Below are 115,343 nucleotides of genomic sequence, written 5' to 3' on the forward strand. Positions count from 1 at the left end.
AGCAGGAACTTGAAGATTGAGTCCAAGCCCAATCACAACCCAAGTACCGCCCTCGGGAGCGGCTGCCGATTCCACCAAAATACCAGCCAGCTTTCTCCCTTCTTTCAAGATATCGTTGGGCCACTTCAAATGCACTTGTACGCCGATGTGACGCAAACACTCAGCGACCGCCACGCCCACCACCAAAGGCACCGCACTCAAACTATGTGCCGGTTTGGCGAAATGCCAGGCCAATGAAAAGGTCAACACACCACCTGGCGTTGAGAGCCAAGTGCGTCCTGCTCGTCCGCGACCAGCCGTTTGATTTTCAGCGACGCGCAGGGTTGCTTGACGAAGCTGTGGAGTGCGTTGCATCAGATCAAGATTAGTCGACCCCGTTTCGGCCACGACTTCCACTGCTAACTCAAGTTGCCGCGCCTGTTGCTGATTTAGTTGCGCCAAGAAGGCGTTAATGACAGAAGCATTAAACAGCATAGCTTTCCTATTTCAATTCATCGGTGCCGAAGTAGAACACATAAAAAAACACCGTAAGTTTTAAGGCTTACGGTGTTTTTCATTCAATGACACAGTTCAAGAGAAGCCTGAGCTAGTTGAACTGCTGCAGAGGTCTTAGGCTTCGCCTGGAGCTTCTGCATCTGTCGTTGTTACTTCTGCTGCTGGAGTAAAGATTTCCTTCTCTGCCGCTAACAAGGCTGCGCGTTCGTCCGCTTCCCAAGATTCTTTCATCTTGCGAGCACGGTGATATGCGAGACCTGTACCAGCTGGAATCAAACGACCAACGATGACGTTTTCTTTCAAGCCGCGCAGAGTATCTTTCTTGCCCATGATCGCTGCCTCTGTGAGAACACGTGTGGTCTCTTGGAAGGAAGCGGCAGAGATGAAAGAATCTGTCGACAAGGAAGCTTTGGTAATACCCAACAAGATATTTTCATACGTTGCTGGAATACCGCCTGCTTTCGTTACGCGATCGTTTTCGTCCAACAACTCAGAACGTTCAACTTGTTCGCCCATGATGTAGTTAGCATCACCTGGATTTACAACAACAACGCGACGCAACATTTGACGCACGATAACTTCAATGTGCTTGTCATTGATCTTAACGCCTTGCAAACGATAAACGTCTTGAACTTCATCAACGATGTAGCGAGCCAAAGCTTCGATACCCAACAAACGCAAGATGTCTTGTGGATCGGCTGGGCCGTCAACAATCATTTCACCTTTGTTCACCACTTGGCCGTCATGCACCAAGACTTGCTTGTCTTTGGTGATCAAGAACTCATGCTTCTCACCGTCCATGTCGGTGATTTCCAAGCGTTGTTTACCTTTGGTTTCTTTACCAAACGCGACTGTACCAGTCACTTCCGCCAACATACCAGCGTCTTTTGGTGAACGTGCTTCGAACAACTCAGCAACGCGTGGGAGACCACCGGTAATATCACGTGTTTTTTGCGATTCAGTTGGGATACGCGCCAACACTTCACCGACGTGAACTTGTTGACCATCTTTCACCGTAATCAACGCACCGACTTGGAAACCAATCGTTACTGCGTGTTCTGTACCAGAGATTTTCACCTCTTCGCCAGCGTCGTTCAACAATTTAACTTGTGGACGCAAGCTCTTACCTGCAGCAGAACCACGACGTTTCGCATCGATTACCACCAAGGTAGACAAGCCAGTGACATCGTCAACTTGCTTAGCTACTGTCACGCCTTCTTCGACGTTTTCAAACTTAACCTGACCTGTGTACTCAGTAATGATCGGACGTGTCAATGGATCCCATGTCGCCAAATCTGTACCAGCTTTGATCGTCATGCCGTCTTTCACGATCAATGTCGCACCGTAAGGTACTTTATGACGTTCACGTTCACGACCATGATCATCCGTGATCAAGACTTCACCAGAACGGGAAATCACGATTTGATCGCCTTTACCGTTGGTCACATAACGCATCGTTGCTGTGAAACGAATCGTACCGTTGGATTTCGCTTCAACAGAAGAAGCGATCGCTGCACGAGAAGCCGCACCACCGATGTGGAAGGTACGCATCGTCAACTGTGTACCTGGTTCACCGATAGACTGCGCAGCGATAACACCGACAGATTCACCAGCATTAACCAAGTTACCACGACCCAAATCACGACCGTAACACATTGCACACAAACCGTAGCGTGTGTCACATGTCAATGGTGTACGAACTTTAACTTCATCGATACCCAAGGATTCGATTTCTTCAACCATGAATTCGTCGAGCAAAGTACCTGCTTCGAACAGAGTCGCTTGCGTTTCTGGATTGATGATGTCGTTCGCTGCAACACGACCCAAGATCAAGTCACGCAAAGGCACGTTAACTTCACCGCCTTCAACGATCGCTTTCATGGAAGCGCCATTCGCTGTACCGCAATCGTCTTCGATAACGACCAAGTCTTGCGTAACGTCGACCAAACGACGTGTCAAGTAACCGGAGTTCGCTGTCTTCAACGCCGTATCTGCCAGACCTTTACGTGCACCGTGAGTGGAAATAAAGTACTGCAAAACGTTCAGACCTTCGCGGAAGTTCGCGGTAATCGGCGTTTCAATAATGGAGCCGTCTGGTTTCGCCATCAGACCACGCATACCTGCCAACTGACGAATCTGTGCAGCTGAACCACGCGCACCGGAGTCAGCCATCATGTAAATCGCGTTGAACGATTCTTGCGTACCTTGTGTACCGTCACGACGTGTGACTGGTTCAACTTTCAGTTGTTCCATCATCGCCTTGCCGACTTCGTCACCTGTTTTACCCCAGATGTCGACCACTTTATTGTAGCGTTCGCCTGCAGTGACCAAACCAGAAGCATATTGCTGTTCGATTTGTTTCACTTCATGCTCTGCTGTTGCCAACAAAGTGACTTTTTGTGGTGGTACCAACATATCGTCGATACAGATAGAAATACCAGCACGAGTCGCCAAACGGAAACCAGATTGCATCAATTGATCAGCAAATACGACCGTCGCGCGCAAGCCGCACTTACGGAACGAAGTATCGATCAATTTGGAGATTTCTTTTTTCTTCAACGGACGATTCAAGACTGAGAATGGCAAGCCTTTTGGCAAGATTTCAGACAAGATCGCACGGCCAACTGTAGTTTCGTAACGTTTGATCGTTTTTACGAACTCGCCAGTCGTTTTATCTTTTGGATATTCAGTAATACGAACTGTGATACGTGTTGTCAGTTCGACTTCCTTGTTGTCCCAAGCGCGAATCGCTTCGGAAACATCAGGGAACAACATACCTTCGCCCTTACCGTTGATCTTCTCACGCGTTGCGTAGTACAGACCCAAAACGATATCTTGAGAAGGAACAATAGATGGTTCACCGTTAGATGGGAACAAAATATTGTTAGAAGCGAGCATCAATGTGCGTGCTTCCATTTGTGCTTCGATAGACAAAGGAACGTGAACCGCCATTTGGTCACCGTCGAAGTCGGCATTGAAAGCCGCGCAGACGAGTGGGTGCAATTGGATCGCTTTACCTTCAATCAATACTGGCTCAAACGCTTGAATACCAAGACGGTGCAAGGTTGGCGCACGGTTCAACATGATTGGATGTTCGCGGATCACTTCTTCCAAGATATCCCAAACCACTGGCTCTTGAATTTCAACGAGTTTTTTCGCTGCTTTGATCGTCGTTGCCAAGCCCATCAATTCCAATTTATTGAAAATGAATGGTTTGAACAATTCCAAGGCCATCAACTTTGGCAAACCGCATTGATGCAATTTCAGTTGTGGACCGACCACGATAACGGAACGACCAGAGTAGTCGACGCGTTTACCCAACAAGTTTTGACGGAAACGACCGCCCTTACCTTTGATCATTTCTGCCAAAGATTTCAAAGGACGCTTGTTTGCACCAGTCATTGCTTTACCGCGACGACCATTGTCCAACAAGGAGTCGACCGCTTCTTGCAACATACGCTTTTCATTACGCGTAATGATTTCCGGAGCGCGCAATTCCATCAAGCGCTTCAAACGGTTATTACGGTTAATGACGCGACGATACAAATCGTTCAAATCGGAAGTCGCGAAACGACCGCCATCCAAAGGTACCAATGGACGCAATTCTGGCGGCAATACTGGCAACACTTCCATGATCATCCAGTCTGGCTTGATACCAGAACGTTGGAAGGCTTCCAATACTTTCAAACGCTTAGAGTATTTCTTGATCTTCGCTTCGGATTTAGATTCTTTGAGTTCTGTACGCAAAGTTTCTGCATCACGATCGATATCGATAGAGCGCAACAACTCACGGATACCTTCTGCACCCATGAACGCTGTGAATTCATCACCGTACTCTTCGTATTTCGCGGCGTAATCATCTTCAGACATGATTTGGCATTTTTTTAGCGGTGTCATGCCTGGATCAGTCACAACGTATGCTTCAAAATACAAGACGCGTTCGATATCGCGCAAAGTCATGTCGAGCACCATACCCAAACGGGATGGCAAGGATTTCAAGAACCAGATATGTGCTGTTGGGGAAGCCAACTCGATATGGCCCATGCGTTCACGACGCACTTTGGCCAAAGTCACTTCAACGCCGCACTTTTCGCAGATCACACCGCGATGCTTCAAACGCTTGTACTTACCGCACAAGCATTCGTAATCTTTAATTGGGCCAAAAATCTTCGCGCAGAACAAACCATCACGTTCTGGCTTGAACGTACGGTAGTTAATTGTTTCTGGCTTTTTTACTTCGCCATAGGACCATGAACGGATTTTTTCTGGAGACGCGAGACCAATTTTGATCGCGTCGAATTGTTCATTGGGCTGAACTTGCTTGAATAGATCGAGCAGGGCTTTCATGTATTGCACTCCAGTGAAGTGTTGAATCGCTTTAGCTAATGGGCTTCGATTTTTCTACTTTAGGTTTAACCCTGTTCGCATGGGCGGGAGAGCCTGATCAACCTCTGTTGATCCAAGTTCCGCCGATACCGGGAACAAAAAGCACAAAAAATCTTGGTCCATCTGAATGACCAACGCCCGAAGTGAATTCGGGCGGTGGCTGCATTACTAAAAATGCTACTAAACTACTATTTGAAACGGATTAGTTACGTTCGAGATCGATATCGATACCCAAAGAACGGATCTCTTTCACGAGAACGTTGAACGACTCTGGCATACCAGCATCGATCACGTGATCACCCTTAACGAGATTTTCGTACACTTTGGTACGGCCATTCACGTCATCGGACTTCACAGTCAACATCTCTTGCAAGACGTAAGACGCGCCGTACGCTTCGAGTGCCCACACCTCCATCTCACCGAAACGCTGACCACCGAATTGAGCTTTACCGCCCAATGGTTGTTGTGTTACGAGAGAGTAAGGACCAGTCGAACGTGCATGCATCTTGTCATCAACCAAATGGTGCAATTTCAAGACGTGCATGTAACCAACTGTGACGTTACGTTCGAAAGCTTCACCGGTGCGACCGTCATACAAAGTCACCTGATTCTTCGATGGTGTCATACCCAATTGTTTTGCAATCTCATCTGGGTAAGCCAAATCGAGCATGCGACGGATTTCAGATTCATGAGCACCGTCAAACACTGGCGTAGCAAACGGAACACCGTTTTTCAGGTTAGCCGTCAATTCCATGATTTCTTGATCGGACAAACCATCGATGTCTTCAGACTTACCAGACTCGTTATAGATTTGTTTCAAGAAGCCACGCAACTCTTCGACTTTAGCTTGTGCTTTCAGCATTTCGCCGATACGCAAGCCCAAACCTTTCGCTGCCCAACCCAAGTGAACCTCGAGAACCTGACCCACGTTCATACGTGATGGAACACCCAATGGGTTCAACACGATGTCCGCTGGCGTACCGTCGGCCATGTATGGCATATCTTCCACTGGAACAATGCGTGAAACCACACCCTTGTTACCGTGACGACCCGCCATCTTGTCACCAGGTTGCAAACGACGTTTAACCGCCAAATACACCTTAACCATTTTTTGTACGCCTGGTGGCAATTCGTCACCTTGCGTCAACTTCGTGCGCTTCTCTTCAAACGCCAAATCAAATTGATGGCGTTTTTCAGCGATAGAATCTTTAATCGCTTCGATTGCACGTGCTGCATCTTCGTCAGCTGGACGAATATCGAACCAATGATACTTATCTAGTTCCGCTAAGTATTCCTTCGTGATCTTCGAACCTTTTGCCAATTTAGCTGGGCCGCCGTTAGCAACCTTGCCGATCAACATACGTTCGAGACGTTCGAAAGCATCGCCTTCAACAATACGCAACTGATCGTTCAAATCGAGGCGGTAACGCTTCAATTCGTCATCGATAATTTGTTGAGCACGTTTGTCGCGTTGGATACCTTCACGTGTGAAGACTTGAACGTCGATCACTGTACCTACCATGCCAGAAGGCACGCGCAAGGATGTATCTTTAACGTCAGAAGCTTTCTCACCGAAAATCGCGCGCAAGAGTTTTTCTTCTGGTGTCAGTTGTGTTTCACCTTTTGGTGTCACTTTACCGACCAGAGTATCGCCCGCCGTCACTTCAGCACCGATGTACACGATACCGGATTCATCCAGACGCGCTAATTGGTTTTCAGCGAGGTTAGAGATATCACGTGTGATTTCTTCCGCACCCAACTTCGTGTCACGCGCTTGGCAAGACAATTCTTCGATGTGGATCGATGTATAGCGGTCATCAGCAACCACTTTTTCAGAGATCAAGATCGAATCTTCGAAGTTATAACCATTCCATGGCATAAACGCGATCAACATGTTTTGACCCAGAGCCAATTCGCCCAAGTCTGTTGATGCACCGTCCGCCAATACGTCACCTTTAGCCACTACGTCACCAACTTTAACGATAGGACGTTGGTTGATGTTCGTATTTTGGTTAGAACGTGTGTACTTGATCAAGTTGTAGATATCAACACCAACTTCACCAGCTTGAGCTTCCGCGTCATTCACACGAATAACGATACGGCCCGCATCGATGTAATCGACTTTACCGCCGCGCAAAGCTTGTACTGTTGTACCGGAGTCGACCGCAACTGTACGTTCGATACCTGTACCGACGAATGCTTTTTCTGGACGCAAGCAAGGAACTGCTTGACGTTGCATGTTGGCACCCATCAACGCACGGTTCGCATCATCGTGTTCCAAGAATGGAATCAAAGATGCCGCAACGGAAACAACCTGACCTGTCGCCACGTCCATGTATTGAACGCGTTCTGGAGAGACCAAAATCGTTTCGCCAGCTTGACGAGATGAAACCAATTCATCGCACAAACTGCCACTACCATCGATACTCGCATTCGCCTGAGCGATGATGTAACGACCTTCTTCGATCGCAGACAAGTAGTCGATCTGGTTCGTGATCTTACCGTCGATAACTTTACGGTATGGGGTTTCCAAGAAACCGTATTCGTTCAAACGAGCGTACAACGCCAAGGAGTTGATCAAACCAATGTTTGGACCCTCTGGAGTTTCAATTGGACATACACGGCCATAGTGAGTTGGATGAACGTCACGTACTTCAAAGCCAGCACGTTCACGTGTCAAACCGCCAGGTCCCAATGCGGAAATACGACGCTTATGCGTGATTTCGGACAACGGGTTGGTTTGATCCATAAACTGAGACAATTGTGAGGAACCGAAGAACTCACGGATCGCTGCAGAAATTGGCTTAGAGTTGATCAAATCGTGCGGCATCAAATTATCAGCTTCAGCTTGACCCAAACGCTCTTTAACAGCGCGTTCAACACGGACCAAACCAGCACGGAATTGGTTCTCAGCCAATTCACCGACGCAACGTACACGACGATTACCCAAGTGATCGATATCGTCCACTTCGCCGCGACCATTACGCAACTCAACCAGGATCTTAATCACAGCCAAGATGTCGTCATCAGACAAAGTCATCGCGCCAGTCAATTCATCACGACCGATACGGCGGTTGAATTTCATACGACCGACTGCGGACAAATCGTAACGCTCTTCGTTGTAGAACAGACCGTTGAACAATGCTTCAACAGATTCTTCTGTTGGTGGTTCGCCAGGACGCATCATGCGGTAGATCGCTACACGTGCAGCCATTTGGTCAGCGGTGTCGTCTGTACGCAGAGTTTGGGAGATGTAAGCACCCTGATCCAACTCGTTGGTGTACAGAGTTTGGATATCAGTGACTTTCGCATCGCGCAATTTTTGCAGCAATTCTGGTGTCAACTCATCATTCGCATTCGCGATCACTTCACCTGTGTCACCGTCGACGATATTCTTCGCCAACACACGACCGAGCAAGTAGTCTTCTGGCACAGAAATCATCTTGATGCCAGCGGATTCGATTTCACGAACATGCTTAGAATTGATACGTTTGTCTTTCGCAACGATCAACTTGCCTGACTTATCAGAAATATCGAAACGTGCGACTTCACCACGCAGACGCTCAGAAACGAATTCCATTTCTGCGCCATCGCTATGCAATGAGAAGTTGTCGAATACGAAGAAGTTCGCCAAGATCTGCTCGTTAGTCATGCCGATAGCACGCAAGAGGATCGTGACTGGCATCTTACGACGACGGTCAATACGGAAGAACAGAATGTCTTTCGGATCGAATTCAAAATCCAACCATGAACCACGGTAAGGAATGATACGAGCCGAGAACAACAACTTACCAGAAGAATGTGTCTTGCCGCGGTCATGTTCAAAGAACACGCCTGGAGAACGGTGCAACTGAGAAACGATAACGCGCTCAGTACCGTTAATCACGAAAGAACCAGTCGTTGTCATGAGCGGCAATTCGCCCATGTAGACTTCTTGCTCTTTCATTTCTTTGACGACTGGCTTAGTTGGAGACTCTTTATCAAGAATCACCAAACGCACTTTCGCACGCAAAGGAGATGCAAATGTCAGACCGCGCAGTTGACATTCCTTGACGTCGAAGGCTGGATCGCCTAAAACATAGGATAGAAATTCTAAACGAGCGAACCCATTGTGCGACACGATCGGGAAAATCGAGGTGAAGGCTGATTGCAGGCCCTCATTTTTACGGATTGACGGTGTTCTGTCAGCCTGTAAAAAACTCTGATATGACTCGAGCTGGGTCGCCAGCAGGAACGGAACGTTGTGGACGTTGGCGCGTTTCGCAAAAGATTTACGAATGCGCTTCTTCTCAGTAAATGAGTAGTGCATGGACACTCCGTGAGTGACAAGGAAGGATGGAGAATTCAGATTTCAAAACTTTTTTCTCTAACAGAAAATACATCAAGAAACCTCAAGTCTCAGCCCTCGCCTTAAAAGGTTCAGCTTAGGGACAACAATCAAAAACAAATCTATCGCGAGAACGACAGAGAAGCCAAAGAGGAACCTTCTCTTGCAAGAAGATTCCTTACTTTGACTTAGGCAAACTCGAAAGTCTGCCAGTATAACACGGAATTACTTAACGTCAACTTTCGCGCCAGCTTCTTCCAATTTCTTCTTAGCAGCTTCAGCATCTGCTTTAGAAACAGCTTCTTTAACTGCTTTTGGTGCGCCATCAACGAGGTCTTTAGCTTCTTTCAAGCCCAAACCTGTGATTTCACGAACTGCTTTAATGACGCCAACTTTGTTTGCGCCAGCTTCAGTCAGAATTACGTTGAATTCTGTTTGTTCTTCAGCAGCAGCAGCGCCGCCGCCAGCAGCTGGACCAGCAACTGCCATTGCAGCTGCAGAAACGCCGAATTTTTCTTCGAAAGCTTTAACCAAGTCGTTCAAGTCCATTACGGACATCGCGCCTACGGCTTCCAAGATATCTTCTTTACTAATTGCCATTTGAAACTCCTAATTTTTTAAAAAACATCGATTCAGTATTTGACGGAAACGTCAGCTGTTCGCAATTAAGCGATTAAGCAGCTTCTGTTTCTTTTTTCGCTGCCAAAGCTGCGAGGCCACGTGCGAAGCCGGATACAGGTGCCTGCATCATGCCCAACAATTGTGCCAACAATACTTCGCGGCTTGGAATGCTTGCCAACGCAACAACACCAGCTTTATCCAAAGATTTACCAGCGTAGTTACCAGCTCTAACGACCAACTTGTCATTGCCTTTTGCAAAGTCATTGACGACTTTAGCAGCAGCAACAGCATCGTCCGAGATTGCATAAATCAACGGACCAGTCATTTCGTTAGCGAGGCTTGCAAATGCAGTTCCCTCAACAGCGCGACGTGCGAGTGTGTTTTTCAACACGCGCATGTAAACGCCTTGAGCACGTGCGTTAGCACGCAATTGCGTCAAATGACCGACCTGGATGCCACGGTATTCAGCTACGACGATAGTCTGTGCAGTTGCTACTTTTGCAGAGACTTCAGCGACGACGGCCTTTTTGTCATTCAGATTGAGACTCACGGTCAACCTCCATTAATGATATTCAGTCTGCACACCAGGATGATGCACTTCCCTCATATCGTTTCGAACACGGCGTCCGAAGTTAGGAGTTCCACTGGCGGACCAGTAATCACTACAAAACTTGTTCGGGTACACCATCTGCGTTGGGCACTTGGAATTGCTTCCTCACATTTAACTCTCTCAATTGCTTTTGAGAGCCCAACGGTCTTTGACACTCTGATTGCCACTCACCTTAAGATCAGCAACAATCAGCCCAAAGATGCGCCACCTGCTTTTCAGCAAGTGGACTTAATTTTTTAACTCTGCTTAATTACGCAGACAAGTTACCGTGATCTACGCGTACACCTGCACCCATAGTGGATGAGATGGATACTTTACGCAGATAGACACCTTTACTTGTTGCTGGCTTAGCTTTGTTCAAGGCTTCGATCAACGCCAACAAGTTCGCTTTCAAGTCGCCATCAGCGAAAGATTTACGACCGATTGTTGTGTGGATGATACCTGCTTTGTCTGTACGGTATTGAACTTGACCAGCTTTAGCATTTTTAACTGCTGTCGCAACGTCAGGAGTTACTGTGCCAACTTTTGGATTCGGCATCAAACCGCGTGGACCCAAAACTTGACCCAATGTACCAACGATACGCATTGTATCTGGAGAAGCGATCACGACGTCAAATGGCATATCGCCTGCTTTAACGCGTTCTGCCAAATCTTCCATACCAACGATATCTGCACCAGCTGCTTTAGCTTCTTCAGCTTTTGCGCCTTGTGCGAATACCGCTACGCGAACTGTTTTACCTGTACCAGCTGGCAATACAACTGCGCCACGAACAACTTGGTCAGATTTCTTTGGATCAACGCCGAGTTGAACAGAAACGTCAATAGATTCGTTAAACTTTGCAGTTGCGCATTCTTTGATCAACGCAATTGCGTTATCAAACGGATACACCTTCAAACGGTCTACTTTAGTTTTCAGCAATTTTGCTTTTTTAGATAACTTAGCCATTACAGACCCTCCACCGTGATGCCCATGGAACGAGCGGAACCTGCGATTGTACGAACAGCAGCTTCCATATCTGCAGCAGTCAAATCTTTATTTTTGAGTGTTGCGATTTCTTCAGCTTGCTTACGAGTCAACTTACCAACTTTGTCAGTATGTGGCTTAGCAGAACCTTTAGTGATACCAGCTGCTTTTTTGATCAAGTATGTTGCTGGTGGCGTCTTCATCACGAATGTGAAAGACTTATCAGCAAATGCTGTAATCACAACAGGAATTGGCATGCCTGGCTCAACACCTTGAGTCTGCGCGTTGAACGCTTTGCAGAATTCCATGATGTTCAAACCACGTTGACCCAATGCTGGACCGATTGGTGGGGATGGGTTTGCTTTACCAGCTGGCACTTGCAGCTTGATAAAACCAATAATTTTCTTTGCCATGATGGCTCCTTCTATGGTTGAGTGGTAGCGCCTTTTACTCAGTATCCTGACGAATATCTGAACTACTCGGCTCCTCGCTTTTTTTCACCAGCTTTTACATTTCTGTACGGTGCCAGCCCCGCTTACTACAGATACAACTTATACTTTTTCGACTTGGGCAAATTCCAGATCCACTGGAGTCGCGCGGCCGAAGATGGTGACATTCACGCGCACTTTCGATTTTGCGTAGTTAACTTCTTCGACATTGCCGTTGAAATCGGTGAATGGACCTTCTTTGATACGGACCACTTCACCCACTTCGTACAATACCTTTGGCCTTGGTTTTTCAACACCATCCTGCACTTGCTGCAAGACTTTTTCGATCTCGTGACGCGGGATTGGGGCTGGCTTATTTGACTTGCCACCAATAAAACCTGTCACTTTGCTTGTGTTTTTGACTAAGTGCCATGTGTCATCGGTCATTTCCATTTCCACAAAGACGTAACTTGGGAACAGACGACGCTCAGTGACACTTTTCTTACCATTTTTAACTTCGATAACTTCTTCGGTTGGAACCAAGATTTGACCAAACAGATCTTGCATTTCAGCGCGTTCAATACGTTCCACCAATGCACGCTGAACACTCTTTTCCATACCAGAATAGGCATGCACGGCATACCATTTTTTTGCGCTCTTAGGGACAGAAACACCAGAGTCCTGCTCTGGTGTTTGATCCGCGCTATTTTCTGAGATTTGTTCGCTCATTATTATTTAAGCCCAAGAATTACGTTCATAATCAAATATTCAAGAACTTTATCGGTCGTAAAGAGGAAAATTGCCATGATAAAGACAAATCCAAATACCACCGCAGTCATCTGACCCGCTTCTTTGCGCGTAGGCCATACAACCTTCTTTGCTTCACGAACTGACTCTTTCGCGAAAGCGACAAGATCACGACCCAATTGCGAGATCAAGATCAAAATCGCAGCTACAACAACACCACCAACCAAAGCACCGAGACGCACGTATTTTGGCTGACCAACCAAGACATAAAACGAAATAATCCCCGCCACCGCAGCTACGATTGCAAGGGTAATTTTGAGCTTGTCGCTGGAAGTACTAACGGTTTGAATGGATTGGTTAGACATGCTTATTTACTTTCGATGCCTTATGGCTTTTTGGTGGCAGGGGCGGAGGGAATCGAACCCCCAGCCTACGGTTTTGGAGACCGTCGCTCTGCCAATTGAGCTACACCCCTACGCCTAAGAACTTCTAAGCAAAAACAGCGACCCAGTATCTGGATCGCCATTTTCACTAAAATACTACCTAATTACTCGATAATTTTAGCAACAACGCCAGCACCTACTGTACGACCACCTTCACGGATAGCGAAGCGCAAGCCTTCTTCCATCGCGATCGGGTTGATCAATTTTACAGTGATAGAAACGTTATCACCTGGCATAACCATTTCTTTATCCTTCGGCAACTCGATCGAACCAGTCACGTCCGTTGTACGGAAGTAGAACTGTGGACGGTAGTTGTTAAAGAATGGTGTATGACGACCACCTTCATCTTTAGACAAAACGTAGATTTCGCCTGTGAAGTGGCTATGTGGCTTGATTGAACCTGGTTTCGCCAAAACTTGACCACGTTGGATATCTTCACGTTTTGTACCGCGCAACAACACACCTACGTTGTCGCCTGCTTGACCTTGGTCGAGCAACTTACGGAACATTTCAACACCAGTACATGTTGTTTTTACTGTATCTTTAATACCAACGATTTCGATCTCTTCGCCGACTTTAACGATACCGCGCTCAACACGACCAGTAACAACCGTACCACGACCAGAGATGGAGAACACGTCTTCCACTGGCAACAAGAATGTACCGTCAACTGCGCGTTCTGGTGTTGGGATGTAAGAATCCAAAGCATCAGCCAATTTCATGATCGCTTCTTCGCCCAATGGACCTTTGTCGCCTTCGAGCGCCAATTTTGCAGAACCTTGGATGATTGGCAAATCGTCGCCTGGGAATTCGTATTTAGACAACAATTCACGAACTTCCATTTCAACCAATTCCAACAACTCAGCGTCATCAACCATGTCGCATTTGTTCAAGAATACGATGATGTATGGAACACCAACTTGGCGAGCCAACAGGATGTGCTCACGTGTTTGTGGCATTGGACCGTCTGCTGCGGAGCAAACCAAGATCGCGCCGTCCATCTGAGCAGCACCAGTAATCATGTTTTTAACATAATCAGCATGGCCTGGGCAGTCAACGTGAGCGTAGTGACGCGCAGCTGTTTCGTATTCTACGTGTGCTGTGTTAATTGTAATACCACGTGCTTTTTCTTCTGGAGCTGCGTCGATCTCGTCGTATTTCTTCGCTTCACCACCGAATTTCGCGGACAATACTGTCGCGATCGCTGCTGTCAATGTAGTTTTACCGTGATCAACGTGACCAATTGTACCGACGTTAACGTGCGGCTTGGTGCGTTCGAACTTACCTTTTGCCATTTTAAACTCCTAACGATTGATGAGCGATTTCTAACTATCAGACACGCGCCTGATAAAACATTGCATTACGGTGAAATAACTACCTGGTGCCCTTGACGTGGATTGAACACGTGGCCTCTCCCTTACCAAGGGAGTGCTCTACCACTGAGCTACAAGGGCAGCTCTTTGCACAACACACATGCAGAGACAAACTCTAAGCTTGGAGCGGGTGAAGGGAATCGAACCCTCGTCTTAAGCTTGGAAGGCTTCGGCTCTACCATTGAGCTACACCCGCATACGAAACTAGTCCGACATTAACCTCAGCCGCTAAATTCTGCCTGGTGGAGGGGGCTGGATTCGAACCAGCGTACTCAGAGAGAACAGATTTACAGTCTGTCGCCTTTAACCACTCGGCCACCCCTCCCAGGGAACCCCGAATTATGGAGATGTTTCTTTAGGCTGTCAACACCCTTTTAGAAAGTGAATGATGTTTTTTTGCGTCCGATCCCGAGATCGTTGTATCGAGATTGAAAAAAGTGTTTTCTGATCAACTAGTTACGTGCATGCGCCAATTGAAAAGAGAGTACGCCATCGAAGTTCAAAAATTCCTTCGCCAGCTCACTGATGGTTGTGGCTTGATGCCGATTTAATGCAACGGCAACAAATTTCCATTCCGCAACACCCTCTTTATAAGTGATGACTAAGGTGCTGCCTGCCACTTCGTACCCTCGGTCAAATGCTAAGCGACGTATTTCAGCTTCATTTGCTTGAAAGCCCTCTTTAAATTGCATCGTAACTGATACCGCTTGACGAGCTGGCAACCACATTTCCAAGCGGGAAACCCAAATCATGCAAGCCGCAGACAAGAACGCCAGCAAAATCGCCGCCGCGTAAAAGCCGACGCCAACTAAGATTCCAATTGCAGAGGATGCCCACAATGAGGCTGCTGTGGTCAGGCCGCTTATGCTAAAGCCGTCTTTCATGATCACACCCGCTCCAAGAAAGCCAATGCCGGTAACAATTCCTTGTATCGTGCGCGAAGGATCAAGACCAACAGGGTTAATTGCTCGACCGCCAAACCAATAATCAGGATAACCCGCCAACACAACTAAAGCAGCTGAGGCCATGCACACCAAGCCATAAGTACGCATTCCGGCGGCTCTTCCGTGATAGGCGCGCTCATATCCAACCACAAAGCCAAGTAACAAAGCCCCAAATAAATTGAGAAAAATAATGGAGTTCGCTCCCAATTCTGCACCAGACCAAAAATGGGAGGTATAGCTGGCCAAAGTGTCCATAAAATGCACCTTATATCAAAATCGTAATTTTTGAGTGTAACAAGTCAAATCGAACTTGTGGTGATTTACGTGGCCGCTGATTTGATCAATTCGCTATCGCCGCACTATCTTTGAAGGCGCACTAAGCATTAGCTCAACGCGTCGCATGGACTTCAGGTTGCGGCAGGGGTGCTTCACGTGGGCGCAAACCGAGTTTGATCACATCAATCGAATAATATTGCTGGTATGCCTTCCAGACGGACTCGCTGCTAGCAAGCTTATCCATGGTCGCCTTCAACAAATTCTTGTCGGATTCATTCAGTGATCGGTTTGAGATGTAGATTCCACTCTCCGTCCATGGAAGCTCCTCCAATTTTTCATAACGAATTCTGCCTCCAAGATCATGCAGCTTGCGTTCGGTTTGAATTGCCCCAGCAAAAATAGTCGGCGCCATAATGGTCACATAGTTCGTGTTATTACGCATCATACGGGCAATTGATATTGTGTCATTTTCGATCTGCAGGCGACCGCTCTTTTGCATGTCGTCAACGATAGACTGGTATACAGGACCATAATCAAACCCGCGCACCACCGCTAACTTAAGTGAGGGGTTTTGCATGAGATCTTTTAAGGACTGAACAGCGGGCTGTCCATGTTCTATTGACACGAGCGAGGCTCTCAGCTGCACTAATGGGACGAAGACACCAAATTGATCACGTCGAGCTGTTTTCACCGCTGTGATTAAAAGATCAGCCTGTGCATTTTCGAACATGTTTTCTTGCCGGCTTTTGGGAACGAGCTGATAAGAAATTTTACAGCCAGCCTTTCGTGCCACTTGAGTTAGAAAATCAGGGACAATACCAGAGTAGTTAGTGCCTTGTACGATCACGGTGAGGCCTGACGGCAGAATCGGCACCTGAAGAGTACGGCTACAATTTGCAGCAGCGCTACCCACAAGCATAAGCGAAGCGAGCACGCCAAGACCGACTTGGATTAACGAATGGTGAAGTGGAGTTAAATGATTCACGCCATCCCTGTGTTGGTAAGCACACATCAAAAAAACCATTGATTAAATATTGTGCATCCAAAGTCATCAATTGCGAATTCTTTTTTGCGACACGAGGCAATTGGAACTCAAATGTGAAAACAAATGTCTACTCCTCACCACATCTTATTGAAACGTCATTTATCGGTTAGCTATATCCTTTTTGTACATTGACAAGATTGCTGGCCAAATCAAATGCTAAACTGAAATCAAACTCAATAAGGATTTTGCCATGCCATTTCACCAGTGCTCATTACTAGTTTCAACTCTGCTCTTGTCGACGCCGCTGCTAGCGCAGGACGCTCCAAAGCCTGCCGCGCAGACGTTTGATCCACAGCTAGCCCAACAATTGGGGGCAGACTCCCGAGGAATGCGACAATACGTCCTCGTTGTACTGAAGACAGGGCCTAAAAAAGTCCCCGCCGGCAAGGAACGAGACGAGATGTTCGCTGGTCATTTTGCGAATATGCAAAGACTCTCTGATGCCGGAAAACTGGCCTTAGCAGGACCATTCGATGGCAAAGAGGGATGGCGAGGTTTGTTTATTTTTGCGGTCAATAACATCGACGAAGCTCGCGAATTGACCGCGACAGATCCAGTCATCATGCAGGGTGAAATGGTTGCCGAATTCCACCCTTGGTATGGATCAGCAGCGGTAATGGAGATACCAAAAATTCATCCAAAGCTAGTCGAGAAAAAATAGTCCAAACTAAATTCGGCGTCCTTGTTCGTCAACGACCTTTTCTCCATCTTCCTTCACAAAAGCCCCCTGTTGGGAACTCGTTAAAATCGCCAGCACCTCCTCTGAGGGGCGACATAAGCGTGTTCCTAAAGGGGTTATCACAATAGGACGATTGATCAGCACAGGATGCTCAAGCATGATGTCCAGCAACGCATCGTCACTCCATTTCGCATCATCCAATTGCAATTCTGCGTACTGTGTTTCTTTTTTTCGCATCACTTCTCGAATTGGTACACCGATCGCTTTAACGATCTCACTCAAAACTTGCTTGCTCGGTGGTGTCTTTAAGTATTCGATCACCTCAGGTTCGATTCCAGCATTACGAATCATTGCGAGTGTATTTCTAGAGGTGCCGCATTTGGGATTGTGATAAATGATTGTTGTCATGTTTTCTAATTCATAAGAGATTGTCATACAAAGCAAGTTCAAATATGACTTGCGCTATCTGACGATAGGCTAAATGTACTTGCATTATAAATGCTGTGATCGGATAAATATGAATCTCGAATCAAACAAGCTTTGTCCAAAGCAGACGATCAAGCTTACTATTTACATGTAAGTGTCATCGCATTTATCGCAAGGACAACTTTGCGAATTGACCTCGATATTGTGCTTGGTAGAAATTCGAAAAGCGCGTTAGTATCCAAAGGCCGCACAGCAAATGTATAACGTGGCATAACACCTGCTTTTATCAGGCCCATCGTCGGTTTGTGAGGAAATGTACATGCAAGTATTGTCCTTCAATGAACTGGAATCGCTCGTATCAACTTTGATTGATCAAATCCCGGTTGGAATTGTCATTCTGGATCGTGATTATCGACTGCGTTTCATTAACGATCGCCACGCCAAAAATAATCAACTGCGGAAAGATGAACAACTGGGTAAACGGCTCTGCGAATTTTTACCGCATGCGGCGCCCATCATCGAACCCAAGCTTCAATTTGTGCTCGATCATGGCATCCCACTTCTCGACCAAGAAATCATCAGTAAGCAAACCCTAATTGATGGCTCAACCCTGCATAGAATTGCTTCTTACTATCCTTGGCAGAATAAAGACAAAGAAACCATTGGAATTATCGGTATCATTCAAGATTCAAAAGTAGATCAATTCGCGCAACGCATGCTGGAAGAGAGCCAATTTCGTCTTCTCAAAGTACTCGATAACTTATTTACGTTTGTCGGCGTTTTAGAATTAGATGGCACCTTAACAAATGCAAATCGTGCTCCCTTGGACGCTGCAGGTCTCAGTTTAGAATCGGTTGCTGGAAAAAAGGTATGGGATACCTATTGGTTCGAACACGATCCACAAGTGCAACAACAATTACAGGAAGACATCAAGGCCTGCTTGAATGGGGTCATCATACGTCGTGATATTCAGGCGCAAATGCTTAATGGCGAACTCATGTGGCTCGATTTTATGCTGGCACCGCTCAGAGACGCAGATGGCAGAATCACACATTTAATACCTTCTGCAAACGACATTTCGAAACGACATAAGAGCGAAGAAGCACTTCAGAAATCCGAAGAGTTGTTTCATTCGATTATTCTTGCATCCGACGATGCCATCATCACAAAAACCTTAGATGGGGTGATTACCGCATGGAACCCCGCCGCTACTCGCTTACTCGGCTACAGCGAAGAAGAAGCATTAGGACAAGCGATCACTGTGCTCTTTCCACCCGAACGCATACATGAGGAGCAGGTTCTACTGGCTCGCATAGGACGTGGTGAAAAGGTTTTACCATTTGAAACAGTTCGTATTCACAAAGACGGATCTGCCATTGACGTCTCGGTGACAATATCACCGCTACGAGATCGAAGCGGAAAGGTTGTGGGCGCTTGCAAACTAGCTCGTGACATCTCGGTGCAGAATGCTCAGCGTCGTCAAATCTCACAAGCTTTGCAAGATAAGACTGCCTTACTGCATGAAGTACATCATCGTGTAAAAAATAATTTACAGATCGTTTCTAGCTTACTCAACATGCAAGCACGCCGGGCTTCACCCGAGGTAGCTACTGCTTTTTCTGAATGCCAGACGAGAATTCGAGCGATGGCTCTGGTGCATCAGCTTCTATACGAATCAGAGAATATGGCTGAAGTGGATCTAAGTTTGTATCTCTCTCAATTATCAGGCTTGTCTCGCGACAGTTACAAAGCGGAGAACAGCAATATTGATATCGTCTTTGAGATGCCAGATCAAAGGATACTGATTGATCTCCAACGAGCTATTCCATGCGGCCTCATTGTCAGTGAATTGGTACTTAATGCATACAAGCATGCATTTCAGAAAAATGACGATGGAAAAATCCTCGTTCGCTTAACGAGACTGGGCGCCAGCGCATTTCAGCTCATCGTGAGCGATAACGGTTGCGGATTACCCCTTGATTTTAGCTGGGAAAGCCGCGCTGGCTTAGGCACTCAATTAATACCTATGTTCGCCAAACAACTACGAGCAAAATTCCGTCATACGAGTAGCTCTAAAGGTTCAAGCTTTTATTTTGATATACCTATTGTTGCAGAGGAAACCTGATATGTACATAGAACGGATACTCATCGTCGAAGACGAACCCGTAGTCGCGCTCGACCTGCAACATACCTTAGAAGAAATGGGCCATGAAGTTGTTTCGATTAGCGAATGTTTTGAATCGGCGATTGAATCCGTCATAAAACATAGCCCAACTTTGGTCATGATGGATATTCATTTGCAGGGAAAAATTGATGGCATCGAAGCCTGTGAGGCGATCTATCATGGCTGGCAAATTCCTGTGGTATTCCTGACGGCTTATGTCGACGAAAAAACTGTCAATCGCGCCGCCGCGTGTCGACCATTTGGCTACCTAATGAAGCCTTATCACAACAAAGAACTGTACGCCGCATTACAAGTCGCGCGATCTCGGCATGATACGGAAACTGCCCTTACCCGATCCGAAGAGCGCTTGAGCTTAGCTCTAGAGGCTGCCGAACTTGGCATTTGGGAGTGGGAATCGAAACTTGATAAGATAAAAGGCGATGTTCGCTTCGATCGCATTTGTGGCGAACTGCTTTGTCCGGTATCGACGAATTTACGCAGTATGCTCGATCGCGTTCACCCAGAAGATAGAAACAAATTAGAGAACCAATTAAGTAGGCGTGGCTTCTTTCATACAAGTTTCCGAGCACAGAGAGAAACAGGCGACTACGCCTGGTTAGAACTTTACGGAAATCGACGCCAACGCCTCGATGAAACCAGTGTGATCGTGGGTGCAATTCGCGACATCACCGTCAGAAAGGCCATCGAAGATAAGCTCAGACAAGCAAGCGTTGTCTACAGCACTATCACCGAAGGCATCATGATCCTCGATGCGAATGCGAAGCTCATTTCTGTCAACCCTGCATTCAGCCAACTCACTGGTTATGAGGTCTCTGAGATTATCGGACAAACTCCTGAAGAATTTCTCATCGTCAGGCAAGATGCTGACCCGAGTTATCAGGATTTGGCAAACTCGGAAAGTGGAAACTGGACCAGTGAAGGTGTTTGTAAGTGTAGCGATGGCCGAGTATTTAACGCGCTTCAACAAATCTGTGTTGTGCGCGATGATGATGGGAAAACGATTCAATTTGTACACACCATTTCTGATCTCACCGCAATACGGGCAACAGAAAAGCAACTCGTATATTTAGCGTATCATGATTCGCTCACCAAGTTACCAAATCGACGAATGTTCATGGATCGATTAAAACACGCGATGGCGAGTGGTGATCGAAATCAACAGTACGGTGCCTTACTGTTCATCGATATGGATGATTTCAAAACGCTCAATGACACCTTGGGTCACGATATGGGTGATCTGCTGCTAGAAGAAGTGGCAAGACGCCTCTCCGCATGCGTGCGTGAATGCGATACCGTTGCGCGACTTGGTGGTGACGAATTTATGGTGATGTTGGAACAACTCAGTCACCATAGCGAAGAAGCTGCTATACAAACCGAAATCGTTGCTAAGAAAATCATCGCACATCTCGACGAAGAATATCTCCTTGGAGTGCACGACTATCGTTGCACTCCAAGCGTTGGAGCCACACTCTTCCTCGGTCATGCACAGCATGTCGACGAATTGATAAAGCAAGCTGATATCGCCATGTATCAGTCAAAAAAGGGCGGCCGAAATCAGCTCAGCTTCTTTGATCCATCGATGCAACAATCCGTGATTAAGCGTGCCACCTTAGATGCCGAATTACACCGAGCCTTAGAGCGTCAAGAATTTCGTTTGCACTATCAAATCCAAGTCGATGCATGGCGCCAACCTATAGGTGCTGAGGCGTTAATCCGTTGGTACCATCCAGAACTAGGCACGGTTTCCCCAGCCGAATTCATTCCCCTCGCTGAAGAAACAGGTCTAATTCTCCCAATTGGGCAGTGGGTCTTAAAGACTGCCTGCCAGCAGCTTCAGGCATGGCAAGATAAGCCTCATACCCGCAATCTCGTATTGGCTGTCAACATCAGTGCAAAACAAATTCGACAGAAGAATTTCAGCACCATGGTCTTAGCACTATTGGAAAAATATCAGGTAACGCCGCATCTACTTAAGCTAGAGATCACCGAAAGCGTACTACTCGACGACGTCGAAGACACTATTAAAACCATGCTGAGTTTAAACAGTATCGGCATCCGTTTTTCTATGGATGACTTTGGTGCCGGCTATTCGTCCCTGCAATATCTGAAACGTCTGCCCTTGGAACAACTCAAAATCGATCGCTCCTTCGTTCAAGACTTAGAAAACAATAGTAGTGATCGCACCATCGTACGTACCATCATTACCATGGCACAAAGCCTCAATATCGATGTCATTGCCGAAGGCGTCGAGAACGAAGCACAGAGGGAGTTGTTGCAAAATAAAGGTTGCATTCATTACCAAGGATACTTGTTTGGCAAACCTGTCGACATCGAACAATTCAACCGTTTCTTGGAATAATTCGGGCTACGTTTTCTATATCTAAAAATAAAAAAGGTCTCACTGCTGTGAGACCTTTTTGTATCAAGAGCTAGATTTATTCGCCGACGATTTGAACAGCTTCAACCTCTTTATACCCGTGCGAGAGATTGTTCGCGAACGTCATTTTCACAGCTTTGACTTTATAAGCTGTCTTTTCAAATTTCCTAACAAACCAAGTGCGCTCACCGCGACGGTCTTCTTTCTGATCACTTATACCTGACCACACTGTATTCCATTTTCCATCGGTATCTTGCAGTTCGAGCTTACTGATCGATTCAGCCGCGTGCTTACCCAGAAATACAGCGCGAACTTCAGTTACATTGGTTGGTTTAGCATAACTTAATTCCAACCAATCAAAACCCATATCTTGTTGGTTATTGCTCCAAGTTTTGCCATCTGGCGCTCCTGTCACGTTCGAACCCTGATTTACGCTAGCAACATTATTTCGATCATCGCCGAAAGTCGAACTCGCCTTCGCGCTAGTAGCCCACTGCCCTTTCGCATCATTGAGATATTGGTCTTCCATCATTCCATATTCGAGCAGCGCTTTTTTCTTTTGCATTTCTTCTTGTTCAGCCGTCAATTCAACTGGAGCGCTATTGGTCGTAGGGGGCGGTGTCGCGGACACTGGTGCAGGTACATTTACGCTTGCAGAGGCGTCTTCTGCCTTTTTATGGCAAGCAGAAACAGCTACACAGATCATTAACAGCATTAAGCCCGAAACTTTTTTCATTGAATTCACCTTCTGTTGAAATTGAACTAGACATGTCAGCACAACGCTGCACACAGGCGACATTCTAGACGAATACACAATATTTCACAGCAAGGAATTGTAAGTAAATGTTCAACCAATCTCATTCACAGGGCGAAAAAAAAGGGCAAGTTTCCTTGCCCTCTTTAAACCGTTTCACGTACAACGAGATTTAGAAGCTGTAAGTCACACGTCCATAAACAAAACGACCTGAACGACCAAATGGAGAATAGTTAGAAAAACTCGCCGCGCCATTGGTATTTAAGGCTGGAGTGCGAGGGTCAGCATAGGTATCAAAAATATTGTCCGCGCCTACTGCCACTTTCCATTGTTTATTCAAGCTATAACGAAACTCCATATCGACTAAAGTCTTAGGAGACAACACCTGATCCAATGCGGCTGTTGTACCTGGATCAATGACCTCACCATAACGTGTTGCACGTAAAGTTGCACCGTATTCGTTTAATTTCCAGTCGACGCTCGCATTAATTTTATTGCGTGGTTGACCTCTTTCGAAGGCAAGTACATTGACGCGATCAAAGAGAATTGGCGATGGTGACAATGCCGACAACTGTGCTGTCTTGGGGACCTTCGTGACCTTTGTCTGAGTGAAATTACCCGCTAATGTGAAGTCAAACTTACCAGCACCGTCGGCCAACATCAAATAATTCGCAACAATATCGAGACCTTTGGTACTCGTATCAACACCATTGATGAAAAAGCGTCCACCACCAACTCCAACAAAACCTTGTGAAGTCAAATAATTGCGTACATTAGCGGCTGTTAAATTCTCAGACAAAACGATACGATTCGTGATGTCGATATGATAGGCATCGACCGTTAAGCCAAATTTACCGAAATTAAATACCGCCCCTAAAGATTGATTGACTGACTTTTCCGGCTCTAAAGGCTTAGCACCGAGCGCTATAGCCGCCGCGGAACCGGGAGTGAAAGTCGTAATTTCGAATGGAACGCCGTTGATGAAGTTAGTCGCTGTCGATGTGAAAAATTGCTGTTGCGGAGAAGGTGCACGGAAACCATTTTGGACCGTACCACGCAAGGCGAATTCTTTACTAAAGTTGTAGCGACTGGTGAGCTTTCCAGTGACGTTACTTCCAAAATCAGAATAGTGCTCTGCCCGTGCGGCAGCCGAGGCCAACCATTCTTTGGTCAGATTCGCCTCCACATCAACAAAGACACCAGCAGCACTACGATTATTATCTGAAGCGTTAGCCGGGGTAAAACCTGGAAATACCTGAGCACCAGGCGCCGTTGGTGTACCGTTCGCTAATTTCTCACCTCCAAAACGGTAAGAGTCTGGCTCGCCTGCCGACAGGCTATAACCCTCGCGACGCATTTCAAACCCAGTGGCAAAACTCAAGGGCGATGCCAAACCCAATTCAAAACTACGAACTGCCGTTAAGTTAAAGACTAACTGGTCATACGCGAAACCACCTGCATTGAACACCGTCTTACTCGTTGGACCGATTGAACGGTTCAAACTATTCTGCACAGAAAACTGCATCTTGTTCTTACCATAGCCGAGCGAGGCATCCATATCCCAATCGCCCGCTAGCCATGAAGTCCCAAAGGTCGCGCTATAGTCATCGACTTGTGGCGCAATCTGCGGCAAGAAGCCATTTGGATAAATGGAAATGATGTTTTGGTCTTGTAAGGCGCGACGGAAGTTACCCGCTGATACCGCGTCACGACGTTGATAACTAGCCCAGGCATATACTTTTGTACCGCCTTGCAAGGTTTCGCCCGCATTGACGAAAAAAGTATTTTGTTTAACGTCAGGTTCACCATACCAAGCATCAAAACGATTAAAGTCTTTCTCACGTGGATCGAAAGCACCATTCACCAAAGGATATTGCTGACGGAAGTCCCACCCACCTCGTTCGGTATGTTTTTGGTCTTTTATTTCGGCAGCGACCGTGACGTAGCCATTTTCGCCAAATCCGAAGCCTTTCCAAATGCTTGCAGTCGTCGTGTCGCCATCATGGCGACTACGCGAGGTACCAGGAGCTGACCACGTAGCGCCGTTAGGAACCGTTCCTGGAATGAAATCATATTCAGTGATACGTTGACCGTAACTTAAGCTCGCATCACCACCGTCGCGGTCCGCCCGAAGACGCAAGTTAATCACACCAGAAATCGCATCAGAACCATACTGCGCTGAAGCACCGTCACGCAGCACTTCGATATTTTTTACCATCGCGGTGGGAATTGTATTGAGATCCACGGCGGCTGTACCGCGGCCCACAGTACCGTTGACATTGACTAGCGCAGAGGCGTGGCGTCGTTTTGAGTTAACCAGCACCAAAGTTTGGTCAGGTCCAAGACCGCGTAGCGTTGCTGGTCGGATCGTATCAGTACCATCGGTTAATCCAGGACGTGGAAAATTCAACGAAGGGAGTGCGATTGAAAGTGCTTGATTGATTTCGGTGACGCCGGAGTTTTGCAAAGAGTCGCCAGAAATGACATCGACTGGTGCGGAAGTATCTGTAACAGAGCGATTTGGCATGCGCGTCCCAGTCACCACCACTGCCACAGCTTTTTCATCGGTTACTAATTTGGGCTTGCTATCACCTGTCTGAGCCTGTGCGAGGCCCGTGCAAAACAAAGAAGAAATGGCAATGGCGAGAATCGGATTCTTCGGTGAAAAGTGTTGCATTGTGAACCTCCAAAAAAATAAACGACATGTCGTGCAATTAAGGATGGGGTGTTCATTAGCCAAGCGACGCGCTCGAAAAAGACGTGAAATCATCATGACAGCAAGACTTTTCCACGTCAATTTAAAGCCTGCCAGATACAACAGTCTCAAGCCGAGAATGTCATAATTCGAGCTATTTGGAGCATAAACATTAAGCTTATCTTCAATCGAGATCGCAATCTAATCAAATAGGCATGACATCTTCATCAAGGTCTTTATTCAATATGAATCCAAACAAGCCATTGCTAAAACAATTCTCAGCCGCCTGTGAACGCAACCGCGATCCGATCTTGGCACAGTTAAGTATCCACTTCAGCCACACTCAACGTGTATTAGAGATAGGCAGTGGTACCGGTCAACATGCGGTCTATTTTGCGCAACATTTACCCCATCTAATGTGGCAGACAAGTGATCGCATCGCCTACCATCCCAGTATCGAGGCATGGCTAGAAGAAGCGAAATTACGGAATGTATTGCCGCCTCTCGAACTCGATGTCGCGCAGCCAGATCAATGGCCAACCGCATCATTCGATGCAGCCTTCACAGCGAACACATGTCATATCATGGCATGGGAAGAAGTAGCACAAATGCTAGTGCACCTCGCGCGATGCTTGGAAGAGCTAGGTTTATTTGTTATCTACGGTCCTTTCAAGTACAGCGGAGCCTTCACCAGTGATAGTAACGCTGACTTCGACCACAGCTTACGCCAGCAAGCTAGCCACATGGGAATACGCGACATTGAACAAATAACACTACTCGCACAAGATTCAGGACTGACATTGCTGCACGATCTTGATATGCCAGCCAACAATCGGCTACTGGTATTCCAGAAAACCACAAATAAGACTTGAGCTGTGAAAAAAGGTTAAAATTTCCATATCGCACTATTACTGTGCTGCATTCAATCGTACACTTTAGATACGGCCAATCGCGCGATATTCGTAGCTGATCTGAAAGCACTTATTCCAAGACATAGTGGTCGACCACAATATGAAATTGAACATGCTGCTTATTCGTATCCTCATTTTTCTCGGACTCGCAATTGGCCTCGGTCTCTGCAACGCACAGACTCGTTCATTGACTACTCAAACCGCTACCACTAACAGCGCTCAATCAGAAGCAGGCACACCATTACTACGTACCTTTCTGCCTCAGGAATATCGCGCACAAGGGCAAAACTGGGCCGTCGTTCAAGATCAACGTGGGCTGATTTATGTCGGCAACAACGACGGTGTCTTGGAGTTCGATGGTGAACGTTGGCGTCTGATTAAGGTTAGCAATCAAACCACGGTGCGTTCGCTTGCCGTGGATGCCAATGGTCGCATCTATGTCGGCGCGGTTGGTGAGATCGGTTATCTTCAAGAAGATGCCCATGGCACCATGCAGTATGTCTCCTTGATGCCTAAATTGAACCAGGAACAACGACAGTTCTCCGATGTGTGGCGCTGTTTTGCCAACGACCAAGGAATTGTGTTTGCTTCGTTTCGACGTCTTCTCAGAATCAAGGGTGACAAAGTCGATCATTGGACACCCAAACAAGCTTTCCAATGGCCGTTTTATCTCAACAAGCGTCTATTTGTCCGAGAAGCAGGACGAGGTTTACTCGAACTGAAAGGTGACAGACTGGAGCTCTTAGCTGGCGGCGAGCGTTTCGCATCTGAACGGCTATACGTTATGTTAAGTCTCGCCAATAATACTGGTGCAAATAACGCCACAAATAGCTCCGAGAACAACAGCGAGCGCTATATTCTCGGCACTCAAAATCAAGGATTCTATGTATATGAAAATGGGCAATTCCGTAATTGGAAAACGGATATTGATACCATTTTGAAGTCAAGCTTGCTGTATAGCGCTGCGCAAATGAACGACGGCAGCATGTATTTTGGCACAGTCCAAAGTGGCTTATTTCATCTTGATATAGATGGTAAATTACTAGGTCACATTGATCGTTCAAATGGACTGCCAGATCAAGCTGTGTATGGACTAGCGGTAGACCGAGATCAAGGTTTATGGTTAGCTTTAGATCGCGGTATCAGTCGTATTGAGGTCACCGATCCTTTAAGTCGCTTTCACGAAAATAACGGACTCGTAGGCTCTAGTCTTTATGTCCATCGTCATCAAGAAAAACTCTACTCGGCAACGACTCAGGGTTTGTATCGACTAGCGCCCGGTACCAACGCACAATTTGAACGCATCCCTAACATCAGTGGACCAACTTGGGGGCTTTATAGTTTTGGACAGCGCCTCATGATTGGGAATTATCAAGGCATCTATGTACTCGATCAAAATAAAGTCGAAAAAATTCCATCGACAGACACAGCACTATGTTTTCTCAACCCCAAAGAACTTCCAAATCAACTTTTGATTGGGGTTCGTAATGGTGTATTAAGGATACAACTCAACGGAGATAAGTGGCAAATTCGAGGGATGTTGCCTGGCATTACCGACGAGGTTAGGACCATCGTTCAAGATAAACAAGGTGATATTTGGCTTGGTACGAATAGCACTGGTGTGGTGCGCATCCGCATTCGTCAAGGGAAAGAGGGTGAAGAACATTTCGAAACTGCGCGCTATGGTGCAAATGATGGGCTACCAAGCCAGAACAAGAATTGGGCCTACCTGATCAATCAAGAAGTTCGGTTTGGCACGAATGCAGGCGTATTTCAATTTGATGCCAATAGCAATCGTTTTAATAGTGACAATCGCTTTCAAAAGCTATTTGAGAATCCACGACCCGTCTATAGCATCTATGAGGATGCGTCATCTCGCGTCTGGCTCTTCTCCCAAGATCTTCAAACTGGATTCGAAGAAGTAAGTTCGCTAAAACTAGTCGGCTCAGAATACAAACCCATTCATACGCAAGCACTACGGGCCTTAACAGGTGAGCGCGGTGAAGGTATGCAGAGGATACTCTACGATAGCGATGGTGTAATGTGGTTCGGCGGCACCAAGGGATTGTTTCGTTTAGTCCCTGATTCCGAAAAAAACTATCAGGCACCGTTCAGCACTTTAATACGCAACTTGAGCACTTCGGACAATGTCATTTATGGTGGGCACGGTTTACAATCGAATGCTGAACTTGAGTTTAGTCAAAATCGTTTGCGATTTGACTATGCAGCCACCAGCTATGACGGCCAACAAAGCAACTTGTATCAAGTATTCTTAGAAGGTAATGACAGTGGTTGGTCAAATTGGAATACAGAAACCTACCAAGACTACAGCAACCTCTTTGAGGGAAAATATCGTTTTCGCGTCCGAGCAAAAAATATTTACGGTACGGTCAGTGAAGAAGCTAACTTTAGCTTTACCGTAAAAGCACCGTGGTACCGAAGTTACCTCGCCTATGTTTGCTATGCGATCTTAATCTTCGTCGTTGTTCGCTTGATCAGTGGCTGGCGGGTTGATCGACTCAACGCACAGAAACATCTACTTGAAGAACTGGTCCTCGCGCGCACCAAAGAATTGGAACAGGCTTATGCCGAAATTGAAAAGATTAGCTTACTCGATCCACTCACTGGTTTAGGGAACCGCCGACATCTAACCCAATCTTTATCAAATCTGATTCCATTCACATCTGGCGATGATCGACGCAACGGCAAAGGCAAACGCTATGCCTTTGTCTTAATCGACATCGATCACTTCAAGAGCATCAACGATACGCATGGACACGCGAGTGGCGATGCTATCTTAAGTGGAATTGCGGGCATACTTCGAGAACATTGCCGCAACGATGACCTCGCCGTACGATGGGGCGGAGAAGAATTCTTATTGTGCGCTAGAGTCAACGATGAACATGAAGCATTAGGCTGGGCCAGTCGCTTACGACAAGCGGTTGGCGCTGCGCGTTTCCCCATCAGCGAAGGACGAACAGTCAGCACCACTTGTTCCATCGGCATTGCCTGTTTCCCTTTCCAAATGCAACGAGCAGATCTACTCACTCAAGAACAAGTGATTCTTATCGCCGACGCGTGCCTCTATGTCGCCAAACGCAATGGTCGAGATCAATGCGTGTGTGCGACGCCGAATGGTGTTTGGCCTAACGATGTCGGACAAAAAATTAATGTCGATGTGCAAAGTTTCTTGCAATCGGGTTTGGTTCATTTGCAAAGTGACAAAATGAAAGAACTGGCATAGTGCCAATTACTGGATCGAATTGAAACAAAGGGTTAAATTTTCTCGCGCAATCAAAGTCTTGGCTAGCGCTGAGTTACACTAGGCCTTATATCAACAAAATACATACAAACGGAGCCACGCAATGTTAAAGAAGATCGCCGTCGATGAATTAAGAACGGGGATGTACTTACAGTCGCTATGTGGCTCTTGGATGGATCATCCTTTTTGGCGTACCAAATTCATTATCACTGATCCACTCGACATCCAGAAAATTGTCGATAGCGGCATCACCGAAGTTTGGATCAATATCGACAAAGGCGCTGAACCACAAGCCGCAGTCACTGCTCCCACCGCAACTGAGTCAGTAAAACCCGAACCAGAAGTGGTTCCTAAGAAGGCAGTTGAACGTCCTAAGCCCACACAAACTTCAGACGAAATGCAACGTGCCGCGAAAATCTGCGCGCAGGCGAAAAAATCTGTGAAGTCGATGTTCGAAGAAGCGCGCATGGGTAGGGCAATTTCAATCGATCATGCTGGCGAAATAGTCCAAGAGATATCGTTCTCAGTGATGCGAAATCCGAACGCGCTGATTAATCTAGCACGTCTCAAAAATGCTGATGATTATACTTACATGCATTCCGTTGCTGTCTGCGCGCTGATGGTGGCGCTCTCCCATCATCTCAACCTTGATGAGGACCAAACTCATGAGGCAGGACTCGCCGGACTTTTACATGATTTAGGCAAAGCGAGTATGCCGAGCGAAGTGCTGCTCAAACCAGGAAAGCTCACTGTAGAAGAATTCGAGATCATGAAGAGTCATCCGGCAGAAGGGCATCGACTCTTACTCGAAAGTGGCTTCGATGCCGCAGTTCCACTTGATGTCGTACTTCATCACCATGAACGTATTGATGGCAGTGGCTATCCACATGGCTTGAAAGGCGATCAAATCAGCATTTATTCGAAAATGGGGGCCGTATGCGACGTCTATGATGCCATCACATCGAATCGCCCTTACAAAGCAGGCTGGGAACCAGCAGACTCCATCAAGCGTATGGGTGAATGGTGCGAGGCACAGTACGATAAAGATGTATTTCAAGCATTCGTTAGCAGCGTTGGTATTTATCCTGTTGGCTCGCTCGTCAGGCTTGCGTCGGGGCGCTTAGGTGTCGTGGTTGAACAAACTAAAAACCTTGTGGCACCAAAAGTAAAAGTGTTTTTCTCGACGAAATCGAAAAGCTATATTCCCGCCGAGATCATCGATCTATCGAGACCAACAGTCGATGTCAAAGGTGAAAAAATAGTGGCCCACGAAGATGCTGCGAAATGGGCCTTCAAAAACTTCAATGAAATGTGGGCTGGTTAAGGCTGCACCCATTGTTCAAGCTACAAAATGGATTAAGGTAGTGAGAGCCACAAGTTATCCCAATCCTCAGGTAAAAAAGCCCCATCACGTTTGAACATGAGTTGATGTTTGGGATTAAGCACGAAATGGGTGGGGGTCGAGCCCAAGCTTCCGAAATTATCTTGATGGCCTGGTGCAAAACGCCAAACTGTCGGAAATCGTTGATCTTTAGGATAAGCTAAAGTCGTTGCATCGTTATATTCATCCAGGTCTTTCTTGTTCTGATCAATATTCACACCGAGCAAGACGAACTTCTTTTTTACATTGCGCAAGTAAAAGTCGCGCATCAGCTTCAAGTCATGTGAACAGACTGTACAGTCAAAAGTAAAGAAGCTAACTAAGACGGTACGACCTAAGTATTCCTTCAAATCAAGCGGTTTCCCATACACATCAGTACCACGCAATTGATATTGAACATTGCTTGTTTTCTTATCAGCAGCGAATGCAGGAGCACCCAAAACCATACTACTAGCCAATGAAGTTTTCAGAAAATCTCTTCTATCCATTACAGACTCCTCGAAATAAAGCGTGATCAAAATGACCATGACACCGAAAGACCATGTTGGCAGTCTTATCCGATCATAGGTAAGAAGTGACGTTAAAGAAAGTGAAATCTTCCGCATTGTGGTCGAAACGATCAAAGTTGATCTTGAAAACCACAGAATTCGGATTGTAATTTTTAGTTTGCTTTGCTACGCTAAGGAAGTACATGTTGCTGAATAAATCGAGTCCGATTTCCGTCAACAATAAGTAGAAAAACTGCCACCCTGAGACAAGGCAAGATCGACATGAGAGCGAAATCTAGGACCGATGTACGGCTCGACGTATTGATGAACCTGCATACGGGTGTCGTCGTGCATGCTCCTGATACCAGCATTATATTTAGTAACCATCGTGCTGCCGAACTGCTGGGCTTAAGTGAAGATCAAATGCTTGGCAAACGCGTCATCGATCCGAATTGGTGTTTCATCGATTCTGAAGGTAACCGCTTAGCGCCAGAGCGATATCCAGTCAGCCTTGTATTGTCTACCTTAACACCGCTGAGAGAAACTGTACTTGGTGTATTGGCCCCAGATCGCGCAGATATCGTCTGGCTTATCGTTAGCGCCTTTCCTGATTTCTCTAGTTCCGGCCAACTTTTACGCGTAGTCGTCAATTTTCATGACATTAGCCAACGCAAAAAAATGGAGGCCGAACTTGAAAAGTCCCGAGCCTTCGCACATTCCATTCTCGATGGCATTGCAGCCAATGTTTGCGTGCTAGATGAAGAAGGAAAAATAATCGCAGTCAACCAAGCATGGAAAGATTTTTATGTAGATAACGGCGGTGCGCAAGGTCACTGCCACGAGGGTGATAACTACCTCAAAGTTTGTACTAACGCCATTCAGTCCTTATCCGCCGAACTGCAAAGTGCGAGCCAGTTCTATATTGGTTTCCGAGAAATCATCGAGGGAAAAAGAGAACGCTTTGACTTAGACTATCCTTGTCACTCGCCCAAAGAGCAACGATGGTTTTTCGTTCGCGTTGCCGCTATGCGAAATGTGTCCCCCCGACGAATTGTCGTTACACATGTCGATATCAGCGCACAAAAGCAGACTCAAGAACATCTACAAAAATCACTTATTTTTTCCAAACGCATGATCGAATCCATGCGCGATGGTGTCTCTGTTCTAAGCAAAGACGGTTACACAAGCGAGGTCAACCCCGCACTGTGCGAAATGACCGGATTTACCCGAGAAGAATTACTTGGCACAAGTGCCCCTTTTCCGTATTGGCCAGAAGAAGAGTATTCTGTAATTGATCGAGCGATGAAAAAAACGATCAGCCAGCAACAAGGTGACTTCGATTTGATTTTCATGCGTAAGAATGGCGAACGATTTCCTGTGTCTGTTGCGGCGTCCACAGTATTCGATGACCACGGTCAAGTGATTAGTTATATTGCCACTGTTAAAGATATCTCAGACTACAAAAAAATGGAGTCAGAGATTCAAAATCTCGCGTTTTACGATCCTCTCACCAATCTCCCGAACCGTCGCTTGCTCAATGATAGAATTAGCCTCGCTATCGTCTCAAGTAAGCGCTCTGGAAAATATGCTGGATTGATGATGTTAGATCTTGATAACTTCAAACCTCTAAACGATCAGCATGGGCATGACGTCGGCGATTTGTTGTTGATAGAGGCTGCACATCGTTTACGAAGCTGCATACGCGAAGTCGATACTGTTGCTCGCTTCGGCGGAGATGAGTTCGTCGTCGTCATCAACGAATTGCATCGGGATAAAACACTCACCGATGCCTATCTGATTGACATCGCCGAAAAAATACGTAGCGCGATCGCCGCTCCCTTTATTCTGCATTCGGGGACATCGAACGACAAAGCAAGCATCGAACATCACTGTACCGCGAGTATCGGCTGTTTAAGTTTTTCCAGCACAGTGCGCCACGGGCGAGATCTACTTAAATTGGCTGATAAACAAATGTATCGAGCTAAACAACAAGGTCGGAACCGTGTCTCCTTACTTCAAACTGACATAGATGAGTCGACAATCAGCACTAACGAACCTCAGCGCTCTCCACCCTGAACAACTCGCAAGCGCCTGCACCAGTATCTTCGCGCGTCATTGACGATTGCCAGTGCCAACCATCGGGCGCATTCACTGCAACTAACTTTCCACGCAAGTGCACGACCTGACCTGGTCGCACATCCTTAAGTATTTTCGCAATTTTTGCGTCGGCCGGAATCATATGCATATTGGCACTATGACTCGCGATTTCTGCGGGCGGGCGTGGTGGATCATTTTCCCACCGATAAAAGTAAAAACGATTTGCCTGCGAAATACTGAGTTTGGAAATGATCTCTGAATCTGACATCGAACCCCACCCCAAAGCCAGATCGACCGGCGACAAGTCAGCCTCACGGCCCATGCTGTAGAGCTCCTTTGACAATACACGGGCTTCAATATCGAAATCAGCCAAAGCCTTAATCGTGTAATTATCTTTCTGCCAGACTTCTCCGCGATCAAGATTGGTTTGTACAGGATCTCGCGCAACGAGGACACCATTGGATCGATAAACGGGTTTCTGCGTACGCTGTTGCCACTGATGCCAGCCGCCAAAAATCACAACCGCAATCAGAATCCATCGCCAAGAGAACATGTCTTACCCTTCCTCGTTCAAGTACACTGTGCAGAGAATCAACTCTGCCGATGAAACAGTGTAATTCAGAGTACGTAAAAAATATACTCTAGCGACCCGAGCAAACGATTAATGTATGGCTGCCGCATGTTTGGTCTGTTCTGGATTCCCTGATTCAGTCTGAGCGGCGGCATCGGTCTGATGGAAAGGTGCAAACCAGCATGCGAGGAAAGAAGGGATAGTGGCAACCATCACAAACACAAAGTAATTAATGTAGCCCATCCACTCTTGCAGGAAACCACTGACCATGCCTGTTAGCATGCCGCATAAGCCCATCAGCCCGGTACCAAAAGCATAATGCGTGGTGGTGTATTTTCCAGGCGCGAGCTCCTGCATCAAATAAATCATGTAGCCAACAGAGCCGAAGCCGAAAAAGAATTTTTCAATGATGACGCCCGCGCTAATCAAGACTAGATCCTGAGGCAAATACCAGCTCATAATCAAGAATGTGATATTGGGGATATTCACGGCACAGCAGAGAATGAACAAGGTCGATTTCAAGCCACCACGTGCAACAAACCAACCACCCAGCAGAGAGCCCAATAGCACGGCTGCCAAACCGTAAGTGCCATATACCAAGCCAAGTAATTCATTGGATAAACCTAAGCCCCCCTTAGCTAAAGGGTCTAACATAAAGAACGGTCCGATTTTTTCAAGAAAACCAATACTTAAACGGAATAAAAACGCAAAAGCGATCATCTTCCAAACATCGCGCTTCTGAAAGAAGGTGACGAAAGAGTCTTTTAAAATATCGACAGTCGCTTTCACCGAGGTCGGCGTATTGCTCGCGCGTTCGCCATCAGGCATGACTTTCCAATGCCATAGCGCCATCAACAAGGTGACGCCAGCGACTAAGAAAAAGATGATGCGCCAAGCGGCAATCCATTCTGGTCCAAAGCTCCCTTTTGATTGGTGAAAAACTTCGGTATATAAATAACCGCTGAGCCAGACCATACCGCCCGCAGCAACGATAGGCCCCACATTCCAGCTCAAACTTTGAATGCCGCAAAACAAAGATTGGCTGCGGCTATCGAGAGAAGTCACATACACGCCATCACTGGCAATATCTTGAGTAGCACCGACAAAAGATAAGACCCACAGCATAGGCATCAGTACCACCATATAGTTTGGCAATGACATCGCAAGGCCAACCCCGACAAAGCCAAGCGCGATGGTCAACTGAGCACAAAGCACAAAAAACTTTTTAGTGCGGTACATTTCGACAAACGGTGCATACAAAGGCTTAATGGTATAGGCCAAGATAAACATGCTGGAGTAGCCCGCTGCTTCGCCATTACTCATGCCCAGATTTTTGAACATGGTGGACGTTACATTCGTCAACATCATAAAGCCGAGTGCCATCGTAAAATAGGCGGTCGGCACCCAAAATAAGGGGTTGATATTACCTACTGTTTTGACTTGGTCTTGCATGCTTGTCTCCGTCTTTATCATCTTTTTTATGGAATTCTTTTTCGCTCAATCGGTTTTCGATTGGCTTGAGCATACATGAAAATGGCATGCCCTTATTGTGCTTTTTTGTACTTTTCTTGTAGACCTATCGTACTTTCTGTTCAGCGACGAATCCGCGATACCAATACGCACTATCCTTCAAAGTGCGTTGCTGTGTAGCGTAGTCGACATGAACAATACCAAATCGTTTCGAATAACCTGAATTCCATTCAAAATTGTCGAGCAGACTCCATAAGAAATATCCCTGTACATTAACCCCTTTGGCCATCGCTTGAAACAACGCGGCTAGATGATTTCTGACGTAGTCAATACGTGCCAAATCAGGAATCACACCGTGGGTGACCTCATCCGGATTGGCCATGCCGTTTTCAGTGATATAAATTGGGGGTAGCGGGTACTCTTCGTTCAACTTCAATAGGAGTTCGGTCAAACCCTGCGGATAGATCTCCCACCCCATATCAGTACGACCATGTTCCAGCGGCGGTTGACGAGGGGGATCTTCAGCACTACAAAAAGCGCGGAAATAATAATTCACACCAAGAAAGTCGATAGGCTGTTGTATGTGTTTGAAATCATCAGCTTGCACGATTGGTGCATTTTCTCCATGCGCACGCAAAGCAAGCTCGGGATAATGGCCTTTGAAAATAGGATCCATAAACCATTGAACAGAGCGCGCGTACTCAAGTTCAGCCAAGGCTCGATCTTGTTCACTATCGGTAGCAGCATCCGCAGTCCATTGATTGAGGACGATGCCTAATTTCGCCGAGGCCTGCTGTGCTCGCATGGCAGTCATCGCCAAACCATGAGATAACAATAGATGATGCGACACTTGTATCGCTTGCTTGGCGTCGGCGACGCCAGGGGCGAATTGCGCATTGCCATAACCAAGATTCGCAGTACACCAAGGTTCATTATGAGTTGCGATACTGGCGACTCGATCTCCGAAGCGATGCGCCACTTCGGCTGCATAATCAGCAAAACGAGCTGGGATATCGCGTGATAACCAACCACCATCCTCTTGCAAACCCTGAGGCAGATCCCAATGATACAAAGTGAGATGTGGGGCGATGTTCTTTTCCGCTAGAGCATCAATTAAGCGAGCATAGAAATCAAATCCCTTCTCATTCCAAGCTCCCTTGCCTTGCGGTTGCACCCGCGACCAAGCCATCGAAAAACGATAGGCGTCCAATCCTAAAGAAGCGATCAGATCAACATCGTCACGATAACGGTGATAGTGGTCGCAGGCGACGAGGCCATCGCTGGCATCTTTGATGTTGGCGGGATTTTGACAAAAGGTATCCCAGATAGACAAGCCTTTGCCGTCGGCAGTCGCTGCCCCTTCGATTTGAAAGGCACTGGTAGCAACGCCCCAGATAAAGTCTTGAGGAAATTTGGTAAATGAATTCATGTTCTGCTTGGATGTTCATGCACCGTAGTGCGAGACTGTGGCAGACTGAGCGTGCCCATCATACATGCGCACGCTCAGCCTTCCTTACAAAAAGGCGTGATACTGCCAACGTGGTAGATGTTCAAGGTCAAAAGACCTTGAATATTTTTTCCAACAATTAGAAGTTGTAGCCAAAGTTCACACCGACTGTTCGCGGCGGCAAATACTGCGCTACCCACGCACCACCGGCATTACCGGCACTCGTTTTGACGTTGTTGTTGCCCACATTGCGAACGAAGAAGTCAGACCACCAACCTTTGGTTGACTCGTAACGCAATCCGATATCGGCCCGGCTATAGGCTTTTTGCTTATCACCCTCACCCAAATTAAAGACACTCAACCACGTTTCAGTTTCATAATGAACGCTCGCACGTGGTGTCAAAGTTGCGCCATCAGGCATATGGAACATATGCTGATATTGGAACTGGGCAGCAAAACGTGGGGCATGCGGCATGGTGTTACCAGTCACATCAAGACAGGTGCTAATACCTGGGACTTTACATGCAGGTAAAGCATAGTCATTAGTACCACCAATTAATTTACCAAGCTTAGCGCGAGTAAAGGCGAAGGTCATTTGTAGACGATCATCGGGTGTGATACGTGCTGCGATTTCAGATTCAAATCCGGAGATCTTCGCGCCTTCGGCGTTGCTGGTCGCTAAGCCACGTGTGCCATCTGGATTGGTCACGGGCGCACTGAACTGAAAGTCTTTGAAGTTGGTGTAGTAAATGGCATTATTGATACGCAATGAACCATCTAAGAATGTACTCTTCGTACCAATCTCATAGTTGGTCAAAGTTTCAGCGCCGTAGGTTTTACCACCATCTTGTAAGCCACCCGATTTGTAACCGGTCGAGACGCTGGTGTATAGCATATTGTTTTTGTCGACGTCGTAACCCAGACGCAATAAACCTGTCACTTTGCTACCCGTGTATTCACCATCATTGGATGGCTTCCCTGGACTGTAGCCTTGACCTGGAATGCGTGGATCGATATTCGGATTCAATGGCACTTGTGGCACAGTTGCATCGTAATTCCACGTATAGCCATTACCACCGACATTAGTACGTTTGTCAGAGGTGTAACGTAAACCACCAGTTAAATGCAAACTGTCGTCGACGTTCCAAGTTGCCTGACCAAATGCCGCGCTGGATGCAACCGTTTCTTTTGGTTGAATGAAGGAACCTTGCCATCCGACGGTACCTTGCTGGGTGCCGTTAAAAATCGGAATATCGAAACGAATATCATTGCGTTCTGCCGCATAGTAAACGCCCAATTGCCAGTCGACTTCACGCTTTCCTGTCGATTGCAATTCCACTTCGTGACTGTAGTTGAAGTAATTAGAAGATACCGTGTTATTCGCTTGATAGCCTGCACCAGTAGCGAAGCTAGTTGGGATAGAAACACCACCGTCTTGATCGAAATTGGAAGATCCACTGAACTTCGATACACCAGCGATATACGACAAACTCATATCATTGTTGAGATGATAGTCCAAGCGGCTACGCAAAGAATCGGTGTCACGTTGAACGAAAGGTGCGGTATCAATCAAAGCAGACCACAACTTTTGACCAGCACGAGGAGTTTGCATCAGATTCATACTTGGCGTGCCACGATCCGCATATTTTTCGTAAGCGACATTCCATTTTAGATCTGGGCTGATTTGCCACAATAAGCTCACACGCACAGCCGTTTGATCCTGCGCATTGTATTTTGGCCCGCCGTTCACGAAGAGATTTGGATTGATAGGCTGGAAGTCAGCCAATTTTCCACCACCTGCAACAAAGGCCGCTTTCTGACTCGCCAATGGGATGACTGGCAATGTCTGATAATCGACATAACCATCATGTTGTTCATGCACGAAAGCGACGCGCATCGCTGCATTGTCGCTCAAAGGAATATTGAATGCACCGCGACCCCCCAAACGATTGTAGGTACCCAAACCCGCTTCAATATTACCCGTTTGTTTACCTAATACAGGTTTAGCCGTTTGCATATTGACTGCGCCAACTGTCGAGTTACGTCCCCACAAGGTGCCTTGAGGGCCACGTAAGATTTCGATCGCATCTAAGTCGAACAACAAGGCCGTTGCGCCTTCTGGACGTGGTGAATAGATGCCATCGACAAAGGAAGCAACTTCAGGATCTGCGTATTCTGTTTTGGCACTGTCGTTACCAACGCCGCGCAGCGTCATCGTGATAACACCATGATCACCTTGCCCAGTTGCTTGGAAACTCGGGACCAAGTTCACCACGTCGAGTAAAGTTTGTACATGGGCGTCTTCCAACGCACCTGCATTGATCGCGGTAATCGCGACCGGAGTTTTTTGTAAAGACGTTGTACGCTTTGTACCAGTGACCATCACCTCTTGAATGGTAGTCGTCGAATTTTTCGCAGCGTCGCTGCTCGCAGGTGTGGTTGTTGTCGGCGCTGCATTTTGTGCGTGGGCCGTGCTCATACCTGCGACTAGTACCAACACAGCGAGTTGAATTGGGGTGCTCGCACGTTGTCGGATTGGTGATGCTGATTTTTTCATTTTGTCTCCAGTTGGATTGGTATTGTGTTGACTCATCTCGGCAATCAGTTCAAGCCTAAGTCTTGCGCGAGCACTTGCCATCTTTAAGAAAGTGCTTTGTTCCCGCATAGTTGAGCTTGCCTTCAAACCAATTGCTGTTTGCTTCTTTGCTACCTAGTTTTTCCATCCTGTTTGGTCCATTTTTTTTGCCACAGACCTCATTCACGAAGTTTTCATGTTGGTAGCCCGCTATCACGTTTTCCACATCCACGAGGCAATAAACCCAGTTTCAGCCCGTTTTTCCACGGATAAAACGACAATAATCCGCGTTAAATTTGTTTGAAAACGTTTTCACATCACATGAAAACGTTTTCATGATACATTTTAATTTTTATCGATGTCAACTAACTTTCCGTTTTGCGACGCAGCAAAAAGGGAAAGTGGTATGCAATTTTGATCAGAACTTACAACAAAAACTGAGAGACAAACACCATGAAAAAAGTGACTCAAATCTTGATCGTCGGTGGCGGTACTGCGGGTTGGCTGACTGCGGCTTTTTTGGCAAAACATTTAGCCAGCCATCGGGATTTCGGCATACAAATTCGTTTAGTCGAGTCCCCAGAAATCGGCATCATCGGTGTTGGTGAAGGCAGCTTTCCATCGATCCGCGGCACGCTTGCAGCCATTGGCATCGACGAAGCACGATTCATTCGCGAATGTCATGCGACTTTTAAGCAAGGGATACGTTTTGATCATTGGGTTCGACCGGCACAAAGCAGTGGCGCGCCGCACTACTTTCACCCATTTAGCCAACCAAGCCAACGCACTGGGACACCCGAACTTTTACCTTACTGGTTACACGGCTTAGCTGGAAAAGATGTGCCATTTGCGCAAGCAGTCAGCATGCAGAAGTTGATCGCTGACCAAGGGAGAGCGCCAAAACGCGCTAGGGATAACGACTATCTTGGCCCTATGAATTACGCCTATCACTTTGATGCCGGACGCTTTGCAACGCTGTTGGCTGAGCACGCGAAATCGCTTGGCGTCAAACATTTGCTAGGTAACGTGGATCAGGTCCGCTTAAGTGAAGATGGCAGCATTGGATCTGTTCATACCGAAGAACATGGCGCTCTGCAGGCCGATTTATATATCGACTGTACAGGCTTTCGCGCACGTCTGATTGGTGAGACTTTGCAATCAAATTTCAAGAGTGTGAGCGAGGTACTTTTTGTCGATCGCGCACTTGCAGTGCAAGTGCCCTATGCCGCCCCGCAAACTGCGATCCCTTCTTACACGATCTCGACTGCACACGAGTCGGGCTGGACCTGGGATATTGGGCTGCAAAGTCGACGTGGAATCGGCTATGTGTATTCAAGTCGACACAGCAGCGATGAGCGTGCAGAACAAATTCTACGGCAGTATGTGGGTTCAGCAATGGCAGATCTTCAACCTCGAAAACTAGATCTAAAGTTGGGCTACCGTCCGCAAGCGTGGGTCAAGAATTGCGTGGCAGTTGGGCTTTCAGGTGGCTTCCTCGAGCCACTTGAATCGTCCGGCGTTGGTTTAATCGAAACCGCAGCATACTTGCTTGCCTATTTATTTCCATTTGATGGTGAATTGGAAGCAAGTGCTAAACATTTCAACCATTTAATGACGCAACGTTACGACAGGATTGTGGATTTCATTAAGCTGCATTATTGCCTTAGTCAACGGCAGGACAGTGCCTTCTGGCGCGATAACACTGATGCAGCATCGATACCCTTATCCTTACGTGAAAAACTCGCCATGTGGCGCAGCCGTCCACCAAGCCGCCTCGATTTCATCACCGACTTAGAAATGTATCCGCCATCGAGTTGGCAGTATGTTCTGTACGGTATGGAATACGCTACCAAGTTGCATCCGAGTGCCTTAGATGCCAACAAACTGGTATTAGTCCAGCAAGAGTTTCAAAATATCGCGAACTTTTCACAACGAGCACTGAACGACCTTCCAGAACATCGCGCCTTAGTTGAGTATTATTGCCAAAAAGGGCAAAATTCGTCGAATATCAAGAAAACGTTTTCATACGGTCAGCTAATGGCCTAGCACAGCACTTTCGCGACCTTGAGTTGAGACCCCATCGCCAATCTGACATGTGATTTTCAATTCTTTTAGCAAGAGACTACAAAGTCACGAAAAGTCAGTAAAACGATTGAAATTTGTCCTTGTAAATTATGCTATTCTTCCCAGCGTAGAGCACATTTGAAAAGCTTTTCATCATTATTTTGATCAAGAAGGTACCCACTTGAGCGAGCAGTCACCGAACGACACCCCAACCACCCTTATCGACGTAGCCCGATTAGCAGGCGTGTCGCCGAGCACGGTATCGCGGATTTTGAATGGCACAGCGAAAGTATCAGACGATAAGCGTCAAGCGGTGATGGATGCCATCGCCCGTATGAACTTCGCCCCCAACCCCATGGCACAAAGTCTAAAACGTGGAAGGTCGATGACCATCGGGATCGTTGTACAGGATATTTCGAGTCCGTTTTTTGACGAAACTTTGCACGGTGTTGATGAAGCTTTGAAAGGTACGGGTTATGCATCGGTGATCGTCAGTGGTCACTGGAATGCGGCGGAAGAAATTGAGCGTATCCGTTTGCTGTTAGCACGTAAGGTCGACGGTATCATTTTGCTCTCAGGTCGCATTACAGATGAATCAGTACTGCAGTTTTCGCAGCATCGCCCTATCGTCTCAACTGGACGGGCGATACAAACACAACGCGCTCTCGGCTTTAAACTCGACAATGAACACGGTGGCTGGTTGGCTGTACGTCATTTAATCGAACTGGGTCATCGACGCATTGCCTTTATCACTGGCCCCGCCAACAACTGCGACGCCGATGAACGTTTAGCTGGCTACAAACGTGCTTTGCAAGAAGCTGATATCGCGTATGACCCCAAGATTGTAGTGGAAGGTGACTTCCATGAAAGTAGCGGTATGCGCGCGATCAATCATTTGTTCGACACGCAGCAACAATTCACAGCCGTTTGCGCGGCCAATGATTTGAGCGCCTACGGTGCGCGCTTGAGCCTGTATCGCAAAGGCATACGCGTGCCCGAAGATATTTCCTTAGTCGGTTTCGATGATTTACCTGGATCCTCTTACACGACTCCACCACTCACTACAATTCGCCAGCCGCTGTACGACATCGGACGCATCGCTACCAATTCGCTCTTACATTTGATCAACGGCGAGATAGTAGAAACCAGTATTCCGCCTCTGGAACTGATCGTCCGTGAGACGACACGTAGAATACGTTAAGATAGAGAAATGATTGACACATGACTGTCTGTCTACAAGTAGACAATTGATTCTTTATCCACGCGTTTTTTTACTATGCCAAGCTTCTTATCCCTGAACGATTTCCCCATTACACAAAAGTGGCCAGCCAAACATCCAGAACGTTTGCAGCTCTACTCTTTGGCCACTCCAAATGGTGTCAAAGCCTCCATCATGCTAGAAGAAATTGGCTTAGCATATGAAGCACATCTGGTGAGTTTTGAAGCCAATGATCAACTGTCGACAGAGTTTATTTCACTCAATCCCAATAACAAAATTCCCGCTATCATTGATCCCAATGGGCCGCAAGGAAAACCGCTGGCCCTCTTCGAATCTGGCGCCATCTTGATCTATCTCGCTGAAAAAAGCGGTCAACTGCTTTCCGCAGAGCCCGAGAAGCGTTACCAAACTCTACAGTGGTTGATGTTCCAAATGGGCGGTATTGGTCCAATGTTTGGGCAGCTCGGTTTCTTCCATAAATTTGCTGGGCGCGAATATGAAGACAAACGTCCACGTGATCGTTATGCAGCTGAATCAAAACGTTTACTCGGCGTCTTAGATCAACATTTAGCGCAACACGAATGGATGGTCGACGACTACAGCATCGCCGATATCGCGATCTTCCCTTGGGTCAGAAATCTGATCGGTTTTTACGAGGCAGCGGAGCTCGTCAACATTGAGCAATTTCCGCACGTGATCCGTGCACTTAATCAATTTCGACAAAGACCAGCAGTCATCGAAGGCTTACAAATTCCTCGTCGCGCATAATCAGCACAAACACCGAGCACCTTATTTAGGAGGCGTGCTCGGTTTCCATCGACGCAATAAGAGTGCATTCGAAATCACACTCACACTCGACAAAGCCATCGCTGCGCCAGCGATCATCGGGTTCAAGTAACCCATTGCCGCTAAGGGAATTCCGATCAAATTATAAAAAAAGGCCCAACCCAAATTCTGCTGGATTTTGTGGTAGGTTTTCTGTGAAATCGCGATAGCCTCTGAGACCAAAGCCGGATCGCCGCGCATCAAAGTGATGCCTGCGGTATGCATAGCAACATCAGTTCCCGTCGCCATGGCGATACCCACATCGGCTGCCGCTAAAGCAGGTGCGTCGTTAATGCCATCACCCACCATTGCAACACAAGCTCCAGCTTGCTTTAATCGCAGCACAATCGCTGCTTTATCGGCGGGCAGAACTTGTGCATACACTTCGGCGATACCCACAGCCTGCGCAGCTGCATTGGCACTGCCTTGATTATCACCGCTGATCAAAACCACCTTCACACCAATACTTTGGAGTTGCGCGACCGCGTTGGCCGCTTGTGCTTTGATCTGATCACCAAAAGCCACTATGCCACACAACTGCGGCGTTCCATTCTGATCTTGACGTGCCAGATACGAGAATGTATGACCTAGTCTTTCTTCGCTGCTGGCGATGTGTGCCATCTCGGCGATATCAAGTCCCAAATTTTGCATCCATTTGCCATTGCCAAAACAAATGGACATGCCATCAACGATGGCTTGCACGCCCAAACCAGGTATTGCTTTAGCATCGGTTGCTACAGGCAAACCCACGTGTTGTGCTGCACTCGCCTGCATTACCGCTTTCGCTAAAGGATGATCACTATACTGCTGAACTGCGGCCGCCCAACTCAATAGCTCTGTTTCGCTAGCTTGCCAATGAGGATGCGTATGAATAGCGGTGACTGTCGGCTTACCTTCGGTCAATGTGCCTGTTTTATCGAAGCATACGGTGTCGAGACGATGTGCAATTTCCAAAGCCTGCGCATCTTTAATCAAAATACCGAATCTCGCTGCTACGCCGGTACCCACCATGATCGCCGTTGGTGTGGCCAATCCTAATGCGCAGGGACAGGCGATGACTTGCACTGCGACAGCATTCAAAATCGCGTCTTGCCAATCGCCGGTGAGCAATCCCCAAGCAAGTAGAGTAAGTAGAGAAAGACCTAGTACAACGGGCACAAAAATGGCGCTGATCTGATCAACCAAACGCTGAATCGGCGCTTTCACGGCTTGCGCGTCCTCTACCAATTTGATGATCTGCGATAGCATGCTGCGGGCGCCGAGCTCGGTGGCCTTGATCAACAACATGCCCTCACCATTCACCGCACCCGCAAACACTTTATCACCAGGCGCTTTAGACAAAGGCAAACTTTCTCCCGTCAATAAAGACTCGTCAACTTGACTTTGACCCTCGGCCACCTCGCCATCGACCGCAACCCGCGCACCAGGTCGAATCACAATTAACTCTCCAGTTTGTAGCTCGACCAATGGTACTTCTTGTTCGCGCCCATCTCGTCTCACGATGGCGGAAGTCGGACGCAGGGCTTCGAGCGCTTTCAAGGCCGATACTGTTTGCAATTTCGCGCGCGCCTCCAACCACTTACCCAATAAAACTAGAGTGATCACCACCGCTGAGGATTCAAAATATAGATGTTGCATTCCCACCTCATGATGCTGACCATGCGCAAACATCAGATACAGAGATAAACCATATGCAGAACTGGTGCCGATGGCGACCAACAAATCCATGTTGCCACTACCAGCTAATACGGCGCGATAAGCGGCTCGATAAAACCGCGCGCCAAGAAGAAATTGCACTGGTGTGGCCAAAGCCAGTTGCCAATAACTCGACAGCATCCAATCAAGGCCAAATGGGCTCAGCAACATCGGTGCCATTAAAGGCAAGCTTAAGGCCGCTGCTAAAATCACATGCCAGGGCCAGGCTTCTGTACGGCGATTTGCGGAAGTCACAAGCTCGGTCAGCAAGGTAGCGGGATACCCGGCCTTCTTACAAGCTTGCAAAAGAGTAGCGTAATCGGTACCAACCAACACTCGAACCTGTGCTCTCTCCGTGGCGAGATTGACGCTGACGTTCATCACGCTGGGGAGAGCCTTCAGAATTTTCTCAACCCGCCCAACGCAAGATGCACAAGTCATTTCACTAATAGCGAGGTCTATGCTAGTGGTGGGCACTTGGTACCCTGCTTGCTCCACCGCTTGTACCAACGCGGCGATAGTCACATCGCCTTTCACACTTGCTTTCTCGCTTGCCAAATTCACACTAACCGCACTCACCCCTTCCACAGCTTGTAAGCGGCGTTCGACGCGCTGTACGCACGAGGCGCAGGTCATGCCTTCAATTGGCAGTGTTTGATGTCGTACTTGGCTCATCGATATTCAACGTGTATTGAGAATTAAGTAAGTGAATCATACAGTGCCTCAGTACATGGTCAAGTTATGGCTTTGATATAGCGCAATCGCTTTAATGAATTTCGTTGCAAACTGCAATTTCGACGAAGCACTGTGCGCAGCGTCGTAATCAAGTACTACAATCTAGTTTTACAAACTTCAATCAACCGCATCATCAAAAGGAAATACTATGCCCGTTTTTCAAATTGCCGATATGACTTGCAAACATTGTGAAGCCACGATTACCAAAACGGTCAAAGACATCGACGCTCAAGCGCAAGTGATCATTGATCTAGCTGCGCATACGGCGAAAATCAAGAGCCAACACAATATTGATGTGATCGAAAAAGCAATCAGCGACGCTGGGTTCACGCCGGTACGCCAAGCCTAAAGGAAAAACGGAGATTTAATTGTCGTAAATTTAATGAAGCTCTACTTAATCGATCTTGAGATTAAAAGAAGCTACTTTTTCCTACTGGCAATTAAATGAAAAGCTGATATTCTCCACGCGATACGCTTAGCTATGTGCTCACATGCGATGCGTCTTTCTAGTTCCGTAAGAAAAGCGAGCTTTCAGTGTTAATCGTCGTCGGCATACTTATCGTTTTGTTTGCAGTTTTTGGTGGCTTTGCTATCGATGGCGGACATCTCGCAGCACTATTCCAACCGGTAGAATTATTCATGATTGCAGGTGCCGCTATTGGCGCCTTCATGATTGGGAACGATAAAGAGAGCATACTCACTACGCTCAAAGCCTTCCCCTCGATTTTCAAGAGCCACAACCGTAGCAAAGTTCTATATTTGGACTTGATTACGCTGCTGTACGAATTACTCACCAAAATTCGCAAAGAGGGTTTGATGTCGATTGAAGATGACATCGAAAACATTTATGAAAGCCCCGTTTTCAGTAAGTATCCCGAGGTTTTAGAAGATAGTCATTTGATGGAATTCTTGACCGATTATTTACGCTTAATGGTCTCAGGGAATGTCGACTCCTACCAGATTGAAAACTTGATGGATGTTGAACTAGAAGCCCACCACACCGACGAAGACTTACCGATCCAAGTGATCTCCAAAATGGCTGATGGCTTACCTGCATTTGGCATTGTTGCTGCCGTGATGGGTGTAGTACATACGATGGAATCGGTGGGTATTCCGCCAAATGAACTTGGAATCTTGATTGCTAAGGCCTTGGTCGGAACCTTTCTTGGGATTTTGATTTCTTACGGTTTTATTGGTCCCGTCGCAGCGCGATTAGAGCAAAAACTCAGCATCAATATGATGGCCTATCAATGTATCAAGGTTACGATCATCGCCAGTCTAAACGGTTATTCACCGCCGATTGCCTGTGAGTTCGGACGTAAAGCCTTAAGCTCACGCACACGGCCTAGTTTCCGCGAATTGGAATATCACATCAAACAAGCCAAAGGTAAATGAGCACCTCGCTCACGACTATCTCACGAATAAAATAGGCGCAGCAAGATCGGCACCAGTAGTGGCGTTAAGATCGCTGTCATAATGCCATTCAAACCCATCCCGAGGCCAGCGTAGCTACCCATGGTCGAACTCATCTGAAACGCTCTTGCCGTGCCAATACCATGCGCTGACACGCCTAAGGCAAACCCACGCACTTCCGTATTAGTTACGCCAATACGATTAAATACAAAACGTCCCACCATCGCGCCGATAATGCCCGTGGTGATCACTACTACCGCACTCACAGAAGGGATGCCACCGAGCTTCTCGGCGATCGCCATCGCGATCGGTGTGGTTGCCGATTTCGGCCCCATGGCAATCGCCAATTCACGCGAACCATGCATCAAAGCGGTAATGCTAAATGCAGACACAATACTTGTTACAGAACCTAAGACGAGACTGATCCCTAAGGGCAGCAGTACGCGCCGCAAACGATCAACTTGTTTAGCTAAGGGGATTGCCATCGCCACGGTCGCTGGACCCAAAAGAAAATGGATAAGCTGCGCGCCAGAAAAATAGTCGGCGTAAGTCATCTGAGAGAAATGCAGGACACAAACTATCATCGCCACGGCCAACACGACGGGATTCACCAGGGGGTTAAATTGAAAACGTTTGGCGATGGCGAGCGCGATGAAATACGTTACTAGCGTTAAAATCACGCTAAACAAAGGCGTTTGTAAGAAGCGATTCAGCAAATCAAGCATCGTTATCGCCTTCGGTATCTTGTTTCTGATCGGAAGCTGAATCGCTGCTGCGTTGCTGAAAGTACGCGAAGCTCAGTGCCGTCACGATCATCGTCAGCAAGGTGCTAACGACCATCGAGACCACGATGGCCAACCAATGATCACCGATCTGCGATACCGATACCATAATTCCCACACCAGCCGGAATAAACAGCAATGACAAATGCTGCAGCATCGTCATTGCTGCATGTTCCAATTTAGCCAGCAGCCGAGGGAAAGCAATTAGCGTAAAAAAAAGAAGCATCATCCCGATCACTGGTCCTGGGATGGGCAGATCAAATAGACGCGTTACTGCCTCACCGATAAATTGGAAGACCAATAAAACAAGAAAGCAGAACAGCATCTTTATCCTGTAAGGGATCTAGGTGAAATAGGGAAAAAAGGAGAACCGAGGTAAACAGGGATCACTTCGCTTTGGTGTATTGTTGCACGATAGCGTCTATCTTGCCTTCACGCTTCATCTTATCAACACTCGCTTGTAATTTCGCGACTAAATCTTTATTGCTATTGATATTCATCCCAAAGTACAGCGCTGCACCATCATTGAGCTTCATCATGCGCTTCATCGCTTTATCTGGAATACCGAAGGTCTTCTGGTTTTGTTGCATGCCAATTTCGGTATTGGCAACGATGTCAATCTTACCGGCCTTGAGCATGCGCATTTCATCGGTATTGGTATTGAAGATCTGAATCGATGAGCTAGGTACACCCGCTTCCAATAACTCACTCAAAGACGCTTCTTCACGGATCGCCCCAATACGGAAATTGGCGATGTCCTTTAGCGTATGAATTTTTGCCGCAACATCCGCACGAGCGAAGATCCACATACTGCGTGGCAGTATTGGGCCTATCCACACAAACTGCTTTTCTCTTAAAGGGATTCGCGAAATAGTGTAAATCATCGTATCAGGTGTTTCCAACACCGTCTTATACGCGCGAGTCCAAGGCACCAACTGCATATCGCATTTCAACTCAGTATCGGCACACACGGCCTTAAGAATATCAGTGGATACGCCGACTAGCTTATTGTCGCGAATGAAATTATAAGGAGGCCACTCTTCCGTATACGCCTTAAGAACTTGCGCTGAAACGGAGCTCGGGCTAAGCAGGCAAACAAAAATTGAAATCAGTAAGAGACGTAGAGCGAACATAAATTGAGCCTAAGTTTGTGAATGTTAGTTATTCACATCCACTAAAATTTTTTTGTATATTGTTGAACAATTTGCTGAATCCTACCCTCACGTCTGAGTTTATCAACAGCATTTTGTAGTCGTTCAACCAGCACTGGATCGGAGTGAAGGTTCAATCCAAAATAGATGGAACCACCATCGTAGAACTTCATCACACGTTTAACTTTGTCATCTGGAATTTGAAAATTTTTCTGATTAACGGCCATACCGATCTCTGTGTTGACAAGCACATCAATCTTGCCGAGTTTGAAGGTGCGTATCACATCATTATTCGAGTTAAACAAAACGATAGCCTCTTTAGCGACACCTGCATTGAGTAACTCATCGGCCGATGCCTCTCCTCGGATCATACCAATTCTCAGAGCACTCAAATCTGACATGCTGTGTAGCTTGTTTTGCACTTCTGGACGAGCAAAAATCCATGTCGTACGCGGCAACACGGGGCCGACCCAAATTAACTGCGATTCGCGTGCGGGGGTCTTCGCGATGCCGTAAATTAAGGTATTCGTTGTTTCTTGAACGGTTTTATAGGCGCGTGCCCAGGGAACTAATTGGGTTGAACACTGGATTTTTTCGACTGCGCAAGCCTCACGCAAAATGTCCGTCAAAATTCCTGTAACGACACCTTCCTGCTGGTAGTTATAAGGCGGCCAATCCTCTGTATAAGCTTGTAGTTCTTGAGCACTTGCAAACTGTGTGAAAAATAAGCTTGCTCCTGCAACTGTCATAGACAGACGCAAAATGCGAGACCTTATCTGACGCCACACGCTAGCACCCACTTCACTCTTCTCCGAGGCAGAACACTCGATATATTTAATCAAGGCATTATGGCACAAAATTTTTCACTACCTCATGAACGAGAAAAGAAGTCGCCGCTATAAGAGAAGTATGATGTTTCTCACCAACAATATGCAGCTATTTGGCCACTCCCTTGCTTCAATTGATGCCAATCGGTCTGCTTCAGCGCACTTGCATCGCCGAAGATCAGATTTCCATCACAGCCTACCAAGACTAAAAATAGGTTTATTTCTCTAATCGTGATGGATGTCACATTTTCGTCGCCCCCTCATGGTTACTATCTTATCCAATGCTTACACCACACTTAACTAAGGACCTATCGTGAAATCCAATGTATTCGCCAAACTCTTTAAAAACCTGCGTTCCATCACGCCAGTGTTTGGTTCGGCAATAGTAGGAAGCACAAAGGCAAGTCGAGCACAAACAGCCTTGGTCAATTTGATCAATTCACCATCGGCTTTTAGCGAATCCGAACTGAGCAATGATTTCAGCCCGCTGATGCACCAAGCTCATATTGGCAATGCACTTCGCAGCCTCAGTTCACATCTCACGGGAGCAAGCCCAGCTTGATATCCTCAGCGAGATCACAAAAGACCCGTACGCTAATCATAGCGCCGGGTCTTTTTTTCAATCCAAACAAGGAATTCAACACATTTTTTAAAGGAGATACATGTTCAGAGTGTATTGGACAGAGCAAGAAACATTAGAAGCACAAGGAGTACAAGTGACACCAACTAACCATGTTTGTTTCAAAGATTTCGATTTACAACAAATGAGCATGGCATTGCAGTTTGCCGAGACACTCCGATGTCGACAGCGCGCAGGCGACGCCATAAGACATATCACGATGTCATCAGAAAACCCCGATTCCGTTGGTACGCCAGGCGTATCCAGTCCATCATCAAGCTATAATTGGAAAAAACGTCGAATCTAAGCCGATTAATAAACCACTGCACCTACAAATCTAGTCTTACACTGCACATGTTACGACTTGTCTATGACTAATTATTTGAGCACCATTTACCATAAGCAACTATGATTGTCTTTGGCAAAATGCTGCTTCAAATTGCGACTATGCCGACGCTCGTTAAAGGCAAGCCTGTTCGCTCTACTTCACCCAATACGCTCAAATAAAAAGCAGCGTTGACATCAACGCTGCCGCAAAGTCTTCAAAGAGACTCAAAAAGGTACAATCAATTAACAAGGCATTTCCGCACCTTTGCGTGAATAGAACCACCAGGTCACGATCATGCAGCTTAAATAGAAAGCGATAAACGTGTACAGTGCCATGTCGGGTGCACCAGTGATCTTGATCGATGTACCAAATCCTTGCGGGATGAAAAAGCCGCCATACGCGCCAATGGCTCCGGAAAAACCGAGTACAGCTGCCGATTCCTTGGCTGCGTCAAGTCGGCTCTGGCGCAAGACCGCTTCACCTTTACCCGCCGCTGCACGTTCCCGTTCGGTTTGGAAAATCACTGGGATCATACGGAATGTCGAACCATTGCCTAGGCCCGTGAGAATGAACATGGTAATAAATGAATACAAGAACACCGTGAATTGATGATCATGTAAGGCCGGCAAGATTCCAAGCAGTATGGTTGCAGCCATCGCCGCGAAGACCCAAAACGTGAGGCGAGCACCACCAATTTTATCCGACAAAATTCCACCAATCGGGCGCGCCAAGGCGCCAGCCAAAGGTCCTAAAAAGGCAAACTTCGCTACTTCTACTTCCGGAAACTGTGCTTTGATCAACATACCGAAGGCTGCCGAGAAACCAATGAAAGAACCAAAAGTACCGATATATAACCAGCACATCAACCAATTATGCTTGCGCTTGAAAATGATTGCTTGATCAGAAAACGACGCTTTCGCCGAAGCGATATCATTCATACCAAACCACGCTGCGATGGTCGCTACCACGATGAATGGTACCCAAATGAAGCCCGCATTGGACAACCAGAACAGTTGATCTGCATTGGTTTTAGCATTGTGATACAGATAGCCATCACCTGAAATTGCCGTTCCAAAAACTGCGGAAGAAATCACCAATGGTGCAACGAACTGCACCACCGAAACACCAAGATTACCAATACCGGCATTCATGCCCGTCGCGTAACCTTTGCGTGTCTTAGGGAAGAAGAAGCTGATATTGGCCATGCTCGAACTAAAGTTACCGCCACCAAGACCACAAAGCAAAGCCAGTGCAAGCAATGTTGAATAACTAGTAGTTGGGTCTTTCAGGGCGAAGCCCATGCCGATCGCTGGAATCAAAAGACTGGCTGTCGACAATGCGGTAAAACGACGCCCGCCGACGATAGGTACTAAGAAGGAATAGAAAATACGTAGGGTAGCGCCAGATAGCGCCGGCAACGCCGTCAGGAAGAACAGCTGATCCTTGGTAAACTTGAAGCCTGCCTTATCGAGGTTTGCGGCGACCACACTCCATAACATCCATACCGAGAATGCCAACATCAAACTGGGAATTGATATCCAAAGATTTCGATTCGCAATACTGCTTCCTTCTTTCGCCCAAAAACTAGTATCCTCGGGTTCCCATCGACTTAACACTTGTCCCATTTTAAACTCCTCTTTGTCACATCTGATTTATCGAAGCGCGACCCTGTAATTACAAATAGACCCAGGGCATAACATCAGATTAGAGAAGTAAAGGCGGAATGAAAATTCTTCCTTCGGACATCGATTCACCGCAGAAGTAGTGGTGAATAAGCCAAAAGAACTAGAAAGATTCTAGTCAATGTGTTGAGGAACTCAATTGCGGGCTACGGTAGTGGGTGCGAGTCGCTTTGCTATGACTGAGTTCTTGCTCATTATAAAAACGAAGGAAATCCTGTAAAGAAGAAAGCGAGAAGATATTAATCCTAGATGCACGCACTTCTATCAAGCCTTCTTCAACCAATTGTTGCAACATGCGCGAAAACGTTTCGGGCGTTAAATTCAGAATCGACGCTACAACATTTTTCTTGAGTTCAAGCCGAATTTCCGTGGTCTCCTGCACCTGCGCGGTTTGCATTAGATAGTCCACCACACGGTGCATCGCATTATGGCTCGATTGCCTTTCCAGATTTCGGATAAATCCTAATAAACGATAGGACAATCCCTTCATCATTTGACGAGCGATTGAAGGAGACTGCTCAAGCAATTTGAACAAAGATTTTTTGGAGATTTTTAAGAATAGTGAAGACTCTAGTGTCTCGGCATAAAATGGATACGGTTCTTCCAAAAAAACCATCGCCTCACCAAAACATTGACCAGGTCGAATCAACTCAATGACTTTATGACTACCTGAAGAAGTTGGTATCGCCAATTTCAGCAAACCGTAGACCATGATGTAGCAGGCATCAGCTGTATCGCCTTTTTGGAACAAACTCAATCCCTTATCGAGCTCAATCTTGATGACTTCGCGCTTCAGACTCTCTAATTCGAATGGCGAAATTCCCTGAAACAGCGCTTGGTTAACGAGCAGCCCATCGAGGGTTCCCTGATTTATCATTTGTGCCTCCTACGACAATCTGTTTTACCGACCATTCGCACGATTGCTAGAATCTGCACCAATCAGCTCTGCCATCGTGACAAAGCCAACTGACGCCAAAAACTAGTAAATACTGCTTTGATCGTAGTTAAATATGAATCTAAGTGTAGGAAGTTTTAATGATGGCGCCTATAGTCCATTCGACGTATAAGCGTCAGGTATTTGGTGCTAGTCGACTGCTCACTATTTGTCCAAACCATGCTCCACCGCATACACAGCAATTTGTACGCGGCTGGTGAGGTTCAATTTCTTTAAGATATTTTGGACATGAATTTTGACTGTACTTTCAGCAACATCAAGGTGTCTAGCGATTTCCTTGTTGCTTTCTCCGCGAGCCAAACACACCATGGTTTCACGTTCTCGTGGTGTCAGTTTTTCTTTCTCAGTCGAGGGCGTCAAGTTCTGCCCCGAACGGAACTGCATGATCAATTTCCCTGTCATTGATTCGGCAATCACAGCCTCGCCTGCCGCCGCTTTCTTGATCGCAGAAGTCAGGTAGTCAGCCTCAATATTTTTGAGCAAATAGCCGCGCGCACCATTGCGTAAAGCAGTGCTCAAGTCTTCCGCCTCCTCAGACACAGTGAGCATCAACACGGCTGTCGTCGGCACATCTTCGACGATCAATTGCATCGCTTCCAATCCCGACAAACCAGGCATGTTTAAATCCATCAATACCACATCGGGCTTGAGTTGTTTTGCTCGCTTGACACCTTCCAAACCGTCAGCTGCTTCACCCACGATTTCAAACTCAGGGTTACGTTGCAAAATCAGACGTATCCCGCTTCGGAATAGGGTGTGATCGTCGACCAATAGTACCTTAATGCTCATATGTTCTTTTCCCTTGTTTAAGCGACCATGCGTTCAGTGCGCTCTAATCTGAGCAAAATCATTGTGCCCTGGCCGCGCTGACTCTGGATATCAAATTGTGCCGACAAGCGCTGCGCACGTTCTTGCATAATTCGTAGTCCGACGTGACCATCGCCCTTGCTTTGCGCATCTTCCATTGCAAATCCTGCACCATCATCCATGACACGCAAAGAAAAATCACGTTCATTTTCAACCTCCACTTTCACTTGCCCTGCTTGCGCATGCTTTCGTACATTCGACAAAGCCTCTTGCAATATAAATAGAACTTGCAGTTGTTGCTCCGGTGCCAAACGCGCGCCATTGCCTCGAAAATCGATGGTCGCGTGAACTCCGGTTTGACGTTGAAATTTCGCTACAACGTTACGCATCTCCCCCTCAAGATTACTGTCTTGCAAACGGGTGCGGAAGTTGAGCAATAGTTCACGTACATCTTCATAACTTTCTTGCACACCCGCCCTCAGCAGAGGTGAAATGTCAGCGATCTCAACCAAATCACCACGCTTTAGTGCATCGTCGAGCATTTGTACTTGTAGATTTAAAAAATTGAGCCCTTGCGCAATGCTATCGTGCAAGCCTTGGGCTAATAGATTGCGCTCATGTGATACCGCAAACTCTTTCTCTTTGGCGATCAACCTTTGATTCTCAATCGCTGCGCCGAGATTCTTACCCAAGGTTTCCAGTAAGCGCCGTTCTTCGGCTGTGACCAAGCGTTCCTTCAGGAAGTGCAAGGAAAATGTACCTAATACCTGATCACGCGCCATGATCTGAAACACTGCCAATGAAACATAGCCTTCTTCAGCACATCGGTAGCGTTTTTGCTGATCCAACATGCGGAAATCACGCACGAGAATCACGCCTTGTTGTGTCGCTGCCCCACACAAGCAATCATCCTTCTTGATGCAATGTTCTTGTTCTATCATGTGATCCGGCACACCTTCATGCACAGTGATATGCATGTTATCGCTATGTTTATCAAGAATACGCACAGTACCACCATCGGCATGCATGCGTAGCATAATTCGATGCAGGAAACCACGGCACAGTTCTTCAATCGCATGCGGGCCCGCAAGAAAGCCTGCAATTTCATACAAAGTACTCATTTCGTGATTTTGCGCTTGCAACTTTGCAGTCTTTTCTAAGACCCGCTCTTCAAGCGTTCTATGTACGCCTTGCACGTGATCTGCCATTTGATTAAAGGCTTGGGCCAATACGCCGAATTCATCTTCAGATTCTATTGGCAAACGAACGTCAAGTTCATCTTGACTCATCTTAGCAATGCCAGCACGCATACGCGTCACTGGCCCAACAATCCACAAATACAGCAAGTACAAGAGAGCAACGCTAGCCGCTAAGGACATAAAGATCAGCGCGGTCTGACATAAGCGCAACCAAGTCGTTTTCTCTGCAAGCTCGACTTCAACTAAGGACACGAGTCGATTAATACTGTCGACAAAACTCGGCAGTTTTTTAAGATAGATATCCAAAGCCTGCTGCTTTTTCTCGCCTTCAGCTAGACGCATCACCTGTTCAAGCTCAGGTCGCATCAGGTTCTCCCACACCTCATCCACTTGCCGCGCCTGCGCCCGTATTGCTTCAGTTTGAGGCAAAAATAAAGGTCGTCGTGGATCACCTTGCTGTAAATCCTGCAGCACACGATCAAACTCCGCTAACTCACGAGGTGCAGAATATTCGGGCATAGGATGTCCAATCAACTGCACCAGTCGATAAGAGCGCATACGCAAACTACCTGCTTCATTGATCGCAGCACCTCCCCCTTCCAGTTGCCAAGATAAGAGCAAGGTGTATGCAATCGCTGCGAGCGTCAACAACAAACCAATAGCAGTCATCAACAAGATGCGAAACGTCAAGCGCTTCCCGATGGGAATCACCTGTGCTCCAACGCCCTGTTTTACATTCATTTTCATAGGAATCCTTATGCTCTCAAACTGTCAACGAAATAGTAGCATCTTAAATCTCCAAAATCGCTGCGCTCATCGTGGAACAGGCTTCTTGCTCCAATAATCTGTCATGCGCCTCGGCATGACTCACTCCCAAGGGGCAAACCATAGGCAGAAAAGTATCTGTTCGATCGGAATAGGCCAGTAAAGAACCATGCGTCATATCGAAGTACCAACCATGTAATGCGAGTTGACCGGCGTCTACACGTTCTTTGACCCAAGGAAAACTCCGCAAATTATTGAGAGACAAGATAATCGCTCCCAACTCACAAGCATGATTTTGCACATCCACACTGCAATGAGAGAGGCGACTCAACACTTCCTTTTTAACGGGCTCAACAATACGCATCCAACGACCGATGAAATCAATTTTACGACTTGGCTTGTAGCCCTGCATTAGTGCACGTATGCCACCACACTTTTCGTGACCCATGACGATAATACGTTGTACCTGTAGCGCTTCAACAGCAAACTGTATCGCGGCACTAACACCTTGCTGATTACCTGTCTCATTGCAGGGTGGAACCAGATTGGCCACATTGCGAATCACAAAAATATCACCAGGATCGCAATCGAGTAGCAGCGCAGGGTCGACGCGCGAATCACAACAGCCAATCAAGAGTGTGGTTGGGCTTTGCCCGCCACTTAATTTATCGTAGAGTTTTTTCTCGCCAGAAAAATACTTAGACTGAAAGCGCTGAAAACCTTCAATAAATTGGTGAATATTTCTTACTTCCATAGTTCTATCCCTGCCTCATACACATCACACGCTAACCGCCAGTTTGCGACATGAATCGTAACACTTGATACGGCTTGTTCGAGAATTCATGACGTTCCGGTTTCAGCTCTATGGCTTCGATCAACAATGCTTCTAAGTCGTCTTCGGAAATTCCGCTTCGCAAATACGGTCGCAAGGGAAATGCGGCTTCTTGACCTAAGCACATATACAAAGTGCCATCAACTGCAAGCCGCACCCGATTGCAACTGGCGCAGAAATGCTGACTGATAGGCGAGATAAAGCCTATCGTCGCTGAGCCGTCTCGTGATTGCCAATAACGAGCGGGGCCACCACCGAGTTCCTTCACAACAGGTACTAAATCGAACTCTCGTACTAATTGATCTCGAATAGGCCCAAGGTCGCAGTACGCACTAGCCTGGCCCGTGCTACCCATCGGCATCGCTTCTATAAAACGTAAAATAAAACCTTCTCGCATACAAAATGCGGTCATACGACTTACTTCATGATCGTTGATACCCCGCATCACGACCATATTCAATTTAATCGGTTGAATGCCCACTTGCTTTGCGCGTTGCAGGCCGCGCAAAACTTGTTCGAAACTATCACTGCCTGTAATCTGCTGCACACAGGCGCGATCTAAACTATCTAAACTGACGTTAATGCGTCCGACGCCTGCATCAAATAGTGCCTGCGCGTGTTTCTCTAGCTGCGTGGCATTGGTCGATAAAGAAATGTCCTCGAGTTCGCGATGGCTCGCCAAAGCCGCGACCAAATCCGGCAGTTTACGCCGCAACAAAGGTTCTCCTCCAGTCAGCCGTACGCGTTTCACCCCAAGACGTCCGAATGCGGCGACCACTCTTTCAATTTCAGCGAAACTGAGCCAATTCTCGGGTTCTTCGAAACCTCGAAATCCCTTGGGCATGCAATAACTGCAACGCAAATCGCATTTATCTGTCACCGACACGCGCAAATAGTCAACATGACGCCCAAAGCGGTCACGCAAGCGGTGCTGATTCGTCAAGGCTGAGTTCGATTCGATGATATTTGTATCCATGCTGCCATTGTGCGCAGCTTGGTCTTCAACCACAATTGGTCAGCAAGCTAAATCATCTAGTTCTTTTGGGGGATAAATTTTGATTGGGATCAAGTTTTGACAGTTCCCAGTAGATAAATTCTCAGATGCTGACGAAATTGAAATAGGCATTTCAACAACAAAACAGCAAGAAAAGCTTGTGATATCGCGAAAAGAATACCACCCGCGATGCGAAACAATGATGGGAGCATAGGAAGCAAAAGTAGGCTCATGAGACTAAGTATTAACAAGTGCGCCTGCCATTTCAAGTACTTCGGTGGCAAGATCAACTGCATGCTGGGAATGCGTTGTCCCATAGGAATTGTCCGTCTTAAATGCAGAAATACCAGAAACGGAATGATTTTCCCCAACATCGCATTCACTGCGCACACGCCACCGCCAACCAAGACCAGCACACCAATCATCCAAGGCATACTATTTACCACGGACTCTGGCAAAACAGACGTGGCATGCATACACAGTAAACTCAATAGTGCAGCCAGTAGACCGCTGGTGGTACACAGCAGCCACAAAGGCCAGGCCGCATCGAAGCGTCGTTTCGCCTTCAGTACGTGGCGCAAAGCGAAGCAAAGCAAGCCACAAACGAAAACCAGAACAACAGTCAAAATCACTGTTTGCAAAGAATCCGACCAGGTCGCGCTGAACAACAGTAAGCCAGTCCAGATCGGAACCGGTGTGAATCGATGCCAGACTGGTGCCGGTCGTGGGCACTGCCAAAACATCGGAAACACAGTGGTGGCGACACCAAGAATAAGACAGGCTAACCAACCGATCAAAGCCCATGCCACATGGAGACGCAGAACCGACAGTAAATCTATCGTCCACCAGCCGAGTAAGCTGGCGAGTAAGCCCAAGCCAAACGAGACCAGCGAAAACAATGGCAAAGCAATCGCACGGAGGGTAAGTAAGCTTGCGTCGCGATGCGGTGGTAAGCGCATCGCCATGCCCGCATCGAACAATGCCATCACCACTGCAGAAAACAACACGGCAGCTAGGCCAAACGCCAGACTAAAAGAGAAACTGGAATGGTAATAGAAAGCGTAGCTTAGGCTCAATGCGATCGCGCTCGAACCTAATGCTAAGAACGGTGCAATATAGCGCGATAGGCGAACCGCTTGCCCACCGACAACGGGAAATAATTGAAATAGGGCGCCTATCATCACCGGTGCCAACATTCCCAACGCGAGGATATGTGTCAAGCTAAGAACTATGGGAGAGAAGCGGTGCGGCAATCCTTCACCGGGTGCGATGGCTAGCATCACGCCTGCCAACACGCCGAGCCAAGGGGCGGGGAGGAGGCAACCAAAAATGATTGCCGGTCGCGGTGCTAAGTCATAATTCAGCATCGGCTATTTTTCGCCATTTGATCCGCTAGGCAATCGTTTATGCCGCGTAGTAAGCAATGATTCAGGCGCTTCAGGCAGCGCAGGAGCAAACACCACCACAACCACCGAATCCCAAAATGCGGTTCAAATGTGGAATGCTACCGCCGCACATCGGATACAAGATGTTTTCTTCCTTGACGTTGTGCTGTTGAATCAAGACATTCATCGTATCTATGCTGGCGCGCGCCGCGTTGGCATCCGCGGCTTCAATTTCTTGCATTAATTGATCTCGCAAAGAACGAATTTCAAGGTGCTCTGCCCGCATTACAACAGTGGGGCCGTCCCTCATCCCCGTCGCACTTTCAAAGGCAGGAAACAGACGCTCTTCTTCAATCCGGAAATGGTCTTCTAACTGCTCATTGAATAAGCGAAAATTGCGCCCAGCAGATGCGAAGTCTTGCTTATTCAAAGCGACTTCCACACGATTAAGTTGATCATCACACTCTTGGTGCTGTTTCACCAATTTCATCATTGCTTCTGACATGATTCTTCCTATTATTACTATACGGTTGCTATGCCAATCATCATTGCACCAAGGGGCTTGACGCGCCATCCAACTGAATACCGGTAATCTGCGCCTGCCCCACCACTACTTTCAAGTACTGTTGCAATGCACGGTCGTAACTCGCTCTTTGCATGGAATCCGCGATCTGATTCTGAACTTGCTCAAACGGCACCAGACGGCCAGCGACTTTGCGTCCCAGCTGTATGATATGCAGCCCAAAACGAGTTTCGACGAGGCGGGTGATGACGCTATGCGCAGCTGCACTGAAAATAGCTTTTTCGAATTCAGGAACAGTATCACCATGACCCAATTGCCCTAAGTTGCCACCCACTTCTGCGGAAGGACAATTCGAGTATGTCTTCGCCGCCTTAGCGAATTCACTGGGCTGTGAAATCAATTCATCTAAGACAGACTGTGCTTGTTGCCGCAGCGCATCGAGGTCGACGTTAGCTGTCACTTGAAACAGAATATGATTTACCTCGACCAATTCACCAACCAGAAAACGCGGTTGATGTAGATCGTAATAACGACGACATTCTTCTTCGCTTGCGTCCGGCACTTTCAATTCTTGTGCCAACAAGTCTTCGATTTTTTGCTCATCGTCACCGCTAAAACCATCTTCATTGGCCTTGTCTACCAACACACGGCGCAAGACCAATGCCGTCATGGCACTCTTGAGCGGATCAACTGCCCCTTGATGTTGGGGCAATTCTTGCTCCATCTCAGCATCGCTGAGTTCGTAATTGTTGACGATGACGGGCATGATGGCCTCCTATTAAATTCTAAACTTCTCAACGCACAGGTACAGAGAAACCAAAGAAACATCTCAATTGAATCCACAATTTTCTCGCCCATCTACAATACTCTGCACTTCTTGGGAAACTTCTTCGCATAAGGCTTTCTTAAACTATCTCGAACGCACTAATTGCCATGCGCGACTGAGATATCCGACCGAAGCAAAGCCACTCCATACGTGAACCAGACGTGTGAAAGGGAAGATCACAAACAAGGTCAAGCCCATGAACAAGTGCGCTTTGAACAAGAGTGGTGCGCCTTCAATAAAACTCGCTGCGTCACCACGGAAAGTGACGATATGTTGAGCCCAGGTCATGAGCAACACCATCATGTGACCATCACGGTGTTCGAGAGATTCGAAGATGGTGGAGAGGCCCAAGCCGAGCGTGACCAAGATCCATAGCAACAGTACTTTATCGCCAGTTTTGGTGACCGCAGCAATGCGTGGCTCTGTCAAACGACGATGTAACAAAATCAGTAAACCGAACAGACACAAGCTACCAAAGCTACCGCCCATCACGATTGCGATCATTTGTTTAAAGCCATGACTCACTCCCAAGGCATCCCACACACTAACGGGTGTCAACAAGCCGACCAAGTGGCCGAAGAACAAACCGAGCACGCCGATGTGGAAACAGATATTCCCGAGGCGCAAATTGCCAGTTTTCAGCATCTGCGATGAGTCGCTCTTCCACGTATATTGTTCGCGTTCGAAACGCGCCAAGCTACCCAGTAAGAAAATCGCCAGCGCGATGTAGGGGTAGATACCATATAAAAATTGATGTAAGTAGTCCATCATAAACTCCTAAATTAATGTCGCTTTTAATGCTGCATCGCCTACAGCAAATATTTCTAAACCTGATGTTGTCGCTCCTACGCATGCAGAAGCCCAGTATCTTTCGTATTACAATCAACAATTAAGACACTCGATTCCTGCATTGACGGGAATCACAAGCCTAAGACCGCAATTCAGAACCACCCAGCTTCGCTTCACGCGGATAAAAGTTCACTGCCTGCACGCCAGTGCCAGCACCACTCGAGGAACAAGACGCTCCCGGCTTCAACAAAGGCTCAACGCCATCTGCACCAGGGCCAAATGTTTCCATCGCATCATCCATATCACGCACTGGGGACTCACCCTGTTCTTGCGGTACGACATCAGTGAACGAAGTCAACACCAAAAGTGCATTGGCATACGGACTTTCTTTGCGCTGCAACCGAACACCGATCGCCGCTAAAACATGAATCGCTTCGCCAAGCAAGCGTTCTGCAACCTCATCGTCGACCAAACTCAAAAATTCCAAGAACAAAGGAACATAGTCTGGCAATTCACTGATCTCTGGTTCGAATCCGAAACGACGATACTCTTCAATCAAATCGACCATGGCCTGTCCACGATCACGGCTCTCGCCATGAATGTGTTCGAACAAATGCAAAGCGACGGAGGGTGTGCGATCGAAAGTGCCGACGTAGTTCTCTTGCACTTCAATCAGACTATGCGACTGCAAATAGTCGAGCAAAGGCTGTAAGGCTTGTAGACTTTCCTGGTCGTCTGCTAACGCAGCACGAATCTCTGGCAAGGCCTCGATCAAATCTGCTTGCGGATAGCTTAGCAGTGCCGACAGGATGCGATACATTTGCATACGATTTCCTTTTTTTTAAAACATCTCAACACAGAGGCTTTTTTGTAGAGCCGGTGAAACCCGTACTGTCCCAATTAAGTTCGTGCGGCGCGGGTTTCACCCGCCCTACATTTTTGAATATCTTTTCTTCCGATTGCGGGAGAAGGGAGTTACTCAGTGGTCGATAACTTCTTGCGTGACTTCGGCATATCCACAAAAATCACACTACCCTGCGGCTTCTTACCAAACAAAGAACCATCGGAGGTGCCGCCGGAGCAGCCGTTGCCGAACGTGAAGCCACAACTGCCTTTTTCGTTGAAACTATCTTCCACCATTTCTTTGTGCGAGGAAGGAATCACGAATCGATCTTCGTAGTTGGCAATCGCCATCGTTTGATACATGTCTTCGACTTGTGCCGCAGTCAGACCAACCTGCTTCAGCACCGCCTCGTCGAATTCGCCATGCACTACTTCGGAACGTTTGTAGGCACGCATCGCCAACATTTTTTCAAGTGCTTGCAAGACAGGCTCTTCTTTTCCTGCTGTTAGTAAATTCGCCAAATAACGCACTGGAATACGCAAAGACTTCACGTCTGGAATAATACCGTTCATGCCCATATGACCTGCTTCTGCCGCTTTTTGAATTGGCGACAGCGGAGGCACATACCAAACCATAGGCAATGTGCGATATTCTGGATGCAGTGGGAAAGCAATCTTCCATTCCATCGCCATTTTGTAGACTGGCGATTTCTGTGCAGACTCAATCCAGCTCTCTGGAATGCCATGCTTGCGCGCTTCAGCGATGACTGCAGGATCATGCGGGTCTAAGAAGCAATCTAACTGCGCCTGATACAAGTCTTGCTCATTTGGTGTCGATGCCGCTGCTTCGATTTTATCGGCGTCATACAGCAAGACGCCGAGGTAACGGATGCGACCTACGCACGTCTCGGAGCACACGGTCGGTTGACCTGCTTCGATACGTGGATAACAGAAGGTACATTTCTCTGCTTTGCCTGAACTCCAATTGTAATAAATCTTTTTGTAAGGGCAACCAGAGATACACATACGCCAACCGCGGCACTTGTCTTGATCGACCAATACAATACCGTCATCTTCACGTTTGTAGATCGAGCCCGATGGGCAAGAAGCTACGCAAGCTGGATTCAAGCAGTGTTCGCACAGACGTGGCAAATACATCATGAAAGTCGATTCGAAAGTGCTATACATTTCCTTTTGTATGCCTTCGAACAGCTGATCACGACTACGTGAACTAAATTCACCACCTAAGTCATCTTCCCAGTTCGGGCCCCAAACAATCTTGTCCATTTTTTTGCCAGTGAAGACAGAGACGGGACGAGCGGTCGGTGGTGTTTGCGACAATGGTGCGTTTTGCAAACGCTCGTAGTCAAAGGTAAATGGCTCGTAGTAGTCGTCGATCTGTGGCAGGTTTGGATTAGCGAAAATATTCGCCAAGATACGCAGTTTTCCACCTTGTTTCGGTTCCAACTTACCGGCAGCATTGCGCTGCCAACCGCCCTTCCACTTCTGTTGATTTTCCCACTCTTTTGGATAGCCAATACCTGGTTTTGTTTCAACGTTATTGAACCAAGCGTATTCCACACCATCGCGACTGGTCCACACGTTCTTACAAGTAACCGAGCAAGTATGACAACCGATACATTTGTCGAGGTTCAACACCATGCCTACTTGTGCGCGAATTTTCATGATGCGGACTCCTCTTCCAATTTGCCTTCTAACCAATCCACTTTTTTCATCTTACGTAAGACCACAAACTCATCACGATTGCTACCGACGGTGCCGTAGTAGTTAAAGCCGTAAGCTTGCTGGGCATAACCACCAATCATATGCGTGGGTTTCAGAACCGCCCGTGTGACGGAGTTATGGATACCGCCGCGCATACCTGAGAGTTCTGCGCCCGGCGTGTTTACGATCTTCTCTTGAGCGTGATACATCAAGCACATGCCTTTTGGCACACGTTGACTAACAACGACACGGGCCGTCAAAGTACCGTTGCTATTAAAAACCTCAACCCAATCGTTATCGACCAAACCTGCTTCTTTGGCTTCGATCTCGGACACCCACACGTGAGGACCACCACGAGACAAAGTCAACATGCGCAAGTTGTCAGAGTAAGTCGAGTGGATACCCCATTTTTGATGTGGTGTAATCCAGTTCAAGACAATTTCTTTCTCACCGTTCGGTGCCTTATTCAGCATCGGTGCCACAGTCTTCGTATCGATCGCCGGTTTATAAACACACAAACCTTCACCAAAATCGAGCATCCAACGATGGTCTTGATAGAACTGCTGACGACCAGTGAGTGTGCGCCATGGAATCAATTCGTGGACGTTGGTGTAGCCCGCGTTGTAGCTGACTTCTTCTGATTCCAAGCCTGACCAGGTTGGTGCGGAAATAATCTTGCGTGGCTGCGCCTGTACATCACGGAAACGAATCTTGTCATGTTCACGTCCGACTGCTAAATGCGTATGATTACGCCCGGTAATTTTTGACAGTGCATCCCAGGCTTTGACCGAAACGTGACCATTCGTTTCTGGTGCAAAGGTCAAGATCATTTCGCACGCGTCGATCGCTGTTTCTAAACGCGGACGACCTTTTGACACACCGTCTTCGGTGACCACTTTGGTGATGCCACCAATCTCATGCACTTCATGCTCAGTGTTCCAATTGATGCCTTTACCACCATTACCCAACTTGTCTAATAATGGCCCGATCGAGGTAAACTTTTTGTAAATTTCCCTATAATTGCGTTCGACTACGACGAAATTAGGGGCAGTCTTTCCAGGGATGAGATCGCATTCACCTTTCTTCCAATCTTTGGGCTCGAAAGCTTGGCCGAGTTCACCTGGTGTATCGTGCATTAATGGCTGCAGAACGATGTCTTTGCGCGTGCCGAGATAGTCACCGCCAATTTCAGTGAACTTCTTAGCGATACCTTTGTAGATCTCCCAGTCCGTTTTACTTTCCCACAGCGGCTGCACCGCTTCACTCAAGGGATGAATGAAAGGATGCATGTCGGAAGTATTCAGATCATCCTTCTCGTACCAGGTTGCTGTCGGCAAGACAATGTCGCCATACAAGCAAGTGGTACTCATACGGAAATCAAGCACCGTCAACAAGTCCAATTTACCCTCAGCCGCTACTTCGCGGAATTTCACTTCCGATGGTTTGACGGCATCTTCAGGATCATCAAACAAGGCGTTCTGTGTGCCGAGTAAATACTTCAGGAAGTACTCATGACCTTTACCAGAACTACCGAGAATATTCGAACGCCACACAAACATATTGCGTGGGAAATTCTTAGGATTATCTGGATCATCGCAGCTCATATTGACTGCGCCTGTTTTTAAGCTCTGCTTCAGATATTCGGCAGGTTCCAAACCTGCAGCCGCTGCTGCATCACACACATCAAGCGGATTAGTTTCTAACTGCGGTGCCGATGGCAACCAACCCATGCGTTCCGACTTGGCATTCATATCGATCATGCTCATATGACTGACTTTGGATCTATCCGCAGTCGGTGCGAGAATTTCATCGATATGCAATTTCTCATGACGCCACTGACTTGTATGCGCATAAAAGAAACTAGTGCCGTTCATTTGACGCGGTGGGCGGGTCCAGTCAGACGCAAACGCGAGTGGAGCCCAACCGAATTGCGGACGCAGCTTTTCTTGACCAACGTAATGTGCCCAACCGCCACCAGATTGACCTACACAACCGCACATCATCAACATATTGATGATGCCGCGATAAATCATGTCGTTGTGGTACCAGTGATTCAAAGCAGCACCGACGATGACCATGCTCTTACCATGTGTATCGTGTGCGTTTTGGGCGAATTCACGTGCTACTTGAATCACCAATTCGCGTTTTACACTAGTGTGTTTCTCTTGCCATGCTGGTGTGTAAGGCACATCGTCGTCATAAGAACTAGCGACTGCACCACCCAAACCTTGATCGACGCCATAATTCGCCATCGACAAATCGTACACGGTGGCGACCAAGGCAGTAGAGCCATCAGCCAAAGCGACGCGGCGCACTGGCACATTTCGCTGCACCATATCATTGGCATCGGTACCACCAAAGTAATTGAAGCCAACACTGACGACGTCGTCATGCCCACTCACTAAACTCAAAACGGGATCGATTTCACGTCCAGAACCGCCATCTTTCGCTTCCAAGTTCCAACGTCCGACTTTCGCACCATCATTGACTGTACCCTCGCCCCAGCGGAATCCGATCGAACCATTCGGCGCGACAATTTCATTGGTCGCGCTATCGATAGCAACTGTTTTCCAGTCAGGATTATTGGCTTCGTTCAAATTTCCTGGCAATTGTGAGGCACGCAGGAAATGATCTGGTACATAACTGCCATTACGCTCAACCAAGCGCACCAACATAGGGAAATCAGTATATTGCTTGACGTAGCTGCGGAAGTACTCCGACTTACCACCTAGGTGGAATTCTTTCAAAATCACGTGGCCCATGGCCATCGCCAAAGCGGCGTCGGTGCCTTGTTTAGGTGCCATCCAGATGTCGCCGAATTTCACCATCTCACCAAAGTCTGAAGACACGGCAACGGTCTTTGTTCCTTTGTAGCGCACCTCGGTATAGAAGTGGGCGTCAGGAGTGCGGGTTTGTGGAACGTTTGAACCCCATACCATCAAGTAGGTGGAGTTATACCAATCAGCGGATTCTGGTACGTCGGTTTGTTCACCCCAAATTTGCGGGCTCGCTGGCGGTAAGTCACAGTACCAATCATAGAATGACAAACAAGCGCCACCGATTAAAGAAAGGTAACGTGCCCCAGCAGCGTAGGACACCATCGACATCGCAGGAATCGGCGAGAAACCAATCACGCGGTCTGGTCCAAACTTTTTCACGGTGAAAGCGTTCGCCGCTGCGATAATCTCTTGCGCGGTATCCCAATCTGCGCGTACAAAACCACCGAGGCCACGCACCGATTTATAACGCTTCGCTTTAACCGGATCTTGACTGATCGATTCCCATGCCTGAATCGGCCCCATCGTCTTGCGCGCCTCTTGCCACATTTCCATCAAGCGGCCACGAATCATCGGATATTTCACACGCTGAGCTGAATACACATACCAGCTGTACGAGGCCCCACGTGGACAACCGCGCGGTTCATGATTTGGCAGATCTGGACGGGTACGAGGGTAATCGGTCTGCTGAGTCTCCCAAGTGATCAACCCGTTCTTGACATACACTTTCCACGAACAAGAGCCCGTGCAGTTCACACCATGTGTCGAACGCACGATCTTGTCGTGTTGCCAGCGACTGCGATACGCGTTCTCCCATTGTCTGTCTTCATCAACTACAGCACCATGACCATTGGAATAGGTGGATTTCACCTTGGACATGAACTTCAAGCGATCTAAAAAATGACTCATCTCAAGCTCCTTAATATGTGAACCTGAGCAAGGGTTCACGCCAGTCTGATACGAGGAGATATTAAAGATTCATCGACCATTCGGACATTCTTCGTTGAGGTGGCGAAGAGATCGCATTCGCACTATGAATAAATAGTTCTTTCGAACTAGAGACATCAAAATCAACACAAATAGAGGACTCAATGTGCAGTTTTGAACTACACTCGCTAAGAAGAATGTGCGAGAGACAAATTGTTATGGAGATTCGGAATGCCTTACTTCCAATGGGATCGGTCGCTCAGTGTAGGCGAAGCCGCGCTAGATAATGATCATAAAAGCTTAATTGAATTGATTAACGAACTGCACGGCGCCGCCAATGCCAATCAAGATACGGATATTTTGGAAGAGATACTTCAGCGGCTACTGATCTACACTAGTGAGCATTTTGCGCGTGAAGAAAAAATGATGGAAGAGTATCAATTTCTAGAACTGGCCAGTCACAAAAAGCAACACAGAAAGCTCATCGAGCGCGTGCTCACTTTGCAAAAGGCGCTCGCTGAGAATCGCGCCTATGTCGCACAAGAGACCGCGGAATTATTGAGGTTTTGGCTCACTTCGCACATTCACGTCGCTGATAAAGCACTTGCCAAGGCAATTCAATCGTCCCATGAAGTCTCTATCAAAAGCTAAAAGCTTGTCCCACTTCACGCTTTGTGTAACAGAAAGACTAATCACCGCCTCCATACATCCTCAGCCTTAAATCGGCAGCGCGGCATTGTTTCATGCGCACGCCACCAACGACTAAAAGTGATCATTCATTTGGAATGATCACTCTTGCGGGAATAAACCGATCACCATCTTGTCATAGGCAATAGACGCCGTCGTCATGTACAAGATGTCGCCACTCGGTTTTAATGACATCGTCCTTACTTACTGAGCATCCAAGAATCATTGCTGCATTTACCTAAGCTGGCACCTGACCAGCCCCTACAGAAGGCGCCTTAACACTCACTTCAGCGCGAAACTGGAAGTGCATCCAAACAAGGGACACACACACTGTTCCATACAACAGCATAAAGCATGAGCTGCGCACTCCCGTCAAATCAGCCACTATCCCGAATAGTATCGGCAAAATAAAACCGCCCAATCCTCCTGCCAAACCAACAACCCCAGAGACCGCACCAATATTCGTACTATATTCGTCTGAGATAAATTTGAAGACAGAGGCTTTGCCAATCGCCATCGCCAATCCGACGATGAATAAAAGTGTTGTGAACACAAAGGGTGTCAAACCGATAAAGAAATCCTTACTGCCATTGATGGTCTTGATCGTAAAGTTTGTTTGCGGATAAGAGAGCAAAAAGAATGCAACCCAACACACCCACATCACCCACCAAGTCACTTTATAGGCTCCATATTTGTCCGCAAGCCAGCCACCAAGCGCACGCAGTACACCGCCAGGCAAGGAGAAACAGGCTGCTAATAACGCTGCACTCTTAATGTCAAAGCCATATTCCGTGACATAGTACTTCACCATCCACAAGCTCAAACCTACATAGCCGCCGAAGACAACGGAATAGTATTGGCAGTAACGCCATACTTTAGGATCTTTTAGCATTTTCAACTGATCGATAAACTTTACATTTGATTTCACGTTATGGCTTGGATCTGTGGCAGAAAATAACCAGAAAATGAATGCCGCTACCAACATCATCACAGCGTACACTTTAGGCACCAAGGTCCAACCCGCTGCTGCGATCAACACTGGCGCAATGAATTTGTTCACGGCGGCACCTGAGTTGCCGGCACCAAAAATTCCCATCGCCAAACCTTGCCTATCTTTCTTAAACCATCTTGCGACATAAGGTGTACCGACCGAAAACGATCCACCGGCTAAACCGACGAATAGTCCGAGTACTAAGAAGTGCCAATACTCAGTTGCATATGAAATGAGATAGATAGGCAGCACAGTCGACAACATCAATAAGAATAAAACGATTCTTCCACCAAAGCGATCGGTCCATATTCCAAGCGGAACCCGAATCAAAGAGCCCGTCAGGACGGGCATAGCCGTCAATATCCCGAACTCTGTTTCGTTCAAATGTAGGGCACTCTTAATCGGAATACCGATCACGCCAAACATCATCCAAATCGTAAAGCATACGGTGAACGCCAACGTACTCGATGCAAGTACGGATGCCGCCTTTCTTGAATTACTCATGACAACTCCCAATGTTCGCTATAGTAAGAACATTCTAGGCTTCGAACTAAGAGATCAAAATTCTTCTATTGGGTGAGCTGGGTCACCCGATTGGCGTTGAGAATAGGCTGAAGGAACTAGTTAAACCTATGCAAACACATGCACAAACCGATCGATCGAGCATAGGCTAGGAGAAAAACGACTCGATCGCTTTTTTGATAAGCCTAAGATCGACATCCAGCATCGCGGCAGGTACTCATATTGAACTTGAGTCAGATCATAAAAACGAATTCTTTCTTTCCGATTTCTTGCTTTGCCTCGTACCGCTAGTACATGATGGCGAGATGAACGCCAAGACATTTCCGCTCGCACCTTCACACCCAGAGCGGCTGTGCTGGGGCTGCGATCGTTATTGCAAGTGGAATGCACTTGCCTGCGGCAATGGTGCCGACCGCACCCCTCACCCTGTCGAACTATTTGGTAGCAATTGGACGATCCCCCTCAACTCAACATTGGTCGATCGTTCTGGCCGCCCGGCAGATACAGAAAACGCCGAATGAACTGCAACAGAGGGCAACCGTATAGCATCTGAACAGCGTTCCGAATCAAGCCACCGCCGGTCGATGTCAATTCTTCGTAGTGAACTCTATTTTCCTTGATTTCGGACAAGATTCTTATTTGTAAGAAGTGCGAAATCATGAAACATTGCATGTCTCTCAGACAGAATGCTAGCCTCGTCCTAGCGTGACTTCGCGTGAACAGCAGTTTCTATATTTCAGACCTCAAATTGCTGGTTCGAAGCCTTGTTCCACCGCGCAATTCTTTGAGTCAAAAAGAACGATGGCTCGCAGCGCTAGGGGCACTGCTGGGTTTGAGTTTGGCGGCGTGGACGAGCTATCTGATTTTTGGCAACAGCAGTTCACTTCCACTATTGGTGGCGCCCATGGGTGCCAGCGCAGTACTGATCTTTGCTGTGCCATCAAGCCCGCTAGCACAACCATGGCCAGCATTGTTCGGGAATTGTATTTCAGCAGCTGTCGGACTCACCTGCGCATTCCTCATGGAGCGCAGTCCTGCTGTGGCAGTGCTCGCGGTTGCCCTCGCTGTGCTCGCAATGATCGCCACTCGCAGCCTACACCCGCCGGGCGGAGCAATCGCATTGCTTTCAGTGCTTGGTGGCGCTCCAATTAAACACCTAGGGTGGAGCTTTATCTGGGCACCTGTCGCATTACAAACCACGTCTTTGATTTTGGTGGCGGTGGCATTTCACCGCATGCGAAAAGTGTCCTACCCGCAAACAGTGAAAATAAATGAAAATCTGCATCGTACTGGCGATACTCAAATCAGTACTCGGCTTGGGGTTACTGATGCAGACCTTGATGCGGTCCTGTTGCAGCATGGTAAGCTGCTGGATATTAGTCGTAGTGATTTAAAAAACCTTATCACCAAAACCGAAATACAGGCACACCGCCGTCGACATGGAACAGCGAGCTGCGGTGACATCATGTCGCGGCATCTAATCACAGTCACATTTGAAACAGATCTCAAGCAGTGTTGGCAATTGCTACGCACTCACAAAATAAAGTCCATTCCCGTCATTGACGAAACCCGAAAAGTGATCGGCACCATTAGTTTGATTGACTTTCTCAAACATGCTGGTTTAGATATCTATCATGACTTTGATTTGCGATTACGCCATTTTCTCGATGGTGCGCAAGAGCTAACAGGGAGCCAAGCACAAGTCGTAGGACACATCATGAACACGAGCGTCAGCACCTGTTATGTTGAGTCCGATGTCCTAGAGCTCGTTGTTCTGTTTACCGACCTTGGTCTACACTCTGTTCCTATCTTGGATAATCAGAAACAACTGCAGGGAATAGTCACGCAGTCCGATTTGCTATTTGCGCTGTATCGCATGCAAATTGATAGGCCTATTTTCCATGTTCAAGATCCTACAAAAATAAGATAGTAGAAATCCATGAGTCAATTTCAGTCCAGTAGGAATCGAGACGAATGTTGAAGACACAGCAGCCTCAACTAGCCCTGCCGTTCCTGCATTTTCCTATACATGGTCTGGCGACTGATTCCCAGTCTGCGGGCCGCGGCGGATACATTGCCATTGGTAGCGACCAGCGCTTGTTCTATCATTTGTAGTGACAAGGCACGAAGGTTGTGGATTGCTTGCTCGCCCTCCTCTGCTTCGAATAGCGCTGGCGTAGTCGAGCTGCTTGCACTTTGCAGTTCCCCTTTCAGCTCCTGCTTTTCGCAAACCGATTGCCCACTTACTTGTCGACCCAAATCTTGTAAGAGATCGCCAGCCAAATGCTGCCAGTCAATGCAAGTTTCATCGTGTTCTAACAAAGCAACTGCGGTGCGCAAACAATGATGGAGTTGGCGTAGATTGCCTGGCCATGCAAATTGGCGCAAGGCTCCCATTAACTCTGGCGCAATGTAGAGCTGCTGATGTGGCGCGAGTTCACGCAGAATTCGTGAGCAAAGAGGGGCAAAATCACTACGCTCACGGAGCGACGGTAATGCTAGCTGCAAGCCATTAATGCGGTAGAACAAATCCTCACGGAATAAACCTTGACTTACCCGTTGCTTAAGCGGCCGATGAGTCGCACAAATCAGATTGAAGTCGACAGCGATCGCAGTACTACTTCCTAGCGGGGTAATTTGGCGTTCTTGCAGAACACGTAACAAGCGTGTTTGCAAAGCCAGCGGCATATCTCCAATTTCATCCAAAAACAGTGTGCCGCAATGCGCTTCGCGAATGCGCCCTTGTGAACCCTGACGGCTGGCGCCTGTAAATGCACCAGCGACATAACCGAATAATTCGGCCTCAATTAAATGTTCCGGAATGGCGGCGCAATTGACGGCCACAAAATTGCGATCAGCGCGAACGGAGCCATTATGCACTGCGTTTGCAAAAACTTCTTTGCCAACCCCAGATTCACCTACGACCAACAAAGGAATGCCTTTATCGATCACACGACAAGCTTTGTCCAACGCGCTTTGCCACTGCTGATCGACAGTGGTGGACGGTGTCTTCGCTTGGCGCGATGCAAAACTATGTACGGTTTGAAACCGATGCATCAAGGAATTGGGATGGATTTGCGCGAACAAGTCTAGACTGCGCTTAGTGCGCAATGCGGTGCTCGACGATGCTTGACGCAGTTGCTGTGTCAACATCTGTTCGAAACTCGATTCAAACAACTGCGACCAATGTACGGCACGCATATCAGCATATTGTAATTGCAGCAAACTCAGTGCTTTGCGGTTTGCACCAACCAGATACCCATCTTCAGAAAACGCTAGCACCGCTTGCGCCACCGACCCGATACCTTCAGCGCGAGTATGCAATTGCAGTAAAACTTGATGCTGACCCGAGCTCAACACCATACTATTTTCAATCATCTGGGCAGCAGTCGAGACTAAACCCAAAGTATGTGGATGACGGCTACGATGGTCACCCGAAATATCGAGGATGCCCATCAATTGTCCTTGCGCTGATAAGATAGGTGCCGCCGCGCAAGTGAGAAATTCATTCGGTTCGAGATAATGTTCCGCGCCGTGAATTTCTATTTCATTACACTCGGCCAAGGCAGTACCAATGGCATTGGTACCACGTTGATTTTCAGCCCATGAAGCTCCACATTTGAGCGCGACGCGGTCCGCCTTACTCAAGAAATCTAAATCGCCAAGGGTGTGCATCAAGACACCTTGTGCATCGGCCAAAATCACCATGCTATGGCTATGCTTGACCTGTTCAAAAAGATATTCAATGACAGGCTCGGAATGACTAATCAAGTCATGATTAAAATCTCGAGCATGCAGTAAGTTCGATGCGCTGAGATTATCTTCGCATTCTGTTTGGCCTCGAGGCGACAGGCCAGCAAGAAAACTACGTTGCCAGGATTGGGCGACGCGACGATCGATATCAGCGCGTGGGTCTATACCCTGCTCAATCATTTGCAAACGGGCCTGCTTTAGATGCGGTGCGGGTAAGATAGCGTGGTGGCGCATAGTGTCTCCTTCGCTCGCACAATTGGACTATTGTGTCTCTGATAGGGATGCGCGAGCTGTCTTGTATGCCTTACTATAACCGAAACTCTCCTGCATTTTTCAGCGTTCCGCAGACTAAATGTGACAGGTTTTTGCGCTGTCACAAAAATTCACATCAGCAGTGTCACAAAATGTGACAACTGTACCTGCTCCATCTTCTCTTGCCCAATTGAAAATCTCCCTCATACTCGGCGAACCTATCTACGCCAATGCAAAAAATTTCACTCCCTTATTTAAATTGACATATTGATGTGCATTGCAACATTTCGTCATCGTCCGAAATAAGCTGTTTCCAGATCAATGCAGCTGGCACAGCTTTTGCAAAACAAGAGACGACAACGCAAAAAGTGTTGCACAACATCCCATTCGATTCCAACAAGGAGACAGACATGATTTATCAAGCCCCAGGTTCTGCAGGTGCCCTGATTCAATACCAATCACAGTATGACAATTTCATCGGCGGTAAATGGACTGCACCAGTCAAGGGACAATATTTTGATGTCATCACACCGATTAGCGGTAAGGTCTACACTCAAGCGGCTCGTTCCACTACAGAAGACATCGAACTTGCTTTAGACGCCGCCCATGCTGCATCCGACGCCTGGGGTAAAACGCCTGCAGCAACGCGTGCCAATATCTTGCTCAAGATCGCTGATCGCATTGAGGCGAATCTCGAACTCTTAGCCTATGCCGAAACAGTCGACAACGGTAAAGCCATACGCGAAACCTTAAACGCGGACATTCCTTTGACGGTCGACCATTTCCGTTACTTCGCTGGCTGTGTGCGCGCACAAGAAGGGGCCTTGTCAGATCTCGATGAGAACACTGTCGCTTACCACTACCACGAACCACTGGGTGTCGTCGGTCAGATCATTCCATGGAACTTCCCGATCTTGATGGCAGCATGGAAGCTAGCGCCTGCTCTCGGTGCCGGTAATTGTGTGGTTTTGAAACCAGCGGAATCAACTCCGATTTCCATTTTGATTTTGGTAGATCTGATTGCTGACTTGTTACCTCCGGGTGTATTAAACATCGTCAACGGTTTTGGTCGTGAAGCAGGTATGCCGCTCGCCAATAGCAAACGTATCGCAAAGATCGCCTTTACAGGTTCGACTTCGACAGGTCGCGTCATTGCGCAAGCCGCCGCCAATAATTTGATTCCGGCGACATTAGAGTTAGGTGGTAAATCACCGAATATTTTCTTTGCTGATGTGATGGATAAAGACGATGGTTTCCTCGATAAAGCGATCGAAGGTTTGGTCTTATTCGCATTCAATCAAGGTGAGGTCTGCACCTGCCCATCACGCGCCTTAATTCAGGAAAGCATCTACGACAAGTTCATGGAACGTGTATTGAAACGTGTGGCCGCCATCCAACATGCAAACCCTCTCGATACCGATAGCATGATGGGTGCACAAGCTTCGAAAGAACAATTGACAAAAATTCTGTCTTACCTCGATCTCGGCAAACAAGAAGGCGCTGAAGTGTTGGCAGGTGGTGCGCAAGCGCACTTGGGCGGCGATTTAGAAGGTGGCTACTATGTGCAGCCAACGCTATTCAAAGGTCACAACAAAATGCGTATTTTCCAAGAAGAGATTTTTGGCCCAGTGCTAGCGATCACCACCTTCAAAGATGAGGCTGAAGCCTTAGTCATCGCGAACGACACTTTGTATGGTCTTGGCGCTGGTGTCTGGAGTCGTAACGGTAATGTCGCCTATCGTATGGGACGCGCCATCAAAGCTGGTCGCGTTTGGACTAACTGCTACCACGCCTATCCTGCGCATGCGGCCTTCGGTGGATACAAGGAATCTGGCATCGGTCGTGAAACGCATAAGATGATGCTCGATCACTATCAACAAACGAAGAATTTGTTGGTCAGCTACAGCGAAAACAAACTAGGCTTCTTCTGATTGTAAAAAAGGGGAAAAGGGATAGAGCAATCTATCCCTACCTACATTTAGAAATCCATTGAAGGAAACCCTCATGGTCGAGCGCGTCATTGCCACTGCTGCGGCATTGGAATTAATCGTCCAACTCAAGGCTGAATACGGTGAAATCATGTTCCACCAATCTGGCGGATGCTGTGACAACAGCGCTGCCAACTGTTACTTACCCACTGACCTTACGATTGGCCCTTACGATGTCAAATTAGGAGAGCTCGACGGCGTACCGTTCTACATCGGCAAACAGCAATATGAATACTGGAAACACACGCAACTCATCCTCGATGTAATCGACGGCCATGGTGGCACTTTCTCCCTAGAGGGAAATACCGGCAAAGCGTTTCATACTCGCTCGCGACTTTTCAGCGATGAAGAATGGGGCAGCATCGCCGAACAAGTCGCAAAAGACCTCGCCAACTAAGTTATATTCAGCATTTTCAGCAGCGATTCGCACGCAGACCAAACACGGTTTCCTGCATCTTGATCAAAATCGAGTGCCAACATGTTTTGCTTATGAGGCTCTTGCAGTTCTGGGCGCAATTCAAACGCGACCACAAACACACCAACCGAAATCTCCCATTTACGCGACAAAGCCCATAGAAACATTTGTTCTCTGACGAAACGCAATAGTTGAAGAATGATGAAGAGATGAACGAAGAAAGTAGCGATGTAGCTCGCCACCATCGCCAGCAAAGTGGCTAGAGAGAGTTTTTCCATACGCGCAAACAAATAAATGCGAGGCGGCCCGACCTTCGCTTTACCTGTTCATCCACATGGATGAGCACCCGAAGCTATTGTAGGCAGCCGAATCAAAGAGCGCAAGGAAATTCGGAAGCGATACAACAAGGCTTAATGATCATTGACTTCCCATTCTAGGAAATCGCTCAGACCAAAACACTCAAACTTCAGCGTTTGAGCGTGAGTGAAAGGATAATATCGCGCTGAGGATCGCTTCCCACCGGAAAAGCATGCTCCCCAACCTCAACAAAACCGAACTTTTGGTAAAACTTAATTGCACGAGGATTATGTTCCCACACACCTAACCACGCGGTTTTCTTCCCACGTTCGATGATGGCGTCTAAACATGCGCGCATCAAGGATTGCGCCACGCCCTTGCCATGCCAAGCATTTGCTACATATAGACGCTGAATTTCAGCCGCATTGCGGTCCGCGACACATTCCGGAGCATGATCAAAACGTAACTGTGCATAAGCAGCTAACTGTGCATCATCTTCGACCAAAAGTGTGAGCATCTGAGGATGTGCGATCTCTGCACTTTGTATCGCTTCGCTATAACTATTTCGGCAATGGGTGTCCATGTCTTCCGCGGTATTACTGGCTGCAAAAGTATGGCGAAAACTGGTTTCTGCCAGAAGACTGAGGCGGTTAGCATCACTGAGGTCGGCCGCTCTGATACTGAGCATGTTGTGCTTTCATTGAGGTGAAGTAGGTAATTCCATTGTGCCAGCGCACCGAAACTTTAGCAAGCAGGCTGACAGATCACCACAACATGAACACTGTTCGATCTCTCTCAAGTGATCACGTAGACCAAGTCCGCTGGTAATGCCCATCTCTATCGTGATCGCGCACTTGTTTCGCTACACTAAAACGTCGACCACCACGCGGATCAGTTCCTCTTCCCGCAATGTATAGCCAGTTGCCTTGGTTGCTGTAGACGTCATAATCGATTAAACAGGTTTCAAACCATGCAGCCCCAGCGCGCCAATTTCCATCGAGTTCGTAAATCAAATAGCTAGCGACCACTTGCCGCAAACGATTACTCAAATAGCCCGTGGTGTGCAATTCATGCATGGCTGCATCAATCAGACTTTCACCAGTCGCTCCTTGGCACCAGGCATCAAACTTCGTTTGATTGTGTGATGAGTGGGCCTCACTCGACGTTGAATTCAAGCCCTGAGCTCGATATAGTTTCGCGCCATATTGCAGATGCAAGAACCGGAAATAATCGCGCCATAGCAATTCGAACCACAACCAATAGCTGCCATCGTTCGCACCATGCTCGAGTTCAAATCGTTTTAACTCAGCATAGGCATTCCGAGCCGACAATGCGCCATTGGCAAGCCACGGTGACCACTTACTTGAGAAGTCTTTCCCCATTAAGCCATTGCGCGTTTGTTTGTAGGTATGTGGAAGCCGAGCCCGCAAATACTGCCTAAGATGCTCCAACGCCGCAGCTTCTCCGCCTGAGAATTCCCCCTCCCCCAGAGGAAACGAGGAGCGTGGATCTGGAGTGGGCTCCTGCCATGGCAATTGACTGAAATCCAACTGCAAATGCGCAGGAATGATGGTCGTTGGCCACGATGGAAGACTACTGGGTGCGGGCAAAGGCGGCGGTGGACTAATGCCCTCGCCTTCAATGATCTGTCGAAATTGGGTGAATACTTGAGGCAGACACTGCTTATCCCAAGGAAGATCATCGGACGAAAGCAAACTACTTTGCCATACCGTGTGCACCTGCAGGCCTGCGTTACGTAAAGCAGAAATTTCAGCGAGTTCTTCTGGCGCTGCAATCTCTTCGCAAACGATTTTCCGTGCCCCTACGTGTTGCGCCAACTGCGGCAAAGCGGAGCTCGCATCGATTGGGCAAATTAACAGAGGGCAGCCAAGCTTGGCGAGCTGATCGCTTAAATCACGCAATGCACTTAAGAGCCAATACCTCCGCAAGCTACTCATGCGAGAAAATCCCCAAGAGCTCGTCTGCAGGAAGTCAGGCAAACAAAAAACAGGCAATAGGTGATGTCCTAAATCGGGGCTTCTTCTGTCCTGCTCTACCGTCTGCACAAGTTGATCCAATGCGAACTTCAGTGCCACCTGATCATGCAAGCGTAAGTCTTGGCGAAACCAAAATATTGTTGTTGCCACCGTCATCGTTCCGATCAAATCAAAAAGCCTTTGAATTCAAAAATCGAGGCTATGTTGTAGTGAAGTGCTTTGTTGTGACTTCGTCTTGCGTTTGCTCGACTTATCGCCTTGGCTTGAATGCTGGCGACGCAAGCGCGAGCCGTGCTTGTCGACAATAGCTGCCTTCGCTGCCCGCACTTCTTTATCTGAGCGCAGCGCATGTACTCTCGCCTTAGCAAGCCGCGTAGCTGTCTCAAAATCAACAAGCGGGATCGCGATATCTTTACCGACTTGCAGACCACATTGTTGCTGTAGCTCAGCTGGCATCAACCATGGCTGCAGCAAGAACATATCGGGAACACGACGCATCGTCGGCAGCCAGCGACGCACAAATTGTCCATGCGGGTCATGATCTTGTGCCTGTTTGATTGGATTATATACACGCGTCGCATTAATTCCCGTCGTGCCCGCTTGCATTTGCATCTGGCTCCAGTGTATGCCCGGTTCGTAATCCAAGAATTGCCGCGCCAACCATAAGCCAACTGGTCGCCAGTGCAGCCACAGCGCATAGGAAGCAACCGACACTAGCATCGCACGCATACGGAAATTGATCCAACCTGTTTCGCGGAGCATGGCGACGCAAGCGTCCACCATAGGCCAACCGGTGCGCCCTTCAACCAAGGCCTCAAAATGTGCTTGATTCCATTCCTCTTCACGAAGGCCGTCATATCCGCGGTGCAGGTTGTGCAACTCTAATTCTGGTTCCGACTCCAGCTTTTGAATAAAGTGACAATGCCAATGCAAGCGGCTCAAAAATGAACCTAGACTTTTTGCTTGCCGTTGGTGTTGCGCATCATCACTGGTCATCAATTCATGCATGCTGTTTTCTGTTGTCTGCACAACTTCCCGCATACTTAAACAACCCAAGGCTAGGTAGGGAGATAAACGAGAACAGGCAGTTGGTGCGCTCAAAGGAGAAGAGATGCCGCCGCGATACCAATGACTGCGTTTGTCGAGAAACTCGTCAAACACTTCCACTGCCATTGCGCGCCCCCCTTGTTGTCGTCGCGGCGTATCAAAGCCAGACATACCAAGTGTCTGAGGCTCTGGCCAAACTTCTTTGACCCATGGCAGACATATTCCTTGTAAGCTGGCGGGTGCCGGAGCGGCTAAAAGTTTGCTACTCATATGAGCGAACCAGGCCTTGTCCCAATGATCACGTGAGCGCAATCCACGCACCACACCGTGTTGTGCGAACTCCTGCCAGACGACACCGCTTTGCTTGCACCATCGCCCCAAGGCAAGATCACGAGCAAAGGTGTGGGCGTTACCGGTTTCTTCATGCGAGAAAATATGGCTTACATCGCCAAGCTCGGGGGCTGTGCAGCGCAATCTCTCAAACACCTCAGTCACTTCGCCAACCGCCAATTGCAATTGTGCACCAAGCTCACGCAGGTGCAAGGCGAGATCACGCAAGCTTTCACGCAGAAATTGATAATGTTGAACCGCATAATCTGGTTGCCGCCACAAAGAGGGTTCAAGGATGTACAAACACATAACCGGCCCACGTTCAGCGGCAGCACGGAGAGGCGCGTGATCATGCACGCGCAGGTCGCGCTTAAACCAGACAACAGAGAAAGTCATTTTTCCTTGGAGACTGAGATAGAGATTAAAGTCGGGAACACGACTGATGCACGTTGAATTCACATCAGGTTTTGGTGCGCTTCAATCTTACCAAGTGCTATGGCACACGTATCGCGGGTCACGGGGCATTCCTTGCCATGTACCGAAACTCAGGCGAAAGACGTGCTAGGCGCGCTGCATTCTTGCTTTCAGTGAGCTCTGAAGGGATCTCTTCCCCGAGGTCGACATAACAAGGAACAAGGCTGTCGTCGCCTCAACTAAGACAAGACAAATCAAAACATGCCAATTTGATTCACCATCTGTTCTGGCTGGGCTTGGCCCACATCCCACAACTCAGCAATCTTCCCCGACTCAAAACGAAAGAGATGCACGACCGCGATGGTCATCGCCGTCGATGGCATGCTCACTCTTGAGTGCACCGCCACCCAATCACCATCGACAAGCGCTCTTTGTACTTCGAAAGTCTTGTCAGGATGAAGACGTGCATTTTCGCGCATAGCTGATTTCAATGATTCAGCATCAGCTTGAAAATAGGGATTGTGATGGCAAAAATTCAGGGCGACGAGTTGATATGCCTCGTCGACCTTACCTGCTGCCGCCGACTGCAGGAACTCGATTGCGGTAGATTTCAACTGATGCGCAGAGTAATCCATCGCTCCTCCTAAGCAGCATAAGGCCGATCGGGTGATGGCCCACCTTCAGAGTACGGCATATCATTGTTTCGATAGAGCTTGCGGATCGCCAAGGTCACGTTGACGCCACTACTTGCCGCTTTTTCTTGTATTTCACTGAGCTTCGTATCTTGCAATTCTATCAGCGACATCGCGCCAGAAACTTGGTCATTCAGATTGCTCGCTATCCCAACTTGCTTGTACCAAGTGGCGTCGGTCTTTCTCACGGTGGAATGGCAACTCGCTGCCAACAAATTGAGTTCCGCGCCACGAGATTCAAATTTGAACGCCGCTTCCAAGCCAGCTAAAGTCGTGACTATCACCCCTAAGAGGGTAAATGTGATGAAAGAATATTCCTTATAGCTAGGAAAGGCTTTTTCCCATGAGCTCTGGGTCGCGATCACAGCACCGAAGAAGATTAAGCCTACGCGAATGCATCCAGCATAGATGCGATATTTCTGAGCGGCTTTCGCCAAAATATCAGCAACCCTTTGCAACTCTTCTTGTCGAGCCGCGATCCCTTCCTGCAGCATGTCTATTGATCCCGGCATATCGATCCCTTTTTAGTGGTGAAAGCATCATGAAGAACCTCTGCCGTCAATGTAACTGAGACAGGGTGTTGAAACAAGCAGACACCATCAGGTCAATCACACGGCCGTGTGTAAAGCTGAAAACTGTTGTGTATGAACCTCGAAACAATCTCCCGAGATTTGAATTCAACCGGCAAACGAGAAGTTTCATCCACCAATGTGAGCGTGAATTTCCCCTCAAGTACCAATTGAATTAAACCTGACGCGTATTTTTTGTCGAGAGCTTCGATTCAGAAACAACCAGAGGCAAGACCAAAGTAAATCGAGTACCTATGCCTACCACAGAATGCGCAGCAATTTGACCACCCAATACACCGTTAACGATGTTGTAGCAAATATTTAAGCCCAAGCCGGATCCGCCTTGTCCAAACTTTGTCGTAAAAAAAGGATCAAAAATTTTATCAACTATGCGCGGTTGTATGCCGACACCATTATCGATGAAATGAATCTCAATACATTCATCCTCGACCTGTTCTGAACGATGCGCCATGATCTTGATTTGACCACTCTCCCTATGTTCAAAACCATGAATAACAGCATTATTGAATAAATTAGAAATCACTTGCATCAGTGGTCCAGGGTAACTATCCAACTCAATACCAGGAGCAATCTCAACAAGAAATTCAATTTTTCGTTTACGCAATTGCACGCGCAAAGTCACCGCCAACTCTTCCACCGTCTTAAGGAGATCAAACTTGCGCCTATTTTCGCTAGCTTGATCAACGGCGACAGTCTTGAAGCTTGTAATCAGTTCAGTGGCCCGACGCAGATTTTTATTGAGCAGATCGGATGCTTCCAACATTTCAGAATTGAATCTCGCCAAACTTGATCGCTTCAATGCGCCCGCAGAAAACTCTTTATCGAACTCACCCACCTTCTCAGTCACCGTGGTCGACACCGTATAGGCATTTCCTATTGGTGTATTCAGTTCATGAGCGATGCCTGCGACTAAAGAGCCTAGCCCCGCGAGTTTCTCAGCATTGACCAGTTGCCTTTGTGCTTCCTTGAGTTGCCGTAAATTGGCTTCTAACTCTTTCTTGGAATGCTCCAGTTCCCAAGTGCGTATTCGGACTCGATTCTCGAGTGAACGATTGAGTTCTGTGATTTCATCGATCTTCGCTTCAAGCGCATCAACCACACAATTAAATTGGGTCGCCATTCGACTCAACTCATCTTGTCCGCCAATTTGTATGCGCTGGCTAAGATCACCCTTCACGATTTTTTCGCTACTGTCGATCATCTGGGTAAAGCGCTGCGTCACATTACTGCCTATCCAAACAATCACGCAGAAGGTCGCGCCAATCACTAAGAAAGTTCTCATCAAGGCATTCTGATGCTGCGCCGAAGTCGCTTCGATAATATTTTCGGTAGAGAAACCGTATTGCAAAAAACCGACTTCACTATCTGGCAGCAGAAGTGCATTACGAACATGAACCACCCCATTCGCAGAGGCAATTTCAATGTCTTCGAGCCGATTCGGTGCCGGCAAAGATCCATTAATTTTTTGTGTCGACAGAATTACCTTGCCACTGGCATCGCCTATCGCTACATAGGTCAAGCCATTTTTGGCTTGCGGATCTATCATCTCGTCGAAGAAAATTTTAACGGTTTCAAGGCCCTTCTTGCTACTATGTGTAGACACAGTGAGATTCAATAGGCGCGAATTTTGCGCAACACTGGTTTTGACATTTTCAATTAGCGCTGCATTCAGCGTGCGATGATTATCGTAAAGTACATTCAAGACCAGCAACAATGACGCAGCAAGAGCAATCAATAAAAATTGCCCACCGATACTCAATAGTTGTCTTTTAAAACTGGTCCACATCATATTCCCGCACTACGCCAAATCTAGCGTGTCTCAAACCACCGCGTCATTTTCTTAAAGAATCGACTCAATCTTTGATCTTGATCGATATCGACGGCTCGCTTTGTCACGAAAGAGTCATATTACTCCCCCCCCTTGAAGGTAAACTGTAAATATGTAGTGTTCATGACAAACTCTTATTGATGCGAAGTTCGGCTTGATTTCACTACACCTTAATTTACTGTATGACATGAAGGACGACCGCAATGAACCAGAGTCAATATGAGGTGCAAGAGAGATTTGGTGTTCCCAAAGAAAATCTATTGGCCGCGAAACGTGCGATTCAGAAGTATCGGAATCTGGAATTAACCTGCTATGTGCCAACGAGACGAGAAATCCTCGATTCGAACAAAGCAAAATTGGAAGAAGTATTGATTTCATGGCTATGCAAAAGCCCCATCGAAATCATACCGAGCCCATATCAAGTCAACGAAGTATTAGCACTATTGGCTCAGCGGTCTGACTATCATGAACTGTCCGCCCTAGTGCAGATGTGTAGGCATTACCCTTATCAGCGGTAATAGCGAACGCTGCTTAGTACTAACAGACAGTCTGACAGAAAGTGCATTTGGATTAAGGGGAATTGGTTACGTAATCGACAAGGCTACGTCTACCAGCAACCGCATTGGGAACAACGTGATCGCGATCAACGCTGGGCCTTGCAACGCGGAAGATGGAATCGCGAACAACCGCAACGCCATGAAGAGCATCGCGGTCGCTCAGAGCAACACAGAAAAGACGGTGGTAAGTACTAGTGCATAGAATGAATTGAGCTATGCGTTCATTTCAAGAAAGTGCTTAATGTCAGCCGCAGGTTTACCGATGAAATAGCCCTGTAATTCATCGACACCCAACGTCTTCAACTTATCGAGTTGGGCTTGTGTTTCAACGCCTTCTGCAATGACACGCAAGCCGAATTTTCTGGCAATGACCACAGCACCTTCAATCACTGCTAACGACTTTTCATCTGAAGCCATCACAAAACTGCGGTCAATTTTGATAGCATCGAGCGGGAACTCTCTCAAGCGAGACAAGGAAGAGTATCCCGTACCAAAATCATCTAAATGAATTTCTATGCCAGCTTGATGCAAGCGCGATAGGCTCGCCAATACTTCCCGCATATGCTGCTCATCAAACACGCTCTCGGTGACTTCAATCACTAACTGTGAGGTCGTAATTTGACTACTATTAAGGACAGCTAGCACTTCACCAGCAAAGTCAGCGCGAATTAATTGTTTGATCGAAGTATTGATCGCAATTTTCAAATTATCTCGAAGTCCAGTTTCCGGCGGTAGATTTTCGATCAACTGCACCGCGTGCCGTAAGACCCAAAGTCCAATCTGATGAATATGCCCTGTGTCTTCAGCGATAGGAATGAATTCCATTGGTGACACCGCGCCAACACTTGGGCAATGCCAACGTAGCAGGGCCTCAAACGCCACTAAGCGTTGCGACTGCGCCGCAACAATCGGTTGAAAATGCAAAGCGAGCGAGCCATTGCTATGCGCTTGACTTAAGCAATCTGACAAGAGCAAATGGCGTCGACGCTCGTCAGATAGGCGCTGCGAGAAAAATACAATACGGCCCCGTCCCTGCCCTTTTGCTTCTGAGGCTGCCATATCTGCAAAGCTAACGGCGTGCCCCATCTCAGTCAATGAGCCGGCCATGCCGACGAAAACGCCGACACTGTTTCCAATCTTAAACTCTCGTCCGTTCAACACATAGGGCTCAGACAAACGCGACTGCAATATTTCGCACGCTGCCTGGATTTTAGCTAGCATTTGCTCGTCACTGACGAGGCAAACCACAAACTCGTCGCCACCCCAACGACATGCTGCGTAGGAGTGCGGAACACAGTCTGCAACCACGCGATCAACTAGTAGTCTTAAACGACTCGCAACAGCCTGCAATAACTGATCACCCCAGTCATGTCCTAGGCCATCATTGATTTGTTTAAAACGATCTAAATCAAAAAATAACACAATCAGTTGATGATCTCGAACAGCTTCCAAGGCCGGCAATTGATCAAAGAGACCTCGACGATTAAGTAGGCCAGTTAAGGAGTCATGATGTGCGAGATGCTGTAACTCTTTGGTTCGCTCATTCACAGTCTCTTCGAGCTCAGCGTTGGCTTGCACAATCTGTTGGTTCTGCTCTGAGACTTGTTTAAAAAGTTGTTCCTTTTCACGTGCGAGTGCAAATGAGTGAATCAAAAGCTGGAAGTTATTTTCATGGCTACCCAACATAACCCACGCGAAGATGAAGCCCAAGATACCTAGCGTGCTTAAAGTAGTTTCGCCGACCATCAACAAACTTAGACAAGCCGGAACCAGCATAATCAATATGTAAATCTTGCCGATCGACTGTAGCGATGCAAGCGTCGCGGTGGAGCCGCTCGCCAAAGATGAGACAACAATAATTACAGCGAACTGATATGCAGGAGAAAATTCGGGAATACCGAAACAAGCTAAGGCTGCCCACAAACCAGCCGAGCCAAGAACAGATAGGTTATGTAAAGTTGATGGCAGTGCTAGTGCTGTTTCGTCGGCACAAGCTCGCAAGGCCTTCCGATAGGTGAGGTATAGGCCACCACGAATAATCGAATACGCGATCGAGATTGCAAACCATAAAGAAAACCAAGTCGCCGCCGTATCTCTGAGAATAAATCCTATGCCAACAACCGCAGCCGCATTCACCACCAGGCCTTTCGGGTGGTTATTCAGAGTTTCCTGCCAAATTTGAAGTTTTTCTCGCTGCATATTCGCATGACCGTTTGCACGGACTTCGCCGTCGAAGTCTTGCCATCTAATATATCAGTGTGCGAATGCTTCGAGTACTTTTTTCACGACGAAGTTACGTTCTAAGGAGCATATTTGTGACAAAGACTGAACGCTTTGCAAAGTAATTTTGTGTTTACTTTATGTTTTTAGAGGCACGAGTTCGCAATTGACTAAGCAAGCGAAATCAAAAATATGAAATTAAGAATGCCAAGAAGCTTGATGTTTACTTGGCATTTGATTTTCTACGCGGTGATTTGAATTGCTGAAAGTGGAATTACTCGAAGTACTGATCACCCGCATGAGCGGCCGCTTCATACACTTTGGGCAAAAAGAAGCCACGTGCCTTCATTCTCGAGCCGCTCATGGTGACGATGAATTCTTGCGAGGCGACGATCGGCAAAGTTTTTACATCGGTCTTTTGCATCACGATTTGTAGTGCTCTTCTCGCAGCCACTTCGCCTTGTTCAAATGGTGATGTACCAATTGCTAACATGCCACCATCTTCAGTAAAGAACCCATTACCTCCAATAACAGGAACGCGCGAATTTTTTTCTGTCCACGACACCACTTCCTTGGCAGATACCAAAGTTGGATCATTCGCTGAGCGTTGCAAGCCGCGATAGTTGGTCAGCAAGATGACATCGACCTTGGCGCTTAACTCACTGATACTGGTCTGCCATTCTTCCCAAGTCTTCACATTTCTCACCTCAGTCAGTTGATGTGGTGACCAGTCAAACTGTTTGATCTGATTAGCGTCGCCATATACCGTCTCCGATGCATCACCGAGATAGGCAATTCGCACCGGATGTTTCAACTGTTGAAGACTGCGCGCACTTTGTAAGGTTTCACTCAGAGCTGTTAGCGGCAAGCGTTCCATAATGCCAGTCACATTTTTGGCTTTATCGTACCCGTACTCCGACGCCTCTTTATTGACGCCGCCAAACACAATCTTAATCTTCGGATCATTCGCAAAATACTGCGCGACATATTTCTGTGCGTCGTCGTCCATCGCGATCACAACATCTGGGCGTGTTTGATTGATCAAATCTCTCGCGGAAATACCAGCACTGGTTTTGTACTTCACATCGGGATGACGCTTCGTATCCATGTAATACCACCGCACTTGATACAAGTATTTATTCTTCAACACACGATTTAAACCTGTGTTGATATCGCGCACCCAAGAGTAATCTTTGTCGTAACTATGCAAAATCAAGATGCTTGGCTTGGTTAAGTTATACCACCCGATCAAGACTAAGGTGACCAACAAAAACAACCACATCAAGAGTTTTTCTAGCTTTATTGTTTTCATAGAATACCCAACATTTTCCAGTAAGGAATCGACGCATAGACAGCAGCTAGACGCGCGAAATTTAAGGCGGCGTTAAACCATAAGAAGGACTTCTCGCTATACAAGCCATGTTTGCGATTAAGTTCTTGTAGCGGCAAATAGTAGGAACACTGAAATGGTAAGAACCATACCTCTGCAAACATCAGCACGATGAAACCAACGACCCAAGCATTGACGCCATTGATATCGGCCAGTGGCATTAATACCGTTGCTAAAATCACGACCGCGGCATTGATCGGCACCACGATACGAATTACATTCACCAGGGCGAATAGCAGCAGAACAAAGAGTTCGAAGTTCGTCCTCATATACGAGCCTAGGCTCTGCAAGGTGGCACCGAGTTCCTTATCTAAGCCTAAGAAATTGAATGAGGCGACGATACCGGTGATACCGCTCATGTAAAGCAAGAAGGTCCAATCAACTTTTTCTTTAAGCTCTTTTTTGTCGAGTGAACCACACAACAAGAGGCAGAAAAACATGGTAAAGCCTAACCACGGTGGCTGTACTCGGTGAATTGAGCTAGTAACGATACCGACTACCATAAACACAATGCCAGCAATCGCGGCCCACTCCCGAGTCTTCACCTTTCCTAAGAGCGCCAACTGCTGCTCTACAATTTCCTTGGGTAAGTGAGCACGTTCCTGATTACGGAACATTAAAAAGGCGGCCGCGCCGTTCAATGCAACCAGAGTAAAGCCTGCAACTAAAGCCGCCATACACCATGTCAACCATTGAAACTTATCTTGCCCCTGCGGAGAAAGCAAACCGAATACGGCGAAGTTGACCGACTTACTGGTAATGAAAACGGCGGAGAACAAGCTAATTCCACCAAAACAAGAAATCGCTAATCGCGTTGCCGCGGCCCCGCGTGATTTCAAACTCAGACTTTCCACCATGTCCAAATAGAAAGGTGCAACGATCGCGATCCTGCCATTCGCTGTCGGAATAATCGGAGTAATGATAGAGCCAGTAATAAACAGACCAACGTTGTGCCATAACTGCGAATTAGGCAAGCGCGCAAGCATCCACAAAATGAATCGATATCCCAAACCCGATGTCACCACCACCGTACCCAAACCCAAGGTACTCAAGGCCATTAAGAAACCGTCAGAAGAAAAACCTGACAGAATCACGCCGGCGGGAACTAAGCCCGTCACCAAAATTACCAGTAACGCAAATAAGCTCGGAATGTAATCATCAACCAAACTAAAGGCCCACATGATTACTGTCGAAGAAAAAATCGCGGAGAAAATGATAGCCTTATTTGACAAGTGCCACTGTTCGCCAAATTCGAGAATCAATAAAGGACATAGCAATGCAAGGGCCCAACCGATTACATCCACCATCTTGCTATGAGTAACGCCTTCCTTTTTTTCGCTGGCGACATGACGCACCATTTCCTGGCCAGAAAAACGCCCAGTTAATGAGAGAAATAAGTCTGTCTTGAGTGTTGCGTTGGCCTCGACCAAGTTCATCATTGCCGCACGGGGTATACATAACACTTCGCAGTCGAGCGTACAGGTAACCTCGGCCAAATATAAAGCGGCGTCAGAAGCCGCTTCTTCACCAAAATGTCCATTCGTCATGTCTAACACTTGGCCTTGAGCGGAAGTCATGCGTACAGTTCCACTCAGCAGGAGATAGAAATGGTCCGCCTTTTCATTTGCCCGAAAAATTGCATCTCCCGATTGAAAGCGCTGTTGAGTAACCTTCGGCAGCAAACGCGCGAGACTCTGGCTTTTGCATTGCCCCAACACGCGATCTTGTAAGAGCGTGTCCATTACCTTTTGATTGGCCACTTGAGTCGCTCGATCATTCATAGGAGCAAACTCCTTGCCTGATCTGTTTTCGTTCTGCTGTAGATCATCGATTGATGTCGACATGTCTGAATTGGTATTCATGAATTGAAGATGTCCTTACGAAAAAGACCAAGCGTGATCGAATCAATGAAAGCGTGACAATGGCTCGATCTCAAAATGACGATCACCCCAAACCCGCCGGGGCTTATCGAAGCAGATCGGCACCTTGACGGAAAGTTGCCTAAAAGTATAGGAAGTATAAACAGACTGATTGCACCAGACAATGCAAATCGTGTGAGATGTGCGAACTAAAGACAGTTGGGTGCCACGATAGGCGCAGAAAAGGCCATGAAAGTGGCTCAAGTCAACGATAAGCTGTCTCTAGCAAGCACTAACGCGGCTTAGTTCATTGATCGCTAGAACTAGGATGCTGTTCCTGGACAGGTGGGGGGCTGGCGGGTGTTGCGGCGCTCGTGTCAGTCACTTTCACACGAATTACAGCGTAAACAACGGCACCCAAGATATACGAGATAAGCAAAGCAACTGGGACGCCAATACCCGCCACACCGAACATCCAAGCGATAGGCGTCGCTCCCATTGAAGCAGAAACAATCAAGCCAATCAGACAAAGAAAAAAAGCGCTAGCAATAAGGACAGCGATGGTACGTGGCTTCAATACAGCACCAGCGACAATGCCAAAGATGACGATGGAAGCCCAGAATAGATAAGAGGTTGTCATGATTCGTAGGTGTGCTCGAAATATGAATTAAGTGCTCTAGTTAGGTGCATGCCATTATGCGACAGATCGCCGAAATAGGCTAATTGCAGTCATTAAGCGAATGATTTATCGACCAGTAAGTGCATAATGACAGCCTTAACTCTTATGCTTCGCTTGGCGCAGTAGTCATACAAAATAATCCCCAGCCATGACCATCAAGGTCAACGAAACTATGCGAATACATAAAGCCTAGGTCTTCCGCTTTATCATACGTTGAACCACCTGCCGCAAGTGCCCTGGCCACTAAACCGTCTACTTCCTCCCGATTCTCGCAGCAAAGATTGATCAACATTTCGACAGCTTGGCTCGTATCGCAAATCGCTTTTGGCGTGAAGTCACGAAATCTTTCGCGGGTGCACAACATCACAAAAATCGAATCACTAATCACAATACAAGCGCCACTCTCGCTAGCGAATTGCGGGTTATCAGCAAACCCCAATGCCTTAAAAAAGGCGAGCGATTTACTGAGGTCTGCTACTGGAAGGTTGAGATAAATCTGTTTGCTCATGCTGTTATCCTTCATTTTTTAATGTGTTACACGCCTCGCTGCACCTAGCACATCACCTCAACAATACCCTCTCAATACTAGGCGATGATCGCAGCGTATCATACCAGCCTCAAAACCAATAATCTGCCACGCAACGACCATCGCGCGGCAAGTCGTCGAAAGTAACAAGGCCATCAAAGTGATCGATAGGAATCTGGGCCACGGTATCGGGCTCAGCCAAACGCAAATTAACCGCGATTCTCCGTCTGCCATTGTCTTCGAGTCGTTTGCCCCTCCAGAATGCCATACAGCCACAGGTTGGGCAAAAGTGAAACTCAAGCGCACTGCCTCTCGCAAAGGCTTTCGTCACACCTGAGACCTTAATCCCAAAGCCCTCGTAGTCGTAAGCCCAAAGCACGCCATAACGGCGGCACGCTGTGCAATTGCAAGCCGTAGCACCATCGGGCTCACCGGAGAAGGTCCAATGTACCGCCCCACAAAGGCATTTTCCTTCAAGCATGATTAGATCCTTTGCAAAGAATGTCCAACAACTAAGCCGGCCAAGTCGCTTGAGCAAAAAAGTATGTCAATCACGAGAGCGATGCAGGCGCACAAGTTTACCCATTAGCGCAAAGGCTTGTAGCAGCCCTGGCTTCGCAATTGAACTCTTACGATGCTCGCGCTCTCCACAGATGCAAACATCCAATTCCCACGCCGCGGGCTGAGCATCGTCGACCTTCAGAATACGTTGAAGCCGCAACGCCGAATCTTTACCAAGTGCCTCTACCGTTTTACCACGTGCGAATACCGCACCAGGCGTACATTCGACCATCTTACCAAGCACAGCGAGCTCGACGAAGCCTGGCAGTACAGCGCCGTTTTTTAAGGTATATGTAGCGCGAACTAAATAACTTGCATATTCACCCAGCGATGGACCAGCTTCATATGCACCAACATAAGACTCATCCGCTTGGGGCGATACAGCCTCACCCGAATTCAGATATCGCCAAACGGCCGTCTGCTGAAAATCGCTTTCGGTAAGCTGGTAAGCAGGCATTTCGAGATGGGGCTTCATCTAACTCCTAAACCGAAGACGACTGTTCATGAAGATAAAACAGTCAAATGCTGTCGACATACACAGATAATATAGCTTAAAACGCCAACCTAAATCGATCTACAAACCTAATTCTATTTGGATCTAGCTTTAAAGAATAGACGATCCAAAAAGTTAGCGCCAAAGACGTATGATCCAACCGAGCTAACAGAGGTGCAGCCAAATGCCAACCAAAAAAATATCCATGGCGAGAGCCAAGTTACTCGTTTAAATATCAACAGCAAGAGCACGGTACTAGCGAATAGGCCAATAAGGCCGCCAGCTATTGCGTCCAACACTTTAGTACCATCCGATCGATCCGCACTCGATGTCGAAATGTGTTGGTCGAATTGATTACTTTCTTCAGCTTGACGAGCAGCAATTTTCTCAACGATATTCACCTCGCGAGGAGTGCTCCTTCTGATTTCCTTATTTAAGCTCGCAATTTTCTCTTCCGAAAATAGAAATTCAGAAGGAAGAATTTCCCCGCAATATAAACAGTGTTTAATTGCTCGGTTTAGAACAATTTGATCACACGCGGTGCATGTAAATTTTGGATGAGGAACGGCCATACGAATGCAACATTAAATGATGGCAATAGGGAAGGTTCAACAGTCTTCAAAGTCCTCATCTGCGCTAGGAAACGGGACAAGCCTTTTCTAAAATCAACTGAAATATCTAGTACCAATTATGGTAAGCCATTTTGTGACTTATTGGATGTCTTGAATAGAGAAAACACGATCATCGAATTTTAAAATACTCCTTATCAATTTCGAATGCATTCCTATATTCGGCACGAGCAGGCGGGCAAATCCATCCTTATACACCGTCTTCCATAAACCTTCCGCATGCCGTTCAAGAACATGAGCGGCCTCGTTCAAAATTGCGCTTAGACGAATAGTTGTTTGTGGATCAGGTTTGAGAGGGTAAGTTGGCGCACCATAATTTTCTAAGTTCGGTTCTTCAACACTCATGGATGACCAACTTGTTTTAAAGCGAAAGAAACCTAAATTAATACATTATCAATTCATCATCAACAAAGTTCCAAACTTCTCAAGACCCTCGTTGGGCCTAGCTAAAGTTAGTTATAACCACTGAATAATAGGTAAACCAGAGAGAACCATCCCCTCGAGCAATTCATTTCAAGTAATATTTCTAGACATTGAACTAGCAAACTGCTTTCGCTTTTAGATGAAGCGAACTGATGGAGTTCGTACTTAGGTGGTTCTAAGTTTAAGTTTCTCGAAAAATCCAACACCCTTTCAACAAGGGCGTTGGAGCACAAAGAAATTACAGCCTTACGAAACTTGTTCCATTCCCTTTGAATCGCACTTTTTTCTTAAAAACACCCTCTCCATATGAAACTTCAAACCATCCATCAGCTGGCACCTGCACTACACCATCGTTGTCAGCTCGCGCTGCGTTGGAAAATGAAATGGTATTTCGGAACCAAAAACTACTATTGCTTTTCTCGGTGACTTTCAATTTTTCAGTATCACCAGTACTTGAAACAATGCTGACGGTACCAAATTCGGGATTGGCATAATCAAAATTGAGCGGCGCCTTCAGTTCAACGCCGATACGCCCGTAGGCAAGCGTGTTAGGTATTGCTGAAAAGGTCTCGTTGAATACCTGGATAGCAGTATCTCCTTTTGCCATGTATGCGAGGCTCGCGTTCCAAGCGGAATTGAAAGCCACCCACCCCTCGGTATACCCTAATGCAGCAGCAGGATCGAAGGGATAAGATGCTTCCTTAGGCGATCCTTCAATCACTCCACGCACTGGTTGCAAAACACCATTACCGCCATTATGTTCTTCGTACCAGCCAGTCTCAACTCCAACAAAATCTCTCGGAGCATCATGCGAATAATGGCGACCTGATGGATTACGACCAAAACCTGCATCGATCTGCGCCGTCGCCATTTCCTTCAAACGTTGTTTTTTTACTGGGTCTGAAATGACCTGTGCTGCAGCCAGTGCTGCTGCAGGAAATCCCATCACATTACCTGGCTCATTATATGGAGGCGGAATAATCCACAAAGTATCGCTGTATTTGCGGAAATCCCACATGTTCGCAGAGCGTGCAATCATCGTGTCAACCCAGCTATTTATCTTGGCAGATAAATTCGGCGGGGCAAGCGAGGGATACACTTCTAGGAAGTAGGCAAGACCTTCCATCGTCTTATGCTCACTCATACGCTGACCTTTAGTGGTCTCAGGCATAGTCCAACTAAGATTATCAATGATCCACTGTGTTTGATTGTACGCAGCATCGAAATATTGCTGGGCGTCGAGGCGCCCTTCTCGCTTAGCGACCTCGTACATCATCAAGTTTGGAACGATCGAGTGCCCTGGCGGAAATTGTCCTTTGCCTGTTCCAAGCTGGGTATAAACCTGAAACATGTTACCAGTAAGTGTGCTGCTAATCTCATACTTACTCATATTGCCAATACCCAGATGAGCCCAGTTCCCGAACGTATAATTCTTAACGGTATCGTAATCAGCCTTTGAAATATATTCCTTCATCATCGGATAGGCATAAAGGAATGCAGCCAATTCTCCTTTAAAGAGTGGGTGGTTTCCAGTTGCAGTATTGTTGTACGTGATGATTCGATCGACACCCCAATGAATCATTTTCACGATATCTGGTGGATTACCAATTGGTGCTCCCAATGATTGATATGCTGAATTAAATGAATACACAATCTGTTTTGGCATTCGGTCATAGGCACTTGGATTGGACATGTACATTTGCACCAAGCTCGATACTTCAAACGAAAACTGATGTGAATCCCGCCAACCGACGCCAGCCGTGCAGGTATTACTGACCGGAGAATAACAACGCGCATCAACCATAAAATCTATCGCAGGCTGATACGAGACACGCTCTATCCAATTCGGTCCTATCGAAAAAGGGTACGATGTTTTACCGCCAGCCGAAATAACATACTCACCAGTATCAAATGGTGTTGAGGAATTAAAGGAACTTAAAAAGGCACTAAAGTCCCCTACATGGCCATTGATGGTTCCTGTAAAAAGCGGTGTTGTTTGACCAGCTTTCGTAATCGTAAAACTTGTTCCATCCGGTAAAAGTGGAGCTGTAAAGCGCTTAGGTTTGTCAAGGTTGTAACCACTTAAGTTAATCAAAATATCCGTCTTTGGTGCTAAGCCATACACGGGCGCAACAGGATCTGTCGCTAAGGCAGGGCAGCCACCAAGCGACTCATCAAAAATCTTAAGTTCCTTCAAGCGCACGTAACCAGCATCGGTTGAATAAAGGCGAACTTTGCTTGCACTAACGACTGAAGAGAACTGCAATACGACATTTGTCGACGTATTGCCCGTCATCGCGGCACCAGGAACATCAAGCCAACTTGAACCACTCCAGTACTGAATCTTTGCGTTTGCGATTGCACTACCTGAAGCATAACCGGAGTGAACATGCGCGCAGTTAAGGCTAATGCTCGCACCAAGGTCAATTTCCAAAGTATGCGGTCCAGCCGTATTTGCACTTACCCAACGAGAGGTATCAGAGATCACACCATCAACCGCATAGGTCGCTACATTTGGACTCAAAACAGAGTCAGCGACCACAGGCTTGCCTACAGCCACATTTGTACTCGAAGTCGGCAACGCCGCCAAAGCCAATCCACTTACAGAGCAAGCTGCCCCCACAACAATATAGGACCACCACCTCACTCGTTTTGTAGCGTCCTTCCCGCTACTTTTACCAATTTCACTATTCGTCATTTTGTCTTCCTCGTTTGGACATATTTAGTTTTTGGAACTTGTTGTTGCAGCGCGCGTACGTCAATCTTGACCAATCAATCAATATGAAAAAAGACTGAATTGAGTTGCTCAGTTTGGGAACAAGAAACCACAACATGGATATATTGCAGCACCAAATTTACAAAGTCAACATGAAACAACGTCAAAAAAAGAAGATAACGAAACAACCTAACATATTGTTTTTTAATGATTTTAAACTCAAACGTATATCAATTAATGAAAAAAACTGCCAAAACACATCAATAAAATGTTTGCTTCTATAGCACCATATGTGACATAATCAACTCATTCATCACAGCCGAGGAAATCCAAATGTCCCAACTTCAAGGCGTATTGCCAATTCTGCCCACCATCTTCCACGCAACTGGCGCAATCGATAAGGCTGGCACTAAAAATGTTTTGGAATACGTTATCAAGGCCGGGGCGGCGGGAGTTGTTTTTCCGGGTTTAGCAAGTGAGTACGACACACTTACTCGCGATGAACGAATTGAAATGACCGACTTAATTGGAAAATGGATCGCTGGGCGCATTCCATTTGTAGTAGGGGCAAGCGCTACCACACAAGAAGATGCTGCACTCTACGCTGCTGCTGGCGCACGCGCCCGAGCTACCACAGCCATGATTCTCACACCGCACAAGTTGGCGGATAACCTACCAGCAATGGCCGATTTTTTCAGGGAGATTCATGCCTCCACGGGAATGAAGATCATGCTTCAAAATGCACCCGCACCGATGGGCATCGGTCTTGCACTCGATCGCGTTGCTTTACTTGCGAAAGAAGTGGATGGTATTTTCTATGTTAAGGAGGAAGCTGCACCTTCCGGACAACGGATTACAAAATTGACAGAGCTAGCTGGCAATTCTCTTGACGCCGTTTACGGAGGGGCTGGCGGGCGATATGTCATTGACGAATTGGCACGTGGAGCAAAAGGCACCATGCCAGCTTGTGAGATCACTGAACTGCATGTCGAGATGGTTGCTCGATTTATGCGCGGCGACGAAAATGGTGCGCGGGACTTATTTGAACGTACACTTCCCTTGCTGAATATGCAGGCCAACTTTAGATGGCGGCTCACAAAAGCCGTTTTGAAAATGCGTGGGATTATTGAATGTGATTATGTTCGCGCTGCAGGACCGGCACTAGACACACATGACCATGCTGAGCTAGCAGCATTAATGAAGCGCCTTTCAGATATTCTTCCATCAACGTACTAGGATTCCAGATGAATTTCGTAGAACAGAAATCGGCGGCTGTCGCGAAGGTTGAAACTTTCATTGTAAAGTCTGAGCGCGACACACCCTACCTTGGCCCACTAGGCCCCGGAGAGTCGATCAATTCAAGGGGATACATTGTTCGCAAAGGAAATGGCACTATTTACCCAACCGTCGACCGCTCTGTCGTCGTCAGAGTCACCACCGAAGATGGCGCTGAGGGTTGGGGCGAGACTTATGGGATATGCGCACCGAAGGCAACCTGTGAGATCATCAATGATTTATTGGCGCCTGTGCTAATCGGACGCGTTCCAGATGATGTCGAATCTATTTGGGATAGTCTTTATGATCTCATGAGAGTGAGAGGGTGTTCGAGCGGATTCCATCTGGATGCCATCGCTGCAATTGACATTGCACTTTGGGATTTAAAAGCACAAGCCCATGGTGTATCTGTGGCAGATTTAATCGGCCCGAAAATTGCGAACAGAGTACCCTGCTATCTTTCTGGCTTACCAGCCTCAACCATTGAAGAACGCGTGACGCTCGCTTGCGAATGGCAGAAGAAGGGAATTAACGCATTTAAGTTTGCTGCTGTTGTAAGCCATGAAGGCATCTACAACGAATTTGCAGCACTTCGAAAAGCGCTTGGCCCTAGCGCTGAAATCATGGTCGACTTGCATTGGAAATTTGGCGCAGATGAAGCGATTGAGCTAGCCACCGCATTGGAAGGATTTAAACCGCATTTTCTGGAAGCACCAGTGAAGCCCGAGGATATCAGTGGACTTGCTGAGGTGTGCCTCAACAGTTCGACTCCTATCGCTGCCGGAGAGGAATGGTACACCGAACATGATGCACGTCTTCGACTCTCGACATTTCCTGTCGCTTACGTTCAACCTGAAATGGCACACACAGGTATTACCCAGTTTTGCAGAATCGCCAAACTTTGCCATGATCGAGGCCTCCTAATTGCCCCACATGCGACAGTAGGCGTCGGCATTTTCTTGGCCGCCAGCTTACAGGTCTCAAGTACGCTCAAGAATTTATGGAAACATGAATGGCAGCATTCCGTCTTCGATCGCAACCTCGCGATGCTTGACACCGACATGAGTTGCAACGAAGGCTCATACCATGCACCTACCGGTATTGGCATCGGCGTAAAGCCAAACAAGAAATTTTGGGAGCATGCTGAAATTGCTTTATAAACAACGATCAACAAGCATCAACTATAGTCAATTTTCACGACGATGCCTCATACTGTCTATTTTTTAGACCAAAGGGATATTCAACATGCGAACATCGTTAGGAGCACAGCCTAATCAGAGCTTAATTGATGGTATCGCGACGCTACAAGCGCTCGCGACATCACCCGAACCGATTGGCGGTCGAGAATTGGCTCGGAGAATCAATCTAGAACCGACCAAGGTAAATAGGCTATTAAAGACACTCACCCATCTTGGGATTGCGAGACAAACTAGCAACCGAAAATACACAGCAGGACCTGGAATGCATGTGCTCGCAGCGCAAAGTCTATTTGCCTCAGGCTTGATTAATCGAGCACTCCCAGCACTCGAAAATTTAAGGCAGTTTGGCCACACTGTTGCGCTAGGTGTGCTCTGGAATGACAACGTCAGCTATCTCTTCCATGCACCTCCGGGACTTGAAGTATCGCGAGGTTTGGGAAGGATTGGACTTCTACCAGCAACGACTAGTGGTATCGGCATGGTGCTTCTATCGGAATTAGATAACGAAGATGTTCGCCAAATCTATGAAGATCGTGAGATACCTCGCTATCCCGATGGTATCGACGCGCTCTTTTATAAACTAGATGAGATTCGAAAACTAGGCTATGCAAGGATTAAAGTTGAAGACGATCGCGGTCACCATATCGTCGCTGTATCTACTGGAGACCCGGTTCACGCTGGCTTGGCTCTGTCTGGATGGATCCCTGAAGGTGCGACAGAAGAGCTCGTCGCAAGATTACGTTTAGGTGCGTCAGAAATAGGTCGTGAAACTTAGCCGAGCCTCCAATTAACTCTTTTTATCGAAAGCCGTATTGAACAATGAATCAACAAAAAACTAGCAAGCTTCGTTGGGCAATATTGGCATTATTATTCTTGTCGACCGTATTAAACTATTTGGATCGGCAAGCGCTCTCCATCCTGACTGTAGAGATTCAAAAGGACATGCAAATGTCCACAATGGAATATGCCAGAATCGTACAGATATTCTTAGTGACATATACTATTTCACTATTGGGAGCGGGTTGGATTACAGACAAACTCGGCACCAAAGTCTCATTAGCATTGTTTGTTGGCTGGTGGTCCATTGCCAACATGCTTACCGGGCTTGTTCAAAGTGTCTTCCAATTAGGTATAACACGGGCGTTGCTGGGCCTCGGCGAAGGGGGTAACTATACTGCCGCGCCAAAAGCAGTTTCGGAGCACTTTGCCCCCAAAGAACGGGGAGTTGCAGTTGGTGTGTATACGGCTGGAGCCATGCTTGGCGCAACTATCGCCCCTCCACTTATTGTGTGGTTGGCCTCGACCTATAATTGGCGTTCAGCGTTCTTCATCACTGGCGCCGCCGGGCTAGTTTGGCTTATTGTGTGGCTCGCTATTTATAAGTCTCCTGAATACTCCACCTCTGACGCAACTCCTTTGACACCGATACCACTGAGACTTATTCTTAAGGACCGCTCAGTTTGGTTACTCGCTTGTGCTCGCATGCTAGCTGATCCGGTATGGTATTTCTATTTGTTTTGGTTTCCCAAATACCTAGAAGAGAGTCAAGGAATGTCCCTACTGCAAGTAGCACAGTTAGCATGGATTGTTTATCTAGCCGCAGATATTGGCAGTCTTTCTGGCGGAATATTCTCCGGTTATTTGGTGAAAAGAGGCATGCATCCGCAAAAAAGTCGCTTGGTCGTTATCACAGTGGCAGCGATGTTTGCTCCACTCGGCATGCTAATCGCAACGGGCCTAGAAACCCACTATATGCTAGGCCTAGCTGCTATGGTCGCATTCCTACATCTGATGTTCATGGTGAACATCACAACACTAATCGTCGACAAATATCCCTCGCGCGCCGTCGGTACTATATTCGGCATTATTGCCGCTGGAAGCAGCGTCGGTGGAATTTTATCGACCCAGGTAGTAGGTCACTTCGCGGCCGCAAATCAGTATCAGATGCTGTTCGTATTCATGGGATTGCTACATCCAATAGCATGTGGCTTTACTTGGCTTTCAAGCAGGCAAAAACCAAACTTTGCCTAATATTTTCCAAAACAATTCGACGCTTTCAAAAGTTTAAACAGTCAAAACTGGGATTAAGCCGCTACACGTTGGCCGCTGTGGGCTTCTCATTTCAAATACACTACCTACTGCGAAATTATGAACACTCACCTATATAGCCAAGTCGACACGACTGACACAAATAAAGACGAGATTCTTCGCAATGACATTCGCCAACTTGGACGAATATTAGGCGATACCGTTCGCGAACAGCATGGTGCAGAGATTTTTAATCTCATTGAGAACGTACGTCAGAATTCAATTCGTTTCAGTCGAGATCTCAATCGACCAGCGCGGCACGAATTGGAAAGTATTCTAGACTGCTTAACGAACGATCAAACAACACTACTTATTCGCGCATTTAGCTACTTCTCCCATCTCACGAATATCGCGGAAGACCAGCACCATATACGTCGGACCCGCGCGCATTTAATAGGCGGATCGGCTGCACGAAAGGACAGTTTAGTAAATGCGATCTGCGAACTTCATAAAGCAGGGATTACCACAACGGCTCTACTCAATTTTTTCGAATCGGCAACGATTATCCCAGTGCTCACTGCACATCCCACGGAAGTTCAACGCAAGAGTATCTTGAATTGCCAGATGGTCATTACCCGCCTCCTAGACGAACGTGATCGAATAAAACTAACTCCAGAAGAACTTCACACAAACGAAGAAGGAATTAAACGAGCGATTCTGACTCTTTGGCAAACACGAATGTTACGAACATCCAAATTATCAGTGTTAGACGAAGTAGAAAACGGACTGAGTTTTTACGATCAAACATTTCTACGCGAGCTCCCACATCTGTATGCAAACTTAGAAGATCGAGCATTTCAATTTGACTCAAGCAGTAAGGAAATCGAACTACCAACATTTATGAAAATGGGTAGCTGGATAGGTGGTGACCGTGACGGCAATCCATTCGTCACCGCAGAAGTGCTCGAGGAAACACTTGCGATGCAAGCGAAGCGCGTTTTCCTGTTTTACTTTGATGAACTTCAAATGTTAAGTTCGCAGCTATCGATGGCCACACTGCTAGTTGAAGTTTCTTCGAAATTAGTCGCGTTAGCTGCCCTATCTCCAGATCAATCAGCGCATCGCGCTGATGAACCATATCGCCGAGCAATTAGCCACATTCAATCTAGGCTATCGGCAACTTTCAATTGGCTAGCACTGAAAGAAATAGACAGTGGTGTGGCCAAGAACGAAAAAATGTCGCATCACTATTCTAGTGCTAAGGAGTTTGTTTCGGATCTTGATATCATCCATGAGTCTTTACATGCAAATGGGTCGATTGCACTCACAAAAGGTAGGCTTCGCCATCTTCGTCGCGCCGTACGTATTTTCGGTTTCTATCTAGCACCTATCGACCTCCGACAGAATTCAGACGTACACGAACGTGTTATTGCGGAACTATATTCTGCCGTAACTCCATCGGTAAACTACCTAGACCTGGACGAGAATCAACGGGTGACTCTATTGATGAATGAAATTCGTTCAGCGCGACCGCTCACTTCAGATTACTTATCGTATTCAGATGAAACGCATTCTGAGTTAAGTATCTTTCGAGCAGCCTTTACGGCGCATCAAAAGTATGGAAAGGACGCTGTTCCGAACTGCATCATATCTAAAACCAATAGCGTATCAGACATACTTGAGGTCGCTTTGCTACTCAAAGAGTCTGGTTTACTACATCCGATTGAAGGAAAACTAGACGTCAATATCGTCCCATTGTTCGAAACCATTCATGACCTGCAATCGAGCAGTAACATCATGAATAGTTTATTCAACATACAGCAATACACACGGCTATTAGAGAGTCGAGAAAATGCGCAGGAAGTCATGCTTGGCTACTCAGATAGCAACAAGGATGGTGGCTTCCTCACGTCTAACTGGGAACTGTATAAATCGGAACTTGAGCTCATCCGAGTATTTGCTAGACACAGGGTACGTCTCCGCCTATTTCACGGCCGAGGCGGATCAGTCGGTCGCGGGGGTGGGCCCAGTTTCCAAGCAATCATCGCTCAACCTGCAGGCGCAGTTCAAGGTCAAATTCGACTCACTGAACAGGGAGAAGTGATTACCGCGAAGTACGGAAATCCAGAGTTAGGCCGGCGAAATCTAGAGGTGTTGGTAGCGGCCACATTAGAGGCAAGCCTGCTTGGCAAAGCGACCGAGGTTACCTCCCCTCTTTTTCTATCGACTATGGAAGAACTCTCACGCTTCGCGTTCCGCACTTATCGGCAATTAGTCTACGAAACAGAGGGGTTTGAACGCTATTTTTGGGAATCCACCGTGATATCTGAAATCGCGAATTTGAATATTGGAAGTAGACCCGCGTCCCGTAAAAAGACAAGCTCAATTGAAGATCTACGAGCCATTCCATGGGTATTTAGTTGGTCACAATGCCGCCTGATGTTGCCAGGTTGGTTTGGATTTGGTTCTGCCGTCGAAAGCTATATCGCTGCACACCCAGAAAATGGCCTAGAAACACTTCGATCGATGTTTAAGAGTTGGCCATTTTTCTCGAATTTGCTCTCAAATATGGAGATGGTTTTGGCAAAAAGTGATATCGGAATCGCGAGTCGCTATGCACAACTGGTAACCGACACTGGAATACGGCATCTGATATTTTCGCATCTCGCGCTCGAACATGAAACCACGATCTCTATGCTAAAGGCAATATCCCAGCAGGACGAATTACTCGAAGCAAATCCGCTTTTGAAACGGTCCATATCCAACCGTTTCCCCTACCTTGCGCCATTAAATCATGTCCAAGTGGAATTACTCAAGCGCTACCGTAATGGCGATCTCGACGAGCGAGTAAGGCGAGGTATTCATTTATCGATAAACGGTATCGCTGCTGGGCTACGAAATAGCGGTTAATGTCTGACATCGCCATACAAAGGTAAGCAATAAGGCAGTTTAAGCAGGCCTCTATAATTACTCCTATTAAGAGAGTGGGGAGCGCTATTTCTTTCTGAAGTGACCTCACTTCACACGAGATTCGCATGCACCATATATTCCTTATCTGGGAATAACTTCGAGGTCAATTCGTCGTGTACGATTTATCCCAAAAACCAATAATTGAATTGACTATCTAGACACGATATCGTTACAGTATGTTGTACCTACGTTCAATGATTTCGAGAATAGAAAAAGGGCAGGAGTGAAGTAATTTAATTGAGAATTCATAAGAAAAATGATCTTGTTCCCATCATTTGCCATTATGAATGCCCGCTTAAGAAAATGACTCCACTCCCACTTCGGCAACTTGGAGACTTAGCTCTCCACGCTCAAAGGTGATGAATGTTTAGCAGAGCTGGTTTCGCAACGATCGTTCTCTTTTTTTCACTATCGTTTATTGCAAACGCAAACTGCTTCGCTACGCCCTCCACATCTGATTCTTGGGGCGATCGCTTACTTTGGGATGGCCCAATTTTTGGCCCTCAGAAACAAGCAAACAAGAAAGTCTTCTTCATTGGCCATGATTTCAAAAATGGAGGCATCACAACGCTCTATCGAAGCCTGTACCTTGCAACGACAGAACTAGATTGGAGCCTAAATGTAGAAGATGGCAAAGGTGACGACGAAAAAATAAAGACATCAATGCTAGCGGCTATACGCGCTCAACCTGATGCGATCGTTCTGGCAGGAATCGACCTAAACGAATCTTTCGACGACTTGTGTGATCTTGCACAAAAATCGAAAATTATATTGATTGGATGGCATACAAGTTCGAAGCCTGGCCCAACCAAGCGCTTATTCGTTAATATCACAACCAAAGCAGAACAGGTCGCAAAGGATGCGATTGATCTCATCAAGAAATCACGCCGCTCCAAATCGATCGGAATCATTCTGATCAATGACAATCGCTTCGAAATCGCCAATACGAAGAGCTCACTACTGAAAGCAAGCATAGCAAAATGCAATTACTGCACTTTACTGACCACCGAGAACATCGAAATTGGCAAAGTCAATGCTGAAATTCCTCTGGCAGCAGAGCGTTGGAATAAACTCTATAGTAAAAAATGGACGCACACTTTGGCGATTAATGACGCATATTTCGACGCTATCAACGTTCAGATGTCGATTCTCAACCGTAAAGATGTTCAAAACATCTCTGCCGGCGATGGCTCGTATATCGCGCTTAGCAGAATCAAATCAGGCAGATCACAACAAATCGCCTCGGTCGCTGAACCTATTGGTGTGCAGGGATGGCAAATTGCCGACGAATTGAATCGGGCATTTGCTGGACAACCACCTAGTGGATACATTGCAAAGCCGATCATTGTTACCACTTCACTATTACATGAGATCCAAGGTCAAGAAATCGACCAATTTTTAAAATACAAAATCCACTATCGCGCAATTTGGTTTCAAGGATCCGGTTTGTAATTACAGCGACTGATTTTATTTCAATCGCTGTTTCTTGTTGAGACTCGCCAAACGTAACTGGAACAGTGTTCTGCATGCAATCGACAATAGAAACAAGCAACTTGCAATTTCAAATGCATGTTTTGGTAGCTTGTCGACAATTATCGTGAAAGGGCTACTCCATCCAATCGTTCGCTCAAACAACCACCCAATTGCTGCACTTCCAGCTAAGATTGAAACCGCAAATCGAATAAATGAAAGGCCAGGAGTTTTGCTCAAAATGATGAGTGATGGAACCACAGCAAGAACGACTGCAATTTGTACAACTTCGATACCAAAATTAAATCCGAGCACAGCACTGATTAAATGCGAAGGGTCAAGATTAAAGACTGATAACGAAGACGCAAAAGCTAATCCATGTACTAGTCCAAATCCTCCAGCGACCCATGCTTCACGCCTAGGATAAATCGGTCGCAGACAATGAATGGCTGAGATCAACACTGAAGCAGCGATGACTATTTCGACGGGTTCGCTTGGCAAAATTAAAATCTTCGTCGCACCGAGCGCCAATGAAATTGAATGCCCTATCGTGAAAGCGCTTACCGACCACATTATTCCTAGAACCGTTCCCTTCGCTGAGCCCCGGTTTTTCCAACGACCGTTCTCTGCCACGAGGGCTCCAGATAGAATCAACGTAATCAAAAACAATACATGGTCGACGCCATCCGAAATATGCTCGACGCCAAGATCAAGCATACCCAAAAAGCCAGCGAAACGAGACGAATTTCCTCTTCTGATATGAATGTCATACTCGTTAAACCCGAGCGATCCGATTAATTCGGGTTGATTCGCCAATACACCTCGATCCCAATCTGTTTGAATAGATAGCACTGCGACATGTGTAGCTATCTCGCGCAAAATGACTTCATATCTCAAACTCAAGTCTGTCAGGCTTTCGTCTTTACGCGAAGGAATCAAGCGGACTAGGGCTCTCACTTCATCTATGTTTACTGATACAGGTGGCTGTAACGACTCAACCTCAACCTTCCAGAGATCACCACCTTCACCTCTTGCTTGAATTCGTCTCGAAATGTAGCTACCCAGTGCGTCTCTCTGCTTTTCAAAAGTATCTGAAGACTTAGATAACACCATCCCAGTCGCGATTTCAAGTCGGTCAATCGGTAGACGAAGTTCGAGCAAGACATGATCCTGCCGATAATGGAGCAAGACACTCGATTTAGGCATGTCATGAGCAAAGCATGCTGAGCTCACAAACATGCCTGCGATAACGATAGTCAAGGCCGCATGGATAACTCTGATGAAATGAGAAATACGTAAGAAATAGATATTCATGCGTTAGTACCTAAAGTCGACTTAAGCTGAGCTACAATCAGAAGCTAAAATTTCCGCCGTAGTCCATAGTCTTATCGCGCCAAATACTGTGGTAATGATTCTGATCACGTATAACGATGCCGCCTTGGACAGAAAATTCGATCCAAACACGTGGTCCATCAATACGAACATAAGATCCTTTCGTACTAAGGTCAGAATAACTAGCCCAAGAAATATAGGTCTGATTCAAAGATGCCGCAGTAGTATAGGCCTGCAGTTGCGCTGTTCCTGCCGCATCGCCCGCATAGGAAGCAATAGCTGCTTTCACCAGTTCCTGCTGGCTCGCACTAAGACTGCTCACGGACAAACCAGATGCAACCGTTGGGAATTTGCCGTCGCGTTGCGGAGGCACGAGCAAATCATCATATGCTTGAGGTAATTTGGCTGCTACCATTTGCTCACTACTGAGTCCGGAGAGCATCGCCAAAAGCGCGTCACGTTTATTCTTCATTGGAGCGTAACTCGTTCCAGAATCGCTAAATGACGTTGGCTCAACGCCGACAAACATTGGAGTAGCTGATAATTCTGTGCTTGCACCGTTTCCTGGTCCATTCACACTGATATGTGTCGTGTAGTGATGGCCAGTGAACTGAAGAATCCATGGATTGGTGGCAGAAGGTTCTCCTAGAAAAGCGATGTAATATAAGTCTTTTCCATAGCCGCTGGTAAGGGTGCTCAAATAATTATCAGCACTTCTAAGTTGATTCATTGTTGTCGCGCCCTGCGTCGTCAATGCAGCACTAATTAATGCCTCGGCAGCAAGCTTACTCGTTGCGCTCAGTTGACTGATCGATAACCCATTACGCGGAACAAATCCTACTGGCAAATTCGACCAGCGAGTTGTCGCATTCGTAGACGTGAGTGCATATGTGACACTTGCAAGTTCGGTGCTACTAAGTGTGGCTCTAAAATTATTACTTAAACAAACCAACTTTGCTGACGACGTTGATGCCGTGCTACAGTCTGTTTGTGTGCCGGTACCAGTGCCAGTGCCAGTTGTTGTGCCAGTTGTTGTGCCAGTTGTTGTGCCAGTTGTTGTGCCAGTTGTTGTGCCAGTTGTAGTTCCTGTGGTTGTACTAGTCGAAGCAGAGCTTGTTCCTGCACTCCCGCCACAGGCCATCAATAAAGCCAACGCACTTGTAGCAACAAGTCCTAGTATGGTCTGATTCTTAAACTGCTCACGTTTTAATGGTGGAATTGAATTGGGCATTCTGCTCTCCTTTGAAAATGCAAATCTACGTCATAGCGACGACAAAACAACCAATTCCCTGCAATTCCCATGCCAGATATATTCCCCTAGGGAAATTTCATTATTCCTCTCGATAAGTGCGAGTTTCGCACTTCAATACTGCAAAAACCGCACATTTGAGCCGCAGTGTGCCACCTACAGGGCTAAATCTGATATCGCTTCAACTTGTCGTATAAAGTTCTCAAACCAATTCCAAGTCGCAACGCTGTCGCGCGGCGGTTACCATTTTCAATCTTAAGCGCATCTACGATTGCCTGTCGTTCGATCATTTCCAACGCCCCGACCTCTGGACTAGTACCATTCGCAGGCGAAGGTAGCTCTCGCCCGCCCATGTCTTCGGAGGCGCCGTTCGATAGATTCAAATGTTCTGGTTCGATTGAATTTCCATCTGCGAGTATCAAGGCGCGCTCAAGCGTGTTACGCAGCTCCCGAACATTTCCGGTCCAGCTTGCGACTTTCAGGAGATCATAGGCTCTTTGAGAAATGACTGGGGTTGGCAGTCGCGCCGATTTTGCAATTTGGTCGAGAAGCAAATTTGAGAGCTCTGGAATGTCTTCTCGTCGCTCACGCAAGGCTGGGATTTTAATTGGGAATACAGCAAGTCGATGATAGAGATCCTGTCGAAACCGCCCCTCTTTCACCATCTGACGCAGATCACGATGTGTTGCGGTAACCCATCGAACATCGGCTGAAAGTTTCTTTGTTCCGCCGACGCGAGTATAGCAACGTGTTTCAATCACACGCAGTAGTTTCGCTTGAAGTGGAAGAGCTAGCTCACCAATCTCGTCCAAAAAGAAAGTTCCTCCATCAGCTTCTTCCAACTGCCCAATACGCTGAGCATGGGCACCGGTAAACGAACCTTTTTCATGGCCGAAAAGTTCACTCTCCATCAAGCTGTCAGACAGTGAAGCACAATTAATCGCGACAAAGGGGAATTTTGATCGATTACTCTGTTGATGCAAAGTATGAGCAAAGATCTCTTTGCCACAGCCAGTCTCACCTTCGAGCATGACACTAGCGTTTGTCTTTGCAACCCGTCTCAATGCATCGATCACCGGCAACATAGTCGGTGCCCCCCAACTCAACTGAAATTCAGGCAAGGTATCGTTTTTAACAGAGTTATCAGGCGAGACTAGAACGGAACTACTATTGGAAATATCACGCGATGCAATTAATGCATCGCGGACGTTTTGCCTCAAGAACGAAGGGCTTGGAAGAGGCTTTTGCAAATAATTAAATGCTCCAAGCCTCATCGCTTCAACGGCACTTTCAATCGCACCATGCGCTGTCAGCAAAATAACGGCTGGAGGATATGTCAAGGCTCGAGCAAACCTTGTGACTGCAATGCCATCAGCGCCAGGCATTCGAACATCCGTCAAGACTAAGTCGACTTTTGTCTCACGCAAGAAATCGATCGCGAGATTACCGTCTTCAACTGCTTTAATCCGATGCCCAGCCATCTCCAAAGCCTCAACTAGGAAACTACGCACACCTTCGTCATCTTCCGCGATTAAAATACTCGCCATCAGACTTCCCTCAATTTTTGATCAAACAAAAAAACTAGTCGCTCAATGAAATGATTTTCATTTCATCTTCTGCGGTAACTTTATACGAAAAATTGCTCCTCCTCCTGGCCTATTTTCACCGCTTACCGTTCCACCAAGCTGATTAACAGCTCGTCTCACCGCCGCTAGGCCCAATCCCGTGCCCACACTACGGGTCGATACAAGTCGCTCGAAGATTTCCTCTTCGCTTCCTGTTTCCAAACCTGGACCTCGATCACAGACCTCGATCACGGTAAATTCATCATCTGTCTTAAAAACGAGTTCGATCACTGTTCTCGGGGCAGCTTGTTGAGCATTTCTTACCAGGTTAGATAGTGCCATCACCAACCTCGTTGTATCTGTGTAAATTATTTCAGGAGCATTCGAAAAATCCGTAGAAATTTCGGCCTCTGCGACTACTAAGAATAATTCTGCAACGAGTTGTTGCGGAGAGATTAACTTCAAATCGAGCGGACTATTTCTGACAAAATCTAACAATACGTGAGTTAGTTTTTCCAAACGTTCCGCTTCTACTACAATTCGTTCAGCTTTTTTAAGTGCAGAAGAATTCAGAGTATTTGAAGAAGTCAGCAAATCTGCCAGCAATTGGCTATGGCCCTTCAAAGCCGCGAGTGGATTTCTAAGTTCATGCGCAACCACAGCTGACATTTCTCCCAATAGAGTCAGTTGACGATCGCGTTCTGCACGGTGCTCGATTTCCCGCAACATAATCGCGTTTCTCGTAAAGACCAGAGCGAGCACTAGCAATACAGATGACGCTAGCCATACAATGAGGTTGCTCCGAAAGGCCGTTGATGTCAGTTGGGCGATTAATGGCGTCTCAAATTCAACAATGACACGTCCAACAAAATTGACATTCTGATCGCCACTTGGGGCGGCAGGTAGATGAGGAAGAGAGATAGCCTTATCATCACTGGCAATTGGGCTCTGGAGCAACTGCTCCAACGTAGGCAAGACAGGTGGTAGCACGCCGACTAACCGTGCACGTTGATCCACGAACCGAACGTCTCCAACGGGCCAATCAGGGTCCTTCATTAAAGGGGCGCCAGCTTGTTCTACTATCTTGCCATTAATGCTCACAGCGATATAGCGCAAGCCCTTCGATTCGAAGCTCCGGAGCACCTTTGAAAGAGGTGTAGCAGTGATGGGTTGCTCCGTTGCGCGCGTCTCTTGCAGAATGCGGCTAATAAGCGCGTGCCCCTCGCCAGATGCCAGCGCTAGCTTTGCTTCCGCTAGACTTCGACTTGCAACATAACTATTTAACAGAAGTATAAGCGCAGCAACCGAGGCGATAGCGAGGAAGCCCCATGTATAGATTGAATATTTGCGCGAATGCATAGGTCAGGTTCACTCACTCAATTAATTGTGGCTATTTGCTGGAGAGATCCAGACTCAGACGCCCGAGTAACTTAGGCATTGTGCGAGTCTAATCTCAGAATGCTGGATTTTCACATCTGTATCGACTTCATGCGAAATTCAATTTCCTAAGATTATCTCATTTTCACAGCTATCAAACCCGAGATTCGAACACTGATTAAGTGAACTCGCTTTTTCCCAACACTTAAAAAACCATGATCCTAACAGATCGACGATATCCTAATTTCAACCGACAGAAGACTGATTGCGAAAACCCACGCATTGAATGCAATCAAATCTTTATGAGGCAATGACAACAACGTCCAACTTCAGTCACAAAATTCGATTGCAAACAATGCCCCAGCTCCCGGCTCGCTATCAAGCTGCGCTTCACTTAATCGCATTCGCGACGTGGTGACAAATAGAGAGCCATCCGACGAGAAACAAGCGCTGCTGACATTAGAACTCGGAATTACAATCGTTTGTAGAATCTCGCCATCCGGCGAAATCTGCACCACCATTCCACCACCCCACATTGCAACCCACAAGCTTCCATCGTTGGCTAGAGCCATGCCATCAGGTTTGCCCATGAGCCCCATGAAGTCACTGATGATGACCGGTTCACGAAGACAAGCATTTTGTTCATCAACCGAATATGCAATTAGAGTCCTACTAAGAGTATCAATAACATAGAGCCGTGCACGTGCGAAATCGTACGCCATGCCATTTGGCACTCCTAGTCCACTGGCAACCTCTACAACTGGGGAATCGACGGAAGCTGCATAAAATATCGCCCCCTTCCCCGCCAATAATCCTTTGTGCATCGATCCTACCCACATCCCCCCCCGAGAATCGATTGCGAAATCATTGAAACGACAACCATCCCTTTGATCAGCGATAACCGTTTGCTCAACCATTCCAGTGAAGGGAAAAACCTTACACAGGCCGTCTGCAGTCACGCCTACCATCTGCCCAGATGCGTCAAAACCAATTGACCAAACAGCCTTATCGAGAACAACGCTGTCCTGCGCGTCACCGTCACGATCAGAAGAAAATAGTAGTTTGCGAATCGGATCAACCCAGTAAACTTTGCCACCTTTCTCGCACCACTTTGGTGACTCACCGATAATCGCATGCGGATTAGAAATTTGTTTAATACGTCGTTGTAAGCGCTCGATACTTAATGCTGAGACCAATTTAGTTGCCCTATCACGTATAGTTTCAATGGTCATACCTGTGCGAAATAGGTCAGAACCTATTCCAAATGCCTTTGCTCCAGCCGCAAATAAAGCACTGCCATTTGCAGCACCTACACCACCCACTGCAACTACAGTAACATCACGCGGCAGCACAGCATTCATCGCTGCAAGATCAGAAACTCGACCTGACGCAGGAAAAAATTTAAGGAATTTTGCTCCTGCGGCTAAGGCTTCAAACGCTTCTGTCGGAGTAACAAAACCAGGAATCGGCACCAGTCCATACTCAAGTGCAGCCCGAATCACCTGTGCATTTGTGTTGGGAGAGACGGAAATTTTTGCTCCTGTACTTGCAAGCATCTTGACTTCTTCTACCGTCGTCACCGTTCCAGCGCCGATTAACATCTGATCGCCGAAATGTTGAACAAGTAGACGTATCGTCGCAAATGGATCGGGAGAATTAAGAGGAACTTCGGCAACCCTAATACCGGCATTAAACAATGCTCCCACAATACCTAGAGCCTCTTCTTTCCGTATTCCCCTCAAGATCGCAACGATCGGTATTTGTTGGAGAGCACCACTTAACTCCTGTTGAATGAGATCGAGTCGCTCACTCATGAGTTCGTCGCCACATGCAGTGCACGAAACCCTGCAAGGCAAGCTTCACGCGAATCAACGATCCAAGCACGAACTCCGAGTGACGTAAGGGCACTCGCGTACATTTTGCAGACAACACTATTTCCAATTAAGGGAATAGAGTTACCTTTCAGCTGAGGATATATCGTCAACGCATCAGCAATCTCTGAGCCGATCAAGAGCCCACGCAGATATGACGCCGAGTGTTTTCTCTCCAACAAACCTCGAATGACACGCGCCCTCGCACCAAATAGAAGTGTTCCCAAGCGAAGTTGATGCTCCTGCGACTGGCGAACACCCTCCAAAAATTCAGGGCCATCCGCAGCCTCCCCATCTACTATCGAAGCCAAAAGACCTGAAGCTGTGAGCTTATCGAAAATTTCGCCAGACATGCTGGTAAAGAACTCAGTAATGCGCCCTTCTTGAAACCGCGCCCACTTTGTGTGCGTTCCAGGCAGTGCCACAAGGCCACTCCAGTCAGGTCGAATAGATGCCAAGCCAAACAACTCGATCTCTTCACCTCGCAAGATATCTGGCCCGCCATCAAATTCACGTTCACAGCAAATTCCTGGAACAAGGCGAACAGGTACGGTACCAATGGTAGTGCCAATCGAAGCTCGGGCAACATCTTTCAAATTTGAAGGAGCCTCAACATAGGGCGCCTCTTGCCACCCAATATTGGAACCTACCATTCCACAGGCATAAACTGAACCATGATTCGGCCAACGATCAGACAATTGGTTCATCAAATTGGCCATCCCTTCCCGGCCAAGACCTGAGACGCCAGAAGGCTGGCTCCATTCATCTAACAGTGTTCCATCTGCTGCGATTCGATACGCGCGAAAATTAGAACTTCCCCAATTTACACCAACAAAAGAATCCAATAATACATTAACGGCGGGTTGCACTTGCACCTCCATCTATAGGGTGAATCGCACCGGTAATCCATGAGGACTGATCCGATGCCAAAAATAAAGCTAGTTCTGCCACTTCTTCGGGCATTCCGAAACGTGCTAAAGGGTGACGATTAACGTTCTGAAGTAGTGCGAGATCACCGTCCGGCAGTGCTTCATACGATGCTCGCAACATTGGGGTATCGATAGATGCTGGTGCGATCGCATTGACACGAATCCCAAATGGCGCTAACTCGACAGCCGAACTCTTGGTTAAGCTATTGAGTGCAGCTTTTGAAGCAGCATATGCCACGTGGCTAGGCGTAGCGAAGCTCGCATTAATCGACGATAACAAGATAATGGAGCCGCTGCCCTTTTCTTTCATATCAGGAACGCATAGTTTCATCAAACGTACGGCTCCGATTACATTCACGTCGTAGATATCTGCGTAAGCCTCAACTTCATTTTCTAGACTCCCTCCTCGAGGGCAGATCGCTGCGGCGTGAACAATAATATCTATTTTCCCAATTCGACTTTTCACCTGCCCGACCGCATTTGCCAATGCATCCGTTGAGCGAACATCCGCTACGAAATTACAATCTGCATTTGCGGTCAGGCGGCTATCAAGTCCTGCAACAAGCGCACCTTCGCCTCGAAAAAGCTTTACGATCGCCGCACCAATACCGCTTGCAGCACCAGTAACAACAGCGCAGCGTCCAGATAATCGATTCATGTGCACTTATTAACTCCTTAGGAACTGACCATTTATTTCTAATTACTCAAAATTACAATTTAACATTCATACTCAATTTGAAGATCGATCCAAATATATTGTTTGTTCGGAGTGCTTCAGATGTGCCGTCGTAGGTTCGCTGTTTACTATTGAGGAGATTACTTCCCTCAAGACTAAAACTTACTTTCGTGCTGTAGTCATATTTAAATGAGAGCGACAGATCTCTATATGTGTCGTTATATATCCCTGTGTTCGCTGCAGACAGGCTCACCAGATACGCATCACGCCAGTTATACGCCAAACGCACGCCAAACGGTCCACTCTCGTAGTAAGTCACCAAATTCACGTTGTTTTTGGACAAGCCAGGGAAAGGCAACTGGCGATTCGTCACATCGCGAATTGGTGTTTTTGAATCAATGTAGGAGTAAGTTGCCATCATCCCTAAGCCATCAAATGCCTTTGGCAGGAATGAAAATGGCATCTGCACCAACATCTCCGCTCCTTGCATGGTCGCACCTTCACCGTTCACTTTACGGTTAATAAGATAGTTGATGCCACCGTAACTTTCAGGACTTTGGCGTTGCACAATAAAGCTAGAAATATTTTTTCTAAATAAACCTACAGATGCCATCCCTTGCTTACCGAAATATCTTTCCAATGAAAGATCGAACTGCGTTGCTCTAAACGGATCTAGGCCTGGAGCACCGCCCGAACCTGTACCAGGGCTTGTTTGTACACCATTTTGAAATACCGCATTATTGGAGAGAGAAATCCCGTTGTTCAAATCTACCGTATTTGGAAATGCAACCACCTTTGCCGCGCCAGCACGCAGGATGGTTTCGCGATTCAACTCCAATGTTGTAACACCCGATGGAAGTGCCTCACTATCGTTACGGCGAT

General features: G+C 47.2%; 90 protein-coding genes and 4 tRNA genes (2 of these 94 running past the window's edge). 26 read left to right on the forward strand and 68 right to left on the reverse strand.

Going from position 1 to position 115,343, the window contains the following annotated elements; translation table 11 throughout:
• The 16 genes from H8K36_RS06980 to H8K36_RS07055 form a co-directional block, all read right to left on the reverse strand.
• Positions 1-474 carry the 5' portion of a biotin--[acetyl-CoA-carboxylase] ligase gene (locus H8K36_RS06980; RefSeq protein WP_186914442.1) on the reverse strand. It extends 324 nt beyond the left edge of the window, so 474 of the gene's 798 nt are visible here — the first part of the coding sequence; its start codon is at positions 472-474; the stop codon falls past the left edge of the window.
• Positions 475-609: 135 nt separating this feature from the next.
• A complete protein-coding gene (rpoC, locus tag H8K36_RS06985) occupies positions 610-4,842 on the reverse strand; it encodes a DNA-directed RNA polymerase subunit beta' (RefSeq protein WP_186914441.1) in 4,233 nt (1,410 codons plus the stop codon).
• 241 nt (positions 4,843-5,083) lie between these two features.
• A complete protein-coding gene (rpoB, locus tag H8K36_RS06990) occupies positions 5,084-9,190 on the reverse strand; it encodes a DNA-directed RNA polymerase subunit beta (RefSeq protein ID WP_186914440.1) in 4,107 nt (1,368 codons plus the stop codon).
• 243 nt (positions 9,191-9,433) lie between these two features.
• Positions 9,434-9,808 carry a 50S ribosomal protein L7/L12 gene (rplL, locus tag H8K36_RS06995; protein WP_222611124.1) on the reverse strand — a complete coding sequence of 125 codons (375 nt, stop codon included), beginning with the start codon at positions 9,806-9,808 and terminating at the stop codon, positions 9,434-9,436.
• Between the two features lie 73 nt (positions 9,809-9,881).
• Positions 9,882-10,379 (reverse strand): 50S ribosomal protein L10, encoded by a 498-nt coding sequence (rplJ, locus tag H8K36_RS07000; RefSeq protein ID WP_186914439.1) that lies wholly within the window; start codon positions 10,377-10,379, stop codon positions 9,882-9,884.
• Positions 10,380-10,689: 310 nt separating this feature from the next.
• Complete coding sequence (gene rplA, locus H8K36_RS07005; RefSeq protein WP_186914438.1) at positions 10,690-11,385, reverse strand: 50S ribosomal protein L1; 696 nt, start codon at positions 11,383-11,385, stop codon at positions 10,690-10,692.
• Entirely contained in the window at positions 11,385-11,816 is a 432-nt protein-coding gene (gene rplK / locus H8K36_RS07010; RefSeq protein ID WP_186914437.1) for a 50S ribosomal protein L11, read from the reverse strand. Before rplK ends, rplA begins: the two co-directional genes overlap by 1 nt.
• Positions 11,817-11,954: 138 nt before the next feature.
• Positions 11,955-12,560 (reverse strand): transcription termination/antitermination protein NusG, encoded by a 606-nt coding sequence (gene nusG / locus H8K36_RS07015; protein WP_186914436.1) that lies wholly within the window; start codon positions 12,558-12,560, stop codon positions 11,955-11,957.
• Positions 12,561-12,562: 2 nt separating this feature from the next.
• Entirely contained in the window at positions 12,563-12,943 is a 381-nt protein-coding gene (secE, locus tag H8K36_RS07020) for a preprotein translocase subunit SecE (RefSeq protein WP_186914435.1), read from the reverse strand.
• Positions 12,944-12,977: 34 nt separating this feature from the next.
• Positions 12,978-13,053, reverse strand: a tRNA-Trp gene (locus tag H8K36_RS07025).
• Positions 13,054-13,125: 72 nt separating this feature from the next.
• Entirely contained in the window at positions 13,126-14,316 is a 1,191-nt protein-coding gene (tuf, locus tag H8K36_RS07030) for an elongation factor Tu (protein WP_186914434.1), read from the reverse strand.
• Positions 14,317-14,400: 84 nt separating this feature from the next.
• Positions 14,401-14,475: transfer RNA gene (locus H8K36_RS07035), tRNA-Thr, on the reverse strand.
• Between the two features lie 41 nt (positions 14,476-14,516).
• Positions 14,517-14,590 (reverse strand) — tRNA-Gly (locus H8K36_RS07040).
• A 44-nt stretch (positions 14,591-14,634) separates the two neighbouring features.
• Positions 14,635-14,719, reverse strand: a tRNA-Tyr gene (locus H8K36_RS07045).
• Positions 14,720-14,846: 127 nt separating this feature from the next.
• On the reverse strand, positions 14,847-15,593 hold the full coding sequence (locus H8K36_RS07050; protein WP_186914433.1) for an MgtC/SapB family protein: 747 nt from the start codon (positions 15,591-15,593) through the stop codon (positions 14,847-14,849).
• A 133-nt stretch (positions 15,594-15,726) separates the two neighbouring features.
• Positions 15,727-16,599: a substrate-binding periplasmic protein gene (locus H8K36_RS07055; protein WP_186914432.1), complete on the reverse strand. Its 873-nt coding sequence runs from the start codon at positions 16,597-16,599 to the stop codon at positions 15,727-15,729.
• A 250-nt stretch (positions 16,600-16,849) separates the two neighbouring features.
• On the opposite strand from H8K36_RS07055, the gene H8K36_RS07060 reads away from it, so the two are divergent.
• Positions 16,850-17,320 carry a YciI family protein gene (locus tag H8K36_RS07060; RefSeq protein ID WP_186914431.1) on the forward strand — a complete coding sequence of 157 codons (471 nt, stop codon included), beginning with the start codon at positions 16,850-16,852 and terminating at the stop codon, positions 17,318-17,320.
• A 6-nt stretch (positions 17,321-17,326) separates the two neighbouring features.
• Here H8K36_RS07060 and arsC read toward each other — a convergent pair whose 3' ends face one another.
• Positions 17,327-17,746, reverse strand: a complete 420-nt coding sequence (gene arsC / locus H8K36_RS07065; RefSeq protein WP_186914430.1) for an arsenate reductase (glutaredoxin) — start codon at positions 17,744-17,746, stop codon at positions 17,327-17,329.
• A gap of 337 nt (positions 17,747-18,083) precedes the next feature.
• Here arsC and H8K36_RS07070 point away from each other — a divergent pair, with 337 nt between their 5' ends.
• Both H8K36_RS07070 and H8K36_RS07075 read left to right on the forward strand, forming a co-directional pair.
• Complete coding sequence (locus tag H8K36_RS07070) at positions 18,084-19,889, forward strand: PAS domain S-box protein (RefSeq protein ID WP_186914429.1); 1,806 nt, start codon at positions 18,084-18,086, stop codon at positions 19,887-19,889.
• A gap of 1 nt (position 19,890) precedes the next feature.
• Positions 19,891-22,308 carry a two-component system response regulator gene (locus H8K36_RS07075; RefSeq protein WP_186914428.1) on the forward strand — a complete coding sequence of 806 codons (2,418 nt, stop codon included), beginning with the start codon at positions 19,891-19,893 and terminating at the stop codon, positions 22,306-22,308.
• A gap of 76 nt (positions 22,309-22,384) precedes the next feature.
• Here H8K36_RS07075 and H8K36_RS07080 read toward each other — a convergent pair whose 3' ends face one another.
• On the reverse strand, positions 22,385-23,062 hold the full coding sequence (locus H8K36_RS07080) for a hypothetical protein (RefSeq protein ID WP_186914427.1): 678 nt from the start codon (positions 23,060-23,062) through the stop codon (positions 22,385-22,387).
• Positions 23,063-23,252: 190 nt separating this feature from the next.
• Positions 23,253-25,757, reverse strand: coding sequence for a TonB-dependent receptor plug domain-containing protein (locus H8K36_RS07085; RefSeq protein ID WP_186914426.1), 2,505 nt, complete (start codon positions 25,755-25,757; stop codon positions 23,253-23,255).
• A gap of 233 nt (positions 25,758-25,990) precedes the next feature.
• Here H8K36_RS07085 and H8K36_RS07090 point away from each other — a divergent pair, with 233 nt between their 5' ends.
• From H8K36_RS07090 to H8K36_RS07100, 3 genes are all read left to right on the forward strand, one after another.
• A complete protein-coding gene (locus tag H8K36_RS07090; protein WP_230404309.1) occupies positions 25,991-26,647 on the forward strand; it encodes a DUF938 domain-containing protein in 657 nt (218 codons plus the stop codon).
• 151 nt (positions 26,648-26,798) lie between these two features.
• On the forward strand, positions 26,799-29,930 hold the full coding sequence (locus H8K36_RS07095; protein WP_186914425.1) for a ligand-binding sensor domain-containing diguanylate cyclase: 3,132 nt from the start codon (positions 26,799-26,801) through the stop codon (positions 29,928-29,930).
• A 121-nt stretch (positions 29,931-30,051) separates the two neighbouring features.
• The gene (locus H8K36_RS07100) at positions 30,052-31,272 is read left to right on the forward strand and encodes an HD-GYP domain-containing protein (RefSeq protein WP_186914424.1); all 1,221 of its coding nucleotides are present in this window, start codon (positions 30,052-30,054) and stop codon (positions 31,270-31,272) included.
• 32 nt (positions 31,273-31,304) lie between these two features.
• Here the strand turns inward: H8K36_RS07100 and H8K36_RS07105 are convergent, their stop codons facing one another.
• Entirely contained in the window at positions 31,305-31,817 is a 513-nt protein-coding gene (locus tag H8K36_RS07105; RefSeq protein ID WP_186914423.1) for a redoxin domain-containing protein, read from the reverse strand.
• A gap of 282 nt (positions 31,818-32,099) precedes the next feature.
• Between H8K36_RS07105 and H8K36_RS07110 the strand changes: the two genes are divergently transcribed.
• Positions 32,100-33,893 (forward strand): sensor domain-containing protein, encoded by a 1,794-nt coding sequence (locus tag H8K36_RS07110; RefSeq protein ID WP_186914422.1) that lies wholly within the window; start codon positions 32,100-32,102, stop codon positions 33,891-33,893.
• Here the strand turns inward: H8K36_RS07110 and H8K36_RS07115 are convergent.
• From H8K36_RS07115 to H8K36_RS07130, 4 genes are all read right to left on the reverse strand, one after another.
• Positions 33,865-34,467 carry a hypothetical protein gene (locus tag H8K36_RS07115; protein ID WP_186914420.1) on the reverse strand — a complete coding sequence of 201 codons (603 nt, stop codon included), beginning with the start codon at positions 34,465-34,467 and terminating at the stop codon, positions 33,865-33,867. The two genes, H8K36_RS07110 and H8K36_RS07115, sit on opposite strands and share 29 nt — an antisense overlap.
• 108 nt (positions 34,468-34,575) lie before the next feature.
• The gene (locus tag H8K36_RS07120; protein ID WP_186914419.1) at positions 34,576-35,937 is read right to left on the reverse strand and encodes an MFS transporter; all 1,362 of its coding nucleotides are present in this window, start codon (positions 35,935-35,937) and stop codon (positions 34,576-34,578) included.
• 124 nt (positions 35,938-36,061) lie between these two features.
• A complete protein-coding gene (locus H8K36_RS07125; RefSeq protein ID WP_186914417.1) occupies positions 36,062-37,384 on the reverse strand; it encodes a GH1 family beta-glucosidase in 1,323 nt (440 codons plus the stop codon).
• A gap of 157 nt (positions 37,385-37,541) precedes the next feature.
• Positions 37,542-39,959 carry a TonB-dependent receptor gene (locus H8K36_RS07130; protein WP_186914415.1) on the reverse strand — a complete coding sequence of 806 codons (2,418 nt, stop codon included), beginning with the start codon at positions 39,957-39,959 and terminating at the stop codon, positions 37,542-37,544.
• Positions 39,960-40,430: 471 nt separating this feature from the next.
• Here H8K36_RS07130 and H8K36_RS07135 point away from each other — a divergent pair, with 471 nt between their 5' ends.
• The 3 genes from H8K36_RS07135 (at position 40,431) to H8K36_RS07145 (ending at position 44,028) form a co-directional block, all read left to right on the forward strand.
• Entirely contained in the window at positions 40,431-42,023 is a 1,593-nt protein-coding gene (locus H8K36_RS07135; protein ID WP_186914413.1) for a tryptophan halogenase family protein, read from the forward strand.
• Between the two features lie 199 nt (positions 42,024-42,222).
• Positions 42,223-43,242, forward strand: a complete 1,020-nt coding sequence (locus H8K36_RS07140; protein ID WP_222611126.1) for a LacI family DNA-binding transcriptional regulator — start codon at positions 42,223-42,225, stop codon at positions 43,240-43,242.
• A gap of 75 nt (positions 43,243-43,317) precedes the next feature.
• Complete coding sequence (locus H8K36_RS07145; RefSeq protein WP_186914411.1) at positions 43,318-44,028, forward strand: glutathione S-transferase N-terminal domain-containing protein; 711 nt, start codon at positions 43,318-43,320, stop codon at positions 44,026-44,028.
• Positions 44,029-44,049: 21 nt separating this feature from the next.
• Here the strand turns inward: H8K36_RS07145 and H8K36_RS07150 are convergent, their stop codons facing one another.
• The gene (locus H8K36_RS07150) at positions 44,050-46,455 is read right to left on the reverse strand and encodes a heavy metal translocating P-type ATPase (RefSeq protein ID WP_186914409.1); all 2,406 of its coding nucleotides are present in this window, start codon (positions 46,453-46,455) and stop codon (positions 44,050-44,052) included.
• A 208-nt stretch (positions 46,456-46,663) separates the two neighbouring features.
• Between H8K36_RS07150 and H8K36_RS07155 the strand changes: the two genes are divergently transcribed.
• Complete coding sequence (locus H8K36_RS07155; protein ID WP_186914408.1) at positions 46,664-46,864, forward strand: heavy-metal-associated domain-containing protein; 201 nt, start codon at positions 46,664-46,666, stop codon at positions 46,862-46,864.
• A gap of 185 nt (positions 46,865-47,049) precedes the next feature.
• Positions 47,050-47,910 (forward strand): flagellar motor stator protein MotA, encoded by an 861-nt coding sequence (motA, locus tag H8K36_RS07160; protein WP_186914406.1) that lies wholly within the window; start codon positions 47,050-47,052, stop codon positions 47,908-47,910.
• Between the two features lie 20 nt (positions 47,911-47,930).
• Here motA and H8K36_RS07165 read toward each other — a convergent pair whose 3' ends face one another.
• The 4 genes from H8K36_RS07165 to H8K36_RS07180 all read right to left on the reverse strand — a co-directional run bounded on the left by H8K36_RS07165 (position 47,931) and on the right by H8K36_RS07180 (position 50,610).
• Complete coding sequence (locus H8K36_RS07165; RefSeq protein WP_186914404.1) at positions 47,931-48,653, reverse strand: LrgB family protein; 723 nt, start codon at positions 48,651-48,653, stop codon at positions 47,931-47,933.
• The gene (locus tag H8K36_RS07170; RefSeq protein ID WP_186914402.1) at positions 48,646-49,035 is read right to left on the reverse strand and encodes a CidA/LrgA family protein; all 390 of its coding nucleotides are present in this window, start codon (positions 49,033-49,035) and stop codon (positions 48,646-48,648) included. Before H8K36_RS07170 ends, H8K36_RS07165 begins: the two co-directional genes overlap by 8 nt.
• A gap of 61 nt (positions 49,036-49,096) precedes the next feature.
• Entirely contained in the window at positions 49,097-49,843 is a 747-nt protein-coding gene (locus H8K36_RS07175) for a substrate-binding periplasmic protein (protein ID WP_186914400.1), read from the reverse strand.
• Positions 49,844-49,884: 41 nt separating this feature from the next.
• Positions 49,885-50,610 (reverse strand): substrate-binding periplasmic protein, encoded by a 726-nt coding sequence (locus tag H8K36_RS07180; RefSeq protein WP_186914398.1) that lies wholly within the window; start codon positions 50,608-50,610, stop codon positions 49,885-49,887.
• 391 nt (positions 50,611-51,001) lie between these two features.
• Here H8K36_RS07180 and H8K36_RS07185 point away from each other — a divergent pair, with 391 nt between their 5' ends.
• Both H8K36_RS07185 and H8K36_RS07190 read left to right on the forward strand, forming a co-directional pair.
• On the forward strand, positions 51,002-51,250 hold the full coding sequence (locus H8K36_RS07185; protein ID WP_186914396.1) for a hypothetical protein: 249 nt from the start codon (positions 51,002-51,004) through the stop codon (positions 51,248-51,250).
• A 100-nt stretch (positions 51,251-51,350) separates the two neighbouring features.
• Entirely contained in the window at positions 51,351-51,614 is a 264-nt protein-coding gene (locus tag H8K36_RS07190) for a hypothetical protein (protein ID WP_222611127.1), read from the forward strand.
• Between the two features lie 263 nt (positions 51,615-51,877).
• Here H8K36_RS07190 and H8K36_RS07195 read toward each other — a convergent pair whose 3' ends face one another.
• The 13 genes from H8K36_RS07195 to H8K36_RS07255 form a co-directional block, all read right to left on the reverse strand.
• The gene (locus tag H8K36_RS07195) at positions 51,878-53,260 is read right to left on the reverse strand and encodes a NarK family nitrate/nitrite MFS transporter (RefSeq protein ID WP_186914394.1); all 1,383 of its coding nucleotides are present in this window, start codon (positions 53,258-53,260) and stop codon (positions 51,878-51,880) included.
• A 175-nt stretch (positions 53,261-53,435) separates the two neighbouring features.
• Complete coding sequence (locus H8K36_RS07200; RefSeq protein ID WP_222611128.1) at positions 53,436-54,194, reverse strand: Crp/Fnr family transcriptional regulator; 759 nt, start codon at positions 54,192-54,194, stop codon at positions 53,436-53,438.
• A gap of 222 nt (positions 54,195-54,416) precedes the next feature.
• A complete protein-coding gene (locus H8K36_RS07205) occupies positions 54,417-55,061 on the reverse strand; it encodes a response regulator (protein WP_186914392.1) in 645 nt (214 codons plus the stop codon).
• A 17-nt stretch (positions 55,062-55,078) separates the two neighbouring features.
• Complete coding sequence (locus H8K36_RS07210) at positions 55,079-57,025, reverse strand: type IV pili methyl-accepting chemotaxis transducer N-terminal domain-containing protein (protein WP_230404310.1); 1,947 nt, start codon at positions 57,023-57,025, stop codon at positions 55,079-55,081.
• Positions 57,026-57,068: 43 nt separating this feature from the next.
• Positions 57,069-57,797, reverse strand: coding sequence for a carbonic anhydrase (locus H8K36_RS07215; RefSeq protein ID WP_186914390.1), 729 nt, complete (start codon positions 57,795-57,797; stop codon positions 57,069-57,071).
• 31 nt (positions 57,798-57,828) lie between these two features.
• The gene (gene moaA / locus H8K36_RS07220; RefSeq protein WP_186914387.1) at positions 57,829-58,851 is read right to left on the reverse strand and encodes a GTP 3',8-cyclase MoaA; all 1,023 of its coding nucleotides are present in this window, start codon (positions 58,849-58,851) and stop codon (positions 57,829-57,831) included.
• An 89-nt stretch (positions 58,852-58,940) separates the two neighbouring features.
• Positions 58,941-60,236 carry a hypothetical protein gene (locus H8K36_RS07225; protein ID WP_186914385.1) on the reverse strand — a complete coding sequence of 432 codons (1,296 nt, stop codon included), beginning with the start codon at positions 60,234-60,236 and terminating at the stop codon, positions 58,941-58,943.
• 70 nt (positions 60,237-60,306) lie between these two features.
• Positions 60,307-60,759, reverse strand: coding sequence for a hemerythrin domain-containing protein (locus tag H8K36_RS07230; RefSeq protein ID WP_186914383.1), 453 nt, complete (start codon positions 60,757-60,759; stop codon positions 60,307-60,309).
• Between the two features lie 40 nt (positions 60,760-60,799).
• The gene (locus tag H8K36_RS07235) at positions 60,800-61,543 is read right to left on the reverse strand and encodes a peptidylprolyl isomerase (protein ID WP_186914381.1); all 744 of its coding nucleotides are present in this window, start codon (positions 61,541-61,543) and stop codon (positions 60,800-60,802) included.
• Positions 61,544-61,687: 144 nt separating this feature from the next.
• Entirely contained in the window at positions 61,688-62,371 is a 684-nt protein-coding gene (gene narI, locus H8K36_RS07240; protein ID WP_186915683.1) for a respiratory nitrate reductase subunit gamma, read from the reverse strand.
• A 160-nt stretch (positions 62,372-62,531) separates the two neighbouring features.
• Positions 62,532-63,218, reverse strand: coding sequence for a nitrate reductase molybdenum cofactor assembly chaperone (gene narJ, locus H8K36_RS07245; RefSeq protein WP_186914379.1), 687 nt, complete (start codon positions 63,216-63,218; stop codon positions 62,532-62,534).
• A 149-nt stretch (positions 63,219-63,367) separates the two neighbouring features.
• Positions 63,368-64,921: a nitrate reductase subunit beta gene (narH, locus tag H8K36_RS07250; RefSeq protein ID WP_186914377.1), complete on the reverse strand. Its 1,554-nt coding sequence runs from the start codon at positions 64,919-64,921 to the stop codon at positions 63,368-63,370.
• The gene (locus tag H8K36_RS07255; RefSeq protein ID WP_186914375.1) at positions 64,918-68,646 is read right to left on the reverse strand and encodes a nitrate reductase subunit alpha; all 3,729 of its coding nucleotides are present in this window, start codon (positions 68,644-68,646) and stop codon (positions 64,918-64,920) included. The genes narH and H8K36_RS07255 overlap by 4 nt, the downstream gene beginning before the upstream one ends.
• 249 nt (positions 68,647-68,895) lie before the next feature.
• Here H8K36_RS07255 and H8K36_RS07260 point away from each other — a divergent pair, with 249 nt between their 5' ends.
• Positions 68,896-69,315: a bacteriohemerythrin gene (locus tag H8K36_RS07260; protein ID WP_186914373.1), complete on the forward strand. Its 420-nt coding sequence runs from the start codon at positions 68,896-68,898 to the stop codon at positions 69,313-69,315.
• Between the two features lie 274 nt (positions 69,316-69,589).
• On the opposite strand, the gene H8K36_RS07265 is transcribed toward H8K36_RS07260, so the two are convergent.
• Positions 69,590-70,846 (reverse strand): MFS transporter, encoded by a 1,257-nt coding sequence (locus H8K36_RS07265; protein WP_186914371.1) that lies wholly within the window; start codon positions 70,844-70,846, stop codon positions 69,590-69,592.
• Positions 70,847-71,169: 323 nt separating this feature from the next.
• Here H8K36_RS07265 and H8K36_RS07270 point away from each other — a divergent pair, with 323 nt between their 5' ends.
• Both H8K36_RS07270 and H8K36_RS07275 read left to right on the forward strand, forming a co-directional pair.
• The gene (locus H8K36_RS07270) at positions 71,170-71,385 is read left to right on the forward strand and encodes a DUF3079 domain-containing protein (protein ID WP_186914369.1); all 216 of its coding nucleotides are present in this window, start codon (positions 71,170-71,172) and stop codon (positions 71,383-71,385) included.
• A 194-nt stretch (positions 71,386-71,579) separates the two neighbouring features.
• Positions 71,580-72,794 (forward strand): HPP family protein, encoded by a 1,215-nt coding sequence (locus H8K36_RS07275; RefSeq protein WP_186914367.1) that lies wholly within the window; start codon positions 71,580-71,582, stop codon positions 72,792-72,794.
• A gap of 68 nt (positions 72,795-72,862) precedes the next feature.
• Here the strand turns inward: H8K36_RS07275 and H8K36_RS07280 are convergent, their stop codons facing one another.
• Entirely contained in the window at positions 72,863-74,851 is a 1,989-nt protein-coding gene (locus tag H8K36_RS07280) for a sigma-54-dependent Fis family transcriptional regulator (RefSeq protein ID WP_186914366.1), read from the reverse strand.
• A gap of 428 nt (positions 74,852-75,279) precedes the next feature.
• Between H8K36_RS07280 and exaC the strand changes: the two genes are divergently transcribed.
• Both exaC and H8K36_RS07290 read left to right on the forward strand, forming a co-directional pair.
• Positions 75,280-76,800, forward strand: a complete 1,521-nt coding sequence (gene exaC / locus H8K36_RS07285; protein WP_186914364.1) for an acetaldehyde dehydrogenase ExaC — start codon at positions 75,280-75,282, stop codon at positions 76,798-76,800.
• Positions 76,801-76,873: 73 nt separating this feature from the next.
• Positions 76,874-77,254, forward strand: a complete 381-nt coding sequence (locus tag H8K36_RS07290; protein WP_186914362.1) for a DUF779 domain-containing protein — start codon at positions 76,874-76,876, stop codon at positions 77,252-77,254.
• On the opposite strand, the gene H8K36_RS07295 is transcribed toward H8K36_RS07290, so the two are convergent.
• The 7 genes from H8K36_RS07295 to H8K36_RS07325 form a co-directional block, all read right to left on the reverse strand.
• The gene (locus tag H8K36_RS07295) at positions 77,251-77,550 is read right to left on the reverse strand and encodes a hypothetical protein (protein WP_186914360.1); all 300 of its coding nucleotides are present in this window, start codon (positions 77,548-77,550) and stop codon (positions 77,251-77,253) included. The two genes, H8K36_RS07290 and H8K36_RS07295, sit on opposite strands and share 4 nt — an antisense overlap.
• Positions 77,551-77,738: 188 nt before the next feature.
• Complete coding sequence (locus tag H8K36_RS07300) at positions 77,739-78,257, reverse strand: GNAT family N-acetyltransferase (RefSeq protein ID WP_186914358.1); 519 nt, start codon at positions 78,255-78,257, stop codon at positions 77,739-77,741.
• Positions 78,258-78,372: 115 nt separating this feature from the next.
• Positions 78,373-79,716 (reverse strand): DASH family cryptochrome, encoded by a 1,344-nt coding sequence (locus H8K36_RS07305; RefSeq protein ID WP_186914356.1) that lies wholly within the window; start codon positions 79,714-79,716, stop codon positions 78,373-78,375.
• A 36-nt stretch (positions 79,717-79,752) separates the two neighbouring features.
• On the reverse strand, positions 79,753-81,339 hold the full coding sequence (locus H8K36_RS07310; RefSeq protein ID WP_186914354.1) for an FAD-binding domain-containing protein: 1,587 nt from the start codon (positions 81,337-81,339) through the stop codon (positions 79,753-79,755).
• A 272-nt stretch (positions 81,340-81,611) separates the two neighbouring features.
• Positions 81,612-81,992, reverse strand: coding sequence for a nuclear transport factor 2 family protein (locus tag H8K36_RS07315; RefSeq protein WP_186914352.1), 381 nt, complete (start codon positions 81,990-81,992; stop codon positions 81,612-81,614).
• Positions 81,993-82,000: 8 nt separating this feature from the next.
• A complete protein-coding gene (locus tag H8K36_RS07320) occupies positions 82,001-82,561 on the reverse strand; it encodes a hypothetical protein (RefSeq protein ID WP_186914350.1) in 561 nt (186 codons plus the stop codon).
• A 232-nt stretch (positions 82,562-82,793) separates the two neighbouring features.
• Entirely contained in the window at positions 82,794-84,428 is a 1,635-nt protein-coding gene (locus H8K36_RS07325; RefSeq protein ID WP_186914348.1) for a sensor histidine kinase, read from the reverse strand.
• Positions 84,429-84,670: 242 nt separating this feature from the next.
• Between H8K36_RS07325 and H8K36_RS07330 the strand changes: the two genes are divergently transcribed.
• Complete coding sequence (locus H8K36_RS07330; RefSeq protein ID WP_186914347.1) at positions 84,671-84,985, forward strand: hypothetical protein; 315 nt, start codon at positions 84,671-84,673, stop codon at positions 84,983-84,985.
• 252 nt (positions 84,986-85,237) lie between these two features.
• Here H8K36_RS07330 and H8K36_RS07335 read toward each other — a convergent pair whose 3' ends face one another.
• From H8K36_RS07335 to H8K36_RS07375, 9 genes are all read right to left on the reverse strand, one after another.
• Positions 85,238-87,223 carry a putative bifunctional diguanylate cyclase/phosphodiesterase gene (locus H8K36_RS07335; RefSeq protein ID WP_186914345.1) on the reverse strand — a complete coding sequence of 662 codons (1,986 nt, stop codon included), beginning with the start codon at positions 87,221-87,223 and terminating at the stop codon, positions 85,238-85,240.
• 295 nt (positions 87,224-87,518) lie between these two features.
• A complete protein-coding gene (locus H8K36_RS07340; RefSeq protein WP_186914343.1) occupies positions 87,519-88,556 on the reverse strand; it encodes an ABC transporter substrate-binding protein in 1,038 nt (345 codons plus the stop codon).
• Positions 88,553-90,496, reverse strand: coding sequence for an SLC13 family permease (locus H8K36_RS07345; RefSeq protein WP_186914341.1), 1,944 nt, complete (start codon positions 90,494-90,496; stop codon positions 88,553-88,555). The genes H8K36_RS07340 and H8K36_RS07345 overlap by 4 nt, the downstream gene beginning before the upstream one ends.
• A gap of 304 nt (positions 90,497-90,800) precedes the next feature.
• Entirely contained in the window at positions 90,801-91,133 is a 333-nt protein-coding gene (locus tag H8K36_RS07350) for a hypothetical protein (RefSeq protein ID WP_186914339.1), read from the reverse strand.
• A 142-nt stretch (positions 91,134-91,275) separates the two neighbouring features.
• Positions 91,276-91,680: a VOC family protein gene (locus H8K36_RS07355; RefSeq protein WP_186914337.1), complete on the reverse strand. Its 405-nt coding sequence runs from the start codon at positions 91,678-91,680 to the stop codon at positions 91,276-91,278.
• A 109-nt stretch (positions 91,681-91,789) separates the two neighbouring features.
• Positions 91,790-92,179 (reverse strand): GFA family protein, encoded by a 390-nt coding sequence (locus H8K36_RS07360; RefSeq protein ID WP_186914335.1) that lies wholly within the window; start codon positions 92,177-92,179, stop codon positions 91,790-91,792.
• A gap of 66 nt (positions 92,180-92,245) precedes the next feature.
• Positions 92,246-92,734, reverse strand: coding sequence for a hypothetical protein (locus tag H8K36_RS07365; RefSeq protein WP_186914333.1), 489 nt, complete (start codon positions 92,732-92,734; stop codon positions 92,246-92,248).
• Between the two features lie 728 nt (positions 92,735-93,462).
• Positions 93,463-93,726 (reverse strand): hypothetical protein, encoded by a 264-nt coding sequence (locus H8K36_RS07370; protein WP_186914331.1) that lies wholly within the window; start codon positions 93,724-93,726, stop codon positions 93,463-93,465.
• Between the two features lie 316 nt (positions 93,727-94,042).
• Positions 94,043-96,502 (reverse strand): discoidin domain-containing protein, encoded by a 2,460-nt coding sequence (locus H8K36_RS07375; protein ID WP_186914329.1) that lies wholly within the window; start codon positions 96,500-96,502, stop codon positions 94,043-94,045.
• A 351-nt stretch (positions 96,503-96,853) separates the two neighbouring features.
• Between H8K36_RS07375 and H8K36_RS07380 the strand changes: the two genes are divergently transcribed.
• The 6 genes from H8K36_RS07380 (at position 96,854) to H8K36_RS07405 (ending at position 105,444) form a co-directional block, all read left to right on the forward strand.
• On the forward strand, positions 96,854-97,756 hold the full coding sequence (locus H8K36_RS07380; protein WP_186914327.1) for a dihydrodipicolinate synthase family protein: 903 nt from the start codon (positions 96,854-96,856) through the stop codon (positions 97,754-97,756).
• A gap of 8 nt (positions 97,757-97,764) precedes the next feature.
• A complete protein-coding gene (locus H8K36_RS07385) occupies positions 97,765-98,955 on the forward strand; it encodes a mandelate racemase/muconate lactonizing enzyme family protein (protein WP_186914324.1) in 1,191 nt (396 codons plus the stop codon).
• Positions 98,956-99,040: 85 nt separating this feature from the next.
• Entirely contained in the window at positions 99,041-99,769 is a 729-nt protein-coding gene (locus H8K36_RS07390; RefSeq protein WP_186914322.1) for an IclR family transcriptional regulator, read from the forward strand.
• A 44-nt stretch (positions 99,770-99,813) separates the two neighbouring features.
• Positions 99,814-101,025, forward strand: a complete 1,212-nt coding sequence (locus H8K36_RS07395; RefSeq protein WP_186914320.1) for an MFS transporter — start codon at positions 99,814-99,816, stop codon at positions 101,023-101,025.
• 117 nt (positions 101,026-101,142) lie between these two features.
• Positions 101,143-103,932: a phosphoenolpyruvate carboxylase gene (gene ppc / locus H8K36_RS07400; RefSeq protein ID WP_186914318.1), complete on the forward strand. Its 2,790-nt coding sequence runs from the start codon at positions 101,143-101,145 to the stop codon at positions 103,930-103,932.
• A 423-nt stretch (positions 103,933-104,355) separates the two neighbouring features.
• Positions 104,356-105,444 carry a type 1 periplasmic-binding domain-containing protein gene (locus H8K36_RS07405; protein WP_186914316.1) on the forward strand — a complete coding sequence of 363 codons (1,089 nt, stop codon included), beginning with the start codon at positions 104,356-104,358 and terminating at the stop codon, positions 105,442-105,444.
• Positions 105,445-105,459: 15 nt separating this feature from the next.
• Here H8K36_RS07405 and H8K36_RS07410 read toward each other — a convergent pair whose 3' ends face one another.
• The 8 genes from H8K36_RS07410 to H8K36_RS07445 all read right to left on the reverse strand — a co-directional run.
• The gene (locus tag H8K36_RS07410) at positions 105,460-106,776 is read right to left on the reverse strand and encodes a HupE/UreJ family protein (RefSeq protein WP_186914314.1); all 1,317 of its coding nucleotides are present in this window, start codon (positions 106,774-106,776) and stop codon (positions 105,460-105,462) included.
• A gap of 37 nt (positions 106,777-106,813) precedes the next feature.
• A complete protein-coding gene (locus tag H8K36_RS07415; RefSeq protein WP_186914312.1) occupies positions 106,814-108,025 on the reverse strand; it encodes a DUF3500 domain-containing protein in 1,212 nt (403 codons plus the stop codon).
• Between the two features lie 182 nt (positions 108,026-108,207).
• Positions 108,208-109,590, reverse strand: a complete 1,383-nt coding sequence (locus H8K36_RS07420) for a sigma-54-dependent transcriptional regulator (RefSeq protein ID WP_186914310.1) — start codon at positions 109,588-109,590, stop codon at positions 108,208-108,210.
• A gap of 57 nt (positions 109,591-109,647) precedes the next feature.
• Positions 109,648-110,967, reverse strand: a complete 1,320-nt coding sequence (locus H8K36_RS07425; RefSeq protein ID WP_186914308.1) for a sensor histidine kinase — start codon at positions 110,965-110,967, stop codon at positions 109,648-109,650.
• 347 nt (positions 110,968-111,314) lie between these two features.
• Positions 111,315-112,799, reverse strand: coding sequence for a 2-dehydro-3-deoxy-6-phosphogalactonate aldolase (locus H8K36_RS07430; RefSeq protein WP_186914306.1), 1,485 nt, complete (start codon positions 112,797-112,799; stop codon positions 111,315-111,317).
• Positions 112,796-113,725 (reverse strand): 2-dehydro-3-deoxygalactonokinase, encoded by a 930-nt coding sequence (locus H8K36_RS07435; RefSeq protein ID WP_186914304.1) that lies wholly within the window; start codon positions 113,723-113,725, stop codon positions 112,796-112,798. The genes H8K36_RS07430 and H8K36_RS07435 overlap by 4 nt, the downstream gene beginning before the upstream one ends.
• Positions 113,709-114,443, reverse strand: a complete 735-nt coding sequence (locus H8K36_RS07440; RefSeq protein WP_186914302.1) for an SDR family NAD(P)-dependent oxidoreductase — start codon at positions 114,441-114,443, stop codon at positions 113,709-113,711. The genes H8K36_RS07435 and H8K36_RS07440 overlap by 17 nt, the downstream gene beginning before the upstream one ends.
• 52 nt (positions 114,444-114,495) lie before the next feature.
• Positions 114,496-115,343, reverse strand: the end of a protein-coding gene (locus H8K36_RS07445; protein ID WP_186914300.1) for a TonB-dependent receptor. Its footprint extends 1,849 nt past the window's final position; only the last 848 of its 2,697 coding nucleotides appear in the window; its start codon lies off the right edge, out of view; its stop codon occupies positions 114,496-114,498.

This window comes from Affinundibacterium nitidum (assembly GCF_014284155.1).
Taxonomy (GTDB): Bacteria; Pseudomonadota; Gammaproteobacteria; order Burkholderiales; family Burkholderiaceae_D; genus Undibacterium; species Undibacterium nitidum.

What these genes read in the sequence shown, in the direction of transcription:
- H8K36_RS07130 (WP_186914415.1), bottom strand. Translation starts at nt 39,959, where the DNA reads ATGAAAAAATCAGCATCACCAATCCGACAACGTGCGAGCACCCCAATT.
- H8K36_RS07230 (WP_186914383.1), bottom strand. Translation starts at nt 60,759, where the DNA reads ATGTCAGAAGCAATGATGAAATTGGTGAAACAGCACCAAGAGTGTGAT.
- H8K36_RS07175 (WP_186914400.1), bottom strand. Translation starts at nt 49,843, where the DNA reads ATGTTCGCTCTACGTCTCTTACTGATTTCAATTTTTGTTTGCCTGCTT.
- H8K36_RS07320 (WP_186914350.1), bottom strand. Translation starts at nt 82,561, where the DNA reads ATGCCGGGATCAATAGACATGCTGCAGGAAGGGATCGCGGCTCGACAA.
- H8K36_RS07205 (WP_186914392.1), bottom strand. Translation starts at nt 55,061, where the DNA reads ATGAGCATTAAGGTACTATTGGTCGACGATCACACCCTATTCCGAAGC.
- secE (WP_186914435.1), bottom strand. Translation starts at nt 12,943, where the DNA reads ATGTCTAACCAATCCATTCAAACCGTTAGTACTTCCAGCGACAAGCTC.
- H8K36_RS07300 (WP_186914358.1), bottom strand. Translation starts at nt 78,257, where the DNA reads ATGCTCAGTATCAGAGCGGCCGACCTCAGTGATGCTAACCGCCTCAGT.
- H8K36_RS07095 (WP_186914425.1), top strand. Translation starts at nt 26,799, where the DNA reads ATGCTGCTTATTCGTATCCTCATTTTTCTCGGACTCGCAATTGGCCTC.
- H8K36_RS07070 (WP_186914429.1), top strand. Translation starts at nt 18,084, where the DNA reads ATGCAAGTATTGTCCTTCAATGAACTGGAATCGCTCGTATCAACTTTG.
- rplL (WP_222611124.1), bottom strand. Translation starts at nt 9,808, where the DNA reads ATGGCAATTAGTAAAGAAGATATCTTGGAAGCCGTAGGCGCGATGTCC.
- H8K36_RS07440 (WP_186914302.1), bottom strand. Translation starts at nt 114,443, where the DNA reads ATGAATCGATTATCTGGACGCTGCGCTGTTGTTACTGGTGCTGCAAGC.
- H8K36_RS07375 (WP_186914329.1), bottom strand. Translation starts at nt 96,502, where the DNA reads ATGACGAATAGTGAAATTGGTAAAAGTAGCGGGAAGGACGCTACAAAA.
- exaC (WP_186914364.1), top strand. Translation starts at nt 75,280, where the DNA reads ATGATTTATCAAGCCCCAGGTTCTGCAGGTGCCCTGATTCAATACCAA.
- H8K36_RS07415 (WP_186914312.1), bottom strand. Translation starts at nt 108,025, where the DNA reads ATGCCCAATTCAATTCCACCATTAAAACGTGAGCAGTTTAAGAATCAG.
- H8K36_RS07110 (WP_186914422.1), top strand. Translation starts at nt 32,100, where the DNA reads ATGAGAGCGAAATCTAGGACCGATGTACGGCTCGACGTATTGATGAAC.
- H8K36_RS07395 (WP_186914320.1), top strand. Translation starts at nt 99,814, where the DNA reads ATGAATCAACAAAAAACTAGCAAGCTTCGTTGGGCAATATTGGCATTA.
- arsC (WP_186914430.1), bottom strand. Translation starts at nt 17,746, where the DNA reads ATGACAACAATCATTTATCACAATCCCAAATGCGGCACCTCTAGAAAT.
- H8K36_RS07135 (WP_186914413.1), top strand. Translation starts at nt 40,431, where the DNA reads ATGAAAAAAGTGACTCAAATCTTGATCGTCGGTGGCGGTACTGCGGGT.
- H8K36_RS07365 (WP_186914333.1), bottom strand. Translation starts at nt 92,734, where the DNA reads ATGAAGCCCCATCTCGAAATGCCTGCTTACCAGCTTACCGAAAGCGAT.
- rpoC (WP_186914441.1), bottom strand. Translation starts at nt 4,842, where the DNA reads ATGAAAGCCCTGCTCGATCTATTCAAGCAAGTTCAGCCCAATGAACAA.
- moaA (WP_186914387.1), bottom strand. Translation starts at nt 58,851, where the DNA reads ATGGATACAAATATCATCGAATCGAACTCAGCCTTGACGAATCAGCAC.
- H8K36_RS07125 (WP_186914417.1), bottom strand. Translation starts at nt 37,384, where the DNA reads ATGAATTCATTTACCAAATTTCCTCAAGACTTTATCTGGGGCGTTGCT.
- rpoB (WP_186914440.1), bottom strand. Translation starts at nt 9,190, where the DNA reads ATGCACTACTCATTTACTGAGAAGAAGCGCATTCGTAAATCTTTTGCG.
- H8K36_RS07085 (WP_186914426.1), bottom strand. Translation starts at nt 25,757, where the DNA reads ATGCAACACTTTTCACCGAAGAATCCGATTCTCGCCATTGCCATTTCT.
- rplA (WP_186914438.1), bottom strand. Translation starts at nt 11,385, where the DNA reads ATGGCTAAGTTATCTAAAAAAGCAAAATTGCTGAAAACTAAAGTAGAC.
- narH (WP_186914377.1), bottom strand. Translation starts at nt 64,921, where the DNA reads ATGAAAATTCGCGCACAAGTAGGCATGGTGTTGAACCTCGACAAATGT.
- H8K36_RS07100 (WP_186914424.1), top strand. Translation starts at nt 30,052, where the DNA reads ATGTTAAAGAAGATCGCCGTCGATGAATTAAGAACGGGGATGTACTTA.
- H8K36_RS07105 (WP_186914423.1), bottom strand. Translation starts at nt 31,817, where the DNA reads ATGGATAGAAGAGATTTTCTGAAAACTTCATTGGCTAGTAGTATGGTT.
- H8K36_RS07215 (WP_186914390.1), bottom strand. Translation starts at nt 57,797, where the DNA reads ATGGAAGTAAGAAATATTCACCAATTTATTGAAGGTTTTCAGCGCTTT.
- H8K36_RS07270 (WP_186914369.1), top strand. Translation starts at nt 71,170, where the DNA reads ATGAACGCCAAGACATTTCCGCTCGCACCTTCACACCCAGAGCGGCTG.
- H8K36_RS07155 (WP_186914408.1), top strand. Translation starts at nt 46,664, where the DNA reads ATGCCCGTTTTTCAAATTGCCGATATGACTTGCAAACATTGTGAAGCC.
- H8K36_RS07165 (WP_186914404.1), bottom strand. Translation starts at nt 48,653, where the DNA reads ATGCTTGATTTGCTGAATCGCTTCTTACAAACGCCTTTGTTTAGCGTG.
- nusG (WP_186914436.1), bottom strand. Translation starts at nt 12,560, where the DNA reads ATGAGCGAACAAATCTCAGAAAATAGCGCGGATCAAACACCAGAGCAG.
- H8K36_RS07335 (WP_186914345.1), bottom strand. Translation starts at nt 87,223, where the DNA reads ATGCAGCGAGAAAAACTTCAAATTTGGCAGGAAACTCTGAATAACCAC.
- rplK (WP_186914437.1), bottom strand. Translation starts at nt 11,816, where the DNA reads ATGGCAAAGAAAATTATTGGTTTTATCAAGCTGCAAGTGCCAGCTGGT.
- H8K36_RS07195 (WP_186914394.1), bottom strand. Translation starts at nt 53,260, where the DNA reads ATGGGACAAGTGTTAAGTCGATGGGAACCCGAGGATACTAGTTTTTGG.
- H8K36_RS07050 (WP_186914433.1), bottom strand. Translation starts at nt 15,593, where the DNA reads ATGGACACTTTGGCCAGCTATACCTCCCATTTTTGGTCTGGTGCAGAA.
- H8K36_RS07080 (WP_186914427.1), bottom strand. Translation starts at nt 23,062, where the DNA reads ATGAAAAAAGTTTCGGGCTTAATGCTGTTAATGATCTGTGTAGCTGTT.
- H8K36_RS07180 (WP_186914398.1), bottom strand. Translation starts at nt 50,610, where the DNA reads ATGACAGTTGCAGGAGCAAGCTTATTTTTCACACAGTTTGCAAGTGCT.
- H8K36_RS07430 (WP_186914306.1), bottom strand. Translation starts at nt 112,799, where the DNA reads ATGAGTGAGCGACTCGATCTCATTCAACAGGAGTTAAGTGGTGCTCTC.
- H8K36_RS07325 (WP_186914348.1), bottom strand. Translation starts at nt 84,428, where the DNA reads ATGATGTGGACCAGTTTTAAAAGACAACTATTGAGTATCGGTGGGCAA.
- H8K36_RS07360 (WP_186914335.1), bottom strand. Translation starts at nt 92,179, where the DNA reads ATGCTTGAAGGAAAATGCCTTTGTGGGGCGGTACATTGGACCTTCTCC.
- H8K36_RS07200 (WP_222611128.1), bottom strand. Translation starts at nt 54,194, where the DNA reads ATGATAAATCAGGGAACCCTCGATGGGCTGCTCGTTAACCAAGCGCTG.
- H8K36_RS07210 (WP_230404310.1), bottom strand. Translation starts at nt 57,025, where the DNA reads ATGAAAATGAATGTAAAACAGGGCGTTGGAGCACAGGTGATTCCCATC.
- H8K36_RS07390 (WP_186914322.1), top strand. Translation starts at nt 99,041, where the DNA reads ATGCGAACATCGTTAGGAGCACAGCCTAATCAGAGCTTAATTGATGGT.
- H8K36_RS07410 (WP_186914314.1), bottom strand. Translation starts at nt 106,776, where the DNA reads ATGAATATCTATTTCTTACGTATTTCTCATTTCATCAGAGTTATCCAT.
- H8K36_RS07315 (WP_186914352.1), bottom strand. Translation starts at nt 81,992, where the DNA reads ATGGATTACTCTGCGCATCAGTTGAAATCTACCGCAATCGAGTTCCTG.
- H8K36_RS07290 (WP_186914362.1), top strand. Translation starts at nt 76,874, where the DNA reads ATGGTCGAGCGCGTCATTGCCACTGCTGCGGCATTGGAATTAATCGTC.
- H8K36_RS07260 (WP_186914373.1), top strand. Translation starts at nt 68,896, where the DNA reads ATGCCTTACTTCCAATGGGATCGGTCGCTCAGTGTAGGCGAAGCCGCG.
- H8K36_RS07235 (WP_186914381.1), bottom strand. Translation starts at nt 61,543, where the DNA reads ATGCCCGTCATCGTCAACAATTACGAACTCAGCGATGCTGAGATGGAG.
- H8K36_RS07255 (WP_186914375.1), bottom strand. Translation starts at nt 68,646, where the DNA reads ATGAGTCATTTTTTAGATCGCTTGAAGTTCATGTCCAAGGTGAAATCC.
- tuf (WP_186914434.1), bottom strand. Translation starts at nt 14,316, where the DNA reads ATGGCAAAAGGTAAGTTCGAACGCACCAAGCCGCACGTTAACGTCGGT.
- H8K36_RS07405 (WP_186914316.1), top strand. Translation starts at nt 104,356, where the DNA reads ATGTTTAGCAGAGCTGGTTTCGCAACGATCGTTCTCTTTTTTTCACTA.
- H8K36_RS07370 (WP_186914331.1), bottom strand. Translation starts at nt 93,726, where the DNA reads ATGAGTGTTGAAGAACCGAACTTAGAAAATTATGGTGCGCCAACTTAC.
- H8K36_RS07420 (WP_186914310.1), bottom strand. Translation starts at nt 109,590, where the DNA reads ATGGCGAGTATTTTAATCGCGGAAGATGACGAAGGTGTGCGTAGTTTC.
- narJ (WP_186914379.1), bottom strand. Translation starts at nt 63,218, where the DNA reads ATGCAAATGTATCGCATCCTGTCGGCACTGCTAAGCTATCCGCAAGCA.
- narI (WP_186915683.1), bottom strand. Translation starts at nt 62,371, where the DNA reads ATGGACTACTTACATCAATTTTTATATGGTATCTACCCCTACATCGCG.
- H8K36_RS07120 (WP_186914419.1), bottom strand. Translation starts at nt 35,937, where the DNA reads ATGCAAGACCAAGTCAAAACAGTAGGTAATATCAACCCCTTATTTTGG.
- H8K36_RS07350 (WP_186914339.1), bottom strand. Translation starts at nt 91,133, where the DNA reads ATGACAACCTCTTATCTATTCTGGGCTTCCATCGTCATCTTTGGCATT.
- H8K36_RS07385 (WP_186914324.1), top strand. Translation starts at nt 97,765, where the DNA reads ATGAATTTCGTAGAACAGAAATCGGCGGCTGTCGCGAAGGTTGAAACT.
- H8K36_RS07425 (WP_186914308.1), bottom strand. Translation starts at nt 110,967, where the DNA reads ATGCATTCGCGCAAATATTCAATCTATACATGGGGCTTCCTCGCTATC.
- H8K36_RS07075 (WP_186914428.1), top strand. Translation starts at nt 19,891, where the DNA reads ATGTACATAGAACGGATACTCATCGTCGAAGACGAACCCGTAGTCGCG.
- H8K36_RS07265 (WP_186914371.1), bottom strand. Translation starts at nt 70,846, where the DNA reads ATGAGTAATTCAAGAAAGGCGGCATCCGTACTTGCATCGAGTACGTTG.
- H8K36_RS07170 (WP_186914402.1), bottom strand. Translation starts at nt 49,035, where the DNA reads ATGCTGTTCTGCTTTCTTGTTTTATTGGTCTTCCAATTTATCGGTGAG.
- H8K36_RS07330 (WP_186914347.1), top strand. Translation starts at nt 84,671, where the DNA reads ATGAACCAGAGTCAATATGAGGTGCAAGAGAGATTTGGTGTTCCCAAA.
- H8K36_RS07225 (WP_186914385.1), bottom strand. Translation starts at nt 60,236, where the DNA reads ATGCTGAATTATGACTTAGCACCGCGACCGGCAATCATTTTTGGTTGC.
- H8K36_RS07115 (WP_186914420.1), bottom strand. Translation starts at nt 34,467, where the DNA reads ATGTTCTCTTGGCGATGGATTCTGATTGCGGTTGTGATTTTTGGCGGC.
- H8K36_RS07145 (WP_186914411.1), top strand. Translation starts at nt 43,318, where the DNA reads ATGCCAAGCTTCTTATCCCTGAACGATTTCCCCATTACACAAAAGTGG.
- H8K36_RS07310 (WP_186914354.1), bottom strand. Translation starts at nt 81,339, where the DNA reads ATGACTTTCTCTGTTGTCTGGTTTAAGCGCGACCTGCGCGTGCATGAT.
- H8K36_RS07150 (WP_186914409.1), bottom strand. Translation starts at nt 46,455, where the DNA reads ATGAGCCAAGTACGACATCAAACACTGCCAATTGAAGGCATGACCTGC.
- H8K36_RS07380 (WP_186914327.1), top strand. Translation starts at nt 96,854, where the DNA reads ATGTCCCAACTTCAAGGCGTATTGCCAATTCTGCCCACCATCTTCCAC.
- H8K36_RS07295 (WP_186914360.1), bottom strand. Translation starts at nt 77,550, where the DNA reads ATGGAAAAACTCTCTCTAGCCACTTTGCTGGCGATGGTGGCGAGCTAC.
- H8K36_RS07340 (WP_186914343.1), bottom strand. Translation starts at nt 88,556, where the DNA reads ATGAAAACAATAAAGCTAGAAAAACTCTTGATGTGGTTGTTTTTGTTG.
- H8K36_RS07280 (WP_186914366.1), bottom strand. Translation starts at nt 74,851, where the DNA reads ATGCGCCACCACGCTATCTTACCCGCACCGCATCTAAAGCAGGCCCGT.
- H8K36_RS07060 (WP_186914431.1), top strand. Translation starts at nt 16,850, where the DNA reads ATGCCATTTCACCAGTGCTCATTACTAGTTTCAACTCTGCTCTTGTCG.
- H8K36_RS07345 (WP_186914341.1), bottom strand. Translation starts at nt 90,496, where the DNA reads ATGAATACCAATTCAGACATGTCGACATCAATCGATGATCTACAGCAG.
- ppc (WP_186914318.1), top strand. Translation starts at nt 101,143, where the DNA reads ATGAACACTCACCTATATAGCCAAGTCGACACGACTGACACAAATAAA.
- H8K36_RS07355 (WP_186914337.1), bottom strand. Translation starts at nt 91,680, where the DNA reads ATGAGCAAACAGATTTATCTCAACCTTCCAGTAGCAGACCTCAGTAAA.
- H8K36_RS07190 (WP_222611127.1), top strand. Translation starts at nt 51,351, where the DNA reads ATGTTCAGAGTGTATTGGACAGAGCAAGAAACATTAGAAGCACAAGGA.
- H8K36_RS07090 (WP_230404309.1), top strand. Translation starts at nt 25,991, where the DNA reads ATGACATCTTCATCAAGGTCTTTATTCAATATGAATCCAAACAAGCCA.